Source organism: Pseudomonas sp. GW821-FHT07F05, from assembly GCF_059418765.1.
Genome location: NZ_JBWKQL010000007.1, coordinates 1 through 115,343 on the forward strand (window position 1 = coordinate 1; position 115,343 = coordinate 115,343).

Here is a 115,343-nt window from a genome sequence, read left to right on the forward strand (position 1 = left end):
CTCGTACCGAGGTGGTGTTTGTAGCGGATCTGGCGGCCCAGCGGATCGGTCTCTTCGATCAGGCGGGAGAAGTCGTCGTACTTGAAGGCCAGCTTATTGCCATCGGGTAGCGTGATGCCGATCAGGTTACTGGCTTCGTCCAGGTCCATGGCGTACCGTTCACCGCCATAATCGCGGCTGGCGATGACAAGGCGATCCTCGTTGTAATGCACTTCAAGCTCACGGCCGAGGACGTCTACCGCCCAAGAAGTTCTGTTCTTGAAGTCGTAGCGGAAATGAAAGTGTTCGCCATCGCTGGTCCAGTGCTCGACCACACGCGGCTGACCGTCGATGGTTTCCCAGCGGTAATTGCAGCTCAAGCCCAGGGCATTGCTGTGGCTGATCATCACGCCTTCGGCATAACTGAAGCGGCGCATCGTATCGCCGTTGCGGTTGATCACTTCGCTCAACTGGCCGTCGTCGCTGTAGCGATACTGAACGAGGGTTTCGACGGCTTCATTGCCCACTACGCGCTTGACGTCGGTTAGGCGGCCAAGCGGATCGTCACGGTGCAGGTGCAGGTACAGGTGCACGCCGCCAATCTTGCTGATATTGGCGGGCGTGCCGTAAGGAGTGTTATAAAAACTGCTAGTGGCTGAGACAAGGCTGGTAGCCGTCATGCCAACTAACCTTTTGAAAAGAATGCAACAAGTAACAAATCTGTCTAACCGCCACACCCCGAGTATTAGTTAAATTTATTCAAAACTCTTTTGGCTTTGAAGGAAAAAGCGTCCACCGGAAGCACTCTCAGGCTTCTCAACGGAAACTAAAATTCACCGCCATCATTGATCCATAATCTTCTTTAAACCTTCAGAAAGGCGTTTGATGTTATTCACATCCCCACCCTTATCCAGATAGGAGAACCAGCCGGGGATGACTTTCTTGAAGAGCTCAACGCACTCTGGCTTAGCATCATTTTTTTTCAAAATGAAATCCAGATCCAAACTACCGTCCGCTTTAAAGGGATCGACAGAAATAAGATCATTTTTTTTTAAAAACTCTAACAGCACAGTAAGCTTCAGCACTATCCGCTCTTGATACTCCTTGCTTTTATTCCGACTATACAGCATGGGAACACTACACAAGGTAAAATTTAGATCTTCCACAATAACTCCCCTATTTGGCTCGGATGACTGTTGACACATCGGTGACTTCGATCAGCTTCTTCGTCCCAGGCTCCCGCACAAATAACCCACCCGCGTCGCGAATTCTTTCCTCCTTAAGGAGTTGTCCAGTCTTATCTGCCGTGAGGCTGGTGATTTCTTTTGCGGTGCCGGTACCATCCGCATTTTTAATGACAAAATCGACTCGCCTTCCCTCACCAGTTAAAGGATCTTTAACGATTTTACCCTCGGCGTTGCGCAAGTACCTTTCGCTCAGAACATTCCGCTTGCCATATCGTTTCACGAACAGAGCCTTTGCCCTATTCTCACGCGCAGTCCCGGCCACTTTGTTAGGGATGCAGTTCCAACCCCACGGGTCGATCCAACCAAGCGGGCTGGGGGCGTACTGATAAAGATTATACCCACCCAACAATCCAATCGGATCCTGCGTAATGAACGGCCCAATTTCCGGATCGTAGTACCTAAACGTGTTGTAGTGCAGCCCCGTCTCATCGTCGAAGTACTGACCCTGGAACCGCAGGTTCTGCTCAACCTCGCTCACCGCAAGCGTTTCGACTTCACCCCACGCCTTGTACGTCGCCTGCCAAACGATCTGGCCGTCGACATCCGTCATCTCAAGCGGCGTGCCGATCTGGTCGGTATGGAAGTAGTAAAGCTTCTGCTCTGCCTCACCTTCGTTTTGATCGACCCGTGCTAGCGGGGCGTAGCTACCTGGCTCGTAGATGTAGAGGCTGCTCTGTCCCGGCGACTCCTCGCGTAACATCCGCAGGCCTTGCCAGAGGAATTGCTTGTGGTCGATTCGCCCTTGAATCTCAGACGTCTTTCCAACCCGCCGACCCAGGCTGTCATACCGGTACGTGCCAACGCTGTGCACCTGGCTGTTAACCATCGTCTCAGCACGCACAAGCCGGTTTTCGCAGTCGTAGGTGAACGTGTGCAGCTTATTTAGCCCGGACCGCTTTTCAATCAGGTTGCCCCAAGCGTCATAGGTATATTCCTGGTCGCGCCATTGCTTGATTCGGTTGTCTTTGACCTGATCAAACTGGCTGGTGTTGAAGTTCAGGCGGTTGGCCGCAGCGTCGTATCGGAACTCTTCGCTATCAACCAAGCGGCCAGTATCACGACTGTGCAGTTGGCCGTTGGCTTCATATTCGTACTTGATCTCGCCACGCAGCTTGTCGAGCGTGCGGGTCAGCTCTCCCGCCGGGTCGTATTCATAGCGCCGATGAATCGGGTTGTACGCATGATTGACCAGCAACGAGGTATTGATGCCTGGGTTCTGGATCTGCGACAGCTTCTCAGCAGGCAACGTCGACGCAAACTGCCAACTCTTCCGGCCCATCGCGTCGTAGCCAAAGCAACTGGTGAGCTTGCCTTGGGACCGATAGACCTCGCGATGCAGATCATCGCGCTCCATGTCGCTGATCAGCATTCCATCGAGGTTCAGCTGATGCAGGTGGTCGCTGCCGTAGTACAAGTGATTCAGGTGCTGGCCAGTCGGCAACGTCAGCGTGGTCAGGTTGCTTAGCGGATCGTACTCGTAGGCAAGCGCACCTTGCGGTGTGGTCTCTTTGATCAAGCGACCCAACAGGTCATAACTGAAGTCGAGTGTCTCTTCCTCAACGCCCAGTTTCTTGCCAATACTTGAAGGCTGACGGTGGATGCTGAGCAACCGGTCTGCTTCGTCGTAGATGTAATCCTGTCGCGCATCCTTGTTCACTTTGGCCAGCAAGCGGCCAATCAAATCGCGCTCAAATTCGGTACTGCGCTGCGGCCGCTCTGCCCTGTCGCCGTAGCCTGTTTCCTCAACCCGCGTTAGATGCCCGCCCAGGTTGTAGTTGAATCTGCGCGTGAGGTTGTCGATGCGTTTCTCTTCGATCAGACGATCCGAAGCATCGTAGGCAAATCGGTACGCAGCATTGTTTTCGTTGACCAGCGCAGTCAGGCGAATCGCTTTGTCGTACTCGTAGCTGATGCGCTGGCCCTTGGCGTCCTGGCGGCTCACGGGGCTCCCCGCGCCGTCCGCAGCAGACGCGTAATCTGGCCCTTGCCGTCGGTGTGCGTCAGGACCTGGCCAAGAGCGTTGTAGGTAACCGACTCAGCGGTGCGGTCCGGATGCTCGATGCGAACCACTTCACCGTCGGGTTTGCGCTCAAGTCTTGTCGTCTGATTCAGCGCATCGGTGACGGCAACCAGATGAGACCGATCGTCGTAGGTGTAGAAGGTGTTTTGGTGTTTTTGCCCGAGCAATCTTGAAAGCGCTCCACCTGCGCCAGCTCGTTCCACCACAGGTATTTGGATTTGTGTGTAGCGTCGATGATGGTGTGCGGCAAGCCGTCGTCGCTGTTGAGGTACTCCGTCTTGTGGCCGAGTGCATCAACTTCAGCGATAAGGTTGCCTTTATCGTCGTATCGGGCTTTCCAGACGCTGCCGTCCGGGAAGGCGGTTTCCCTGATCAAGGTGGTACTGAGGTGGTAGCTGTAGGTGATGCTTCGACCGAGCGGATAGATTTCTTCAGCCAAGCGCGAGAAGTCGTCTTACTAGAAAGCCCGCTGATTGCCATCGGGTAGTGAGATACCGGTCAGGCTGCCGGCTTCGTCGAGGTCCATGGTGTAGTGCTCACCGCCTTAATCGCGGCTGGCGATGGCAAGGCGGTCCTCGTCTTAGTAAGCAGCATTATTTTAGTTGAACAGTGCCAGTCCCGCTAACCGCCTTGTCTTAGTCGTTTGGGTAGGCATAGAGGCCAACTGAACCCTATCTGCAGGACTAAGGTTTTTGAGGTTTTGGTCAGTGGCCAAGGCAGTGGCTGGAATAGCTCTCCAGTCACTGTCAACCTAGATCATTGAATGAACTCAAAAAGCCTTAAACAAACTAGAGCTGAAGCACTATCAAGCGCACTAATACCGATACCCAAGTTTTTACCCAGCATTTAAATTTTCAAAGACACTTAAAAGGCCCAGATCAAAATCCTTATTTTTTATAATTTTCTTATTGGACATAACTTCTTTGAGCTTTTCCTTGCTGATAATTTCTGGCTTTAAAGCAATCGCGCATCGAACAAACAGTGCGGGGTATGCGTAGTCTGTAGGAGATGCCAACACATCCTCAATGGTGCGCTGACTAGGCAGTATGCATCCTGCGACCAAGGGAATATAGTAGTTTTCAAGCGCGCACCGAATATGCGTGCACACCGCCCCGACCTCCTCAACTTTTGGAGCACTGATGGTTCCATAAACGTTTGTGCTGAACTTTTTGTCCTGCCGTCCAGACGTTGTAAACGAAAAACAAGCATCGCTTCCCAAATTACTTTTATAAGGAGGAATAGTCTTTGAGCAGCATTCAAAAATTGGCCCACCGAAGACACGACCAATTAGAGTATATGCTTGAGCCTTAACCAAATATTGAAAGTCAAGCTGAGCAACTAACTCCTTGCCAAGCCGAAATTTCAATCCCTTTTTCACAGCCGTAAGCGTCAATCCAGGCCACTCGAGGCTTCTAAGGCTTGCCAAAAGTTCGTTTTCGAAATAAATCCGTTCTTCTTTGTTCATAAATCACCGATACTTTAAAACACTAAAAGTCGCGTCATGTATAGCTCCCTTACCACCCAAAACTTGACCAGGCGGACCTTTTGTATCTACCTTGAAGGTTCCAGGGGTGCCTTGCGATGGTTTTATAGTACCACCACCTAAATGTTGCGTAGTGTTACTAGGGGTGGACATATTATAAACACCTGCGGCTTTCTGGTTTTTGGTAAGGCCTCCAGAGCCATGTTTTACTTCAAATACATGGTAGTTACCATGTGCGTCTTGAGCAACAATGTCGGCCCGCACCCTGCTACCATTTACCTTCATCGTCACCTCTTCCGAGACGATTTTGTATCCATTCTGCTCTAGATCATGAGTAGCTTTATTTGTACCTTTAACTCCACTTGCAGAGCTCTTACAGAGACCAGCTGGATCAATCCAGCCAGTGGTGTTGGGACCGTATTGATAAAGGTTGAATCCACCCAGTAAGCCAATTGGATCTTGCGTTAGGAACCGCCCTACCTCGGGATCGTAATACCTCAACGTGTTGTAGTGCAGGCGGGTTTCGTCGTCGAAATACTGTCCCTGGAAACGTAGGTTCTGCTCAACCTCACTCACGGGAAGCGTTTCGACCTCTCCCCACGCCTTATACGTCGCCTGCCACACGATCTGGCCGTCGACATCCGTCATCTCAAGCGGCGTGCCGATCTGGTCGGTATGGAAGTAGTAAAGCTTCTGCTCTGCCTCACATTCGTTTTGGTCAACCCGGGCTAGCGGCGCATAGCTACCCGGTTCATAAATGTAGACGCTACTCTGCCCCGGCGTTTCCTCACGCAGCATCCGCAAGCCTTGCCAGAGGAAATGTTTGTGCTCGGTCTGGCCGTCGATCTCAGACGTCTTGCCAATCCGCCGACCCAAGCTGTCATACCGATACGTGCCGACGCTGTGCACTTGGCTGTTAACCATCGTTTCGGCACGCACCAACCGGTTTTCACAGTCGTAGCTGAAGGTCTGCAGCTTGCCCAGCCCTACTCGCTTTTCAATCAGGTTGCCCCACGCGTCGTAGCTATATTCCTGGTCGCGCCATTGCTTGATCCGGTTGTCTTTCACCTGGTCGAACTGGCTGGTGTTGAAGTTCAGGCGGTTCGCCGCAGCGTCGTAGCGGAACTCTTCGCTATCAACCAAGCGGCCAGTATCACGACTGTGCAATTGGCCGTTGGCTTCATATTCGTACTTGATCTCGCCACGCAGCTTGTCGAGCGTGCGGGTCAGTTCACCTGCTGGGTCGTACTCGTAGCGCCTATGAATCGGGTTATATGCGTGATCAACCAGCAACGACGTGTTGATGCCTGGGTTCTGGATCTGCGACAGCTTTTCCGCAGGCAATGTCGACGCGAACTGCCAGCTCTTGCGGCCCATCGCGTCATAGCCAAAGCAACTGGTGAGTTTGCCTTGGGACCGATACACCTCGCGATGCAGGTCGTCGCGTTCCATGTCGCTGATCAACAATCCGTCGAGGTTGAGTTGGTGCAGATGACCGCTGCCGTAGTAAAAGTGGTTGAGGTGCTGACCAGTAGGTAATGTCAGCGTGGTCAGGTTGCTGAGCGGATCGTATTCGTAGGCCAGCGCGCCTTGTGGCGTGGTCTCTTTGATCAAGCGACCTAACAGGTCATAGCTGAAGTCGAGTTTCTCTTCTGCAACGCCCAGCTTTTTGCCAATGCTTGAAGGCAGCCGATGGATGCTGAGCAAGCGATCCGCTTCGTCGTAACTGTAATCCTGCCGCGCATCCTGGTTGACCTTAGCCAGCAAGCGGCCAATCACATCACGCTCGAATTCCGTACTACGCTGCGGCCGCTCTGCCCGATCGCCGTAGCCGACTTCATCAACCCGCGTCAGATGCCCGCCATGGTTGTAGCTGAACCGACGCGTCAGGTTGTCGATGCGCTTTTCTTCGATCAGACGATCTGACGCATCGTAGGCAAACTCGTAACTCGCATTGTTCTCGTTGACCAGCGCAGTGAGCCGAATCGCCTTGTCGTACTCGTAACTGATGCGCTGGCCCTTGGCGTCCTGGCGGCTGGCAGGCAGGCCGCGCGCCGTGCGCAGCAGACGCGTAATCTGGCCCTTGCCGTCGGTGTGCGTGAGTACTTGGCCGAGTGCGTTGTAGGTAAACGACTCGACTGTGCCATCCGGGTGCTCGATGCGCACCACTTCGCCGTCGGCTTTGCGCTCAAGTCTTGTCGTCTGATTCAGCGCGTCGGTGACGGCGATCAGGTGGGACCGATCGTCGTAGGTGTAGAAGGTGTTTTTGCCCGAGCAATCCTGAAAGCGCTCGACCTGCGCCAGCTCGTTCCACCACAGGTATTTGGATTTGTGTGTGGCGTCGATGATGGTGTGCGGCAAGCCGTCGTCGCTGTTGAGATACTCGGTTTTGTGGCCGAGTGCGTCAACTTCGGCGATCAGGTTACCTTTATCGTCGTAGCGGGCTCTCCAGACACTGCCGTCGGGGAACGTGGTTTCGGTCACCAGCGTCGTACCTAGGTGGTGTTTGTAGCCGATCTTGCGACCCAGCGGATCGGTCTCTTCGATCAGGCGGGAGAAGTCGTCGTACTTGAACGCCAGCTTATTGCCATCGGGTAGCGTGATGCCAGTCAGGTTACCGGCCTCGTCCAGGTCCATGGCGTAGCGTTCGCCGTCATAATAGCGGCTGGCGATGACAAGGCGGGCCTCGTTGTAATGCACTTCCAGCTCGCGCCCGAGCACGTCAACTGCCCAGGACGTGCGCTTTTGGAAGTCGTAGCGAAAATGAAAGTGCTCGCCATCGCTGGTCCAGTGCTCGACCACACGCGGCTGACCGTCGATGGTTTCCCAGCGGTAATTGCAGCTCAAGCCCAAGGCATTGCTGTGGCTGATCATCACACCTTCGGCATAACTGAAACGGCGCATCGTATCGCCGTTGCGGTTGATCACTTCGCTTAACTGGCCGTTGTCTGTGTAACGATACTGGACGAGGGTTTCGACGGCTTCATTGCCCACTATGCGCTTGACGTCAGTTAGGCGGCCCAAAGGATTGTCGTAGTGCAAATGCACCCGCACGCCGCCGGGGGCGCTGATGTCGGTAAGCGTACCGTCGGCGGTTCGGGAGAAATGCAGGTAATGCCCGAGTGCATTTTCCAGACGATGCAAGGGTACGGAAGTATTGTCGTCCGGCACTTCGCCGAAGTAGAAGAAGGTGTTATCAAGGGTTTGCAGGAGGTAGTGACCGCCGGGCGATCGGACCAGATAAATCTGTTCGTAGGGGTTGTAGATACTTTCGCCAGGCTCGATGTCGACAAAGGGCACGCTGCGGCCCTGGTTGTCAGTCAGGTAAACAAAGCTGCCACTGCGGCGCAGGCTTTGCTCCCACGGCAGGACCCATCCGCGACCTAGCACGCTGTCGACGGTCAGGTCGCTTGCGTAGAAGCGGGACCATTCGATTGGCATCAGGCCTGGCAACACAAAATCGGTTTCACCGGATTCAAACAGCAACTTGCGACCGATGGTAAGGTCCACGGGGTTACCGGTCACCGCACCTATCGCCGCTTCAATCACTGGCGGGGCGGCATAACGACCGACCAAGTAACTGCCCGTCAGCAGTGCCACAGCTTTCAATGCGCAGGGCCCAGCGGCCCTGAGGCCTTTGGATAGACCGAGGGAGACAACCTTGCCCAATCCCCGCCACGAACCGGCCACGAGAATCGCAACATCGACCCCAAAGCGAAGCTCGTCAGAGATTTCCTCATCCACATGAAGATAGCGCTTGGTGCCGCCACCTATAAAAACGTTGCTCGACCCTGTTGCGATATTCGCGTCACAGGTCACCTTGTCGCCTTTGCGCGAAGCCGCTACGTTATTGATGAAAACGTTGGTAGAGCCCTCAGCGACCTTCACCGGTGGCGGATGTTTATCGCAGGTGACCATGCTTAATGTGGCATGAGCAGCGTTTCGGCTATTGATGAACACATCCGTGGAGCAACCTGCTAACAGGATGCTCCCAGCCGCCGAAGTTAACGAAGATCCCCATGCTTCCCCCAGAGCGGGCGCGATGCCGGACCCCACTGAAAGTACGACGGCCAGCAGGACCGTGGCGAGCCCTCCCGAGCAGATTATCGCACCAGCAGCCACTGCTAGCGCAATCCCAAGGACCGCGCCCGCCAGAAACCCGCCCAGAGCCCCGGTGTGTTCAATCCCGTCCCCCCAACGCGCTGCTTCGAACATCGGTTATTCCTGTTCGGAGTTGGTTGAGGCGACAATGCCCTCACGCGGCTGAAAGCTAGTTAGAAGCTTCAGCCAGTCTTGATCCTGCACAGAGCTGAAGTCCGCCTGGCTGGTCGTTGAAAACACCAGAATGCGCCCTGGCTGAATCTCGAACGCCGCCTGCCGCTGGTACACCGGCCGACCATCGTTCATGTAATAAGCGTCAACCTGAATTCCGGCAAATGTCTGACCAGTCGATAACACCGCCGCCTTCTTGCCAAGCAAGGTGTAGCCGCGCAGCTTCGATGTGATGAGCTTGATCTGACGACTGATGTAGGCGTTCAGATCTTCGGCTGGAAGCATGTTGTCACGGCCGACCGTGATGTTCAGCGGAGCGGGAACGCTGTTACCGACCACGAACATATTGACAGTGCGGTCCTGAACGCCTTCCGGCAATGTGATCGATCCTTCTTGAAGCTGATAGTCCATTGAGGTGTGTCCGTAAAATTATAAAGAAGGGATTCAGAAAGCCGCGATGTTCTCGAGCATTTCGTCGAACTCGATCAGCCAGCTCGCCAGCGCGGCATGTTCTGGATTGATCACAGTCGACACGCTAAACCACTGGCGCTCGTTATCGTGGGCAGGCGCGATGATGGCGCTGGTTGCACGACCGTGGCGGCGCTCCTCCCCTGCCATGAACGCATAATCCAGCGAAACCGCCGGGCTGCCCGCCAATAGGCAGTCGCTCTGGCGCACAACGGTGACATCGCCATGATGCTTGCGCAGGTTGTCCACGTAGAGCTCGGCGGAGCGCTGCAGTGTCAGCCCCTCCGGCGCCGGGCGACGCTTCGCGCTGAACGTGACAGGTTGGCCCTCTCTGTCGAGGGTCATGTCAAGGTCGCGAAACGTCAGCGCGTGAGGCATCAACAACGCCAAGCCGGCGATCTTCAATTCGTTGCGCGAAGGTTGCAGCAGTACCACCGCTGCGGGTTCAGGCTCTATGACGATCGCTGGAGCACTGGCCGCCTCCTCCGCCTGCTGCCGGGCCAGTGCCTCGGCGGCCAGGCGCTTTTCCGAGATGCGGTCGTACATGCTGGTTCTGGTGCTGGGAATCGACGAATTTCTCATTTGTTGATATCGACCCGTTTGCCGTGAATGAAGGTGTCATTCTTGCCAAAAATATCGACCGAATTGCTCGTGATCTCGATACGGCCATCCATGATTTTGATGCTGCTCTCACCGACCGTGAGGACGATTTCGGTGTTGGCAGTGATATGAACGGACTGTTTGTCGACCTCAATCGCCAACGAACCCTCTAGAACCTTCATCCGGGTGTCGTTCTTGATCGTTTCGGTGTGGGTGCCGCCTACGGTGATGGTCCTGTTATTCCCCACCTCGTGCTTTTCATCCACCTCAATCTCGGTGTCCAAGTTGCGTTCTGCGTGCATATGGATCTGCTCGGCGCCGGACTTATCCTCAAAGCGGAAGAAGTTCGCCGTGGCCGCACTGCCCTTGGTCGAGCGCGTAAGAAAACCACTCTGCGTCTTGTTCGCCGGCAACGACCACGGTGGGGTGTTCTTGCTGTTGTAGACGCTGCCCATGATCAGCGGGCGGTCGGGATTGCCGTCCAGGAAAACCACAACCACTTCATCGCCCACGCGCGGAATCTGGATGCTGCCGAAACCGCCACTGGCGCCGGACTGGGCGACGCGGACCCAGCAGGAGCTGTGGTCGTTGTACTTGCCGTTGCGGTCCCAGTGGAACTGGACTTTTACGCGGCCGAGTTCGTCGGTGAAGATTTCTTCGCCCGGCGGGCCGACGATGATGGCGGTCTGTGGCCCGGCAATGGTCGGGCGTGGTGTAGACAGTTGCGGGCGGAAGGGAATCTTTTTGCGCACGCAGGAGAAGGTGTTGTAGTAGCTCGCCTGATGGCCGTTCAAGTAGTTGTTGTGGCCTTCGCTTTCGACGCCCATCAGCAGGAACTGGCGATCGTCGGCGGAGCCCTGATCGTGGTCGTAGTGCTGCACCAGCTCGAAGGTGTAGCCAGGCTTCATCGCACGGCAGTTGCTCGCGCCTTCGAACTTTTTGCCGCGGATTTCCAGGGCCTCCATGCGCAGGCGCAACAGCGTTTCGCCCTCGTCGTAGGTGCCGTGGGTGTACTGGCCGGGGAAGTCATAGATCTCGAACGTCTCGACGTCGCCCTGCTTGTTGAGGCTGTTCATACCGACGGGCAGACGGTTGTTGGGCTGACGGTAGTCGAAGGTCTGCACGGCCATCTTGCCCGCCTGCAAATGGCGGTTGCCGCTCCACTGAGTGATGGAGTCAGCGGTCTCGGTGACGGACGCGGTGTGGAAGCGGATCTGCGGTTGTTCTGGCAACGGCTGCAGCATGCTGGAGTCGTCGCAGATGATCATGGTGTGGCCTTCGGCGGTGTGCTCGAAGTAGTAAAACATCCCTTCTTCTTCGAGCAGACGCTGGACGAAGTTGAAGTCGGTTTCACGGTATAGGGTGATGTAGGTGTAGCGCTTGCGAGACCGTATGAGATCAATCCGTAATAAAACCGGAACTACCGTCTCACGCGAAGATAAGAATAGGAAGTTCTACTCAAGTATCGCTAATCTGCAAAGCATTTAATCGTCTAACTGTTTATCAGGGATGGAAATCAGGTTAGTTTATAAGCAGCCGCGCAGAAGCGGAATACATCCACCCCTGCTTGTCTCGGCCATGTATTCAATTGATACATATTTTCAAACCATTCTCAGGCGGACTTCCACTGACTCCAAGGATTTTCGCCCGCTGCCTTCACACTTGTGCAAATTCCAAGATCTCCTTCTTCAATTCATCAACGGAGAGCGTCACCTCAGTAGACCGGTCACGAATTAACGTATACACATCAACTTCCAGAGACAGAATTTCGACCACCTTAGCTTCGTAGTTGGTTATCTCTATGAAACCGTTAACAACGCCATTTAGATTTTCGATTTCCGACACCAATGTTGGCACTTTCATCAGTACTCCATCCTCGGCAGTGCCACTCGCCGTCGCCGGGTTATCAAAATACACCCTAAGCTTAGGGAACACAGGTCTTTGCCATCTAAAAACCGGAATCATTCGAGATATCATATCCCTGAATTCCGCTTCAGACTCATCCCCAGCAAACTCACATCTAAAGATAGGAATACAGAGAAATAGATTACCACGTTTAGGCTCAAGTCTTCCTTTCAGACTCGAATGATAAGAACTTGGAACAGCCAAAGCATGGGTAAACCCGTAGTCATTTCCACTCAACCTATATAAAGTTGGCTTCTCACGTGACAAATCAAGCGGCGCTTGATCCACTACCTTAATTGCGAAATCACGATCGGCTGTGTCCTCCGTAACAGTTAAGAGATCTTTGTCCTCAGCGCTTTTTAGGCAATATTCATACACGAGCTTAGGCAGCTTATGTTGAAAGAAGTAATATCCCGAGCCTCTTTCCTCAACTACTGGGAAAGACTCTAGCAAATCCTGCTTAGAAAACATATCACGAACCCCTATTCAAAGTCAGGACCTACATCCTGGCGATACCTAATTCCTTCGGCAGCCATTCTTCCCCCATCAGCGCTATTCGCAGAGCGAAGCCTGATGCTCATATTGTCAGTATTATTATAAAAGTCATTCCGGACAGACCGCACGGAATTATATCCTTGTTCATTCCAATGCTCAACAACAGCTTTGTTATGTTCTATCGTTATTCTCGGATCAGTTCTAGAAACTACATCCAGATCCGCAGTCAGCACTTTACCAGCATCTGGCCCATCTTGAATTGTATGAGCATCCAAAACTTTATCTTTAACCCCAGCCCGATAACCGCTTGGATACTGAGACTTTCGGTTATATTGCTGTGGGGATTCCGAGCTCTTTTGAAAGCGTCCATCCGGGCCGCGCCTAGCTGGACCCACCGGAGCCTCAGATACGGGGGCCGCTTTAGGCACAACCTTAATATTGGCAAAATTAGACCCAAACCCTTGGGTTTGAATTTCATACCGCGCATCAAACCACTTACCACCTTTCGCGCCCAGCCCGCCGCCCAGCGCTGCCCCGGCAAAAGCCATAAGCTTCTGCTCATTCGAGTCTTCCCCGAACAATCTTCCACCCAAGATGCTGCCACCAATCCCGCCTGCAACGCTTCCTACCAGTCCAGCGACAGCTATAACGGGCGACGTCAGGATCACAGCACTCGCAAACCCAATCCCGCCGACCAACCAGTGAAGCCATGGCTCGACCTCAGGGTTAATGTCGTCAGTCTTTTCAGTCGCGCCACCGATGTTGACGTTGCCAGACCCAGCGCTAATCTTCCCGTCACAGACGGTGCGATCTCCCACGCGCGCGGCAGGCTGGCCATTGATGTGAACCGTGCGACTTCCTTGCGCAATGACTTGCGGCACCGAGCCATGTTTGTCACACGTAGCGGTATCAAGGTGAGCCCGTGCTGCGGGCTTGCCGTTGGTGAAGACGTTTCCTGATCCTTTGAATATCTGCCCGGCCTTGTTGGTGCAACAAGACAGACTGCCAATCAGCTCTCCAAATCCCGCCGACAACGCCATGACCGCGCCAACCGCAGCCACTGCGGCCAATCCACCTGTTGCGATAATGGTGACACCCGCTGCCGCCGCGACCACCACTGCCGCAGCGCCAACGGCTAATCCCAGGAGCAAACCTTCCAACGCCGATGTGTGTTCAATCGGGTCCCCGACCCGGGCGGCAGCACTCATACCGCAGCGGCCTCTCCATCGCGCTCGTCATCAGGATCTGGCGGCATCCGTAATTCAAGTGTCTCCACGATGGAGACGAAAGCCTCACGTTCGGCTGGCGTCATCCCGCCTGGGTTGTTACTGGTCCCGGTGATCTGCATCAGCAACGGTTGCTCATGCTCATCACGGTGCAGGAAGATCAGCTGCAACTGGTGAACGGGCTGTCCCTGCTGACGCCATCTGAATTCAACCTGTCGGGCGTCAACGCCTGCGGCCACAGTCGGGAACAGTGGCTCGACCCAGTCTAAATGGGCCAGGGTTTTATCCAGCTCGGCCAGCAATTGCTGCGCCACCGTTTCTAAATCAGTATCAGCTGCGACTACCGAGCGGCCAATGACGAGTGAAAACGGGCTCGGCCCAAGATCCGTCAAGGTGAATACGTGAAAGGTCTTGTCCTTGAAACTCTCCGGCCGCACGAAGCTCAATTCGTTGGTCTGAAAACGCTCGTGGGGTTTCGGAATCAGGTTTGCCAAACGCTCCTGTTCCAGGCGTTCAGCTTCAAGGCGTTGTTCTTCCGCAATGCGTTTCTCGGAAATCCGGTCATACATACTGGTGCGCATGGGGCGTTCCTTGTCCTTCTGCTACTTGTTCAGGTTGATGATCGATTTGCCTTCGATGTCCACGACGTTGCCGGACAACGTGATGGTGCCGTCGGACTTCATGGTCAGCGAGCTCGCGCCCACTTCCAGCGTGATAGAGGTGAAAGCCTTGATCTTCACTTCACCATTCTTGACGGAGAGCTCGTACGCCCCGTCCTCAACATTGATGGCGGTCTTCAGCTGGATCGTTTCGGTGTGCGTCCCCTTCACTGTGATTTCGCGATTGCCGCCCACTTTGTGGCTCTCATTCGCCTCGATCTCGGTTTCCATATCCCGTTCGGCGTGCAGGCTGACCCTCTCAGCGCCAGACTTATCTTCAAACATGAAGGAGTTGGCGTTCGAGCCTTTACCTTTGATTGAACGTGTCAGAAAACCACTCTGCGTCTTGTTCGCCGGCAACGACCACGGCGGGGTGTTCTTGCTGTTGTAGACGCTGCCCATGATCAGCGGGCGGTCGGGGTTGCCATCCAGGAAAACCACCACGACTTCATCACCCACACGCGGGATCTGGATGCTGCCGAAACCGCCGCTGGCACCTGACTGGGCCACGCGGACCCAGCAGGAGCTGTGGTCGTTGTACTTGCCGTTGCGGTCCCAGTGGAACTGGACTTTTACGCGGCCGAGTTCGTCGGTGAAGATTTCTTCGCCCGGCGGGCCAACGATGATGGCGGTCTGTGGCCCGGCGATGGTCGGGCGTGGCGTGGACAGTTGCGGGCGGAAGGGAATCTTTTTGCGCACGCAGGAGAAGGTGTTGTAGTAGCTCGCCTGATGGCCGTTGAGGTAGTTGTTGTGGCCTTCGCTTTCAACGCCCATCAGCAGGAACTGGCGATCGTCGGCCGAGCCTTGATCGTGGTCGTAGTGCTGCACCAGCTCGAAGGTGTAGCCAGGCCTCATCGCGCGGCAGTTGCTCGCCCCTTCGAACTTCTTGCCGCGGATTTCCAGGGCTTCCATGCGCAGGCGCAACAGCGTTTCGCCCTCGTCGTAAGTGCCGTGGGTGTACTGGCCGGGGAAGTCGTAGATCTCGAACGTCTCGACGTCGCCCTGTTTGTTCAGGCTGTTCATCCCGACGGGCAGACGGTTGTTGGGCTGACGGTAGTCGAACGTCTGCACGGCCATCTTGCCCGCCTGCAACTGGCGGTTGCCGCTCCACTGAGTGATGGAGTCTGCGGTCTCGGTGACGGACGCGGTGTGGAAGCGGATTTGCGGTTGTTCCGGCAACGGCTGCAGCATGCTGGAGTCGTCGCAGATGATCATGGTGTGGCCTTCGGCGGTGTGCTCGAAGTAGTAAAACATCCCTTCTTCTTCGAGCAGACGCTGGACGAAGTTGAAGTCGGTTTCACGGTATTGGGTGATGTAGGTGTAGCGCTTTTGCGGCTTGGTCAGGCGGAATTCATGACGGGAGAACGCCGGGCACAGGGCGAACACCTGGGTCACCACTTCTTCGACGGTATTGCCCTGAAAGATCCGCGTGTCGAAGCGGTTTTTCAGCATCGAGAACCAGGGGTTGAGCGTCGCGGTGTAGCGGGCCATGCCGCCGTCGCTGCCGGTGCTGGCGAAGCGCGTAAGGTAGCCGGCGATATAGCGCGGTGTGCTGTCGGCCAGTTCGATTTCGATAGTGACCAACTGCCCCATCATCGACTTGAGCTCGACGCCGGAGTCTTCGCAGATCAGCAGCAGCTCGAAGCTATACGCCTGGGACAGCGCTTCCCGACCTTTGAAGGATTCGAGCAGCAGTTGCTGTTCCGGGTTGGCGAGGTTATTGAACTTGAACAGGCGCCGGTTCTGGGGCGAGAGCAACGCGGCAAGGTCCATCATCATGAAAATCTCCTGGATGGCACGGGGTAGAACGCTACCGCCATGCTCAGCAACAACAGGTTACGAGCCGACAAGGGGGCCGGAGCCCTTGTTGCATCGTCGCTAACGGGTTGATGACGCGCCACCGGGCGGGTTCGCCATCGGCCGTGGGGGCATTCCTACAATCACGTAGGACCCGAGCTACAGACGCTTCTTTAAAACAACAGTCTCGGAATCGACGGTCGGGTCCGCGCGCATGTGTGCAATCGGCAGCACCACCATCTGGTTCCGGGTAAAAATTCAAACGCTGGACACTGCGACCGCGCTGCAATGCGAAAGTGCCACCAGGCACTGGAATTCGCTAACGACATCACATTCTCAGAATCGTTACAGATGTTTCACAGCGGCAAAGGAGACACTTATGCGCCTCCCGCTGTCAACCCGGTGAATCGATTTTGCGGAGCGTCGCGCAGGATGGTGGATCCCGTTTGAAATTTCTTAACCGTCGGGTGAATGTCTCGAAGTGCCCGTAATCACAGGCGCTTGCCGGGGGTTATGGGCACCAGATGGTTGAATGACGGTGTTCTGCCATCATTGCCCAGCGTAAAAAACCTGAGAAAAATGCCCGTCGCCGGAAATTAAATCGTACTTTAGCGGTCGATAGCGGGCTTGAGGTCTCCTGCTGGCAACGTGCTAGCCGTAACGACCAACCGCAACACCCACGCTCACTCAAGGCGCTCCATGGCGCCCTACTCCAGGCCTGTGATGTGTAAATGGACTTTTTAGCCAACATACCTAGCTGGGACGACATCGAGCGGAATCTCGACCATAAGTTCGGCGCGATCAATCAGAGCATCGATCAGGGTCTGCAGAGCGCCAACGACGGTTGGGACGGCATGAGCCGCCGGGTCAGTAACGGGCTCAGCCAGGCTTACGGCTATATGGGCGGCGATCGGATTGATCACGTCCGGCAGGCCATGGACCTCTCCTACCCGATCATGCAGTCCGAGCTCACCCGCAAGTGGGCCTCGATCAACATCAATGAAATCATGCCGGTGCTGATCAAGCTGGTGCAGGACGTCGTGATGATTCTTGGGGGGAGCGTCGCAGTCGGCGGCGCTGTCGGGGGCGCGGTGGGTTCATTGGCGTTCGGCGTAGGCGCCCTGCCTGGCGCCATGGTTGGCTCCGGAATCGGTCTGCAGGTCGGCAACTTGATTCTGATGGCTCTGGGCTTGGCGGCCATTGCGGAATACTTCTACCAAGGCTTGCCGGCATGTCTCGCGACGCTGCAGGAAGGGCTCGCCACCGCGTGGCACGCCGAAGACGGCTTAAAGCCCGCAGGTCTTGACCCAACTGGCGGTTCGGCTGCGCAGGTACAAGAACGCACTGAACGCGCCGCTCGGCAATTGGCTCGCGGGCAAGAGCAACTGGTGATGCTGCTGCTAACGGCGATCGTGACTTATCTGACGCGCGGGCAGATGAAGGCCGGCGTGATGAACAGTCTGGAGAGTATCGCTACCCGCAGCGCCAAGCTACAAGCCGACATTTCGAACAAGGAATTCGCGGCGTGGTTAGCGCGCAATGAACAGAAGATTTTGGCTCAGCCGGAATTGCAGGCGAGGGAAGCAGTTCCGGTGGTAAAGGTCGAGCCGGAGCAACCGCCCCGCGAACGGACTCCAGACAGACCCACAGTGCTGGCCCCCAAAGTAATGAGTCTCCGCGAGGCCGTCGGTCAAGATTTGGCAGATAGTTGGATTAAGAAGGGGAGAGAACAAGCTAATGTACGAGATCCTGCGCTGTCAGCCCTGCTTTCGGACGATCAAATAGGTGCTCTTTATGGGTACTCTACAAATGACGTATACAAAGAATTCAACGCAGCATTGCGTTCCGGTACAGCAACACCTGAAGTGGAGGCATTTGCTCATCATGCCACTGAAGGACTGGCACGCCTGCCTCAGTATGCTGGTGGTGAGTCGCGGAGGGGAACGGATCTGCCTAAGGCAGTATTGGATCGGATGCAGATGGGAGCGACCGAGACAGACAAGGGATTTTTTAGCTCATCAGCGAAGATACCATTCAGTGGGAATACACAAATGCTGGTACGCGGCGTGTCGGGCAAAGATATCAGCTTTCTTGCTGAGTGGAACGAGGCCGAAATACTGTATCCGCCAGGAACATCTTTTAAGGTTTTAAACCGGATTGAATCAGGCTCAACTACCCATTTACTACTAGAAGAAGTCCCATGATCGACCTTCATAGCACGACGCTGATCGTAACCGAATACGCTCATAGATACGATCATTTGCAGCCGCCCTCCTACCCTCGTGATGCAGGCAGCAGAGGGTATGTCGAGGCTGAATGGGAGAGGTCTAGACCCTCCACTCTGACCCACAGCCAATCCATAGACAGAGCGAAAGGAGCTTTGTTGGGGCTGGCTATAGGAGATGCCGTAGGCACCACCCTTGAGTTCCTGCCACGCGATGCAAAACATGTGAAGGATATGGTGGGCGGCGGACCATTTAATTTAAAGCCAGGGGAGTGGACCGATGATACAAGCATGGCATTGTGCTTAGCAGAAACCTATTTGGCAGAGGGCAGATTTGATTATATAGATTATCTAGACAGGCTCTGCCAGTGGTACAAACAGGGAAAGAACAGCGTAAATGGAGTTTGCTTCGACATCGGAAACGCAACTCGCAATGCACTCGAGGGCTGGCTAAGTCTGAGGCTGAAATGGATTGGGAATACCGAACCTAACACCGCAGGGAATGGCTCTATAATCAGACTGGCACCCGTTGCCATCTTTCGGCGGCATATGCTGTCATCCACGTGGCGAGAAGCTCAAACTCAAAGTCGCACCACCCACAGAGCTTTGGAAGCAGTGAACTGCTGTGAGCTCATGAGCGCACAATTGCACTTGGCACTCAATGGCGCAGATAGGATAGAGATGTGCCAGCCTATGGTTCGTCCCCTTCTAGCGCGAGCAACCATCATCAATGCAGGTGAATACAAACAAAAAACCCGTGATCAGATCCGCTCTAGTGGCTACGCGATTGATACGTTGGAGGCAGCACTGTGGGCGGTGTGGAACACTGACAACTTTAAAGATGCAGTGCTGTTAGCTGCTAATCTCGCAGATGACGCTGACAGTGTCGCTGCAGTTGCCGGACAACTGGCTGGAGCCCTTTATGGCGCGTCCGGGATACCAGAAGAGTGGGTAACAAAAGTTGCATGGTCAGAGCATATCCAAAACCTAGCATTTCAGCTGCATGAGCAAGCACCTGATAAAGATCGATTTTATGAATGAAGTTAGTTCGTAACCTTTGCGTCCGGGTCGCAACTGCTCGGTAGGCTTATGCAGAATGGCAGTTCCGACACCTTGCAATTCGGCCAGAGTTGCTCTGCTGGCCCCACGAGAATATGGCTATAACACTCGCGCTATCACGAAATACCCTCAACGAATCGCGCATCGCGGAGATGGCTGGCACCGTCGTGTGCCGGGCTGGTCAGATTGAGATGAGGGTAAGCTCTAGCCCGAAGCTCTCAGAACCTTCACAGCGAAGAAGCGAAGAAGCATAAGCCGGTGCCCACTTCCAGGCAGGATAGATGCCACACACCAACGGTCCTGAAGGCTTCGCCGTGATGGGACTGCTCGAACAAGCAGGCCGGGCAAAGGGAGCGTTGACAGTAATCAAGCCGGGTATGCCATGAATTCAGCTACACCCCTCCACTCTCCAGAAAAAGCACCATCTACCCTGCCCCGCGCCTAAGGCCGCGCATCCATCCCAATGACAAGGACGCCAACACTCATGCAACCAAACAACTCCTACACTTCTTCCGACACCGGCGAGCTGATCGCAACGTTCCGCCAAGGCAAGGCCTTTTTGATTTTCGGCCTGATATTGGCCGCTGTGCTTTTTGGCCTCGCCGCATTCGTGTTCTATCTGAGCACGATTGTGCCAATGGCCCATAACGGCCCGGTAACTCTCCAGACGTCCCGCGGCATGACCCTCAATTTCTCAGGCGAACACGTAGTGTTTAGTTTCACCATAGGCTTGTTGGCCATTATCGGGCTATGCCTATTGGGTACCACCGTTTGGCAAAAAAAGCTGCGTAGTACCCACTACGAAGTTTATGGAAACGGCATCGTGCGCATCACTAAAGACCAGCGCGACTACACGGCGTTTGCCGAGATAGAGGACTTGTACCTGTTCAGCTCCGGGCAAACTGTTTTGACGGGCCTGATCACAAACCTGGCCTATCGTCGCAATGCCTCAGAGCCCTTTCATCGAGTGGTCGATACCTTGAAAGGCTTCCAGGCATTTCAGGAACTGGTCCGTGACTTACACGTCCGCGCACGCCTGCCGGCTGTGGCCGAAGCGCTGGAGGCGGGCCAGTCGGTCACCTTCAACTGCATCAGTTCAAAGCAAGTCTGGGGCAAGCGAGTAACCGGCAACTTCCTTAAAGTGACAACGGCGCCAATTCTTGTGAGCCGGGACTTCTTCGAGTACCAAGGCAAGAAAGTGCCGGTGTCGTCGCTGCGCACGGTAGACCTCAGCGCCTGGACCGAAAATGTAGTGATCAAGGATGAGAACGGCAAACCCGTATTGTCAACCATCGCCACCGGCATCCTGAGCCATGACCTGTTCCTCAACACGCTTGATGTCGTGTTGGCAGTTGAAGAGCAGGCACGCAAACCAGCCGCTAATGTTTTTGAGATGAACGTCCGATGATGATCTATCGGGGCGCAGGCTGGATGACGTTGTTCACACCAATAGCGATGTTGATGTTAATGATGTGGTTATGGCCGGATTCCAGCGTTAAGCCCGGAAATACATCGCTCATGCAACTCTTGATGGGCTTGGGTATTGGTTCAGCCATCAACGTTGTGCTGGGTTTTGTGTTGAATCGCGAGCTTCACCCCGATGGCGTTCGCCACCACTTCTTTTTTATACCGATGCAATGGCCGGCGCTGTTGATCATGCTGGCCTGCGCAGTGATCGCCTTGTTGAAATAAGCTCACCGACCGCTCGGCAAGGGCGGTCGGGTTTCGACCTGTTCAAGGCTTACACGGTAAGTGGTGTAAGTGTCCCCGTCTTTCAGGTAAAGGTCGCTGCTGTAATCCGAGATGGCTCCTTTCAGCTTGATATGCAGGCCGTTGGGGACGCCTTGGATTTCCACGTCTTTCAAGTCGGTGTCCGAGACCAGGAAGGGCGGGGTCTTGCCCAAATACACCTTCATGGTTTCGTCAGTCGATTCACGATGATCCATGTAGAACTTTAGCCACTTGGGATCTGAAGGGTCCCTCCCCTCCTCCACGATATAAAGCCACTCCCCTGGTATGAAGTTTTGCTTCAGGACTATTTGAGGAGGAAGCTCAGGTTTGTGGATGTAGCCATAGATAAGTGCCCCTCCGAGGCAGACCAGGAAGAAAATCGCGAAGTACTTTTTAAGCCTGAGCTTGAGAGCTTGCCATTCTGTTTTATTTATAGACTTCAACATTTGGCGTCAATGGTTGTCTTGATAAGCGCCCAGCGTGGCGCAGTGACGACATTTGAACAGGTAGGCGGTAGGGCCATGATCCTTATCCAGAGCATTTAAAAACGCTTGCCACTGCGGCCCCTCCTCCAATCCCGTTGAGTCCTGAACGGCGGCGATGGCTGCCGGGCCCATTTCAATCAACTCTTTGTGGCCGGCCTTACCGATGAATTCGGCCGCGTCGTCGCAGTGAGTGAACCAGCATTCTTGCTGCCACCCGCTGAAACCAGGCGTGCGCTGACAGACTTCGGCGATCTGCGCCTCGCTCAGCGTGTCATCGCCATCCAGGCCAACGCTCTCGTCATCGACAAACGTCGCGCCCAGGCGCTGGTGCGCACTCCCGTCGGCAATGCACCAAGGGCAGATGCAGTTTTCGTATTCCTCAATGGCGTATACCGGCCCTGCGTATATGTAGCCGCGGGCCTGATTGCAACTCACGCACGTGACGGAAGAAGGTTGCACCGAACCGGTACCGACGGGATCGGGATGGTAGATAAAGCGGGGCAGTGTCATAAACGCATCCTTGGTGATTGCTTAACCGCATTCTTACACGCTAATTGAATCGAGCAAAAAAATGGCGGATTGCTCATCCAGGTGACCATAAATCGGCACATCTCCATGGCGATCAGCGAACACGCGCTTGGCTTGGAAGCACAGCTGCGTGAGGAGCAAATTCACCATAGCTAATATCTAGCTTCAAGCTGAGGAGCTCATCCTACCCGGCCGGTACGCATCACCGGTATGCTAGCGGGAGTATGGTCACGTGCCCCGGGTAGGCCTTGGGCCCTGGAAACGAAAGGATTAATCATGCCAGATGCCACCCCCGCTATGAACCGCAGGGAAACCGCCAACAAAAAAAGAGGTGGCCATCCGTGCAATTGACTGCGCAAGGACGTGAACCCAATGACAGATAACCTGGACAATGTGTTGCTGATCGCGCTAGCGGACGGCGCACTCGACAAATTTATCGTCGGCGAGCCTTTCTATTTTCAAGAAGCCAAGGTAGACACCAAAGAACCACAAAACGTGCAGGCTGCCTTCGACTTGTTAGTGCTCGACTATTGGATAAAAACCAAGAATCAAACCTTTGCGGTCAAATTTGCAACAGCAATGTTAAAGGCTCTGGACACCTACCCAGACAAAAATCGAGCGATTTATGCTGTATCTTACTGGATCCAGTATTACCAATATTGCCTCATCCAAAAGAAGTCAAATCCAAACGGCAAGTATGGTGACCTTTTTGAAATGGATACAGCTGGCATCGCAAGAGCGCTCAAGCATGAACTTGAGGCCAACAAAGCTGAATTGATTAACGACACGCGGTGGGCAGGCGAGTCGTGGAACAGTAAGCAAGGTCTCTGGGAGCCATTGATGCGCATGGCGTTAGGCGTTCGGGACAAGTTTGAAGGTCCCGACTTCGTGCCTGATAATCTCTAGCGGGACGTTCGTCTATTGGCATTTGCGCCGATTCGAAGCGTGTTTCCATGAATCCGCATCACCCTCAGATCACAGCCTGCGGACTGCGGCCCGAACGCCACGAAGGTGCGGTTACCCAACCATCAGCAGAGCCGTGGCGGCTCGCTTCAACACCACTTGAGCAGCGAGGGCTAGAGGATGACTGAAATCCCGTTTAGACCGGCAACTTGCCGCGGAGCGCTGATCAGCAGGGTCAGCTTTTGTAATGCGCAGGAAGGCAGTTTTGAAGAGGGCCGCGATGAATAAAAACAAACTCCAGGCATCGGCGCGTGAGCTGCAGCGCACGCTAGATAAATACGCAGTCGTTGACCCTGCCGCAGCGTTACTATCGGGTTCGCTTCAGGACCTTATCGAGCGGGCCGAGCGATGCAGCATTCTTCAGGCGGTGGAAATCGGAGATATCCCAGGCTACAGGCTGCTCTCGGAGACCCATCTCCAAGGCTACAGTGATTTGTCCGAAGCATACGCTGCGTTCTACATTGAGCTTACCGGCGGCGAATCCGACGCTCTCAAAGCCTTCAAAGCGAGACGCGGCAAGTAACACGTTCGAGCTCACTATCTACAAAAGATTTGCACGCACAGCTGCATGCGAAGGAACTCACCATGAGTAACAACAAGCTTCACGCTGCAGCACTCAACCTGGAAACCCATCTCAAGGCGTATGCCGATCTCGATGCTGAGGCAGCGGAGCTATACGCTGAACTGAAGCCTCTGCTAAAGCTCGTCATGGAAGGGGCGATTACGACGCCTTGGGAGTGGGGCCAGATTCCGGGGCGATACCGCTTTAGCGAACGAGGCCTCCAGGCGTATGAAGCGCTTGAGCAGGCGTTTGCAACTTTTTGCACTGAGCTCACAGGGGGAGAAACGCCTGCCCTGAAATGGATGCGTGAATTCAGGTCTCAAAACCACTAGGCGCTGATGGCGTTCGGTTGGCTTGAGCAACCCCCGCTCTCCTCAACCGGCGCCCATCACCGGTATGCTGCTGGCAGTTTTGGTCACGTGGGCCGGGGAGCTTCTGAATCATGAAAACGGAAGAAAAGTCATGCAGGACGCCACCAAGATGAACCGCAGAGAAACTGCCAAACAAAAAATAGAAGCGGCCCTTCGTGCAATTGACTGCGCACTGACTGACCGGCGGCAGGCGATTTTTGAGATCACCACCGAGGATCAACTCATTCGCTTCAAAGCAGTACTACTGAAGGCTTTACACCTGATTTCGCGAGGCGAGATTCCGGAACTGATCAGCCATCGTAAGCTCGGGATGGCTAGAGTCATTTCGGATCAGTGGCCTTACAACCTGTCACTGGGTCTTATCATAATCGAAGCCGAACACGCCTTCGAAGCGACCTAACTGATGTAGTCTCCTTCCAATTAAGCAGCCCGCGCAGACCACGCCGTAAATCACCCTCGTTCACGCGCCACACGCTCACGATGGAGAACTGAATGAACAAGGAACCTGCCAACGTACTTGAGCTTGCATTGCATCACGATGAATTCGACAGATTCCTCGCAGGCGAGCCCTTTTATTTTCTCGAGACCAAAGACGACAACGCCGACCCTCAGAATGTTGTCGTCGCTTTCGATCGGCTGTTCATGCCGCAATTTAACGCCCGTAACGCTTCATTCTCAGCGAGTTTTGTTCAGGCTTTGCTGAAACTGCTCAACCATTATCCAGATCAAAATCGGGCGATCTATATGGCTCAAAGCTGGATCTGGTGCTACTGCTACTGCCTCGCGAATAAAGAAGCGCAGCCAGACGGGCCATATGCAGCGCTGCCCAAGATTGATTTGAGTGCCGTCTCAGATATCCTCAAACGACGCTTGGTCGAACGCAGGGCTGAGTTGACCGCCGACCAACGTTGGGCAGGCGCTGCCTGGAACAGCGAGGCAGGCTTGTGGGATCCCTTGGTGCGCACAGCACACCACGTCCGGGACAAGCTTAACTGCCCTGACTCCGTTCCTGATGGAGCATAATCATTTGAAGGATTGGCACTGGGTCATCGGGTCAGGAGCGGTAACATGAGAGCAATCAGCAAAAGAATGTCTGAGGTACTCGGTGCTCATTGCGCAAGCCCAACCTCTCGCCAGATTGACGAACCTCTGCAGGAGGGATGTGTCATTGAGATTGAGGATCTATTGGTGGATCTCTCCTCCGATCTAGGCGGAGCAGTAGTCTTCACCCGAGGTGCCCAGTTCGTGAGCCAGACCGGGACCTACGACCTGGACATCATCTATGGCCTATCACCCGACGGATACAACATCTTCCAGAGGAACAACATGTATTCCGGCCGAATCCCCGACAAGACCTACACCTTCGGCGAATCGCCCGCGGGCGACCAGTTTTGCATTGCTAAAGCAACTGGGGCCGTTCATTACTGGGCACATGACGCGGCGGGTGTCGACCGGGGATATGTCTTGATTTCTTCCAGTCTGGAAGACTTCCTGAACAGGTTAACGCCAAACGAGACAAGCGATAGCGAAGCGTTGGAAAAGAGTAAAAAGATCGTCAGCATCGATTTGTCCTTCTGAGATATCACTCTTTAGGGCGGCTCGCCCAGGTGGCATGGTGAGCGTGAACGAACTGATTTTTCGCGGACCGGGAAAGTGAAATCGGTGATCTGTCCATCGCGATACCTGCCGCGCTTCTGCACAACGTGATCGAGGACACCTGCCGGCATCAATAAGAGGTATCCGCGGATCGAATTTTAAAGACTGATCTATCGCAGAGGACCTTATGAAATTTACAGATATTCACTTCAATCGCGAAAAGCGCTTCTCACTAGGAATAGAAGAATTTTCAGGAAAGTTCTATGCTTCATTTCCGGTGAGAAATGACATGATTGAGTATGAAGAATATTACGAAATTGATCGCGCGCAGCTTGATCTATTCCAAAGTGATCTGAATGCCGCACTGACGTTCGTTACCAAATGCCGCAACAGACAGCTGGACGAGTTGCTCATACAGAAGCCCGGAACTAGACGAGGGGAAGCTATATAACTCGCCGAATCAATTCACGAATATGGCAGCGTCTTGAGGACCGGAAACGCTTAGCAGCAAGGCTACTCTCTCCCAAGTCATTTACGATGCCAACGACAAAGGTGGTCGAGGCTCATGTGTAAATCATCCCTAAAGGTGACATAGCCATGGCCACTCGTGAACTTGGCCCGACATCAGGTACACATTTAGTGATCTACCCTACCGCGGCGGCGCCGCAGGTTCAGGGTCAAGGTCTTCATGAGGATTCACTAGATCCAGAGGGCACTACAGAGCCAGACGGCCTACTAGCTACGTCAAGTGGGAAACAAAATCAACTATAGTTACTCCAGCATTCTTGTAGAGCCGATTGCCGGAATCCCGTTTGTACCGGGTACCTGCCGAAAGTACTGGGAAATACGGGCTACCATACCCCGAATGGCCTAGGCGTCCGTCGAGGCGCACCTAGAGCCAACCCAGGTGAAAAATCTACTGATCCACCACCTACCGCGCGCTTCGCGGATGCCGTCGATTTCCATAAACGTGTAGCGCCCTGATGTGGTTTTTTCTTTTATGCTCAACGTGCGCAGCGCTCTAACTGAATGACGCAGGTGGTAAAGAATCACTAAAGCGCAGGTCGTCAGGACGACCGCACCAACAACTCCCGCTGCGGGTACCCCAAAGATTTTGACGAAGATACTCGCGACTAATGTGGAGGCACCAGCCAACAACGCAGCCGGATACCTTGCTGACTTGCTCTGACTAATTCTCGGCACTACCTTTACCTTGTTTCCACTGTATTCAAACGGATGAAACGACGGTTTTGTGCGCGCAATTATAAAATAAGTAAAAAATACTAAAGCCACGGGTAACAATCCTGCAATGAATGCCTCGGCACTTGCCGGGCCCCACACGTCGGCAGCGGAAGCGTAAGCGGCACTGCCTGCTAGTATGATCAAGAAGCTCAGCACACTGGCTAGGACTGACCACAAATAAAATGTAAACCTCTCACAAAAATAGATCAGGTAGAGAAACCAGCTAAGTTTCAAGAGAAAAACCAGAATATAGGCTGGCCAGAAGAGCGGAACCGCAGAGAGCCCGATAGCCATGGAAAAGACAAGTGCGATAAACGAGACCCAAGCACCGTGCTTGAGATAATCGGAGTCCAAAATCATCAGCCAGTATCCCTTTCAACGCTTCAACGCATTCTTTATCGGTTTGCCTCAACCCATGGATCAATAAATATTCCAACCCAACCCATACCCTCAAGCACAGACTTTGATTGGCTAGAGATCCTGCGTCTGTCGACAGCGCGCAACTCGGCGGTTTCGGATTGGCAGAGCCTGGACGCGATCAGCTGTACGTTCTGCGGCGCGAGAAACGATGCGAGGTGCATGATCATGTAAATCTCCTTTACCCCTTGGGTGAATACGCGAAGAGACAATTCAGCGTGCGCAGAATTACCTTTAATCATGCACCTGGTCACTGGTGCCGGGAACTAATCCACTTGAACAATCTACTGATCCACCAACGGCTGCGGGCTTTACGGATCTCGTCGATTCGCTTGAAGGTGAATGGAGCAGGCATGGACTTCTCCCGAGAACGGAGGGTGCGCAGGCCGCTAATCGCATCACGTTCATAAAGCATGAGGGCAACGCAGCAAAAAAAGACGCCCAACACAGCGACGGCGCTAGACGTCAGTGATGACACAGAGTTGATCAAAAGAGCTGATACCACAGTACCAACACCTGCAATGAGGCCGGGACTGTAATGACTGCTTCGCATAGCGACACGTGAAACCTTGTTCCCATCGGTTTGAAAAGGAAAACTCTTACGAGGAGAAAAATAGACAAATGCGTAGATCAATCCCATCAACGCCACGAGCCCTATATTTGCAACGGCAGCCTGGGATCTCGAAGCGTGCAAATCTACGACAAGCGCGACATGGGCTAGACCCGCCGCAGCGACGCCAAATGAGAATACAAATGACGAAAACATGCCGAGCGTGAAAGATGTGAAACTTTCACACCAGTAAATCATATAGAGAATATATAAAAAGAATAAGGCCACGAAACCGAAATATAGCCAAGTGCATTCAGGAAAGTTAGCAGGCCCAAACGCACCTGCGCCCACGACAAACAGAAAGGTCAATAGGGGACCTCGTTTGATTGTACGCGGGTCTGGATCATACATCGTATTCATTGAACCAGATAACTCCAATCTGCACATTAATGATGAATTCCCGGTCGCACTATCAACGCTTGTAGCGAGCGATAGCTTTTCGAGCAAAAAAATTGCAATCGGCGGCAACTGTCCCCGTAGTTGAATTCCAAGCCTTGCAACCGGCTGCGAAAAGTATTCAGGAAGTCGGACCTCTCATATCTTCGCAGCGCATAAATTACGAAGGAGGTCACAGTCTCAGAATCGTTACAGGCGTCACCGCGAGAAAGGAGACACTTTTGAGCATCTCCCTGTCAACCCGGTGAGTCGATTTTGCGCAGCGTTGAGTATCGTGCTTGGGAGTTCCAGCAGTCCGCCTCGTTGCAGGAAGACTGCGCAGCCAAACGGTCTCTGGATTGTCGAAATGTGTTAGACGCGCACGCATCGGCGAATGGGCACTGGCTTCTGCCCTGCAACTGCCTTCCGGTTCCATCCCGCCTGGCTATCGGATGACGTCAACCCACACCGCGCCGTTTCCGTCGCTATAACCGTTCACAAATCAGCGATGCGAGATACCCACCAAACCAAGTCGAGACGAATCATCGAGCAATCAGTCATCCTGCGACACCCTCCAAGCCGCGATCGACGTGAACCATCTGCTCAAATACCAGCGCCTCCGCGCTTCGCGAATTTGGTCAATTTGCATGAACGTGTAGGGCGTAGGCATTGATTGTTCTTGAAGGCGGAGCGCGCGTAGCCCCCTGATGATGTGCCGAGCGTGAAACAACGCGGCGATGCAAAACGCCTGCAGTCCAACCATAGCGACCATTGCAGCAGTTAAATGGCCGAGTGAATTTATAGTAATACTTGCCGCCAAGGTTGTAGCCCCGGCAACTAACACGGGATTATACGAGGCAACTGATCGCTGTCTATTCTCATACCTCGGCTGAACTTTTAGCCCGTCATATTCGAACGGATGAAAGGATGATCTACCTCTGGCCAGTGCATAGTAGGTCAGCAGCGTGATACCAACCGGGGCGCACCCTAGCAATAACGGCAGAAGACCCTCTTTGCCCCAGATGCTTCCTGCTGCGAGATACGCGACCGAGCAGACTGGTGAACAAAACGCGCCTAAAAACGCCACGACCAGCGAGATCATATAAACGGTAAATCTCTCACAAAAATAAACCAGGTAGAGAGTCCACAGAATCGCCAGCAGCGCCACCACGAGGTACAGATGCCAGAAAAATTCAAGATTTGATGGACCTAGGGCCATCATGGATAAAAGGAATGTTAGCAATGTCCAACTGACCTTCTTGAGATTATGCGCATCAATCATTACCGTTCCCTAGCCCATAAGCACATACATTCATCGTCGATCACTGACGGTTGACCAGACAAAAACTCGACCTCATTCGCACCGCCTTGCTCAACGACAACCAACCTGTGTAAAGCTTTGCGCAGCGAGCTTTATCAGATATTGCATAATGAGGCAGCGCTAAAGCTGCTTTAGCAAGCAAACTGGAGCCCTACGAACGATGACATTCAGCGACACTTACGTAAACCGAGAAGAAAGGTTCTGTCTTGGCATCGAAGAAACCTCAGGCCAGTTCTTTGTGGCTTTCCCTGTTTTCAACGGCTTGATCGAGTACGAAGAATATTACGCAATAGACCAACAGATGTCCGAACGCTTCCACCACGATCTCGCCTCAGCGCTTGAATTCGTCAACCGTTGCCGTCGGCGAGAGATGGACGAGTTGCTGATGCAAAAGCCAGGCTCGAAACGAGGCTTCGCTTGCTAGCATTGCGGCGAATCCAAAGACCATCGTTAGGTACCTCAGCATGAAATTCACCCGGATCCACGTAAACCGAGAAGAAATGTTCTCCCTGGGAGTCGAAGAAACCTCAGGCCAGTTCTACGTATCATTTCCGGTAAGCAGCGGCTTTGTGGACTACGAAGAATATTACGCAATAGACCAACAAATGTTCGAACGCTTCCACCACGATCTCGCCTCAGCGGTTCAATTCGTCAACCGCTGCCGCCGACAAGAGCTGGACGAATTACTGATGCAAAAGCCAGGTTGGAACAGAGGCACCGCGATCTAGCAAACGGCTCCGTACGACAGGGAAACGACCCGTTGAAAAAAGCCATCGACTACATCGATGAAGCCATTGCGATCACGCGCCAGAGGGAGGCATCGTGTCCAGCGTTCCCACTTTACGCAAGCGCGCTGATCCAGCTCGACTTCATCAGAAACGTCTTGCTGGGCACCGAAAAAGACAAGAGCCGCCTGCACAGACTGACCATTGGCGCGTTGGCCGGGAAGGAGTTCGGAGAGACGGATCCGGACCTTGCTGATGCACTCGGCATCGCTTACTACATCGGCAGCCAGATCGGTCGCGGATTGAAAATTCGACTCCCAGACGGCCAGCCCCTCGAAAGCCTGCACCGCCCAGCCCCCCCACTTCAGGAGTAAAACGTTTGCCGTCCACCGACCTGCAGCACCTCTACAACAAAGCCTGGCTGTTCGCCTCCCACGCCCACGTCGGGCAGATGATGAAGGGATCGAATCTGCCGTACACCACCCATGTTGCGATGGTCGCCAACGAGCTGATTTTCGCGGACCGGGAAAGTGACATCGGTGATCTGGCAATCGCCATGCCTGCCGCGCTGCTGCATGACGTGATCGAGGACACCGCGATCTCGGAGGAGGCATTGGCTGAAGTGTTCGGCGCCGTTGTCGCATCGACTGTCGCCTGCCTGAGCAAGAACCTGATCGTTCCGTTCTCGGACGAGCGCTATTTCCAGGCAATCGCCGCGCATTCCCGGGAAGCGGCGGCCATTAAATTGTGCGACCGAATCACCAATCTCCAATCCGCGCCATCGACGTGGTCGTTGGAAAAGCGCGCCTGCTATCACGAGGAATCTGCGCAGATCCTGGCGGCGCTTGGGCACACCAATGATTACCTGAAGCGCCGACTCACCGATGCCATGGCGCGCTATAAATCCTTGTACGTCGATGAGCAGCGTGACATCTGAAGACCTCTTCGTGAGCACGGTGAAGCGCCACTCCGGTCACTCCCACAAGTTTTCCGAAACTGGCCAAAATATCGGGTCAGCCCACCATGCCGTGGGAGCGAGCTTGCTCGCGAATGGTATTCCAGCCGACGGATATCTGCTGAACGCACCGGCCTCTTCGTGAGCAAGCTCACTCCCACAGAATCTGCAGTGTGTCCCGGATCTGTGGCCCACATGAGACCAGTCGGGCCTTGCTCGCGAAGCGGTCTAGCCCAAAGGGTCCAGTCAGCCCTTCACTCAGCGCCCGGCTTGAGCTATGGGCCAGACGCAATCACGCTCACATACTCATCAAACAACCGCACCTGACCGCTCACCCTGCGCCATCCCCGATACGATTCCGCATCTCTCCTGTAGCGGGCAAAGGCTTCCGATTCCGGTCCGTCCGCGAACAGTGAAGCGATGGCTGCGCTTTGGAAGTACCAGTAAATTCCGTCACATTGCTCGGTGGCTTTGGCGTTGGAAAGGTCGATCGCCCTGGACCGCCATTGCGCTGCAAGCGCACGTCCCTCTTCCTGAGTAGGGTCCGGCAGCGCTCGCCAGCCAATCTTCTCGGCGTCGTCCACATAGGCGTGATACCTGGCGAGTAATGCCTTGTCTCTTTCCCAGACCGAAGGACAAACGGGCGGCGGCGTCGCGAACGCACCAGGCGCCTGACAAACCGGCAACCCGCTGAGAAGTTGCTGCACCCGCGATAACGGCTCCTCCTGCCCCTGCTCCTTGCCGTCGGCAGAAGCTGACTCTGACTTCGGCCCTGGCACAACCTCCTCCACCCGCCCCTCGCGACCCAGAATCGCCCTCAACCAACCTCGCATTTCCATAGCCCCGCTCCTTGATAAATAACGTCCACAAAAACACGTTCGACCCAAGCCAAAGACTCAAGCCGAACCTGCGCAAACTACATCATCCCTCCCCCGAAAAAATCCAATTTCCGCAAAAAAATCCCGAGACTTGCCACCCCCTCCGCCCCACTCGTTTCCACTCATTTTCCTTAGTTGCCCGCTTAGTTCAGATCACTAGGTCAACCGGTTCACCTTTCCGCGCTTTTCTTTACACCTGCCGAAGGGATCCAATAAAACCCTGCAGCCCTTGATCCACAAGGGCTAGAGCCATTCCGACCACCCCATAAAGTCCCCTAGTAGCCTTGAGACATCATTGCGAGCTGTATCAAATGTGAGAAAAACTTCGCGTCTGTAGGAACTTTCCCACACAATTAACTGCCTGAGCTGACACTGCTGGCTACTAGCTATCGGTGTTCGGCCACGTTTCATGTGCCTAACCTTCGCATTGAGTTTTCGGGATGACTTTCATCCGAATCAGCTTTTCGAGAAGGTGTGCCAGCCGGGCGACGCGATCTCTTCACTATGTTTCGCCGCATTCGCCGCATTGTTGAGAAGGGTTCAGGGACGATGTACCAATGACTCAAACGTTTGACGTAGAAGCACTCATAAAGCTGCGCAGCCAGACCCGGGCTATTTCCGACGTGCTTAAAGCACAGGCGTCCGATTACCTGGCCACGCTGGCGCTGCTGATTCGTCCGCAGAATCTGTTTGGTGAGTACCTCCAGGGTGCCCAGCGCAGCAGTGGTCGGGAGACCCAGCATCACTTCAAGGAACTCAAAGAGCTGTACGACAGGATTGGTTCGGCGTCTCCGTTCCAGTTGGTCAATGAGATGGAAGTGCCGCTGAACCTGATCAGCACCACACCCGAGCTGTTTCCGCTGGAATACGACAAGGTCCTGGCCGACAGCGGTCAGACCATCCGCATCACCAGCCCGACGCGCTGGGTGATCGGGTTCAACTCCTTTGACTTGGCGCGCTTTCGCAGCGTCATCAAAGACCCCAACCGCAGCAGCGCCGAGTTGTACCGTTTCGTCGTGCACTACCTGGTGCTGTTTTACTGCGTCAGCAAATCACCGGGCCTTGGGCGTTTGTTTGACGGCCTGCGGTTTCCGGTGAGTTTTGAGCGACTGAAGGATTTTGGCGACCTGCCGTTCTGCGTGATCAGCTCCCCGGTGCGCTCGACGCTGCCGGACGACTCGGTCATTCGCAGCAGCACGCAGATTGCCGGGAACGCCAGTTTTGAAGAACTGGTGGGCCAGGACAGCATCATGGACATGAAAGATGAGATTCGTCAGCGCCTGCTGATGACGATCGAAGGACTGTAAAGCACTCGGCTCAACGTCGAGCCGACACGCAAAATGACTTGCAGCGAGTTGCTCGCACAGGAGAACACGATGGCGAAGAAGGAAAGTACCCAGCACAAACTCGACCGCGTTCGCGCCCCTCGGGTCCACATCACCTACGACGTCGACATCGGCGATGCTCAGGAAAAGAAAGAGCTGCCCTTTGTCGTCGGCGTGCTGGGCGATTTTTCCGGCAACCCCCTTGAGCCACTGCCCAAGCTCAAGGATCGCAAATTCATCTTCATCGACCGCGACAACTTCAATGGCGTGCTCAAAGGCATCAAGCCGCGCCTGGCCTATCGCGTCGACAACACGCTGGCCAAGAACGGCACGCAGCTGGGCGTCGAGCTCAACTTCAACGCCCTCGAAGACTTCGAACCGCAGAACGTGGTCAAGCAAGTCGAGCCGCTGCGCAAGCTGCTGGAAGTGCGCAACAAGCTTGCCGATCTGCGCAACAAGATGGGCGGCAACGACAAGCTTGAAGAGCTGTTGATGGACGTGTTGCAGAACACCGAGAAGCTGAAAACGCTGGGCAAGGAATTCGGTCGTGAAGCCGCCGTTCCCGCCACCGACGCCAAAGAGTAAGCAGGAGCACGACCATGAACGACAAACAAACCGTGGCCCAGCAGGACACTGATCTGGTTGAAGTGGAAAACTTCGCCCCGCAGTCTTCGCTGCTCGACAGCATCATTTCCGAAAGCCGTGTTGCCCGCTCCGAAACCGAACGCACCCGTACCCGTGATCTGATCGGCGAGCTGGTGGGCCAGGTGCTCGAAGGCGAAATGACGCCAAGCAAAGACCTGATCGCCGTGCTCGATGCGCGCATCGCCGAGATCGATTCGATGCTCTCCGAGCAGATGAACGAGATCATGCACGCCCGTGAATTCCAGCAGCTGGAAGCGTCCTGGCGTGGTCTGAAATACCAGGTCGACCAGACCGAGACCAGCACCACGCTGAAGATTCACCTGCTCAATGCGTCGAAGAAAGACCTGGTCCGTGACCTCAAGGCCTCGTCCGAATTCGACCAGAGCGCGCTCTTCAAGAAGATTTACGAAGAAGAGTACGGCACCTTTGGTGGCGCACCATTCGGCATGCTGCTGGGTGATTACGAGTTCAACCGTAACCCGGAAGACATGTACCTGCTCGAAGAGATCTCCCACGTCGCCGCCGCGGCCCACGCGCCATTCATTTCGGCGGCGTCGCCTGAGCTGTTTGGCTGGGACTCGTTCACCGACATGTCCGGCCCGCGTGACCTGGCGAAGATCTTCGACACCGTCGAATACGCCAAGTGGAAGTCCTTCCGTAATTCCGAAGACTCCCGTTATGTCGGCCTGACCCTGCCCCACGTGCTGGGTCGCCTGCCGTATGGCCCGGATACCACGCCGGTCGAGGAATTCAACTTCGTCGAAAGCGTCGATGGCCGCGACCACAACAAATACCTGTGGATGAACGCTGCCTACGCCCTCGGCACTCGCGTCACCGACGCGTTCTCCCGCTACGGCTGGTGCGTGGCGATTCGTGGCGTGGAAGGCGGCGGTCTGGTGGAAGGTCTGCCGACCCACACGTTCAAGACCGACGACGGCGAAATCGCCCTCAAGTGCCCGACCGAAATCGCGATTACCGACCGCCGCGAGAAAGAACTCTCCGACCTCGGTTTCATTCCGCTGGTGCACTGCAAGGGCACCGACTACGCGGCGTTCTTCGGCACCCAGTCGACGCAGAAGCAAAAGCAGTACAACACCGACATCGCCAATGCCAACGCCCGTCTCTCGGCGCAGTTGCAATACATCTTCGCCACCTCGCGCATCGCTCACTACATGAAGGCGATCATGCGCGACAAGGTCGGTAGCTTCGCTTCGCGCAAAGACGTCGAGATGTTCCTCAACAAGTGGCTGTCCAGCTACGTGCTGCTCGACGACACCGCCAGTCAGGAAGCCAAGGCCAAGTTCCCGCTGCGTGAAGCCCGTGCCGAAGTCTTCGAAGTGCCGGGCAAGCCTGGCGTGTACAAGGCCGTGACGTACCTGCGTCCGCACTACCAACTGGATGAACTGACGGCGTCGCTGCGACTGGTCGCCGAACTGCCGCAATCCACACGCGGTTAACCGAATCGGGTCTGCCAGGGAGGCAACATGAGTAGCCAACACAAGCTGTTGCCGTCACTGCTGGACCGGTTGCTGGACGACCGTCCGCACCAGTCCGTTGAAGCCTCGGCGCAACGCTTGTGTTCGCTGGCCGATTACAAGGCCAGCATCGTGCGGGACCTGGAAATCCTGGTGAACACCCGTCAGTCCCTGGTGGCTGGCGAACTCGCCGGTTTTCCGCAACTGCCGGGGACGATCCTCGACTACGGCATGCCCGATTTCACCAGCAAAAGCGTGCTCGACCCGCAGGACCGCTACCTGATTCAGCAGCAGCTGGAGAAAGCGATTTCCGACGGCGACCGGCGCTTTCGCAGCGTCAAGGTTCAACTGCTCGCACAACAAACCGGCCAACGCATGCTGACCTTTCGCGTTGACGCCGTACTGCGCCTGCAAGACATCTCCCGTCAGGTTTCCTTTGACGCGGTGTTGCAGGTCAATACCCAGGAATACACAGTACAGAACCTCAACTGATGCTCGACGACCTGCTCCCCTATTACGAAAAGGAACTGTCGCACCTGCGCTTTCTGGGCCAGGAGTTCGCGAGCCAGTACCCGAAAATCGCCTCGCGGTTGCTCATCGAGGGCGATAACTGCGAGGACCCGCATACCGAGCGGTTGATCGAGGCGTTTTCGTTTCTCGCGGCACGGGTGCACAAGAAGCTCGATGACGAGTTTCCGGAAATCGTCGAGTCGTTCCTTGAGGTGCTGTACCCGCACTACCTGCGCCCTACCCCGTCGATGTCCATCGTCGAGTTCACCCTGGGCAAGAACGAGAAAGTCACCGACGCCTATCGCGTCGCCCGTCACACCGAGATTCATGCCACGCCCATCGACAGCGTGGTGTGCAAGTTCCGCACGTGCTACCCGGTCGACCTGTGGCCGATCAGCGTGCAGCAGGCCTCGTTCGTGGAGATGGAACGCTCGGCGTTCAACGGCCATAGCGCGGACTTGGTGGCGCGTTTGCGCATCGGCCTGACGGCGACCTCCGACGTGCTGTTCGGCCAGATGGAGCTGGACTCGTTGCGCTTCTTCCTCGATGGCGAAAGCACGCTGATGCTGCAGCTGTACGAGTTGCTCTTCAACAACCTGGCCAAAGCCACGCTGACCTTTGAAGACGACGGCCGCATGCGCGAAGTGGCCCTGCCGGCCGACGCGCTGAAGGCGGTTGGTTACGGTCTGGATGAAGGGCTGGTGGATTATTCGGAGCGTTCGTTCCTCGGCTACCGGCTGCTGCACGAATACTTCACCTTCCCGGACAAGTTCATGTTCTTCGACCTGTCCGGTTTCCGCCGCATTCTGGCGGGCAAGAAGCTGGGCAAGGTCGAGATCAATTTCTACTTTTCCGACTACGACCTGCACGACCGCCTGGCCCGTCTGACCCAGAACATCGGCCGCGCCAACTTCAAGCTCAACTGCACGCCGATCATCAACCTGTTCCGCCAGCAGGCCGAGCCGATCACCCTGACCCATGCTCAGCATGAATACGCCATCATCCCGGACGTGCGCATGCAAAACACAGCCGAGGTGGTGTCCATTGACCGCGTGCGCCGGGTCAAGAAAGTCGGCGGCCTGGAGCAGGTCAGCAGCTGTCATCCGTTCTTCGAGCCGCGCGCCGATCAGGGTCCGGGCAACAGCTTCTGGATCGCCCGCCGACGCCCCTCCCAGAGCCGACAACGGGACGGCACCGACATGTTCATTCGTGTGGTTGACCGAGATCTGGAGCTGATCAACTCGGCCAGCGATACCTTGAGCATCCGCCTGACCTGCAGCAACCGGGACCTGCCTTCGCTGCTGCCCTTCGGTGGCGCGCGCGGGGATTTCAGCGTCCCGGCAGGCTCGGTCATCGACGACATCCGCTGCCTGCGCAAACCCACCGCGTCGGTGCGCGTGCCACTGGGCAACGGCGTGATCTGGCGCCTGGTCTCGCACCTGTCGCTGAACCACATGTCGCTGGTCAGCAAAGGCCGCGACGTGCTGCTGGAATTGCTGTCGCTCTACAACTACCGCAACACCTCGGCGATCCGTAAGCAGATCAACGGCATTGTCTCGGTCAGCAGCGAGCCGGTGGTCGCGCGGATCGGCCACCCGCGTCCGAACTTCGTGCGCGGCGTGGGCATCACCCTCAAGTTCGATGAAAGCCAGTACACCGGCAGCGGCGTGTTTCTGTTCGGCATGGTGCTCGACCATTTCTTCGGCCAGTACTGCTCGATCAACAGTTTTACCCAATTAACCCTGCGCACCTTGCAGCGCGAAAAGAGAGTGGTCCGATGGCCCCCGCGAACCGGCGATCAACCCCTGGTCTGATCGACCAGGCACGGGCTGAGCCGCACCGATTCGAATTCTTTCAGTTGGTGCGTTTGCTCCGCCTGCATTACAGCAGGAACGGGCAAATGGACCTGCAGACGCGGCCCCATGAAGACCCGTTGCGCTTTCGTTCGCAGCTGTCGCTGAATTTCCCGGCGAGCGAAGTCAGCGATCTGAAATTCGAGCGTGAAGGCAAGGTGTCTGCGGCCGGGCTGCCGCTGACCGAAGTGCAGGTGACGTTCATGGGGCTGGTCGGGCCGTCCGGCGTGTTGCCGCGCCCGTACACCGAGCTGTTGCTGGAGCGCCACATTCAGTACCGCGACGACGCTGCTCACGCGTTTCTCGACGTGTTCTCGCACCGCATGACCACGCTGTTCTACGAGGCCTGGCAGAAGTACAAGTTTTACATCGAGTACGAGCGCAACGGCACGTCCGACTTTGATCGCTACCTGCTGCACCTGGTGGGCCTCGGCCCGCAGGCGCAGAAACAGAAGTTCGGCCCTGAAGGCTCACCGCTGCGTCGGGAGCTGTTCAGCTATTTCTCGGGGATGTTCGCGCAGAAGCCGCGCAACGCGCTGAACCTGCAAGTGATGCTGAGCTTTTACTTCTCGCTGCCGTTCAAGGTCCGGCAGTTCGCCGGGCGCTGGCTGAAGCTCGACGTCAGCCAGTGCACCCAGCTGGGCCGCAAGAATGCCGCCCTCGGGCAAAGCGCCGTGGTCGGCAACCGGGTCTGGGATTACCAGTCCACCGTGCGCATCGACATCGGCCCGTTGACGCTGGCCGACTATCAGCGTTTTCAGCCCGGCACCGAGGACTACCAGAAGCTGGTGGAGCTGGTGCGTTTTTACGTTGGCGCGCACCTGGATTTCCAGATCGCGCCGACCCTCAAGCGCGAGGCGGTGCCGCTGGCGAAAATCGGCCGGCAGGGCAACGTCGCGCTGGGCTGGCTGGGCTGGTTGAAACGTCCGGGCGCCGATGTCGAGCCGGCCCGTTGTGCTCTTTTCCATATTCCTTTTGATGGGGTATCACTGTGAACCTGAAGTCGCTGTTCGCCAAACTGAACGAAACCAGTCGCACAGCCACAGAAGGCGCTGCCGCCCTGTGCTTGTCAGAAAATCATTACGACGTTGAAGTCGAGCACTTGCTGCTGCAGCTGCTGGAAAACAACGACAACGATCTGCCGGCGATCCTTCGTCACTACGACGTGGTCCCCGAGCGCCTGCAGGCGCAGTTGGTCACCGCCCTCGGCACCTTCAAGAAAGGCAACACGCGCACGCCGGCCCTGTCGCCGCACATCACTCGGATGATCGAGCAGGCCTGGGTTTTGGCCTCCATCGAATTCGGCCAGAGCCAGATCCGCACCGGCTACCTGATTCAAGCGTTGCTGGACGATGACGAGCTGCACCGCGTGGTCGTCGCCTCGGCGCCAGAGCTGGACAAAATCAACGCCGACGACCTGCGGGTCAACCTCGCGGCGCTGGTGGAAGGCAGCCCGGAATCGGGGCTGGCCAGTCCGCTGGAAAGCCCGAAAGCCGCCAATGGCCGCACCGTTCAGGGCAACGGCAAAACGCCGGGGCTGGATCAATACACCATCAACCTGACCCAGAGCGCCCGCGACGGTCGCATCGATCCGGTGCTGGGCCGCGAGTTCGAAGTGCGGCAGATGGTCGACATTCTGACCCGTCGCCGGCAGAACAACCCGATCCTCACCGGTGAAGCCGGCGTGGGTAAAACCGCGGTCGTCGAAGGCCTGGCGTTGCGCATCGTCCAGGGCGACGTGCCGTCGGTGCTCAAGGACGTGGCGATTCACACCCTCGATCTGGGCCTGCTGCAAGCCGGCGCCGGGGTCAAGGGCGAGTTCGAAAACCGCCTGAAGTCGGTCATCGAAGAAACCAAACGCAGCCTGCACCCGATCATTCTGTTTATCGACGAAGCCCACACGCTGATCGGCTCCGGTGGTCAGGCCGGGCAGAACGATGCCGCCAACCTGCTGAAACCGGCACTGGCCCGTGGCGAGCTGCGCACCATCGCCGCGACTACCTGGGCGGAATACAAAAAGTACTTCGAGAAAGACGCCGCCCTCGCCCGCCGCTTCCAGGTGGTCAAGGTCGAGGAGCCGGACGAAGACAAAGCCATTTACATGCTCCGTGGCCTGCTCGGCAAAATGCAGGATCACCACAAGGTCACAGTCATGGATGAAGCGCTGGTGCAGGCCGTGCGCCTGTCCAACCGCTACATCACCGGGCGTCAGTTGCCGGACAAAGCCGTCAGCGTGCTCGACACCGCCTGCGCCCGCGTGGCCCTGGCGCAGTCGGCGCAGCCCGGCCCGCTGGAAGACTGCAAGCGCCAGATCGACAACGTCCAGGCCGAGATCGCCGTGCTGCAGCAGGAAGCCGCCAAAGGCAGCGACCACTCACGCCGTCTGGCCGCGCTGAACGAAGAATTGCAGAGCGTCCAGAACACCCGCGAAACCCTGGAGCAGCAATGGCAGCGCGAGCTGGATCTGGTCAAGAAACTGGCTGAGCTGGGCAGCGTCGAGACCCCTGATGTCAGCGAGATTTCCGCCGTGCGCGCCGAGCTGTCAGCCGTTCAGGGCGAGCAGCCGCTGGTCCACGCATTGGTCGACGGCGGCACCATCGGCGAGGTGATTTCCGGCTGGACCGGCATCCCGCTGGGCAAGATGCTGCGCAACGAAATCGACACCGTGCAGCGTCTGCCGGCACTGCTGGGCGAGCGCGTGCTGGGGCAGGATCACGCCCTGGCGGAGATCGGCAAACGCATCAAGATTTCCCGGGCGCGCATGGAGGACCCGAACAAGCCCATCGGCGTGTTCCTGCTGCTAGGACCGAGCGGCGTCGGCAAGACCGAAACCGCCCTGGCGCTTGCCGACACGCTGTACGGCGGCGAGCGTAACGTCATCACCATCAACATGTCCGAGTACCAGGAAGCCCACACCGTTTCCAGCCTCAAGGGCTCGCCACCCGGCTACGTCGGTTACGGCGAAGGCGGCGTGCTGACCGAAGCGGTCCGGCGCAAACCCTACAGCGTGGTGCTGCTGGACGAAGTGGAAAAAGCCCACCCGGACGTGCTTGAGCTGTTCTTCCAGGTGTTCGACAAGGGCGTGTTGGATGACGGCGAAGGTCGCGAGATCAACTTCCGCAACACGGTGATCATCCTCACTTCCAACACCGGCACCGATCGCATCATGGAGCGCTGCCTGAACACCACCGAGCAGCCGACCCCGGACGAGATTGTCGAGGACCTGCGCGACGAGCTGAATCAGGTGTTCAAGCCCGCCTTCCTCGGGCGCCTGACCATCGTGCCGTACTACCCGGTTCAGGACGAGATTCTGGAGCGCATCGTTGCCCTGAAGCTGGAGCGCATTCGCAAACGCTTCGAGCGCAACCATCAGGCGGTGCTCGGCTACGACGAGGCGCTGGTCAAGGCCATCGCCGCGCGTTGCACCGAGGTCGACAGCGGCGCACGCAACATCGACAACATTCTGTCCAAGACCCTCATGCCGGAACTGTCCCAGCACGTGCTGGAACGCATGGCCCAGGACAAACCGATTCAGAGCCTGAACATCGAACTGACCGGCGACGGCGATTTCGCCTACAGCCTCACGTGATCCGGCTTGATTTGATTGAGCATTCATAGGTAGCAGTCATGAACATGCGAAACAGGGAACGTCTTTGCGCCGGGGCCGGCTGGGCCACCCGTGTGACCCTTTTGACGGTCGTGATGGCGCTCACCGCCTGCGGCATCACCGACCGGGCCAGCAAGCGCGTCGATGACACGTGGGCCGGTGACATGCTGTTCGGCGACAAGGAAAAAGTCATCCTGACGGCCGACGGCGGCAACCAGCTGAACCCCGATGAGAGCGGCCGGCCGCTGTCGGTCGTGCTGCGGGTGTACCAGCTCACGGCCCTGGAGCGGTTTGCGTCCATCGACGCCGATTCGCTGTGGGACAACCCGCAGCAGGCCCTCGGCAACACGCTCATCGACAGCCAGGAAATCACGTTGCTGCCGGGCATGGGCCAGATCGACCAGTGGCCGCTGAACACGGCCACCGGCTATGTCGGCATCGCTGCGTTCTTCCGCTCCGACGAGAAGAGCCACTGGAAAGTCGCCTTCGATGCCAACTCGCTGCGCAAGGACGGCATCTGGTTTTCCTCCGACGGCCTGCGTGTGCTGGTCGACAACAACCACGTGCTGGCGGTGCGTGGCAACGACGTGCTGAACAAGCCGCAGACCGAGGCGCAGTTCGCCAAAAGCAACGTCATGCCCACGGCCGAGCCCGCCGCCAATGCGGGCAATCCGCCCCTGAGCCAACAGGTGCAGGACGCGATGGTGCAAAAGGCCAAGGACACCGCCGCGGACTCTGCGCAACAGAGCGCACAGAAAGGCGTGCAGTCAAAGTTCGATTCATTAGTGGAAGGCGTTCATGAGTAAGCAGAGCCGCGTGATGTGGTCCGAAGGCATGTTTCTTCTGCCGCAGCACTTCCAGTATCAGGATGAATTCCATCAGCACCAGCTGGCCGAATCGACGCTGCGCAGCACGCCCTTCCATTGGGGCGTGCAGGCCATGCAGATCGACGAAGAAGCGCTGGCCGGCGGATCCCTGCAATTCAAGCGGCTGAAACTGGTGTTTCCCGACGGCAGCCTGTTCGACGCGCCGTCACACGATCCGCTGCCGGCGGCGCGGGATCTGCGCGAGTTGCTCAAGGGCAATGACTTCAAGGTCTACGCAGCACTGAAACTGCCGGAGCCGTTCGGCCTCAATTACGTCGAGGACGGCCAGGAACAGAAAAGCGCGCGGCGTTTCCGCAAGCAGTTCGACACCCTGCCCGACCTCAACGAAGGCGATCTGGAAAACGAGATCACCAGCCTGCGCCTGAACGTGGTCATGCTGATCGACGGCGACTCGCTGGACGGCTACAGCTACTGCCCGATCGCGCGGCTGTCGCGCAACAACATCGGCGGTTTCAGCCTCGACACCCACTTCGTGCACCCGACCCTGCACCTGGGCACCCACGAAACCCTGATCGGTCTGGGCAAGCGTCTGCTCGGCGCCCTGCATTCGAAAAGCAAGGCGCTGTCGGGCCGCCGCCGCGAACGTGCCGACCAGATCGCCGAATTCGGCTCCAGCGACGTCACGCTGTTCTGGCTGCTCAACACGGTCAACCGCGCGTACCCGAATCTGGCGCACTTGCTCGCCCACCCGCGTTTGCACCCGGAGCGTCTGTACCTGTTCCTCGCAGAGCTGGCCGGTGGTTTGCTGACCTTCTCGCTGGACGTCGAGCTCAACGACATCCCCGAGTACAACCACCACGACCCGGCGGCGTCGCTGGTCACTCTGGACCAGATGATCCGCACGCTGCTGGACAACGTCATCCCGAACCAGTGCATCGTCATTAACCTGACCCAGACCAAGCCGTCGTACTGGCAGGGTCAACTGCACGATCCGCGACTGGTCGATGCCGATTTCTATATTTCCGTGCACGCCGACATGCCCGGCTCCAGCCTGCTGGAACTGGTGCCGCGCGCGGTCAAGGTCGGCTCCCCGGAAGACATCGAAGTGGTGGTCAACAGCGCCATGCCCGGCGCCACGCTCAACCATTCGACGCGATTGCCCAACGCCATTCCGGTGCGTCTGGACAATCACTACTTCTCCATCGAACCCCATGGCCGGGTCTACGAACGCATGATGAGCGCCCAGGCGATCTCGTTCTACGCACCCAGCGCTTTCACCAACCTCAAGCTTGAACTGATGGCAGTACTCAAATGAGCGAAGCCGTAATGCAAGGCGCCATGGCCGCCGACCAGCCAAAACCGACCCTCAAAGACCTGGTGCAGGATTTCATCAGCATGGCGCTGATCCTGCGTCGTGGCCGTCAAGTGACCTCGGTCAGCGCGTTCGAGGAGAGCGTCGACACCTTCTTCGCCAACCTGGAGCGAGAAGCCCGCGCCTCGAATTACAGCGTCGAGCAGGTCAAGGACACGCAATACGCGTTGTGCGCGTTTCTCGACGAAAGCGTGCTGCGGGCCAAAATGCCTGTGGAACCGGTCGTGGCAAAAGCCGAGGAGTCGCCCGCTTCAGCCACCGCCGCACTGGCGGCGCCGGCGGAGAAAGTCAACGAGCTGCGCCGGCACATCGAAGTGTCGCCGCTGCAGTTCCGTCACTTCGGCGTGCACCTGGCGGGCGAAGGTTTCTTCGACAAGATCGAAACCCTGCGCGCCGACGTCAAACGCAACCTCGACGTGCTCGAGGTGTATCACCTGTGCCTGGCCCTGGGCTTCGAAGGCAAATTCAGCGTCGGTGAAGGCAAGGATCAATTGCGCTATCTGGCCAACACACTCGGTCAGGACATCGCCCGCTATCGCAAGACCCCCAAAGCGCTGTCGCCGGACTGGGCGCTGCCCGATCAGGTTTCGCAGATGCTGCGTCACGAGGTGCCGGTGTGGGTTTACCTGGCGCTGATCGCGCTGGTCTGTCTGGCGGTTTACCTGACGCTGGACTGGCTGCTGGGCAAGGACGTTGCCTTATTGTCCGAACACATCAGCCAATTGTTCAGTGCCTGAGCACTGCTCGGGTAAGCGAGTCAGGAAGACATGAAAACACTACTTCGCGCTCTAAAAAGTTTCTGGTTCCTCGTCATCACGCTGTGGCTGATAAGCCTCGTCGCCTGCGTGGTCATGGCGGCACGCAGCCAATGGTCGCGGGAATACCTGCTGCAAGCCCTGCTCATCGTGAGCGGGTTTTACATCTTCGTCGGCTTTATCCGTCAGATACGACGCATTCAGAAAGAGCGCAATCTCGAAAAACTGGTGCATCACGAAGTTGACCGCTCACTGCCGGCCGACGGCGACTTCCGCGACCAGCAAGTGCTGCGCGACCGCCTCAAGCACGCGATCACCATGCTCCGCGCCGATCGCTCGGCAGGTGGGGGCGGTTCATCGGCTCTGTACGAGTTGCCGTGGTACCTGGTCATCGGGCAGTCGGCGGCCGGCAAGACTTCGCTGCTCACCCGCTCGGGGCTCTCGGCCACCACCGCCAGTGGCCAGAGCAGCGGCGAAAGCGGCACCCGCCACTGCGACTGGTATTTCAGCCCTGAGGCGGTATTGATCGACACCGCCGGCCGTTACCTGGCCGAGGACTCGGCCGCCAGCGAATTCACCGCTTTCCTGCAACTGCTGAAAAAGCAGCGCAAGAAAACCGCGATCAATGGTCTGGTGCTGGTGGTCAGCCTGCCGGAGCTGCTGGCAGCCACCGCCCATGAACGTGCGGAAATGGCGATCCAGCTGGTCGCACGCATCGAGGAGTACAGCCGCAGCCTCGACGCCCATCCGCCGATCTACCTGATGCTGAGCAAGACCGACCAGTTGCCGGGCTTCAATCAGGCCTTCGACGGTCTGGACCTGAACGAGCGCCAGCAGCCGTTGGGCATGACCTTCGCGCTGTCGGAAATCCGCACACAGGGTTTGAAGACAGTCCTCGACAGCAAACTGAAGAACCTGCACAACGGCGTTCAGCGTCACGTCGACGCGCAGATGATCAGGCTCGGTTCCGACGCCAACAGCGCGCTGCTCAACTTCCCGAACTACTTTGCCGATCTGTCAGGCGTGCTGGTGCCCTTCCTCGAGCACTTCACCCAGCCCGCCAGCCACGGCAGCCCGCTGTTGCTGCGCGGCCTGTATTTCACCAGCGCGCTGCAGACCGCCGAGCAACTGAGCCAGGTGTTCGACGACGATCTGGCCGAAGACTTTGCCCTGCAGCCGGCCAGCGACAGCGCGAATGCCGCGCAGGCCAATGGCCGGAAGACTGGCGACCGCAGCTACTTCATCACTGACACGTTCCGCCGGGTGATTTTTCCCGATCGCGACTTGATCTCGTATCAGTCCCGCGACGGCCGCGACAGGTCGATGACCCCGGTGGTCATTGCCGCCGCGCTGCTCGCAGGTCTGGGTTTCATTGGCTGGCAGGCGCTGTCGTTTCAGCACAACCGCGAGTGGATCGCCGCCCTGCAGGACAAGCTGACCGAGCTGCAGGATGCGCCCGACCGCGCCCAGCGCATGGCGGCAGGCGAAGGCCTGGAACTGCTGCGCCATGAACTGGCGCAAATCGAGAAGCACCGCGCCAAGGGCGTGCCGCTGCAACTGAGTGCCGGCCTGTATCGCGGTGACGAAATCTTTGCTGCCGCGCAATCGGCGTATCTGCAGCAACTGCGCAGCCAGGCCCTTGAGCCAGTCGCCCTGAAGCTGCAAATGCAGATGCGTGCGTTCAACGAGTTCACCAAATCCGTGGACCCGCAGAACGAACTCGCTGCCACTGCTGGTAAATCAAGCGGCAAGGCTGGCGGTAAAAACGACAAGGGCCAGAAGCTGGCCGATCGCGGCGTGCGCAGTTTTGCCGCCAACACCGGCAAGCCAAGCCTGAGCAGCATTCCGCGCAGCGTCGGCGATGTCGGCAGCCGCGTTAAAGGCGCCGTGCGCAGCAACGTGACCAAAACCCGCGAAGCGGCCCTCGCCGACCTGCGCAACCCGGCCACGGCCAGTGACGCGGCGGAACTGTCGGCCACCACCGGCGGGCTGTCGTTGTCCGAAGAAATGCTTGGCCGCCTGGATGAGCAGCAAGTCGCGTCGATCATCGAGTCCTACAATTCGCTCAAGCTGTACCTGATGCTGACGCAACCCAACGCCCATTCGGACCCGGAATTCGTCAGCGCTGCCTTGCCCGTCGCCTGGAGCAACACGGCGTCGGCGAACAGCCCGGTCAGCGACGAGGTGATCGCCGACAACGTGCCGATGTACGTGCAGTTGCTCAAAACCGGTCAGGCCCCTGCCCTGCCCCGCAACGATCAACTGGTCGAAGAAACCCGCAAGAGCCTCAAGTCTTTCATGATTTCCAGCTCGCTGGTGGACCGTGAATACTTGCGCCTGCAACTGGAAGCCAGTCGGCAATTCCCGGCCGTGGGCCTCAACGAGCTGGTGCCGTTGCCCGGCCGTCAGTTGCTCTACGGCAGCGAAGCGGTGCCGGCGATTTTCACCCGCCAGGGTTGGGACGGTTTCGTCAAACCCGAGCTGATCAAGCTGATGTCGAGCAACCTGCGCAACGAGTCCGATTGGGTCCTCGACGGCGACGGCGGCGACAGCATCATCCAGAAAGCCAACTTCATGCGCGAGTTCATGGCGCGCTACAAGCGTGACTACGCCCAGTCCTGGTACACCCTGCTGAGCAGCGTCGGCGTGCGCCACTTCACCGACATGGCCAACGCCACGCAACAGTTGTCGCTGCTGAGCGACGTGCAGAATTCGCCGGTGAAGATCCTGCTTTCCGGGGTCAACGACAACACCCAGTGGGACGTGCCTGCGCCCCAAGTCAATCAACAGCCCGGCACGCCGAAGGCTGATGATTTCTGGAGCAAGGTCACCGGGCTGGTCAGCGGTCCGCAAGTGCCGACTGCCGCCATGCTTTCACCATTGCCAGCGGTGGATGACGGCAGCCTGGCCCAGCGCTTCGAACCGGTGTCGCGGGTCTTCGCGACGCAGAACGCTGAAGGTGCCGACAGCACGATCATGGATCGTTACCTGGCGGCGCTGCGCAAACTGAAGGTGCGGATGAACAACATCCAGCGCTCCCAGGACGTCGGCAAGAGCAGCAAGCAGCTGATCAGCGAAACCCTCGAAGGTCAGCCGAGCGAAGTCACCAACGTGCGCAACTACGTCGAGACCACGGTCGATACCAGCCAGGGCGGCTTGTCCGAATCGTTGCAGGGCCTGTTCAGCCTGCCGATCCAGTTCGCCTGGGAAACCCTGCGCGATCCGGCCGGCCAGCAGATCGCCAAGGCCTGGGCGCAGCAGATTGCCAAGCCGTGGGAGCAAGTCATGGCGCACCGTTACCCGATCGCCGCCGGCAGTCGCAACGAAGCGTCGGTCAAAGACCTGCAGCGTTTTGTCGATCCCGAGTCCGGGCTGCTGCCGAACTTCAAGCGCAACGAGATCGGCAACCTGTCCGGCGGTGAAGGCCTGGGCATGAGCAGCGGCGCCAAGACTGCGCCGCTGGTCAACCCGAACATGGTCACCAGCATCGACAAAGCCAGCTCCCTGGGCCAGGTCATCGCCAGCCTGTCGGACAAGGAAAACGGCTTCGAGATCATGCTGGAACCGTCGGCGTTCTTCACCGACATCATCTTCACCCTTGACGGCCAGGTTCAGCATTACCGCAACGGCAAAACCAGCTGGAGCCGCTTCTCCTGGCCCGGCACCACCACCGCACCGGGCGCACGACTGGACGTCGTGACGCTGACGGGCGAACGCATCACCGTGTTCGACTACCCCGGTCGCTGGGGCCTGTTGCGCATGAACGACAGCGCTCGGGTTGATGACCTCGACGGCATCCAGCAGCGCTTCAGCTGGAACACTGCCAACGGTCAGGTCAGCCTCGCGGTGCGCAACTATGGCGGGGTCAAGCTGACCGACCTGGCCAACGTTAAATCCCTGAGCGCGCTGAACACGCCGTCCAAGGACGTGGCGCAAGGATCGGCGAAGTGATGAGCGGCGCGCTGTTCTTTGCACGCTGCGGCGTGAGCGGCCGGGAGCGCCGTCGATGATCGGCTGCTTCGGCAAGCTGCCGTCGAGCGCAGACTTCGTCAGCCTGCATGGCGCGGCGGACGACGTCTGCGAGTTCGACGGCTGGCTGCAGGCCTCCCTCGCGGCGATTCATGCGGGAGACGACTGGCGGGCGCAATTCGATCGCCTGCCGGTGTGCTTCTTCTCGTACCGCGCGCGCTCGGGCAACTGGTTGCTGGGTGGGCTGGTCAGTTCGATGGATTCCAGCCAGCGCCGTTACCCGCTGTTCATCTTCCAGTCCGTGAAGGCGGGGGATGGCGGGCCGCTGGTCAACCCGTTCACCCTGAGCGAATTGTTCTGCGCGCAGATCAAGCCGCTGCTGCACCTCGGTGCCCAGGGCGAGCGATCGGCAGTGCTGTTCGAGCGGATCAAGGCCCTGCGCCCGTTGCAGGGGCAGGACTTCACCCTGTTCCGCCAGGTGCACGAGAAATTCCTGCGCAACTTCAACCTGCGGGACATCGCCACGGCGCTGGGTCACTCCTGGCCGGAGTTCGTCACCAATGCCGTGCTGACCCGCCTGCATGCGCTGCGCCGCCCGCTGAATCAGGCACAGGCGCCGGGCATCAGCCTGCCGCTGCCGGCAGAACGCGGCTTGAAGAACCCGACGGCGGATCTGTGGGTCGACTGGCTGACGCGGATGAAAACCGGCCGTGTGTCGCCCCAGGTCAGCGTGCTGGCCGATGACTTCATGCGGCCCAAGTTGCTGTGCTTCCCGTCGCGCAGCAACACCGGCCTGTACACGGCCCTGACCGACCCGGCCGAACGGCCGGAGCATTACGACGTGCTGGCGGATTTCGCGGCATTCGACGAACACCACCGCCCGCCTCAGTTTCCCGACACCGAACGCCCCCTTTATGACGTCATCGACCGTTTTGTCGACGCGCTGGATGTGAAGTCTGTATGAACAAGCTCAAGTATTACCTGCTGCGTTACCAACCCTACATTTTGGGGGTGTGCTTCTTTCTGACGATCTTCATCGTCTGGGGGCTGGGCCGCGCGCTGGACTTCAGTTCCCTGGGCAGCCTGCTGACCGGCATCGGCGTGTTTTTGCTGCTGTCGATTGGCTACGTGCTGTATCTCTACCGGAGCACTTCGCGGCAGCACAACCTCGAGGGGCTGCTGCGCGACGACGCCGATCAGGCGGTGTTGAACGCCAGCCCTGCAGACCGTGAAGAGGTCAGCCTGCTGCGAGAACGCCTGCTGCAAAGCATCGATCGCCTGCGCAGCAACACCCCGCGCGGCACCCGTGCCAAGGACGCGCTGTACGCCCTGCCGTGGTACCTGGTGGTCGGTCAACCAGCCGCCGGCAAGAGCACCATGCTCTATCAATCCGGCCTGAATTTCCCCTACGCCGAGCGTGAAGGCGTGCGCGTCGCTGGCTTGGGCGGCACCCGCAATTGCGACTGGTTCTTCAGCTCCGAAGCGGTGCTGCTGGACACCGCCGGCCGCTACATGACCGATCAGGAGGAAGCCGGTAAATGGCGCGGCTTCCTTCAACTGCTGCGCCAGCACCGTCAGCGTCGCCCGCTCAACGGGCTGATCGTGACGGTGAGCATCCACGACATCCTGCAGGCCTCGCTGGAAGACCAGGAACGTCTGGCCAAGCGCCTGCGTGAGCGCATCCAGGAAACCTACTCGCTGCTGGAAGTGCGCCTGCCGATTTATCTGGTCTTCACCAAGTGTGACCTGGTCCCCGGTTTCGCGCCGTTTTATCGCCAGCTCGACGAGGTGGGCCGTGGCGAAGTGATGGGCAAGACCTTCCCCCACAGGGACTATGAAAAAGCCGACTGGGCCCAGCGTTTCGGCGTGGCCATGGACGAGCTGGTCAACTACTGGAAGGAAGTGGCCAGCCAGCAATTGGTGTTGCAGGACATCCAGATCACCCGTCGCGACTCGGCGGTCTACCGCTTCCCGCTGGAACTCGCGGCGCTGAAGCCCCGCCTGCAACTGTTCGTCGACGCCCTGCTGCGCGCCAATCCGTATCAGAACGCCGAGCTGTTGCGCGGCTTCTACTTCACCAGCGCACTGGATGCCGACGCGCCGGAACTGGGGGGCCACACCCGTCAGGTCAGCGAGCGATTCTCTCTGGAAGCCGAACATGCAACCGCTCACGGCCAGGCCCAGCCTCAGCCGCTGTTCATCAACAGCCTGTTCCGCAAAGTGATCATCCCCGACCAGCATCTGGTGGCGCTGTACACCAGCAACGCTCGCGAACGCCGTCGCAAGGCCGCGTGGGTCGGCGGCGCCAGCCTTATCGCCCTGCTGCTGTGCGGCGCGTGGGGCTGGTCGTACTGGAACAACAAGACCGAGATCCAGACGCTGTCTTCCGAGCTGACCGCTGCGGCAGCCCAGGATAACGCGACGCCGGGGCAGTACACCGACTGGCAAACCCTTGACCGCTTGCGTGTCCGGACCGCCGATTACTACGTTCGCCACCATGATCAGGGCGTGCCGCTGCGCCTGCGTCTGGGCCTTTATCAGGGCTACGACGTCGAGCCGCTGGTGCGAGCGCGTTACTTCAACCGGCTGGAAACGGTCATGCTCAAGCCGACTGCGGACAACCTCACCCGCTCGCTGTACCTGCTGACCACGATCAAGGTCTACCAGCGCAACGCCAAGGACCTGATGCCGGTCACCGGCGTCGACAGCGTCGAGCCGCGCGCCCTGCCGAATGACAACCGCGCGCAGTCGATCGCCGACTTTGGCAAGGCCACCCTGGAGACCTACGTTCAGCTCTCGCGGTCACAACGGGAAAAAGCCGATCCGGCGTTCCTCAAGGCGAAGATTCCTGACTATTGGTACCCGGCCATCGCCAAACAGACCGGCAAAACCATCGGCGCGACGGGCGCTGCGACCAACTCGGGCACGGACTACGAGCTTGCCAGTCGCCAGGTCAATTTCTACAGCGACCAGATCCACGAACCGGACGTGCCGAGGATTCTCGACAACGCGTTCCTGACCTCCAGTTCGCGCAATTACATCAACAGCCTGCTCTCGCAGTCACTGCGCTCCATCGAGACCATCACCCTGGAATCGGACACCCTGTTCGCCTTCGGCCGTGCCGATTTCCAGAGCCTGAAAACCGAGGGCCAGAGCCAGTTGAGCGCCATCGCCGGCAAGCTGCTGAGCACGCCGAACATCGGCAAAATCATCATCGCCGGTCACGCCGACCAGCTCGGCGACCGTCAGGGCAACCTGCAGGTGTCCAGGCAGCGGGCGCAAACCATCAAGACGTATCTGGTCGGCAAGGGCGTGCCCGCCGAGCTGGTGGAAGCCGTGGGCGAAGGCAGCGAGAAGCCGCTGGTCAAGTGCGACATGCAGCAGCCGCGCGCGCAGTTGATCCAGTGCCTTGAGCCGAACCGGCGCGTAGAAATCGAGGTGCGTGCGCTCAACTGATTGGGCGCAGGCATCTGAAGAACCCGACGCCAGGGCCCTGTTGCATGAAGGCTCGGGCAGCGGCAACCGATTCCTCTGACGCTTCAGAGGGGTCAAATCAAGGGGCGTGACCTGGCCGCTGGGCGGCTAGCCCCAACCTGTAAGTAAGGAGAATCAAGAAATGGCATTTGACGCATATATTCAGATCGACGGCATTCCAGGCGAAGTTCTGGATGACAAGCACAAGGACTGGATCGAAGTACTCGGCTACGAGTACGGCGCCACCCAAGCGACGTCGGCGACTGCCAGCTCTTCGGGCGGTGCGTCCTCCGAGCGTGTTGCACTGAGCGATTTCAGCATCCGCAAAGCAGTCGACAAAGCGTCTGCAAAGTTGTTCGAAGCGTGCTGCAAGGGCACTCACATCGCCAAAATCCAGCTGAACGTCAACCGTGCGGGCGGCGACAAGCTGACCTACCTGACCATCAACCTGGAAGAGGTTGTGGTGTCGTCGGTCAAGGCCGTTGCCGGTGGCAGTCAGGATGGCGAAGACAAAGCCGTCAGCGACCTGCCGATCGAAGAAATCAGCTTCAACTTCGCTCGCATCAAGACCACTTACACCCAGCAGAGCCGTGCCGATGGCCAGGGTGGCGGTAACGTCACTGGCGGTTGGGACCGTACTGCGAACAAGGTTTTCGCTTGATCGAGTAGTCACAGCGGTCCATTGCCTGGCGCAGTGGACCGTATTCAACACCGCGTCGGCTGGATCGGCGCGGTGTTCTTTTTTCTTATCCCGAGTTGACCATGTCTGAATTTCTCAACGACCTTTCACTGACCGAACTGACAGCGCCGATCGATGGAGGAAGCGGCGAAGACCTGAGCTTTTCCACGCTGTTCGACAACGTCAAGGAAGCTCGTCGAGCGGACCCTGATTACCTGACTCAGGGTGACTGGCAGACCGATCTGAAATCCTCGGATTGGGACCTGACGATCACCCTGGCTGCACAAGGCCTTGCTCAGCAGAGCAAGGACTTGATGCTGGTCGCCTGGCTCAGCGAAGCCCTGGCGCACAAATACCACTTTCTCGGCATCACCTTCGGCCTGACCCTGGCCGAGCGGATTCTTGAGCGCTTCTGGGATGACCTGTACCCGGCGCTGGACGAAGGCCTGGAAGAGCGCGCGGCACGCCTGGCCTGGCTGAAAACCACCCTGGCCGATGTGGTCGGCGGACTGCCGATCACCCAGGGCGATCAGTTCGGCCTGCTGCGTTATGACGAATCCCGGCACATCGAAAACCTGGCCCTGCAGAACCCGCAGGCGATGCGCGTCGCGCTGGACGAAGGCAAGATCAACGCGGAAATCTTCCAGCGTTCGGTGGTGCTGACCGACACCGAGCACTTCCTGCGCAAGGCATCGGAAATCACCGACAGCCTGCAGGCGTGCCGGCAGTTGCAAGCCACGGCCGATCGCCTGTTCGGTGTTGAGGCGCCAAGCTTTGCCGGTCTGAGCGAGATCCTCTCCCGCGCCGCCCAACTGGCTGAAAAACTGCTCAAGGACCGTGGCGTGGAAATCAATCCCGCGCCTGCCCAGCCGACCGCCGAACCTGTCGCCGAACCGGCCGATCAACCTGCTGCGGGGCCTGCCATGACCATCACCGTGAAAGACACCGCGTCGGCGCCACTGCGCACCACGCCGCTGACCCGCGACGAAGCCTTCACCATGCTCGCCGGCGTCGCCCAGTTCTTCAAACAGACCGAGCCGCAGAGCCCGGTGCCGTACCTGATCGAACGCGCGATCAAATGGGGCAACATGCCCCTGGAAGGCTGGCTCAACGACGTCATCAAGGACAGCAACGTGGTCGACAGCATTCGTGATGTGCTGGGGACGAAAGAGCCGAAGGCCTGACACGAAACCCAGACGGGCAACCGAACGCTCATCAAAATGACGCCGCCGCAACCGTTACAGGTGGGCGAAGATCCTGTGGGCACGACCAGCGCTGTCAGCCTGTCAGCCCATCAGTTCGGAGATCTCGATCAGATTCAGGTCCGGATCACGCACATAAACCGACCGAATCGGCCCCGTCGCGCCGGTGCGCTGGACCGGCCCTTCCACGATGGGCCACGCCTGCGCCTGCAAGTGCGCGATCACCGCGTCGAGGGTCTGACTGGCGATGAAGCACAGGTCCAGCGCGCCGGGCACCGGGAGGTGGGCCTTGGGTTCGAACTCGTGACCGCGCTCGTGAACGTTGATCTTCTGGTTGCCAAACCGAAACGCCAGGCGGCCGCTGCCGAAGGTTTCCAGCTGCATGCTCATGACGCGAACGTAGAAATCCTTGCAGGCCCCCACGTCCACGGTGGTCAGGACCAGATGGTCAAGGTGCTCAATCATTGCGTGCGCTCCGTGGGCTAAATGGGTAGACCGTGAGGCAGTCCTTCGGCACCGACCTCAGTGTTCGTTCTTGTCCAGCGTTCTCAACTTCTGCGGCAATGCCCACATTAACAGGCCCGCCGCGACCAGGCTGCTGACGCCGATGACGTAAAGCGCGGGCGTGGTGGTGCCGGTGAGGTCTTTGATCCCGCCGACCATCACCGGGCTGACGATGCCGCCAAACTGCCCCAGAGTGTTGATCAGCGCGATACCGCCCGCAGCGCCGGCACCTGCGCCCGCCAACAGCTTGGGCGGGAGAGTCCAGAATGCCGGAATGGCGGCGACGATCCCGCCACCGAGCATGGCCAGGGAGACGATCAGCAGGCTGGTGTGCTGGGCAAAAAATCCCGCGCTGAAGAAGCCGATGGCCCCAAGCACCATCAGCCCGCAGACGAATTTGCGGCGTTCGCCGCTGGCATCCGAGAGACGTCCGACAACGATCATGCTGATGGCGCCGAAGATATACGGAATGGCCGTGAGCAGCCCGATGATCACAGGGCTTTCGACGCCGGCGCTGCGAATCAGCTGCGGCGCCCAGAAGTTAAGGCCGTAGGACGCCACCTGAATCAGGAAATAAATCAGCCCGAGCATCAGGAAGCCCGGCATTTTCAGCGCGGTCAGCAGCGAACCGCCCTGCTTGTTCGGCTCATGCTCGGCGATGCGGCTCGACAGATATGTCTTCTCGTCGTCGGTCAGCCAGTGGGCATCCGCGACACGGTCCTTGAGCAGCTTCAGCACAGCGAAACCGAGGGCAATGCAAGGCAGCCCACCGAGGAGGAACAGCCAGTGCCAGCCACGCAATTGCATCACGCCGTCCATATGACCGAGTACCAGCCCCGAGACCGGTGCGCCCAGCAGCCCGGCGAAGGCCGACGCCAGGAATAGAATCGACGTGATGCGACCCCGGTAGGTCTGCGGGAACCAGAGCGTCAGGTAAAACAGCACGCCCGGTGCGAAACCCGCTTCCATGGCGCCGATGATGAAACGCAGCACATAGAACTGCCATTCGGCGGTGACGAAGACCATCAGCGCCGTGGCAACGCCCCACGACATCATGATGCGGGCAATCCAGCGCCGCGCCCCCACCTTGTACAGCATGATGTTGCTCGGCACTTCGAACAGCACGTAGCCGATGACGAACAGGCTCGCCCCCAGCCCGTACGCGGTGTCGCTCAGGCTCAGATCCGTCTGCAACTGGAACTTGGCGAAGCTGATGTTGATGCGATCAAAAAACGCGAACAGGTAGCAGACCATGATCAACGGCATTAACCGCCAGGCGACCTTGCGGATCAGTGCCTTTTCGGCGCTTACAACCTCGGCGGGGCTGCTGTTCGGGGTCAGAACAGAGACGGTCATTGCAATACTCCAGATGGACTCCCTGAGAGAGCCCTATTGTTTTTGTTGTCTGGACGCGTACGCAGCGGAGTGCGCGCGTTTGTGGGGGAAAATCGGGACGGGCGCCGCGTCAGCCGGGCAGATTTTCCGGCGCCGGGTGAAGATCACGGTTGCGCCCTGCCTTGGCCACCTGCCCCGGCATTTCATGGCCCAGCAGCTCCGGTAAACCGCGCGACAGGACGAGCAGATGCGCCAGGTCAACGCCTGTCTCGATGCCCATCTCATCGCACATATTCACCAGGTCCTCGGTGCAGATATTCCCCGATGCACCCGGCGCAAACGGGCAGCCACCGAGACCGCCCAGCGAGGCATCAAAGCGCCGCGCCCCCGCTTCGTAAGCGGCGAGGACATTGCTCAGCCCCAGGCCGCGGGTGTTGTGAAAATGCAGCGTCAGCGCCGATGCCGGGACACGGGTCAGCACGCGCTGGACCAGCGAAAACACCTGGCGGGGGTTGGCCATGCCAGTGGTGTCGGCCAGGGAAATGCCGTGCATGCCCAACGCCAGATAGTCATCGACGATCCGCAGCACACGGTCTTCATCGATGCGGCCCTCGAACGGGCAACCGAACGTGGTGGCGATGGAGCCGTTCAGGCTAGGCCCAGTGCCCGAGGCCAGTGCGACCACCTCGGCAAAGGCCGCCAGCGACTGCTCGCAGCCCATGCGCATGTTCGCGCGGTTGTGGGTCTGGCTGGCGGACATCACCAGATTCAGCTCATCGGCACCCGCCTCGATGGCCCGCTGGGCACCGCGCAGGTTGGGAATCAGGGCGACGTAGATCACACCGGGCTGGCGCCGGATGCCGCGAAACACCTCATCCCCGTCACGCAAGGCCGGAATGGCTTTGGGGGAAACAAAAGAACCGGCTTCGATTCGGCTGAAACCGGCGAGAGAAAGTTGGTCGATCAAGGCGATCTTGTCAGCGGTGTCCACCCAGGTCGGCTCGATCTGCAAGCCGTCGCGCGGCGACACTTCCTGCACGATCAGGCGCTGGGAAAAGTCGGTGATCATTGCACCACCCCACTGTGCTTGAGCTGCGCAATGTCATCGGCGCTCATGCCCAGCTCGCCGAGCACACTGTCAGTGTGCTGCCCCAGCGCAGGGCCTTGCCAGTTCACCGAGCCTGGGGTTTCCGAGAGTTTCGGCACGATGCCCGGCATCTTCACCGTGGCCCCGCCCGGCAGATCGGCGTCGAGAATCATCCCGCGCGCCTGGTAGTGAGGATCGGCGACGATGTCCGCGACGTTGTAGATCCGCCCCGCCGGCACCTCGGCCGCCTCAAGCGCCTTGAGCACGTTGTCGATGGGCAAGGCCGACGACCACGCGCTGATCGCCCCGTCGAGCATGTCGCTCTGGGCGGCGCGGCCGTCGTTGTGGGCGAACTCGGGATCCTCGGCCAGATCGGCGCGGCCAATGGTCTGCATCAGGCGCTTGAAGATCGGGTCGCTGTTGCCGGCGATGACCACGTAGGCACCATCGGCGGTCGGGTAAGTGTTGGACGGCGCAATGCCCGGCAGTGCGCCGCCACTGCGCTCACGGACGTGGCCAAGCATGTCGTATTCCGGCACCAGGCTTTCCATGACGTTGAACACGCTTTCGGCCAGGGACACATCGACCACCTGACCATCGCCCTGGCCGGTCTTGACCCGCAACAGCGACATCAGCGCGCCCATCACCGCGTGCATCGACGCCAGCGAATCGCCCAGGCTGACCCCGACCCGCGCCGGTGGCGAGCCCGGCGTGCCGGTGGTGTAGCGGATGCCACCCATGGCTTCGCCAATGGCGCCAAACCCGGGACGGTCGCGGTACGGGCCGGACTGACCGTAGCCGGAAATGCGCACGAGGGTGAGTTTGGGGTTCAGCGCGTGGAGCACGTCCCAACCCAGACCCAGTTTTTCCAGGGCTCCGGGCCGCAGGTTCTCGATCAGCACGTCCGCGCTTTCAGCCAGCCGCTTGACGATGTCGATGCCTTCGGGGGATTTGAGGTTCAGGGAAAGGGACTTTTTGTTGCGCGACTGCAGGTACCACCACAGCGAAGTGCCTTCGTGCAGCTTTCGCCATTTACGAAGCGGATCACCCTGCCCCATGGATTCGATTTTGATCACCTCGGCACCGAACTCGCCCAGCAGACGGGCGGCAAAGGGTGCAGCGATCAGCGTGCCGATTTCAATGACGCGCACGCCTTGAAGGGGGCCTGTCATAGCGGTTACCTCGAGTCTTTCTTGGAATTTGTCGCCAAGACTAGAGGAACGGGGTTCGGCAAATCCAACCGTCAGTTGGCAACGACCGTTCGCAAAACGCGAACGCTTAGCCTCCGTGGCGCTGCAGATGCTCGAACAGCAACTGGCTGACCGGCGACAGTGCCGCAGTGTCGCGCACCACCAGAATCAGCGTGCGCCGGGCCCATGCATCGCTCAAGCCTACGGCCCTGAGGCCCAGCGACGGACCGAGCAGGTCGAACGCCTTGCGCGGCAGTACGCCGATGCCCATGTCGGCCTGGACCATCCGGCACATGGCGTCGAAACCCGGCACGTGGATGCGCACCCGCAGCGGCCTGCCGTGGGCGCGAGCGGCGTTCTGGGTACGCATGTTGATGGAGCTGGCGGCGTGCAAGCCGATGTAGTCACTGCCGAGGGTGTCCTCGAACGCCACCTGTTGCTCCCCGGCCAGCGGGTGATCGTCACGCATCACGACGACCAGTTCGTCGCGGCGATACGGTGCGCTGTGAAGGCCCTGAGTGTCGGTGTCTTCAGAGCAGATGCCGATGTCCGCGACACCATCGACCAAGCCCTGCACGACGCCGTTGCTGGGCCGCTCTTCGAGATCGACTTTGACCAACTCATGAGTGGCCACGAAGGCGTGCAGGTCTTCCGGCAAGAACTGAATGATGGCCGAGAGGTTGGCCAGCATCCGCACATAGCCGCGCATGCCCTGCAGGTGCTCGTCAAGTTCAAGCCCCATTTTTTCCAGATCGGAGAGCATCCGCCGGGCATGGTGCAGCATCGTCTCGCCTGCTGCGGTCAACAGCATGCCCTTGGCATTGCGCAGGAACAGGCCAATGCCGAGCACTTCTTCCAGCTCCATCAGCCGCTTGCTCGCAGCCGACACCGCAATCGCCTCGCGCGCCGCCGCCCGGGTCAGGGTGCCTTCTTCGTACACCGCAACGAACAGCCTGAGGGTAATCAGGTCGAGTCGACGGATGAGGTTTTTATGGAGCATGGGACGTACTCGATCAGGGTGCGGCCGAAAGCATACACGCGCTGCTGCTTGGTGAGACCGGCTTCAGCCGGCAATGGGCCAGCGCGAGCACCATCAATTTCGGGGCGTGACGTCCGACGCCTTCCCGGCTGAAGCCGGTCCCACTATCGATACGCGCTGTGCTAGTGGGACCGGCTTTAGCCGGGAATATGCCAGCGTGTGCGCCATCCATTTACGTCGAGACAAATGAGGCCTTCCCGACACGAGGCTGACATAACGGGGTTGCCGGCCGAGCCTGCGACGGCAACCGCATCCATCCAAAAGGATGTCCCAGACACTGCATTTCTGCCAAAAAGAGGATAATCCGCCATCAAGCTGAACCGATTCAGGTCGATAACAGGGGGATTCCTCTTTCTACGGACAGCCCCCAGATGAACCTCAGACGCCTCAACATTGCTCCCCGCTCGCTGATCTGCTTCGGCTTTTTCGCCGTATTGATCGCCGCCGTCGGACTGTTCTCACTGATGCAATCGTCCAGACTGAAAGACGCCCGCGACGCCCTGCAGGACAACGTGCTGCCCACCCTCCTCGCCATCGCCGACATCAAAAATGACCTGCTGACCATCCGCCTCGGCAACACCAGCCTGCGCGCCGCACAAAGCCCCGCCAGCACCGACGCCGCCATGAAGCGCGTCAGTCAGGGCCGTGCCGAACTGGAGAAAGACGTGCAGGGCCTGAGGTCATTGCTGATCACCGAGCGTGGCCTGAACGCCTACCGCGAGATGGAGCGCGACATGCAGGCCTACCTCGCCGTGCACACGCGCTTTCTCGACGCCGTGGCGCAGAAACGGGATGACATTATCGTTTCGCTGACCGAACCGTCCGGGGAACAGACCCGCGCGGCCGACGCCCTCGCCAAGGACATCGCGACCATCGCCGACCTGGGCAACCAGAAAATGCAGGACTCGGATGTCGCGGCAGATGAAAGTTACGCTCAGTCCCGCGATGTCATCATTGGCGCCATCGTGATCGCCCTCGCTGCCACCCTCGCGCTGGCTGCGCTGTTTACCCGCAGCCTGGTCGCGCCCATCGCCAAGGCCCTGGCCGTCGCGGAGAACATCGCTGCCAACGACCTGAGCAAGCCGATTCAAGTGGACGGTTCCGATGAGCCGGGCCGCCTGCTGCAAGCGCTGTCGGTGATGCAACAGAACCTGCGCCACACCCTCTCGGAGCTCGGCCACTCGTCCAATCAGCTGGCCTCGACTTCCGAAGAGATGACCGCCGTGACCGAAGATTCCCTGCGCGGGGTTCAGCGTCAGAATGACGAAATCAATCAGGCCGCCACGGCCATCAATCAGATGAGCGCAGCGGTGGAAGAAGTCGCCCACAACGCTTCCCTGGCCTCGACGGCGGCGCGGGATTCCAGCGACTCGGCGGAACAAGGCCGCCTGCGGGTCAACGAAACCATTTCGGCGATCAACGAGCTGCATGACTCGGTCGGCAGCACAGCGGATGAGATCAATGGCCTGGCCGGCCAAGTGCAGAACATCAGCGGCGTACTGGACGTGATCCGCGGCATCGCCGATCAGACCAATCTGCTCGCCCTCAACGCGGCCATCGAAGCGGCCCGCGCAGGCGAAGCCGGACGTGGTTTCGCGGTGGTGGCCGACGAAGTGCGGGCCCTGGCCCACCGCACCCAGCAGTCCACCGCCGAGATCGAAAAGATGATCGACTCGATTCAGGGCGGCACACACAAGGCGGTCACCGCGATGGGCCAGAGCAGCGAGCGCGCCCGGGTCAGCCTGGACGTGGCCGGTGCCGCCGGTCGTGCCCTCGCCGAAATCAAAACCGCCATCGTGCTGATCAACGAGCGTAACGTCAGCATCGCCACCGCCACTGAACAACAGGCCCAGGTCGCCCGGGAAGTCGATCGCAACCTGACCAGCATCCGCGACCTGTCACTGCAGACCTCTGCCGGCGCCCATCAGACTTCGGCGGCGAGCAACGAACTGTCACAACTGGCGGTGGGCCTGAACGGTCTGGTGATGCAATTCAGAACTTAATGGCACCCGCGGAATCGCAACACTGAGCCGCCTGTTGGCGGCATCAGATGATTTCGGAGGTAAAGCATGAAGTTTGTAAAGCTGGGTTCCACGGGTCTGGACGTGTCGAGGCTGTGCCTGGGGTGCATGACCTTTGGCGACCCGGATGCCGGCACGCATCCGTGGACGCTGGACGAAGACGCCAGCCGGCCGATCATCAAACATGCCGTCGAGCAAGGCATCAACTTCTTCGACACGGCCAACAGCTATTCGGCGGGCACCTCGGAAATCATCGTCGGCAAGCTGCTCAAGGAGTTCACCCGTCGCGAAGAAACCGTCATCGCGACCAAGGTGTTTTTTCCGGCCAATATGTGGGAAGGCTCCAAGCGACCGAACGAACAGGGCCTGTCGAGGAAAGCCATCATGGCGAACATCGACGCCAGCCTGACCCGGCTCGGCACCAATTACGTCGACCTGTACCAGATTCATCGCTGGGATTATCACACCCCCATTGAAGAAACCATGGAAGCGCTGAACGACGTGGTGCGGGCCGGCAAGGCGCGCTACATCGGCGCGTCGTCGATGTTCGCCTGGCAGTTCGCCAAGGCGCAGCAGGTCGCGGTCGCCCATGGCTGGAGCCGCTTTGTGTCCATGCAGAACTACCTCAATCTGGTGTACCGCGAAGAACAGCGCGAGATGATTCCGCTGTGCCTGGATCAGGGCGTCGGCCTGATGCCCTGGAGCCCAATGGCCCGTGGCAGGCTCACCCGGCCCCACGGTCAGCAGACCGAACGCACGAAAACCGACATCTCTGGCCAGTCGTTTTACGAGGCGACGGAAGTCGAGGACGGCCGCGTCATTGATGTGGTCGAGCAGATTGCCGGCGAGCGCGGCGTGCCCATGGCGCAGGTCGCGCTCGCCTGGGTGCTGGCCCAGCGGGGCGTGTCGGCACCGATTGTCGGTGCCTCCAAGCCGCACCACCTGGACGATGCGATCGCGGCGCTGGAACTGGTGCTCAGCGATGATGAAGTGAAACGCCTTGAAGCGCCTTACGTTCCCCATGCTGTCACGGGTTTCGCGTGAAGCCCAACGGTAACTCCGGGCTTGCCACCGGCCGGGCCGTCGTGTTGTTCGACGGCACCTGCAAGCTGTGCAATGGCTGGGCGACCTTCATCATCAGCCAGGACCGCGAGCACCGCCTGACGTTGGCGGCCGTGCAGTCGCCCGAGGGTCAGGCGCTGCTGAAATGGGCCGGGTTGCCCCAGGACAACTTCAACACCATCGTGCTGGTGGAAAACGACCGCTTTTATGTGCGTTCGGACGCGATGTTCAAGATCCTGGCCCACCTGCCCGCGCGGTGGCACTGGCTGCTCATGGCGCGGATGTTCCCGAGGGTGTTGCGCGACTGGCTGTACGACAAGATCGCGCTGAACCGCTACCAGCTGTTTGGCCGTTATGACGCGTGTCGCTTGCCTGCCCCGGATCATCCGGGCCGCTTTCTGAATAAGAACGCCCTCAACCACCGCTAAATCTTCAGCGGCTGAAATGCCGTCTTCGTGAGCAAGCTCACTCCCACACGTCTTGCGCATGGCTCGGAATCTCAAGTCATCCCGCGATCCCGTGGGAGCACTCCCACACGCCTTGCGCATGACTCGAAATCTCAAGCCGTTCCGCGATCCCGTGGGAGCGAGCTTGCTCGCGAAAGCTATCTTCAGTTCGCGGAGAAAGTGGCCCAATGTACCGGCCCTTTCGTGAGCAAGCTCACTCCCACAGGTCCTGCGCATGACTCGAAATCTCAAGCCGTTCCTCGATCTTGTGGGAGCGAGCTTGCTCGCGAAGGCTATCTTCAGTCCGCAGAGAAAGTGACCAAATGCCCCGGCCCTTTCGTGAGCAAGCTCACTCCCACACGCCTTGCGCATGACTCGAAATCTCAAGCCGTTCCGCGATCGTGTGGGAGCGAGCTTGCTCGCGAAGGCTATCTTCAGTCCGCGGAGAAAGTGGCCCAATGTCCCGGCCCTTTCGTGAGCAAGCTCACTCCCACACGCCTTGCGCATGACTCGAAATCTCAAGCCGTTCCGCGATCCCGTGGGAGCACTCCCACACGTCTTGTCCATCACTCGAAATCTCAAGCCGTTCCTCGATCTTGTGGGAGCGAGCTTGCTCGCGAAGGCTATCTTCAGTCCGCGGAGAAAGTGGCCCAATGTACCGGCCCCTTCGTGAGCAAGCTCACTCCCACAGGTCATGTGCATGACTCGAAATCCCAAGCCGTTCCGCGATCCCGTGGGAGCACTCCCACACGCCTTGCCCATCACTCGAAATCTCGAGCCGTTCCGCGATCTTGTGGGAGCGAGGTTGCTCGCGAAGGCTATCTTCAGTACGCAGAGAAAGTGGCCCAATGCCCCGGCCCGTTCGTGAGCAAGCTGACTCCAACACCTTTAGAGCATGGCTCGAGATCTCGAGTCAGCTCACCTAGAGAAATCCCACTATATGGGACTGATAATCACATATTGAGGTATCAGAATATGTCGTCTATGGTGGGACGTCTTCGCTTCCCGCAGCTCCTTATATAAAAACAACAGGAAATCCCATGCCCCAGCCATTAATGGATTCGGGCCTGCACGCCAGCACCATGAAGCGCCTCAACCTCAAGTTGATCCCCTTCCTGATGCTGCTGTACATGGTCGCGTACATCGACAAGTCGAACATCTCCGTCGCCGCGTTGCAGATGAATGCCGAGCTGGGCCTGACCGCTCGCATGTATGGCATCGGCGTGGGCCTGTTCTTTCTGACGTACATCCTTCTCGAAGTCCCGAGCAGCGTCATCCTCACGCGGGTCGGCGCGCGGCGCTGGATTGCGCGGATCATGATCACCTGGGGCATCGTCGCGGCGGGCATGGCGTTCGTGCAGAGCGCCAACCAGCTGTACGGCATGCGCCTGCTGCTGGGCGCCGCCGAGGCCGGTTTTACGCCGGGGATCATTTACTACCTGTCGCAGTGGTACCCGAAGACCGATCGGGCCAAAGCCATGTCGCTCTTCTACATCGGCGCCGCGCTGGCGTCGGTGATCGGCCTGCCGCTGTCGGGCGCATTTCTGCACCTGGACGGGTATTTCGGCGTCAGCGGCTGGCGCTGGCTGTTTCTGCTGGAAGGCCTGCCGGCGGTGATCCTCGGGATCGTTGTGTTGCGCTACCTGCCGGATTCGCCGCAGACCACCCACTGGCTGCACGCCGATCAGAAGGAATGGCTGAGCCGCACCATTGCGGCCGAGCAAGCGAGCTCGCCGATCTCCCACCATGCCGCCTGGCAGACCGCGTTTCGCAGCCGTCAGGTCTGGCTGTTGAGTCTCTTCTGGCTGTTTCAGGCGTTCGGCACCATCGGCATCACGCTGTTCCTGCCGCTGATCGTCAAGTCGGTGTCCGGCCAGGAGTCGTTCACCGTCAGCGTCATGTCCGCGCTGCCCTTCCTGTTTGCCTGCGTGTTCATGTATTTCAACGGCACCCATTCCGACCGCAAGGGCGAACGCGGCTGGCACCTGGCGCTGCCGCTCATGGCGGCCGGTGTGCTGCTGGCGCTGGCGGTGTGGACCAGCAACCCGTGGCTGGCCTACGGCTTGCTGGTGGTGGCGGTCGGTCTGAACTGGGCCGCCACGCCGGTGTTCTGGGCGACCACCACCGAATACCTGTCGGGTGCTGCCGCTGCGGCGTCCATCGCGCTGATCAACTCCATCGCCAACATCGCCGGCCTTGGCCTGCCGCCCGTCATGGGCTGGATCAAGGACGCCACGCAAAGCTACGACTACGCGCTGCTGCTGGTCTCCGCAGCTTTGGTCGCTGGCGGTGTGCTGGGACTGTTCCTGACCCGCGCGCCCCGTGCCGCACCGGTCACCGCCCGCGCAACTGCTCCCGCTGCTGCGCCTGTCCCAAGAGGTTTAGATGAAGCCAAGGCTCCTTAAAATCGCCCGTTTGCCGGCCATGCTCGATGACGCGCTCAACGTGACCTACGAGGTAGTGGAAGCCGATCAGGACGGCACCGGCGTCGACGAATCGACCGCCGACATCCGCGCCATGGTCGCCAATGGCGAATCCACCGTTAGCCGCCAGTTGATCGACAGCCTCCCTGCGCTGGAAGTCATTGCCGTGTTCGGCGTGGGCTACGACGGCGTCGATGTGGCGGCGGCGCGGGAACGTGGCATCCGCGTCACCCACACCCCCGATGTGCTCACCGAAGACGTGGCGGATTTCGCCATGGCCTTGATGCTGGGCATCGCGCGCAACCTGCGGGTGGCCGACCGTTTCACCCGCTCGGGCGCCTGGGCAGATGGCCCCATCGCCTTCAGCCGCAAGGTCAGCCGGTCGCGACTGGGCATCATTGGTCTGGGCCGCATCGGTGCTGCCATCGCCCGTCGCGCCCAAGGCTTCGACATGTCGATCGCCTACACCGGGCGCCGGCCTCAGGACGTCGAGTTCACCTATTACGCGTCGGCGCTTGAACTGGCTGCGGCGGTGGATTTTCTCGTCGTCGCCGTCGGTGGCGGCGCCAGCACCCATCATCTGGTGGACGCGCAGGTGCTGGAGGCGCTGGGACCGAAGGGCTATTTGATCAACGTCGGCCGTGGCAGCGTGGTCGACGAAAACGCCCTCGCAAAGGCCCTGGCCGAAGGTCGTCTGGCGGGCGCGGCGCTGGACGTCTACGAAAACGAGCCCCACCCCGCCGCTGCACTGCTTGATCTGGACGGCGTCCTGCTCACCCCGCACATGGCCAGCTCCACGTGGGACACCCGGCAGGCGATGTCCGATTTGGTCATGGCCAACCTCCACGCCTGGCACAGCGGCACAGACTTGCCCACGCCCGTGCCGGACTAGTCCGACGTCGCCAGCGGCTCGCTGATCGAACAACCGAGCCCGCAGCAGACAGAATGGGTTGCCTGTTTGCGATGAGGATTTGCAGGTAAGGTGTGGCTTTCCCCTGCCAAGGAAGATCCATGGCCACCAACCCCTCCAGGCACGCTCAAAAACACCTCGCCGTTCTGATCGATGCAGACAACGCCCCCGCCGCCATCGTCGAAGGCCTGTTCGAAGAAATCGCCAAATACGGCGTCGCCAGCGTCAAGCGCATCTATGGCGACTGGACCGGGCCGCAGCTCGGCGGCTGGAAAAAGGTCCTGCTCGACCACTCGATTCAGCCCATTCAGCAGTTCGCCTACACCAAAGGCAAGAACGCCACCGACAGCTCGCTGATCATCGACGCCATGGACCTGCTGTACACGCGCCGCTTCGACGGCTTCTGCCTGGTCTCCAGCGACAGCGATTTCACTCGCCTGGCCTCGCGACTGCGCGAAGAGGGCCTGACCGTGATTGGCTTCGGAGAAGAGAAGACGCCGCGACCGTTCGTGGCGGCCTGCGACAAATTCATCTACATCGAACTGCTCCGCGAAGAGGTGATTGCCGCCGCCAGCGCAGAGCAAACGCTCGACGCTCCCGCGCAGTCAGAAATGGCCAAACCCGCAGCGACCGAGACGGCAAAACGGCCCAAAGCGCCCATCAGCTTCATCGCAAAAATTCTCGACGACATCGCCGACGAAGATGGCTGGGTGCAGCTCGGCGCCCTCGGCACCAACATCACCAAGCTGCGACCGGAATTCGACCCGCGCACCCATGGCTACAAAAAGCTCAGCGACCTGATCAAGGGCTACCCGCAGGCGTTCGAGCTGCAAGCCAGACCCGCGTCCAGTGGCACGGCGGTGATGTACGTCAGGCACAAACAAAACGGCAAGTAACCCGACCAGCGTTTCTCATCTATGGAGCTATGCATGCCCATCTATTCAGTCGACTACCGCTTCAACGCTGAACCCCGCAATCATCGCTTCGACCTGAATCAGCCGAAACTGTCAGCGAGCGACGCCGCGATGCACCTGCTTGAGCTGCATTTCGGCGACAGCGAAAACAGCCTGATCATGCCCAACGCCGATGCCGAACCGGATGAAATCATCGAACAGGCCGGCCACCTCGGGCTGACGGACATTCGCGTCACCCAGGTCGCTTCCGAGTAGGCCTGCCGACGACGTCCGGTAAAAACGTTGAACCCTGCAGCGGCACCTGCATCCGATCACTACGACTGAACATTTCCCGACTGACAGGTGCCCCATGATCGAGATCAACAGCTACACCACCGTCAAACGACGGGAGCGCGTGCCCCATGACGTATTCGCCCATTACTGGCGCGACGTCCACGGCCCGCTGTGCTCGCGGCTTCCGGGCCTTGGCTTGTACATCCAGCACCACTTTTCCCGGCAGCAGGATGCTCACCTCTGGCCCCTCGCCGAGGGCATCAGCGAGATTCAGGATTACGAACTGGACGGTGGGGTGGAGATCGGTTTCGAGTCCGCTGCGGACCAGAAGCAGTTTCAAGAGGCCAGCCCGATTTTGTTTTCCGACGAGCAGAACATGTTCGACGAAACCCTGGCCTACGCCCTGCCCCAAGGCTCGCTGACGCTGACCAATTCGCTGGCGGATGAGCGGTTCAACGGCACCGACACCTTCGACCGTATTCACATCCACTTCAACCCGCGGGAAACCCTGGCGCAGCTGCACGCGTACCTGAAGTCAGATCTGGGACCGCTGCTGGCAGCGTCCGATGAAGTGGTGAAAGTCTGTATGCACCTCTGCGAACCCTTCGAGAACGATGGCCAGCACCCACCTGCGCCCAACGTCGCGCACTTTGCCAACCCGGCCCGCGCCGAACTGGCCGTGATGGAAATCGCGTTCAAGTCGCCACTGGCACGTCGTCGTTTTTTCCAGAGCGACGTGTTCCAGAACACCCTGCCTGAACAGTCGAAGCACATTGCTCAGCTCAAGACGTTCGCCGTTTCCGGGCTCTACACCTACGTGCGCGACAAGTCCCTGACCACCGCAGGATTGCGCGGCAGTCGGGCAGCCGAGCTGATTGAATACCTGGGCGCGGTGAATCAGGTTCAGCCGGATGTTGAAGAGCTGATGCTCAAAGGCACACAGTCCCGCTGACAATTCCGGTCGGCGGCCGTAGACCACGGCTGCCGACGCCTTTCCAGCCTGTGAGCACCCGCCACGACCTCGCAATTGATCCGATCCATGCATCAAAGGATGAAAAAATAACGATTATCGTCGTCTGAAAATTGCCACAGAATCTCCAGTTACAAGCGCTTACAAACTCAAAAAAAACGCTGGAGAACAACATGCATCAACCGCCAAGCCAGACCTCCTCCGGGAAGTCCAGGGCAGGAATGGTCTTCCGGGTCACCTCCGGAAACTTTCTTGAACAGTTCGACTTCTTCCTCTTCGGCTTCTACGCCACCCAGATCGCCTCCGCTTTCTTTCCCGCCAGCAACGAGTTCGCCTCGTTGATGATGACGTTCGCTGTCTTCGGTGCAGGGTTCTTGATGCGGCCGCTGGGCGCCGTGCTGCTGGGCGCTTACATCGACGATGTCGGCCGCCGTCGCGGTCTGATCGTGACGCTGGCGATCATGGCCAGTGGCACCTTGCTGATCGTCCTGGTGCCGGGTTACGCCACGATCGGCCTGTGGGCACCGGCGCTGGTCTTGCTCGGACGGCTGCTGCAGGGATTCTCCGCAGGCGCAGAGATGGGCGGCGTGTCCGTCTACCTCGCCGAAATGGCAACGCCGGGGCGCAAAGGTTTCTACGCCAGTTGGCAATCGGCTAGCCAACAAGTGGCCATCGTTGTCGCCGCCGCCCTGGGTTACGGCCTCAATCAATGGCTTGCCCCGACCGAGCTGTCGGCATGGGGCTGGCGCATTCCGTTTGCCGTCGGCTGCCTGATCATCCCGTTCATTTTCCTGCTGCGCCGCAGCCTTGAAGAAACCGCAGAATTCACCACGCGCAAACACCGCCCGACGATGCAGGAAGTGTTCGCAACCCTCCTCGGCAACGCCAGTGTTGTCATCCTCGGGATGCTGATGGTGGCGATGACCACCACCGCCTTTTACATGATCACCGTTTACGCACCGACCTTCGGCCGCTCGGTGCTGCAGCTCAGTACCAGTGATGCGCTGATCGTGACGCTGCTGGTGGGGGTGTCGAACTTCTTCTGGCTGCCCGTCGGCGGCGCCCTGAGTGACCGACTGGGGCGCAAGCCGCTGCTGCTGGCGATGTCATTGCTGACGCTGCTGACGGCCTATCCCGCGCTGTCATTCCTGGCCCAGGCGCCGACCTTTGCCCACATGCTCGAAGTGCTGCTGTGGTTCTCGTTTCTCTACGGCATTTACAACGGCGCGATGATTCCCGCACTCACGGAAATGATGCCTGTGGAGGTGCGCGTGGCCGGTTTCTCCCTCGCCTACAGCCTGGCGACAGCAATTTTCGGCGGCTTCACGCCGGCTGTTTCGACCTGGCTCATTCACCTGACCGGGGACAAGGCCGCGCCGGCCTACTGGATGATCTTCGCCGCCCTGTGCGCCTTTACCGCGACGCTGGTGCTGTACCGCCGTCTCGCCACTCAGTCACTTGCCACTGCTTGAAGGACCCTGTCATGAACTCTTTACTAAAACCCCTCTGCGTGATGGCGCTGACCAGTTGCGCCTACGGCAACCTTGCCTACGCCGAAGCGCTGACCGTCATGACCTCGGGCGGCTTCACTGCCGCCTATCAACACCTGGGGCCGCAATACGCAGAGCACAGCGGCAACACGCTGAAAACGGTGCTCGGCCCGTCGATGGGCAAAGCGGCAGAAGCCATCCCCAACCGATTGAGTCGCGGCGAGCACGCCGACGTGGTGATCATGGTGGGTTACGCACTGGATGATTTGATCAAGCAGGGCAAAGTCGACGCCGCCTCGCGTGTGGAACTGGCGGACTCGCGCATCGGCATGGTAGTGAAGGCCGGCGCCGACAAACCTGCCATCGGCACCGATGCTGAACTGAAAGACACCCTGCTGGCGGCCAAGTCAGTGGCCTATTCAGACAGCGCAAGCGGCGTCTACATCGAGAAAGAGCTGTTCAAGAAGCTCGGCGTTCAGCCGCAGCTGGCGCCCAAAAGCAAGATGATCGAGCGCATTCCGGTGGCCTCCGTTGTGGCCAAGGGTGACTACCAGCTGGGCTTCCAGCAGGTCGCCGAGTTGTTGCCGATCCCGGGCGTGACCTTTGTCGGCAAGATTCCGGAAGACGTGCAATCGGTGACCCGCTATGCCGCCGGGATTCCGAAAAATGCCGATCACCCCGTTGAAGCGAAGGAGCTGCTGAAGTTTTTGTCATCCCCCGACGCCCAGGCGAGCATTCGCGAGACCGGCCTGGACTCAGTCCCGCGGTAACGTCCCGGGCAGCGCGCGAATCCGCTGCTCCAGCTCCAGTGCCGCGGGCGTCAATGTGCGTCCGCGGCGTTTCAGCACGCCCATCTGCCTGATCACCTCCGGCTCCACCAGCCGCACTTTGGCCAGGATCGGGTGGGCAGAGATCGGCATCGCAATGGACGGCACCACCGCAATGCCCAGCCCCGCCTCGACCAGGCCAAGCACCGTCGTCACGTGGCGTGCTTCGCAGACGCTGTTCCTGCCCGGCTGAAAACCGGAAAGCGCGCGATCCAGCACCAGACGATTGCCCGAAGATTTATCCAGCGTAATGCAGTCGTGTTCGCACGCCTGGGTCCAGGTGACGGTGTCGAGGACGGCCAGCGGATGGTCGCGGCGGCAGGCAATCACGTAGTGCTCTTCGAGCAGCGGACTGAACTCGATTTCCGGTGCCAGGTTGCCGGTGAAACTCACCCCGAAATCGGCTTCCCCTGACGCCACCGCTGCACTGACTTCGTTGGCCGAAACGTCGATCAGCCTGATGTTGATCAGCGGGTACTGCCCGTGAAAGCTACGGATCGCATGGGGCAGAAAATAGTAGGCCGCAGACGGTACGCAGGCCACGGTCAGCGTGCCCCTGCGGTTGGCGCCGCCGTCGCCGATGCTGAGCAGCGCCAGATCCAGATCGTCCAGGAGACGTTCGACCTGGGGCAGAAACGCTCGCCCGACGTTGGTCAACGAGACCTTTCGCGTGGTCCGCTCAAACAGCTTGACCCCCAAGGCGGACTCAAGCTTTTCGATGCGGCGGCTCAGCGCCGACTGGGTGATGCGGATGGACTCGGCCGCCCGGCGAAAGCCCTGCTTTTCAACCACCGCACGAAAAGCCTGAAGGTCATTGAGGTCGAAGTTGATGTTCACGGCATGTCGTCGCTTTGATCGTAGACGGGCATCAATGGTAAGGCGCAACGCGTCGGCGAGCCATCCCCGGGCGAGTCCCACGGCTGCCCCTTGCACGGAACGAATGGCCTAATAAAGCGTGTCGGCGATCCGGCCTGGCAGCGCCTTGTCGTAGGCCTCGCCGTCGATGGCTGCCTTCGAAACCTCCTTGAGAATCTGACCCGCTGTCGGCAGCGCGCTGCGCGGCACCTGTTTGGACGCATCCCACAGCCCTGCCCTGATCACCGCCCGGCTGCACTGGAAATACACGCTGGTGACGGTGATTCGCAGCACCGATTTTGGCGGCTTTCCGTCCACGGCAAAACGCTCCAGCAGGTCGGGCGCGATGGAGATCTGCGCCGTGCCGTTGACGCGCAGGGTTTCGCCCACGCCCGGTACGAGAAACAGCAGCGCGACTCGCGGGTCTTCGATGATATTGCGCAGGGTGTCGATGCGGTTGTTGCCGCGTCGGTCTGGCAGATACAGCGTCTGGCTGTCTTCGATGTGCACGAAGCCTGGCTGATCTCCCCGCGGCGAGGCATCCAGGCCGCCTGCGCCCGACGAGGCGAGGATCACAAAGGACGCCGCTTCGATGAACGGCCGGTAAACCGGGTGAATGTGGTCAACTTCTTTGACCAGAGACGGCGGCGCGATCGGGCCATACACCGCTTCCAGTGCCGCTACGGTTGTCAGGTATGAGCTGTCTTCAAGATCCATCGTGGTTCTCTGCGGTTTCTTCTTTAAAGGAAAGGGTCGGTATGCACTTACGCCTTGTCCCCGATTGGGGCAATAGTGGCAGACGCGTGTGGCAGATTGAGCGGCGATCTGATTCACTGCCTGCCTTTTCACCGTCCAGCATCTGCACACCGGGTAACCAGGCATGAACCGTCGCAAGAAACTTAACCAGATCCTCAGAGCCAACGCAAAAAAGGCGAGTGCCAAACTGGCGCCGAAGAACAAAGACACCTACGTCAGCAAGGCCGACCGGTTGAAGCTGGCTGAGGCCAATGCTGAAGCCACGACCGAATCCACCCCTGAAGCGGTCCGCCCTTCCGAGGCGGTTTGAACACCCTCCATTTCCGATGCGCCGCCTACCCCTGGTAGGACCGGCTTCAGCCGGGAAGAGGCCAGCGCGTACGCCATCAATTTTTCAGTGTGATTGCCGGCGCCTTCCCGGCTAAAGCCGGTCCCACAGGGCGCGCGCGGTGTCAGTGGGACCGGCTTCAGCCGGGAAGAGGCCAGTGCGTACGCCATCAATTTTTCAGTGTGATTGCCGACGCCTTCCCGGCTAAAGCCGGTCCCACAGGGCGCGCGGTGTCAGTGGGACCGGCTTCAGCCGGGAAGAGGCCAGTGTGTACGCCATCAATTTTTCAGTGTGATTACCGAAGCCTTCCTGGCTAAAGCCAGTCCCACAGAAAGCTCCGGTTTCAGCCGGGAATGGTCTTCGATCACCGCCCGTACGCGATCGGCATCGTCGGCGGTGACCGGGTTATAGACGATCATCGACAGATCCAGTCGCCCGTCCACCGCAAAGTTCGAGTATTCCAGCTCAATGATGCCATGGGGGTCGTGGCGCAGGCGTTTGGTGCCCTCGCCCTGTAGCCGCACGTCGTTGTCTCGCCACAGCACCGCGAATTCCGGGCTCAGGGTGCACAGTTCTTCCGCCAGCCGGCTGACCTCGGACGCCGCGCCGGCCCGGGTCGCATCCGCCCTAAAGGCCGCGACGATGAAACGTGCCACCGCGTTCCAGTCAGCCTGCCGGGCCTGGGCGCGCGGGTTGCAAAACATCAGGCGCAAGATGTTGCGTTGCCCCACCGGCAGCAGGCTGTAATCGGTGAAGACCGCCGCCGCTGCGGTGTTCCAGGCCAGCACGTCCCATGTTGCCGTTTTGATAAACGCCGGGCTGAACGCAAGGGTGTCGAGGACCCGTTGCAGTCGCGGCGTCACCCCGTCGGGCGCGCTGTAGACCACTTCCGGCGGATGGCCGAAAGCGAGCATGAACAGGTGCTCGCGCTCGGGTTCGGTCATCAGCAGACTTTCCGCAATCCGGTTCAGCACCTGCGCCGAGGGTGCCCCGCCGCGCCCCTGCTCCAGCCACGTGTACCAGGTCGCACTGATATTGGCGCGCTGCGCGACTTCTTCCCGGCGCAGACCCGGTGTGCGTCGTCGGCCGGAAAAGCCGAAACTGGCCGGGTCCAGGCGCGCCCGGCAATCCTTCAGATACGTGCCCAGCAAATGAACAGACGGGTTGGCCATGGTGATCCTGTTGGTTTTTATACCCTGATAACGTCACGTCTTTTAGGCGGATAAACGTTACGCGCATCCTGCCCGCTTCAGCAAAAGGAGTTTTCTGCAATGCGCGTATTTCTTACCGGCTCCACAGGTTTTATCGGCTCCCACGTCGCCCGGGAACTACTGGCCGCGGGTCACCAGGTGCTGGGCATGACCCGTTCTCAAGCGGGCACCGACGCATTGCGCGCCATCGGCGCCGAGCCCCATCACGGCACCCTCGAAGACCTCGCCAGCCTCAGACTCGGCGCCGAGCAGTGCGATGCGGTCATTCACACCGCGTTCGATCACGACTTCGCCCACTTCGTCGACAACTGCCAGAAAGATGCGCGGGCCATCGCCGCACTGGGCGAAGCGCTGAACGGCTCGCAGCGCCCGTTAGTGATCACTTCGGCCACACCGATGGGCTCGTCGGCACCGGGCGAGCCTGCCGATGAGGATCATTTCAATGCCGAGCATCCCAATCCCCGCGCCGCCTCGGAACGGGCAGCAGAGGCGCTGTTGCAACGCGGCCTCAACGTGGTGGTGATGCGTCTGTCGCAGATCCACGACACGGTCAAACAGGGTCTGGTCACCGAACTCATCAAGCACGCGCGGGGGACCGGCGTCTCCGCATATGTCGACGCAGGCATGAATCACTGGTCCGCCGCGCACATTTCAGACACAGCCCAGCTGTACCGACTCGCGCTGGAAAAACACCAACCCGGCGCTCGCTATCATGCAACCGCCGAAAGCCACATCCCCTTCCACCTCATCGCCGAAGCCCTGGGTGAAGGCCTGGGACTGCCCGTTGTTTCAGTGCCAGCCGACGAGGCGATGGCGCAGTTCGGCTGGCTGTCGAGCTTTGTGGGACGGGATATGTCGAGCAACAGCAGCAAAACCCGGGCGCGATTGGGCTGGGTGCCGACCGGGCCAGGCTTGATTGAGGATCTCAAGGGGTGTTTTGAACGGCGGTGAATGATCCGTAGAGACGCCGAGCTGCCGATTCTAACCAAGGGCCCGTGCGCGCCACGGGCCTACAGCGCGTCAGAACCCCACGAGAAGCGATAAGCGCGCACGGGCGCCGGCGGCTGACAACGACCATTGTCCGCGTCGGCGCCGACGATCAACCACTCGGCCCTCGACGTTGATCCCAACTGGCGAGCCTTGTCGGCCACGAAGCAGCGCTCCAGTTCGGCGGCGGGCACCAGGGCAAAGGCGGATGGATGGGTGCGCAACCAGAGCGCGGCGTGTTCGACGGCGGATTGATCGGCAAACCCGAAATGCACCACCGGCTGGCGGGCGAACAGCCAGTGCCCTTCCCGCCAGCCGACCAGCACCAGTTCAGCGCCGTCGGTCAGCCGGGAAGCTTCGCTCATCAGCACCTTGTGGGGGTTGGGGCCGTCGGTGAACGGTTCGACGAAGCCACGGCCGAACCACAGGCAAAACCATGCCACCACCGCCACGCCAAACACAGCGCGGGCCTTCGGACGATTGCCAAACCAGCGGCGAAGCAGCCACGGAATCAGCGGCGCGGCGGCCAGCACCAGGCCGGGTAGCGCAGGGAAGATATAGATTTTGCGCTTGCCGGTGCTCAGGCAGAAAAACAGCACCACCAGGACCACCCAGCCCAGCAACAACAAGATCCGGGCGTCGTGCTTTCGCAATTGGCGACGCCAGGCGGGCACCAGCCACGGCAACGCCAGCACCAGCGGCAGCCAGTACTGGAGAATGACGGTCAGGAAATACCAGAACGGTTCGCGGTGATCCCAGGCCGACGCGTAGCGGCCACCGGTCTGGTGAAACAGGATTTCCTTCAGGTACGCCACTTCGTCAGCGCCACCCTTGAGCCAGACCGTGGCGAGCAGCGGCACAAGCCAGACCGCACATCCCGCCAGCACCACCAGAAAACCGGCCGCCCAGCGAAGCCCCTGCCCCGGCATGACGGCCACACCCGACCAGCCCTTTCGCACGGCATAGACGTAGGGCACCAGCATCAATGCCGGCAGAAAACCCACCCCTTTGCTGATGATGCCCAGGCCCATGGCCAGACACGCGACGTAGAACCAGCCCCACGCCGGTCCCAGCAGCAGATGACGGACCATGCCGTAGAAGCCGAGCGCGACCCACAGGCACAGGAAGCTGTCGATCTGGCCGGTACGCAGGATGCTGTAGGTCTGGTAAGTCGCCAGAAACAACAGCGCGGCGATGCGACCCACTCTGCGGCACCAGAGGCGTCGGCCCAGGTCGTACAAAACAGCCGTGGCGGTGGCCGCCGAGAGCAGGCCCGGGATGAAAAGTGCCAGCGACGGCGAACTGGTCAGCCAGGTGAAAAACGCGACCGTCCACATGAACAAGGGTGGTTTGTCGCCGTAGATTTCACCGGCCCGATGGGGGATCAGCCAACTGCCGCTGTGCAGCATTTCCAGCGCGACGCCCAGAAACCGTTCTTCGTCGACATTCAGCGGCTGCCGGATGCCAAAGCCGGCGCCGACCAGAATCAGCGCAAGCGCCACCAGCGCCAGGCACTGCAACGCGGGAGAATGAACACGTCCCACCGGCTATTCCTTCAGATCTTTGTGTTTGGCAATCAGCTGCAGGTTGCGCAGGTAAACCACAAAGCCAAATGACTGACCGATGATGAACACCGGGTCTTCGCGGTAGATGGCGTAGAGCAGCAACAACGCGCTGCCGAGCATGCTCAGGTACCAGAAGCCCACCGGAATCACGCTGCGTTTCTTGATTTCGCTGTACAGCCATTGCAAGACGAAACGGCCGGTGAAGACCGCCTGACCGAGAAATCCCACCGTGAGCCAGAGCGTTTCGCGGGTGAAATTCATCCGTTCATCTCCTCGGGCCGGGTGTTGAGTCGCGTGCGGCGCACCAGCCACCAGACGCCGAACAGGTCGAGGATGCCCACAAGCGCACGGTCCAGATTGCCGTAGTTGGAAACGCCGGCCTGACGATGACGGTGGTGAACCGGATGAACGATCATTCGACCGTGATGGCGCTGGATCAGCGCGGGAATAAACCGATGCATGTGGTCGAAGTAAGGCAGCTGCAGAAACGCCGCTCGATGGATCAGTTTTAGCCCGCAGCCCGTATCAGGCGCGGCGTCCTTGAGCAGGCGGCTGCGCAAGGCATTGGCGAAACGGGACGCCCAGCGCTTGCTCGCGGTGTCTCGCCGGTTGACCCGATGCCCCGCCACCAATCTCACCGGCTGGCCCTGGTTGAGGTCGGTGCCCTGCCCGGCATTGCGGACCAGCGCCAGCATGCCGGGCAAGTCGGCGGGGTCGTTCTGGCCATCGCCGTCCAGCGTCGCCAGCCACTCACCGCGCGCGGCCTGGGCGGCATGCCAGATCGACGTGCTCTGCCCGAGGGAAACCCCGTGGTGCAGGATGCGCAGGGGCTCAAATCCTGAGGCCTTGATCTGCTGCAGCACACGCAGCGTGTCGTCGGTGCTGCCGTCGTCGACCACCAACACCTCGTAGCGCTCCCCGGCCAGCGCGCTGCGTACTTCATTGAGCAACGAAGGCAGGTTTTGCGCTTCGTTTTTTGCCGGGATCAATACCGACACAAACACCGATTCACTCATCACGCCCACCGCGCCTCTTGTTTTGATTGTCTGGCCTGTTTGCTCTGGTCGCAGGAATAGAAGTCGCCGTACCAGCGCACGAATTCAGCCACGCCCTGCTCAAGCCCAACCTGCGGACTGAAGTCGATCCATTTCGCCAGCCCGGAGACATCCGCCCAGGTTTGCAGCACGTCCCCCGGTTGAAGCGGGAGGTAGTTGCGCCTGGCCTGAATCCCCAGCGCCGCCTCCAGGCACTGCACGAAGTCGAGCAGCTTCACCGGCGCCCCTCGCCCGATGTTGAACAGCTGACACGGCGCGACCCCGTCCATGAGCGGCGGTGGTCGGGGCAACAGCCGGTTCATCGACTCGATGATGTCGTCGACGTAAGTGAAATCCCGCGCCATCTCGCCGTCGTTGTAGATATCGATGGGCTCGCCTTTGAGGATGGCCCGGGTGAATTTGAACAGCGCCATGTCCGGCCGCCCCCAAGGGCCGTACACGGTGAAAAACCGCAGGCCCGTCGCAGGAATCCGGTACAGATGCGAATAGCTGTACGCCATAAGCTCGTTGGCGCGCTTGGTCGCGGCATACAGAGAAACGGGTTGCTCAACGGCGTCTTCCACCGCAAACGGCATCTTGGTATTGGCGCCATACACCGAACTGCTCGACGCATAAACAAGGTGCTTCACGGGGTATGCCCGGCAGGCTTCCAGGACGTTGAGAAACCCGACCATGTTGGCATCGGCGTACACACTCGGGTTATCGATGGAATACCGGACCCCGGCCTGGGCCGCCATATGAATGACCTCGCTGAAGCCGGACGCGCTGAACAGCCGGAGCAAAGCCTGTGGGTCGACGATGTCGATGGGCTGAAACTGAAAAGAGGGGGAGTGTTCAAGCTGCGCCAGTCGGGCACGCTTGAGATCGACGCTGTAGTAATCGTTCAGGTTGTCGATGCCCACCACTTGAACGCCCTGGCTGCACAACGTTCTGGCCATGTGAAAGCCGATGAACCCCGCCACCCCGGTGATCAGTACCGTCATTGGGCTATCGCCCAGCGGCGGCATCGAGCCTGGGTAAGTCCTGCGTATCCTGCGCTTAAGACAGTGACATTCATTTCATGAGTCCTTTGACAGAACCGGCCAACCGCCCGAAATCCCTGGGTCAGCTGTCCGTTCCTGCTGGATGTTTGATCAAGCGACATGAAACTGTGTCACAGCAATATTTAAGCAATGTGAACAGGGTGAGCGGCCCATCGCGTCATGCGCTCGAGACGTGGACCGAGCGAAGCCCAAGGCTGTTGAGCCATCGACTCTCGCGAAGCCTGATGTTTTTTTGCCGACAGGGAACCTCGTTCGCATTTATTGACCCCCACACGGTCAACCCCTGAGCGTCACTCCCACGACGCCTTCAAATCCCATCAAGCTCCATGTCAAAAGGACAATGTCATGGCTTCAACAGACAGCAAGCCCACCATCGATTACACCGTACGAACCGGCCCGGGCACCGTGCAAGTGGACCCCTCCACGGGGGCCGATCAAACCTGGAGCATCATTCTTCAGCCGGACGGCAAAATCCTCGTCGGCGGCGAAAGCTTCCAGACCGCCATTGGTTATCCAGGCTCGCCGGGCGATGAAAGCTACGGAACACGCGGCAGCTTCACGTCGGTGCGCCTGAACAGCGACGGCAGCCTGGACAGCAGTTTCAGCCAGGACGGGATTGCCCTCGTGCCCGCCAGCCTGGATCCGGAAGATGAGGCTTACTACGTCATGGCCGTGCAGGCCGACGGTAAAGTCCTGTCGGCGCAGCCTGGGCTTGGCGGTTTGAAAGTCGAACGTTTCAACCTCGATGGCACCCTGGACACCACGTTCGGCAAAGGCGGCGCCGCAGCCCTCGATGTACCGATCAGCACCGATGGAATGGCGATTTACGCCACAGCCGATGGTTCGGTGTACGTCAGCGCTCGCGGCACCTCGCAAGCAGTGGTGTTCAAGCTGGACAGCAGCGGTACGCCGGCGGAGAACTTCGGTGTCGACGGCACACTCGTCCTCAACCCGACCGGGTATTACGGCACCGGCAATATCGCCACCGTTGTGCAGCCCGACGGCAGCGTCTTGCTCGGCAGTTGGCTGTACGTGGGCTCCGAGGGACCCCACGACCCGGGCGATCCGGTCTATGCCGTTCAGCGACTGGCAGCCGACGGCAACCTGGATACCACGTTTGGCGTGGACGGCGTGGTGTACTTCGATACCGCCCTGGGGCTGGACTACCGCGCCGCGATGACCGTGCAAGCCGATGGCAAGATCATCATTGCCGGCGAGAGTCATGACAGTACCGTCTTCAACGTACTGCGGCTGAATGCGGACGGTTCCTTCGACACCTCCTTCAGCGGTGATGGCAAGCTCACCCTTCAGGTGCCCCAAGGGGACTCCGCCTATGCCCACTCGGCTATCGTTCAGCCCGATGGCAAGATCCTTATCGCTGGCGACGTGATCACTCGACTGAACGCCGATGGCAGCCTGGACACCACCTTTGGCAGCCAGGACGGCCAATACCACGTGGACGGCTCCAGCGAGGCCAATCACCTGATTGGCAACGACACGGCCGAGATCATCCGCGGCCTGGGCGGTGACGATCTGCTGCAAGGCGCCGGTGGCCGTGACGTACTGACAGGCGGAACCGGCGCAGACATTTTCCGCTTCAGCCAGATCAGCGACAGCTACCGCACCGCTACGGAAACCGGCAGCGACCGGATTCTGGACTTCGACGCCTCTCAGGACCGCGTAGACCTGATTGCGTTGGGTTTCACCGGCATTGGCGACGGCCACAATGGCACGCTGGCCATCCAGGCCAACGCTGACGGCACCCGCACTTACCTGAAAAGTTTCGATGCCAATGTCGACGGGCAGCGCTTTGAACTGGCGCTCGAAGGCAACCTGACGGGGCAGTTGAACAGCAACAATCTGGTGTTCACGGCCCCCACCGTCGAAGGAACGGCTGGCAAGGACGTGATCACGGGGAGTGCCATGTCGGAGGTCATCTACGGCCTGGCCGGTAACGACCGCATCGATGGCGGCAGAGGCTCGGACGTGATCATCGGGGGCGCGGGTGCCGACCTGCTGAGCGGCGGCGACGACCCGAACCTTTCAGTCTACGGCCGTAATGGCATCAATGACGCTGACGTGTTCCGCTACACGGCAGCCAGCGACAGCTATCGCACCGACAGCCAGAGCTTCGTGGACCTGATTGTCCGGTTCGCCAACAACAACGACAAGATCGACGTGTCGGCGTTGGGTTACACGGGTTTCGGGGACGGCACCGGGGATACGCTGAAGCTGGTCTATAACCACGACCTGGACCGCACCTACCTCAAGGACGTGGAAGCGGACGCGCAGGGCCATCGGTTCGAGATCGCCCTCAAAGGCGATTGGACACAGGACTTGGGCAACTCCGACATGATCTTTGCGCAGGCGCAGGAAGTAACCCTCGTGGGCACGGCCAGCGAGGCTGCCCTCGGCTAACAGGCGGGGTGCGACGAGGGGAACGGCTCATGCGCGTTCCCCTCGTTCAACGCTTAGAGCCGGTGACCCGCATCAACCCACTCGTTATAGGACTTCAAGATCCGCATCGGTGTAGCTGCAACCATCCAGCCGCCACTCCCGTCTACAGCCTTCGATTTCATGACCCCATGCTTTGGCTGCGCGTGCCCGCGAGCACCAAGCCTATGAGCCATTGGCGTGTCGTGACATGGATGCCGCCACTGAATCAATGGGCCGTACGGATAATGACCTTACCGCAGGCATGCCCGGTGGCGACTTTCTCCAGGGCGGCGCGGGTCTCTTCCAGGGTGAAGATCGAGTCGGTCACAACCTGCAATTGCCCTGCACTGAACTGCCGCACCGCCTCCGGGAGATACGGCGTGGCGCTGGCAAAGAACACGGCTTCCCCGGGATGGTCTTCACGGGATTCGATGTCGAACTCCACGAGGGTCGCAATCCGTCCACCCTTGCCGAGTACCGACCAGGAGCTTTCCAGGGTCGGGCCGCCGACCGTGTCGAGCACCAGGTCGATGTCACGCAGGGTGGTGAAATCCTCGGAGCGGTAATCAATCGCCTCGTCCGCACCGAGGCTTTTCACCCGCTCGATGTTGCGCGCCGAAGCCGTGGCGATGACATACGCGCCTGCCAGATGCGCCAGCTGCACCGCCATGCTGCCCACACCACCCGCTGCCCCATGTATCAAGACGCGTTGGCTGGGCTTCAAGTGCCCCACCTCAAACAACGCCTGCTGCGCGGTGCCGAAGGTCGTCGGCAGCGCCGCCGCCTGCTCGAAACTCATGGAAGCCGGAATCAGACAAAGCTCGGTGGCAGCGATTATCAGCTGCCGGGCAAAGGCGCCACCCGCAGTGGGGGTGCTGCGGCCGAACACGCGATCACCGGGTTTCAGGTGGGTCACCTGTCCACCGACGCTGCTGACGATGCCGCTGAAATCGGTGCCCGGGGTGTATGGCAGCTCAACGGGAAAGACCGGCTGCATGTACCCGGCCATGATCTTCAGATCCAGCGGGTTGACGCTGGCGGCCTCGACGCCCACAAGGACCTCGTCAACGCCTGGCTTGCTCAGATCGAGGTTGTGCAGCGTGACGACCTCAGGGCCGCCGAATACAGAAATGGACGCTGTTTTCATGATGGCTTTCTCTTCGTTGTTCAGGCTTGAGGGAATTGACCGAGCTGCAGGAACAGACCAAACCAGTCCTCCATGTGCCACGTGGTAACGACCCGCCCGTTCTCCAGTGCGTGAAACTCATGCAAACGGAAGCTCACCTGTTTGCCCGTGGCGGCGATGCCAAACAGCTCGCCGAGGTGGGTGCCGGTTATTTCAGCCCGTACGGCGACCTGACCAGGGGCCTGAACCATGTCGTGGATGACGATGCGCACATCCGGAAAAGCGTCGGCGAGGCTGCGGATAATCGGTTTGATGCCCTCGGGACCTGGGCCTTGCCCGGGTGCCAGGGGGATGTCATCCCAGTCGGCAGCCAGCACGCTGTCGACGAGGTCGGGATTGTTCTCGCTGAACGCGCGGTAGAGGGTCTCAACGGCCTGCCGTTCGGTTTGAAGGCGGGTGGCAAGTTCTGCGGTGGACATAGGATGGCTCTCATCGTGGGGTATGGCGAGAGTGTGAGCGCAGGGCTACCATCCGTATAACAAATGGCTCGTATATAGGTTTATTTGATTTATGGATTTTCATGGCATCGATCTGAACCTGCTTGCCGCATTCAATGCCCTGATGAACGAGCGCAACGTCACGCGCGCCGCGACTCAGGTCGGCGTCAGCCAACCGGCCATGAGTGCCGCGCTTTCGCGCTTGCGCACGCTGTTGGGCGATCCGCTTTTTTTGCGCAGCCCTGACGGCCTCCTTCCAACGCCCCGTGCCCGTGAGTTGGCCCAACCTGTCGCCGAGGCGCTGAGCCAGATAAAAGCCGCCCTGGTGAAAATGCCTGACTTTGTCCCGGCCGATGCCGTGCTCACAATGAACCTTGGCTTGTCGGACTATCCCGCCTTCGTGCTGCTCCCCACGCTGCTGCAGACCTTGAGCGAACACGCGCCACACCTGTCGATCAACGTTCACGCAGTCAATGACCGCGACCATGCCGTGGACATGCTGGATGCGGGAGTGATTGATGCGGCAATCGGTGTATTGCCCAGCCATCAAGACGGTCGCATTTTCACGCGACCGATTCTGCGTGACGCTTTCGTCACCCTCGTCGCCCATGGCCATCCGGCAGCCCTGCGCGGCATGGACATGGACACTTACCTCTCGCTGCCCCATGTACTGGTCTCGCCCGAGGGTGATCGACACGGTTTGGTGGATCAGGCGTTGGCTCAGTTGGGCAAGCAACGCACCCTGGCACTGACGCTGCCGCAGATGTTCGCGGTGCCGGCGATCATCGCCTCTTCCCGCATGACTGCCACCGTCCTGAAACGCATCGCCCTCAGCTCGCCGACGGGAGGGAAACTGGTCCTGTTCCCGCCGCCGGTCGCGCTGCCGGAGATCACGTTTCATCTCATCTGGCATCGTCGTGGCAATGGGAATCCCGCTCAGGAATGGTTCAGGGGCATGATCGAATCGGTTGCATCGGGGTTTTGAAGACAGCTGCAGCCTGATACGGCGCGTCAACCCACCGGTAACCGACATGGCCAGTCACGGCCACTCCCAGGCACGCGGCCTCGATATTGGAACGGCGCGACTGCGAAACGTGCTTGAAAAGGAGGTTAACGGCCCGGCCCGACCATCGACAGGGCGATGGCCTTGCCGGGCGACGGGCCACAGCGCATCATGCGCGATTGTTTATTTCCCGGCGCAGACTATCGATGGCCCACCATCCCGCCCCATTTCCTTTCAACGAGGAAGAGCGTGTCCTCTCGCTCGAACACCTGGACGTGCTGGACAGTGCCAACGAAAAGGCATTCGACGACATCGTTCTACTGGCCACCACCTTGTGCGACGCGCCCATTGCGCTGGTGTCGCTGGTCGATCGGGAACGCCAGTGGTTCAAGGCCTGCGTGGGCCTCGGGGTGCAGGAAACCCATCGGGATCTGGCCTTCTGCGGCCATGCGATTCTTGATCCCGTGCAAGTGCTGGTCGTCGAAGACGCGGCCCTCGACCCTCGCTTCGCTTCCAGCCCTCTGGTGCTCGGCCCGCCCTTCATTCGTTTCTACGCAGGCGCGCCGATTGTCACGGACAGCGGCGTCGCGTTGGGGACCGTTTGTGTGATCGACACATGCGCCCGTCAGCTGAGCGAACGCCAATCCCTCGCCCTCCAGGCATTGGCCCGGCAGGCCGCGGCGCTGCTGGAAGCCCGCTTGCTGAGCAAACAACGTGAACGGCAGCTGGCGCAATTTAAGGATCAATTCCAGCAAGCCGAGCAGAACCCGAGCGAAGTCACCCCGCTGCTGCAAAATTCCGGCTGCATCTCCTCGCTGGGCATGCTCACCGCAAGCATTGCCCATGACTTCAACAACCTGCTGCAGAGCGTCAGCGCTGCGTTTCAGTTGACCCGCCTGCGTTCCCGGAGGCCAGTGGACGTCGAGCGTTTCGCCGAGACCGGCCTGCAGGCCGTTGAGCAAGGCCGGCAGCTCATCAGTTATTTGATGTCGAGCGTGCGCGGTGACGGGCCTGAACTGATCTGCATCGATGTGACCGCTCGCCTTCACGCCGCGCAGCCGCTGATGCGCCATTCGATGAGCGAAGGCATCGACCTTGACTTCGATCTGGCGGAATGGGGCTGGGGCGTCCTCTGTGTCGAAGCCCAACTGCACGCGGTCGTGATGAACCTGCTCAGCAATGCCCGTGATGCGCTGAAGGGTTCCGGCCAGATTCGGGTGTCCACCCGCTGGGTGCATGTGGAGGATGATCTGTCGCTGCAACAGGGCGACTACCTTGTGGTCAGCGTCAGTGACAACGGCCCTGGCATGCCTGCCGAGGTCGCGCGCCAGGTGTTCGAGCCTTTCTTCACCACCAAAGCGACAGGCGAAGGCACAGGGCTGGGGCTGGCTCAGGTAAAAGATTTCGCAATCAAATCGGGCGGTGACGCGCGCATCGAAACAGCGCCCGGGGCGGGGACGACGGTGAGTCTGTATCTGAGAATTCTGGGCTGTATCGCCACGTCGGAAGCGGGTTGAGCGGTGTGCTGATTCGCTGAACAAATCATCAGGCGCCGACATTTTTTTTACATTCACGCGTTATAGTGGCGGCCCTTGTTGGGGAGTAGCCTGCTCTGGACCCCGTGTCACAGAGCGTTCGTGTCAACATTCTCGGCGGCCTGCCGTGGCACGAACACCTTCGGGTTGGCGAGACCAACGATGCATCCATGCCTAAAGTCGGGCGTGTGGCTGCGTCGTTGACTCATTGCCCGACTGGAACATAACCGTGAACCCGATTTCCCTCATCCTTCTTGCTTTGGCCATGTCCACGGACGCTTTCGCAGCGGCCATCGGTAAAGGCGCAAGCCTGCACAAGCCCCGCCTCATAGAAGCCTTGCGCACCGGCATCATCTTTGGCGTCATCGAAGGCATCACGCCCCTGATCGGGTGGCTGATCGGCCAGGCCGCCACGTCCTACGTCAAGAACTGGGATCACTGGATCGCCTTCACCCTGCTGGTGGTGCTCGGCGTGCACATGATCTACAACGGCCTCAAGCATGATGACGCCGAAGAAGACAAACCCAATCAGCACTCCTTCCTGATATTGGCCGTGACCGCTTTCGCCACCAGCATCGATGCGCTGGCCGTGGGCGTTGGCCTGGCCTTCGTCAACGTGAATATCCTGGTGGCTGCCGCGGCCATTGGTGTCGCCACGACGGTGATGGTCACCATCGGCGTGATGCTGGGCCGCGTGCTGGGCACGGTGGTGGGCAAGCGAGCTGAAATCATCGGAGGGGTTGTGCTGATGCTGGTTGGCGCGACGATTCTTTATGAGCATTTGTCGGCGGCGTAAGAAGGTAGAGAGGCGCGCCATTCCTTCATTGACGCTGCGAATGGTGTGCCCAAAGAGGATCGTCGTGTTTTTCAGTTTTGCCAGGAGCACAGCCCCATGAACTGCTCGATCCGCAAGGCAACGGACAAGGACGCCACCGCCATCAGCCGCGTCATCGTGGCCGCCCTGTGCGAGTCCAATAGCCAGGACTATTCAGCAGCCATCATTGCGCAGGTGGAACTGAGTTTTTCCCCGTCGACGATCCTGCGCTTGCTGGCGCAGCGGCAGGTGCACGTGGCGACCCACGGCGAAGACATCATTGCCACGGCGAGCCTCGATCAGGCCACCGTCCGCAGCGTATTCGTCGCCCCCGCCTGCCAAGGCCGAGGCGCGGGTCGCGCGTTGATGGCGGCGGTTGAATCAGCCGCCGCCATCAACGGCGTCAGTCAGTTGCGCGTGCCCTCTTCCATCACGGCCGAGGGCTTCTACCGGTCGCTTGGCTACTCAACCATTCGCGATGAATACCACGGCGAGGAGCGGACGATCATCATGGAGAAGTCGCTGACGTCTGCGGCCTAGTCAGCGACGCCACACCCGCCCTTCCGCGCTGACCAACCAGGGCGAACTGTCCGCAACAATCCGCACACCGCCGACCCAACGCTCTGCCGGATCAAGATCAAGCCAGTTCAACTCCCCGCGCACTACCCGCTCACCCTGCGCCGTCAGCCGGACAAGGCGCCTGGGCCATTCGCTGCCCGGTTGTTCGTGCAGCAGCGGTTGAGGTGCATCGATGAGAGGTCTCAGCAGCGCATGAAACATCATGTCGCCCAGATACGGCAGCGGCTCATAATTAAGCATCAAATGACCAAAGACCTTGCCGGCGGGCATTTCGCCTTTCTCCGCGAGAATGCGCAGGATCAATCGCTGGGTCAGGCTCAAGCCATCCTCGACGCCGGGCAGTTCTTGCAACTGCCTCGCCAACGCGGGGCCGAGCAGCGGCAGCGCCGAATGGTGTTGCGCCGCGAGCTCAGCCCAGCGACTTGGATCGGGGGCGGTGTAGGCGGCCCATACCTGCCGGGCCAGTGTCAGGGCATCCTCACCGATGGCGCGCCGCTGGGGCCAGAGCCAGGCGAGCACGTCCGGGGCCAGTTGCCCGATGCCGATGAATCGCTCGACGCCGGGCACCCGATTGATCTCGATCAGCTCCAGCCTGCGCGGCACGCTGGGCAAACTCGCCAGCAGTCGAACCAGAAACAGTTGATCGTAGGCATCGCCCTCGCACCACAGCACCAGTTCACTGTCGGCACTCAGGCGTGCCAATGCGTCACGCTGCATCGCCTGGCGCTGCTCGGCGTCACGGGGCGACAGTCCAAACGCCTGCTCGGCAAACGCGGCACGCACCGCCCAATACTCATCGTCGGGCAGCGCGGGCACCGGGCCCATGACCATGGGGTCGTCGAACATATGGAACGAACCTGCAAAGCCGGCAACGCGAAGGCTGCGCTCGATGTCGTTGCCGCAGCGCCAATGCTGAACCTGTGCTTCACCCGTCGCCGCGAAATCCGGATGACGGGCGGCAAACGCGACGGCGTCGGCATGGGCGATCAATTTGGGCCAGCTGGCGAACCCCACCTCGTGCGCCACCAGCCATTGGGTGTCGGCGAGCCGATAGTCGGGGCCCGGCAGGTCCATCGCGCGCAGTTGCGTTCGGGCGTCGTCCGCTTCGTTGTTTTTCAGGGCTTTGAGAAGACGCTTTGCGTGCTTGCGCAGCGCAGGTAGATCGAGCAGACCGTGTTGACGGGACGCATTCGTGGCAGGCATGCCAACTCCTTACAAGGCTCGGTCCGCCGACAAGCCGGGAGCTGGAATGAATGATTGGGGAAACGCTTGCTTTGGGAAACCCCTTCGCGCGGACCGCCGGCGCAGCAGACGCCCGGAGGCCGACTTTAGCGGGAAGGTCATGAGGATGCAAAGGTTGGCGCGGGAATTGGGTACGGGAATGGAACGGCATCACGCCGTGAGTGCTACCCCACGGCGCGTGCATCCCTCGGTTTACTGCCCGTTCTCGCGTTCAGGCAAGGAAGGGCCTGACGTTATGTCAAACGAGCCCAATCTCCGGATGATCCTGAGCCACGCCTACCAGCGCCACCGACACGGCATCCGCTGTGGTTGAGGCGCTGGCCAGCGACGCCGGAGCGTCGGCAAATACCATCGCTTTTGAAGGGAGACCGGCTTTGAAATCACCGTCCAGCACCAGTTCGAACCGATGCCCTTGCACGTCTGCGTCCAGGTCCTTCAGGTAAACCCGGGTGTGCTCGGCGTTGGTGGTGAATTTCAAGGTGCCGTCATGGCCGTCGCCAAATCCGGTAAAGCCGAGGCCCGAGACATCGATGGTGTCGTGAGCGGCATCGAAGTCGCCGATGCGGTCGGCATGGCTGGCAGTCGCTGTTCTGTAGCTGTCGGACACCGAGGCAAAGCGGAACAGGTCCGAGCCAGCGCCGCCGAACAGCACGTCCGCATCGGCGCCGCCGATCAGGGTGTCGTTGCCGCTGCCGCCGAGCAATCGGTCATGGCCGGCGCCACCCCACAGCAGGTCCGCGCCCGACCCACCGTTCAATGTGTCTGCCCCGTCCCTGCCGTTGATGGAGTCGGCCTTGGCCGTGCCATCGAGGGAATCGCTGGCACTGCCGCCGTCGATGGCATTCAGCACGGGGTTGGTCCCGACGTGGTCACCCGCGCCTTGCAGCGATACCAAACCCTGCTGCAGATGAGCGAAGGTGTTGCCATAAACCGAATTGCTGCCTGACTGGCCGCTCTCCTCCGCCACGCCGAAAGTGCTTTTGGCGCCGCCCGTGATGATGTTGTCGGCGAAGGTGTTGTGGTCAGCCGGATGGAGCTTGCCGGAGACGCCGCCACGATCGTCGAACGGCTGGATCAGCACTTCAGGAATGCCGGCTTTTTGCGCGTTCTCGTGAATCAGATTGCCGCGGACTTCGACGTCCGTGCTGCCATAGACACGCACGCCGGACGTGCCGTTGTGGTGAATATCCACGCCGCTGATGTCAACGCCATTGGACAGTTTTACCAGCACGCCTTCAGCCGCGTTGCCGTAGACCTCGCCACCCTCGATAGTGATGTGATACGGCGAGGGAATGTTTTCGCTGCCGCGCTGTACGACGATGCCACCGCCGCCATTGTCGTGGGAGACGTTGTTCAGCAGCGCCAGGTCGTGAGTGGTCGTGACGATGTTGAAACCGTGGCGGTCATTGTCGTAGGCCAGGTTATTACGAAACGTGCTGTCGATCAGGTAGTCGGCAACGAAACCGTCCAGCCCGTTGCCGTGGGACACGCTGTTTTCGATGAGCATGTTCGCCGTGCGTTCGTGGGGGTCGAAGCCGTAGCCCGAGCAATCGCGAATTTCCACGCCGGAAAGCGTGACATTGGAGTCCTGACCCGGCTGGCTCGGCAGAAAGCCGTTGTACCAGCCATCGACCTTGCCGCTGGTGGCATCCCGGTTGCCATCGAGGGTGAGGTTGCTGACGCCGAAATCGTGGGTCGCCTCGCCGCTCGCCGAGCGGATGATGCCGGTGACCGCCTGATCGGTGCCGTCTGCCAGCTTGAGCACCGTGGCGCCCATGCCGTCGCCCTTGATGAACACGTTGCTTTTGAGCATCAGCGCGCCGTCGGCAGGCTTTCCGCCCGGGGTCAGGGTCCAGGTGCCGGCAGGAATGTAAACGTCGCCGCCGCCGGCTTTCGCTGCCGCATCGATGGCGGCTTGAATGGCCGCGGTGTCAGAGGTATGTCCATCGCCAACAGCGCCGAAATCCCGGACATTGAATTGCAGTGTCATAACGTGCTCCGTTTCAACTGAAGAGACGGGAGCAGTATGGGCATACGGTGTGAAAAGCGGGTTATCTGACGGGACAGGTGACGGGCGGTGGGGAAATGAGTCACCGCTCTTTCCCCAGTTGGCTCCAGTTAACCGTCAGCTCTCTGGGACAGTGGGACATTCAGGTCGAACACCACCCTTGTGGGAGCGAGCTTGCTCGCGAAGAGGCAAGCACATCCGCCATATCTTCAGCAGTTGAAATGCCGTACTCGTGAGCAAGGTTGAGCGCCACTCCGGTCACTCCAACATGGACAGCGCAGCATCAGAACGACGGGGCATGTTTGTCGCAGCGAATTGAAGGTGTTGAGAGTGTGGAGCCGGGGCGCTGGAACAAACGCGGAGTCAGGTATAAAGATGTCGGCCGATGCGCCGCGCTGGACCCGCACGGATAGAGAAATACAGTTTCTCCTGTTATTTGGGTGAACCAGCACTTGCCGCACTATTGACCACAGCGAGGAGGGTCTGGCTGTTCTAACAAATACATTTGCGCCGGGCTGGATATACTTTTGAGCCCTTGTTTGGGCAGTTCGAGGGTTCGGAACTCCACACCTTCCTTGTCGCATCTGGTCCGTTGCAGGATAAATACCATGTCGTCGGATTCGGCAACTTGGCATCCCTCAAAATGATCCAGATTCGCGTAATCGAACCGTCGCGCTGTGCAGCTGGACGCCAGATCCAGCGCCATTTTCCGTCCCGTCTGAGAGGGTAATTTCACTAGTAAGACCCAAGCGATGAGCAAAAGCAAAGCGATCAAGACAATAATACCGACGAATATCAAAGCACCATGATTGCTCGCAATTCTGTCTCGAGTTTCCACTAACCAGTGAGCAGGTTTTGGCAAGCCGTCCGCGCCTACCCCTGGCTTATCAAGAAGCTTCACTAGAAAGGCGACCGTCACCACTAGAGCCACAGGGATCACAATCACGGCGAGATACGCACCTGACCCTGCCGCACCGTAAGACAAAAATTGCTGTGCGGTGATATTGATCCTCCCTACGACGACGTCGAACGTTTGATAAAACTTCTCAAAGTATGCGAATCCGCTGAGCGTGAAAGCGCCCACCATGCTGGCGATGAACAGAGCGGCATCAATTCTGAGGTATTTTCTAAGGCGGCTGAAGTTGTCCTGCCGGGCGCTTACATCACTCACGCTGACACTCTCCTTGAGTAAATGAGTCGGGAACCTTCACTGTTTTGTCAGTGCCTGATTCTGGATAAGTTCCTCTTTTAAACCCGCCGCCCATTGCGGCAAGGACTCATCGACTACAGGCCTGTTGTCCCAATCGTGCCAGTAGGCGATTAGCGCTCCAGTGCTCATCGGCGAGGCATCAACAACGACATAATCACCTGAGTCGTTCGTCAAAAAAGGCACCCAATAACGGCCCCACGGCTGACAAAAATCCTCCTCAGGGTCCAGAAAAAAATCCAGCGCATCACTTATCTCACTCACTGTGAGTAGACGACGGTTGTCACTCTCGCGCAGGGGGCTATTCCATCCTTGACCGTCATGCCAAAGCAGCAATTGACGCAAACACATCGGGAGTGGAGCACCAAGCTTTTGTTCAAGCGGCAAAAAATCGCTCTCGCTTGCTGGAGGGCAAAGCGTTGTAACGATCTCGGGCTCGAGGAGCTGTTCGATCTCCTTGAGCAGTTCGGAAAAAGCGTATTGCGATTCAAATTCCTGAAGCATTCGTCTTTACCCGATGACTGATTGATCATTTCCATAGATTTCAGGAAAGGCAAAATGAAGCTGACGGTCCAGATGACCGGCTCGCCAGGTCCCTGGCGCATTCACCCAGTTTCGCAACAGCCAGCCGCCAATCATCCAGCCTTCAATTCCCCGTCCTGCTCGAACCGCTGCTGCAGCAAATGCCGCGCTGCACCCGCGTCGATGTAGGTCGCGATCAGTTGGGCCAGTTCAGGGGTCTTGAGCTTTTTGTCATCGAGGCAGAACTGGATGAGGGGCAAAAGCAGCCACCGTTTCTTCTTGTTGAGCACGACATCGGGCGCGAAGAACGAGCGTGACGTCAGCTCGGGCAACGGCGCGTCGTCTTCAAGCTGAACCGTCAGGATGAAGCCATTGCCGACCTGAAGGTTGAAATCGGCTATGTCGCGAATAGGCAGCGGGGTTTTGAGGTTGGCGAATACCAGGTGATCCGGCGTCAGCAGCAGCGCGGTTTTATGAGCACGCCTGAAGAGGCGCAGCCCAAATGGCAACGTGCACAGCACGATGAACAGAACGATGCCGCCACCGACGAGGAATGGCTGCGGATCACGCCGTGCAACGCCTGGAAACAGCAGCGGTGCCAGCAACAGGATCAGTCCCGTCAGCGCCAGCAGGCCACTGACCCCGAGCAGGATCTGCCCGCGCAATCGCGCCCCTTCGTGCAGTGCAACGTCGCCGGTGACGTTGCCGGCGTGGGTTCGCAACCTCTCGACGATGGCCGCGTCCTGCTGCACGTGATGGTTCAGATAATCACCGGTCAGGCGACTGCGCAACACCTCCGGCTGGGCGAAATAGCGATCCATGGCAACACAGGCTTGCGCTGCATCCAGAGGTCGCGTGCCACTGCGCACGGCATCATCGATCGATACCCTCAGAGAGGCCACGCGCTCGCCGTTCGAAGGATGGGTGTCTGACGGGTGCGGCAGCTGCGTGGCCATCTCCTCTTCCGGCAAGGTCAACGGCAATGCCGCCATCTCGTGGAGCACCCGGGTCGGCAGGTCAATGTTCGGCAGGTCATGGACAGCGCCTTGCCCGGGCGTCGGATTCGTGGCCTGCACGATGTGCGCTGTCAGGCGTTCTTGCAGCAGCGGATCAATGGCGGAAATACGCACCAGGGCCGACGCGGCCGCCAGATTGCCCGCCAGCTGCGCCCCGGCAGCATCGGCCTCCAGCTCGCGCACACGGCTCCAGTGCATCACCGCGTGGTCGAAGCTTTCCATGAAGTAGGCACCCAACATGAACGCCGGGTGCAGGGTCGCCCGTTGCAGCCATTCGCTGTCGACCAGGGTCTGGCCGATCACCACCAGGCTGCGCTCGATGCCATGGTAAATCGGCACGAAGCGCATGCTGAACTCGGTGTCCGCGCCGGCAAAATGCCCCAGCTCGTGGCCGATGACAGCGGTGGTCTCGGCTTCATCGAGGATGCCCAGATACATCAGCGGCACATGCAGGGTGCGGCCCGTCAAGGTGGTGTTGGCCGGCGCCAGGGCGATGTCGCCGGAGGTGACGTAAAAGCCGGCGGCCATGCCCAACACGATGTGATCCGGCGGCAGTGCGCCCAGTTTTCGGGCCAGCTCGTTGACGTAAGCCCAAAGCACCGGCGCCTGTTCGGCGGTGACGGCCTCTCCCATCACATCCATCGGCGTGGGCTGGAACATGTTGAGCATGACGCGCAACTGCGTGCTCATTTGCCAGATCGAATACAGGCAACCCGCGACAACTACCATGGCAGCGAACATGAATTTCATTTCGCCGGCGGACAGTCGCCCGGCGTGCCAGAGATTCAGCGCCTCGAAGGCGACGATGGCGGCGATGGCAGCCCCCATGACCACCACATGCCCCACCAGCACGAAGGGCAGCAGTTTGGTCACACGGGTAAAGCCATGCAGCAGTTGCTCCCGCGAATGCATGGCGCGCCGACCCGCCCAGTTAAGGCCGAACAAGCCAAGCCCGCCCACCAGGGCAGCCAGCAATCCCAGCGCGATGACGCCTGTTGCGAGCCAGACCATGACGTTGCTCAGCGGCAGCAGAGTGTCCAGTTCGTCCTGCAACCCGGCGACGCGGGCCAACGCCTCGTTGACTTCCATTTTCTCGCCGTCGCCGACGTCGACCATCACTGGGCGCGAACCGCCTTTGGCGGCAATGGCTTGCAGCTCCGGACGCGCTTCATTGAGGTCAGCCTGATAGCCCGTGTAGACCTGGCGGTCCTCGCTGCTGCGTTGCAGCTCCCAGACCCCAAACAGGTTCAGCGCCAGCGGGAATAAAACCAGTACAGCGATGAGCTTCAGCTTTTTCATGGGGCGACCCTTTTCACAGCGCCGCCGAGTGCCATCCCTGGCGCGCGCCTGCTTCCCTGGACAAAGGGTCTGATGCCCTTTGCGTGCTTTACACAACCAAGGGATAACTCACCCTCGGTGCCGTTATCAGGTCCGGATTCAGCGACCCAGCAACACGGCCTGCATGCGTGTCTGCGCTTCCTGAACGACCTTGGCCTTGGCATTCAGGTCCTGCAGCAGCGTGTTCAATTCAGCCTGGACCTTGGGGTCCGTCACTTGAATCACCGAGCCATTGATCTGGATCTGCGCCTTGTGAGCGTCGACGTAGTCCGCCACTTTGAGGCCCGATTCGAAGGTGCCATTGACTTGCGGCATGACGGTCAGGAGCGTGTTGGCCGGGACGGTCACCGTGCGATCGTAGGCGCTGTCATACACGGTTTTCAGATCGTCCGGCTGCTTGAGCTGGGCATGGGCGGCGTCAGCTTTCGCCAACTGTTGCTTGAGCTGTGCGACCAGATCGTTCACGCCGGTTTGCACCGTCTTGAGATCATCGCGGCGCTCAATCACGTCGCCCAATGAATGGAACGCGCCTTTCTGCACGAAGCCGTTCAGGGGTTTGATGCTGGCGTCCATACCACTGTTGAAGTCGGTGATCACGGCGTAGTGCTGGGTGTAATCGCCGAAAGACTTCGATTCTTCCGGTGTCAGTTTGGGCACGTGGACGCCCGGCTTGTCGATGATGCGGGCTTGCAGGAACTGCTTGAACGCGGCGCGCTGGTCAGGCTCGCTGCTGCCGCAGGCGGTCAGGAGCAGCGGCAGTGCGAGGGCGAGTAACCAATGGCGGCTGAATGAGACGGTCATTGTCGGGGAATCTCCAGGAAGTGAAAAAAAGCCGTTGGCAGAGAAATCTTGCTTCGGGGCGGTACAGCGTTCGGGTTCAGTCGGCAGTTTGTCGATGCCGATGAACCGTCTGTGAGCGTGATGCTAGATAGCTTACGCAAAAATAAATTCCCTTTGGATCCTATTATTTTGTAATTTTGCGAAATGTTACGCAGTCGGCGCAGTGGGTCCGAACGAGCACTTGAACCCTGCACGCCGATCATTCTCAAATCCGCGCACACCCGCTCCGGGCTCAAGGAAGACAACATTCATGACACCCAACGCGTTTATCGCAGCCCCAGGCTCCCCAAGCCTGCACACAGGAACTCGCCCATGATCGTCGGTATTGACCTCGGCACCACAAACAGCCTGGTCGCGGTCTGGAAAGACGATGCCAGCGTGCTGGTGCCGAACGCGCTGGGCGAGTTGCTCACCCCCTCCGTGGTCGGGCTGGACGATGAGGGCCGGATTCTGGTCGGGCAAGCTGCCCGCGAACGCCTGCACACCCACCCTTCCCTGACCACTGCGTTGTTCAAACGGCACATGGGCAGCGCCCACCAGACCGCCCTCGGCAACCACGTATTCCGTCCTGAAGAACTTTCTGCGCTGGTGCTCAGAAGTCTCAAGGAAGACGTCGAACGCGCCTATGGCGAGACGGTCGTTGAGGCGGTCATCAGCGTGCCCGCCTATTTCAGCGATGCTCAACGCAAAGCCACGCGCATCGCGGGAGAACTGGCAGGCCTGAAGGTCGACAAGCTGATCAACGAGCCCACCGCGGCAGCGCTGGCGTTCGGCTTGCCGCAACACGGCAAGGAATGTTCTTTTCTGGTGTTCGATCTGGGTGGCGGGACGTTTGACGTGTCGATCCTCGAGCTGTTTGAGGGCGTGATGGAAGTCCGCGCCAGTGCGGGGGACAACTTCCTCGGTGGCGAAGATTTTGACCGGCTGCTGGCCGAGGCCTTCGTTCGCGCCCAGGCCGACCAGCCAGGCTTTCCCGCCCCCGAATCCATCGCCCATGCGCTGCATCGCGAAGCCCAGCGCCTGCGCATTGCCCTGGGCCAGGTCCGCAGCGACGCGTTCGTGCTGCGGGTGGACGGCCAGCAGTGGCAGCAAACCTTCACTCAAGAGGACATGGCCGCGCTATATGCGCCGTTGCTCGAACGGCTGCGTAACCCGGTCGAACGCGCCATGCGCGACGCCAGGCTGCAGATCGGCGATCTCGACGAAATCCTGTTGGTCGGCGGCACCACGCGTATGCCACTGGTGCGCAAACTGGCGGCGGGCATGTTCGGGCGCTTCCCTTCTATCCAGCTCAACCCCGACGAAGCCGTGGCCCACGGTGCCGCGATACAGGCGGCGCTGAAATCCCGGGATGCGGCCCTGAAAGAAGTCGTGCTGACGGACGTCTGTTCCTACACCCTGGGTATCGAGGTCGCAGAACGGGTCGGCCAGCACCGTGAGTATGGGCACTATCTGCCGATCATTGAGCGCAACACCACCGTACCCGTCAGCCGGGTGAAGACCGTTTACTCCGCCGACGCAGGGCAAACCGGCGTGACGGTGAGCATCTTCCAGGGCGAAAGTCGTCTCGTGCGCGACAACATTCCTCTGGGCGAACTGGAGATTCCCCTTCCGCCGCACAACAAGGGCAACGTCGATCTTGACGTCCGCTTCACCTACGACAACAACGGCATTCTCGAATGTCAGGTCACGATTCCCGGCACTGGCGATGCGTTCGCACTGGTAATCGAAAACAACCCCGGCGTGCTCAGCCCTGAGGAAGTTGCCCAGCGCCTGCAAGCGCTCGCTGCGCTCAAGGTGCATCCGCGCGATCAGCAGATCAATACGCTGTTGATCGCGCGCCTGGAGCATCTCTATCAAGAGAGCCTGGGCGAGCGCCGCGAACTGATCGGTGACTGGGCAAGCGCGTTTCAGCGCGCCCTCGACAGTCAGGACGAGCGCCTCATCCGACAGACGCGCACGGAGCTGAACGAGCGGCTCAAACAGCTCGAACATGGCGGGTGGCAATGACCCATGGACACGACGTTCGATTGCTGGAAGATTCTCGATCTCCCTGCCCGCTCCGACGAGCGCAGTGTTAAACGCCAATACGCCAAGCTGCTGAAAATTACCCGTCCGGACGAAAACCCGGCCGCGTTCCAGCAACTGCGTGAGGCCTACGAGCGCGCGTTGCAACTGGCGCGCGACGGCGACGATGGCGTTGGCAGCGACGCTTCGTTTGTACAGGTTTCGGCAGCGCCTCTGGTGCAAAGGCCTGCGCCGGTCACCCGGCCAGTGGTGCGTTCCGCTCAGGAGCAGGCCGCCGAACTGCTCGCAACGTTCGACGATGCTGCCGTTGATCAGTGGTGGAATGAGGCGATCGCACGGGGCATCGAATCGACCGTCGAGACCCTGCTGTTCATGCGGTGCGTACAGGCGCCGGACGCGCACCCGAACCTGTTGCATTGGGGCCTTGAAACCCGCCAGTGGCTGACGCCGTGGCAGCAGATTCGCCCGCGGGACGCCGATCATCAGCGGCTCGGCCATCTGCTCTCCATGGGGTTGTACCGCAGGCTGGAGCAATACATGGCGGCCGGCGAAGAAACACGCTTCATCGGGTGCCTTGAGCACCACAGTCGACAAGGCTGGCTGGGCGATTTAGCGCGTCGCCAGACGCTTCACGTGCAGGTGCTCGATCTGTTTCTCGAACATAAGCACTGGTCCCCCGCTTTGTTTCAAAGGATCCGGCAACTGTTCGCCTGGGACAGCGAGTCAGCCGTTGTCCCCATCGTTGATGAGCAATGGCACGCGCTGCTCTGGCGCTGCGAAGAGAAGAAATGGGTGGACGAATTGCGTGCGCTGGTGCGCCAGGGCGAGGAGCATCCCAACCCACGCGCCAATGCTGCTGCGCTGTTCCTGACGGGTTCGTCTGCGGAACGCCTGCAGGCACGCGTCGCGACATTCACCGAGGCTGACTGGCAGGCTTGCGAACAATTATCCGAGGACTTCACGAAGCGGTTTCCCGACTGGGCACGGAGGTTCCCGGACCATAATCCGTGGTTCTGGAAAGCACTGGTGGGGCCGGAAAGTCCGCCCCACGTCACGCAGCGGGCGGGCATTGTTCTGACCATGACTCTCGCGCTGAATGGGATACTCGACGTCCCCGCCCCTCTCCTGCTCTTGGTGGTCATATCGCCGCTCATCTTGATGACAGGGCTGCTACTCACGTACATGGGCAAGAAGCTGTATGAGCACTGGGTCAGATTCTCGGAGTACTTCTACGATGAGGATCAACGCTTCAGCGCATGGTGCGCACGCCATACACTGACGCGGAATCGGCGTTATCTGGTGATCCGCAACGGCGTACCGGTGATGGCCCTGGCCTTTGTGCTCTGGAAATGGCTGGGACTTCTCGGGGTGGCCACCTACGTCATCACGGGCCTGATCGGCAGGCTGCAACCCAAAAGTGCAGTGCCAGTGGATCGCCAATACCGCTGGCGCAAGCCGCTGCAGGCGATCTACCGGATCGCCGGGCTCAGCCGTCTGCAGTGGCTGTTCTGCATCGTCATGGTGAGTGTGATTGCGTATGTGCAAATAGACATGCCCGGCACTCAGCTGACGCGAGGCACCTGAGACCGGGCCGCTTTCAGGAGAAGTCGCACGCAAGGGCATGGCCGTAGAAAAAGAGGCCCCCTGGCAGCGGTATCGCAGGACAACGCTACAGCCGAATATCCTCCGGCCGCTGAATCAGCGCTTCGATTCGGGTGCCAGTGATCTGCTCTTCATTGGAAAATCCGTCATACCGCGCCAGCTCGCCAAAACGGATGCCGGTAAGCGCCTCAATCTGAGTGACGCTGCGGCGATACGTCCTCAGTGCGCCAAACATCAGTTCCAGCTTGCCCAGCTCGCGGGTCTGGTCGATCACGTACGCGCTGGCCGAAGGTTTGCCGTCATCACCAAGGAACGCGACGACTTTCCAGAAGGCTCGGGGGATTTGCACGCCCCGGTACAGCGGGTCGTCACTGCGCAGGACCGGCCCGGTAAACACCGTGGCCCGCTCTTTCCAGCGGCGGGTGTTGTCCAGGATGAAGTCTTCGAGCTCCAGCCAGGTTTTCTGATTGAAGGCGGACATCTGCGGCGAGCAGTTGGTGAAGTGGAAGGTGTCCTGATTGGCGGTCTGCGCCTCGGCGCCCCAGTTGGGGTCCTGCCGGCGAACCAGATGGCCGCGATCCAGCAGGTTGTCGCGGTACAGATCGTCGCCAATCTGCGCCTCGACCGGCAGGCGACCGTCGTAGGCCCAGTTGTCCTGACTCCGCACGATCTCGACGCTGCTGCCACCCTCGATGTTCACGCCCACATACAGCGCAATGCGCCGACTCCGGGACATGCTGATGGAGAAGTGGGTGTAATCCAGACTATTGCCCGGATTGCCCACCGGGAACACGTCGTCCGGCGTTGATGTCGTCGGCCAGGGCACGATGAATTCCCCGAGGAAATCGCCGCTGTAGCCTGAGCGACCTTCCAGTTGCGACGCCGGCGTGACCCGTCCTTGGGGGGTTGATCGCAGCGCGGTGGCATGGGATGACGGATCGGCGGTGATGGGCTGAAGATCAGCGAGACGGGGGCGGTGGGCGAGATCCACCTGAGCGTTGTGTGTTGGCATCCTGCTACCTCTTGATTGATGGGGGTCCGTCGGACGGGCCCGGTTTAACACCGAACACGATCATGTGCCGCCAAGTGTGAATATCACATGACCTGAGGGGGTATCGGCTAACGGTGGGTTCACAGCACGAATTGATGTTGACCGAGAGGGCCCCTTCCCGGCTGAAGCCGGTCCTACAAAAGCATCGTATGCGTGCAGTGGGATTGGCGGTGACCTTGACCGTAGGACTGGCTTTAGCCGGGAAGCCTTTGATCTGATCTAAATGCGCTTTTGATCTTGATCTTCATACACGGCGAGTGCAGACGACACCAGTCGCGACTTGGGTGCAGGCTGAACGCAGGTCTCGCGCAGTGGGTCGAGCCGCATGGATGCGGCGAGAGCGCCGTCAGGACATGGATGTCCGTTCGGCGCGGGCCCACGGAGCGGGACCGAAGTGAAGGAACCCCGACGCAGGAGGGGCCCAACCAGGAGCACAAGCCCTTGGTTACTTGGGGCTTTATCAAGTAACTCGCCGAAGGCGAAACAGTCTGCCCCCAGGCAGACGCTCTTGATCTTCCATCAGCCGCACCACTGCCGGCAATGGACAGCGAGCGTGAGTCGTCACGACCCAATCCTTGCTATCATCCGCCCCCGCGCGCACGAATGATCGAGAGCCCCGCCTGCCGTTCGATACATGCGCCAAACGATCAGCTCGCAAAACCGGTTAACGCCCCAAAGGAACCCGAATGCAACACGTCACGTTGAACCGTTTCTACGCTGGGGTGCTCGCGCTGTTGCTGTGCGTCACCCTGCCCGCTTTCGCACAGGCCGCGGCGGCGCAGGTCGCGCCACAAACCGCACCGCAGGCCGCGAGCCAACCTGATGCAACGCCGGAAGTCGAGGCGCCAAGCCTGGATGACCTGAGCGAACAGCTCGACCAGATCCGGCAGAAAGTCACCGTCAGCGCCAACGATGACCTGCTGTCGAGCCTGCGCCAGGCCGCATTACAGGTGCAGAAGCAAGCCGATGACCTGATCGCCAAACAGGCGGTCGACATCGAGCACCTGAACGATCAGCTGAACATTCTCGGCCCGGTGCAACCGGACGAAGCGCCCACCCTGACCAGCCAGCGCAAGGCATTGACCGCCCAGAAAAACGCGCTGGTCAGCGACGAGCGCCAGACCAATACCTTGAGTCAGTCGGCTCGGGACCTGGCCACGCAGATCTTCAGCCTGCGCCGCAGCCTGTTCGACTCGCAAATCAGCACGCGCACGGCGAGCCCTCTCAGTTCGGCGTTCTGGTCGACCCTGATTCGCCCGACCGATGACGACCTCAGGCGCATGAACGGTTTGCTGGACGACGTCCGCAGCGTGTTCACCAGCGCACTGGCGCCCGGCAACCGCATGCTGTTTGCCAGCGTAGTGATCGGCGCGCTGCTGATCTGGGTGGTGGTGCGCCGCCTGCTGGAGAGCCTGCTGATCCGCCTGATGGTCCGCTGGTTGCCCGAGGGTCGTCTGCGCCGCAGCGCCCTGGCCCTAGCTGTCGGTCTTTCGACCGTGCTCACCATCACCACGGCCACTTCCCTGCTGCGCTGGGGCATCACCAGCAATGCAGTGCTGAGCAACGACGTGGTCAATCTCCTCGACCAACTGCAGACGCTGATCACCTTCTGCGCCTTCATCGTCGGCCTGGGCCGCGCGCTGTTGATGCTGCCGCACCCCTCGTGGCGCCTGCCGAAGATTCCTGACGAGATTGCCACGGCCATGGGCCGCTTTCCGCCTGTGTTGGCCCTGGCCCTGATGGTCATCGGCACCCAGGAGCGGATCAACAGCGTCATCGCCAGCAGCCTGGCGCTGACCGTCGCGGTCAACGGCCTGACGGCGCTGGCGGTTTCCCTGGTGTTTTTCTTCGGCCTGGTGCGCTACCGCCGCACCCGCCGCCGCTTTGCAATCGAGCGTCCGGGCGGCCTCGCCGGGCTGATCCCCTTCGTCGTCGCCGTGTGGGTCGGATTGAGTTTGCTGGCGTTGCTGAGCGGGTACCTGACGCTGGCCTACTTCCTTGCGGTCAAGCTGCTGTGGATGAGCGTGGTGGCATCGACCGCCTACCTGCTGGTGGCGTTCTTCGGCGACGTCTGCGAAACCCTCCTGTCGCCCAAGCAACCGGGCGGCATGGCACTGGGTTCGGCACTCGGCCTGTCCCCGCGCCATCAGGCCCAGGCGAGCACCATTCTGGCGGGCGTAGGCCGCAGCTTGCTGTTGCTGGCCGCCGTGCTGCTGGCCTTTCTGCCCTCGGGTTCAAGCCCGGGCGAGTTGCTCGAAAGCTTCACCCAGATGGAAGTCACAAACAAATCCCTGGGCAACCTGAACATCGTTCCAAGCGACATTCTCATGGCACTGGGTTGCCTGGTACTCGGCATGCTGGGCGTGCGCGTGCTGAAGGAATGGTTCGGCGAACGGCTGCTGCCGGAAACCAACATGGACGCCGGCATGCAGGCGTCCCTGGTGACCCTGATCGGCTACATCGGGTTTGTGCTGGTGATTGCGGTGGTGATGTCCACCCTGCACATCAGCCTGACCAACCTGACCTGGGTAGTGAGCGCCCTGTCGGTGGGGATCGGTTTTGGTTTGCAGGCCATCGTGCAGAACTTCATCTCGGGCTTGATTCTGCTGACCGAGCGGCCAGTCAAGGTCGGGGACTGGGTGAGCCTGGCGGGGGTCGAGGGCGATATTCGCCGGATCAACGTGCGTGCTACTGAAATCCAGATGTCCGACCGCTCCACGGTGATCGTGCCGAACTCGCAGTTCATTACTCAGAACGTGCGCAACGTGACCATGGGCAACGCGCTGGGCGTGGTCGGGATTTCCCTGACGCTGCCGCTGGAAACGGATGTCCTGCAGATCCGCGAACTGCTGTTGCAGGCGTTTACCGAGCACGAAGCCGTGCTCGATACGCCAGCGCCCTCGGTCACCTTCAAAGACTTGACCAACACGGGCCTGATCATCAGCGCCAGCGGTTACGTCAACAGCCCGCGCTCGGTGGGCAGTGCTCGAAGCGACCTGTTGTTTACCGTGCTGGGCCGCCTTCGGGAAATGGGCATCGCGTTGTCCGCACCGCAGAGCATGGTGTTGATCAACGACGGGCTGAGCAAGGAGCAACCGCCGGCAGTCGCTGATTGATCACCCCGCCCCATTAAGACACGCGGCGCGGCAGTCGACCCTTTCATGACTGTCACGCCGCGCGAGCACCGGAATCAGCTTACGTCTTTGTTCGGGTCTTCGGCATGGGCCCAACGGTAATCCATACGCGGCGCAAACACTTTGATCCGGCGTTTGATCTTGATAAGGATCGGGTCATGCACGGGCTCCGGATCTTTCAGGAAGGCGGTCAGCACGGCGCTCAGTGCGTAAAGGCCGCAGAATGCCCAGACCACCCCTTCAACGCCGTAGCTTTCATTGAAAATCGCGACCACCGCCGGGCCCACCCATGTGGACGCCCCTGCCCCCAGGCTTAGCACCGACAGCGCGGCGGCTTTGTTATTCGGCGCCAACGCGGGGGCGAGTGCCGACAGCGGGACGAAACACGCCAGGGTCAGGCCGTAAAAGGCACCGAAGATCGAAGCGATCAGGAAATCGTGGGGAAACGCCTGGGGCATAAAAAAGAACAACGGCGTGCTGATCGTGCTCCCCACCGCGCCAAACCACAGGATCGTGTTGCGATAGCCGATCTTGGTGCTGATCACGCTTGAGCTCAGATTACCGATGATGTTGAACACGAAGACGATGGTCAGCAGGCGTAGCCACTCTTCCAGGGTGAAGCCGACGGTGTGCATGAAGAACCCGGGCATGACCACCAGAAAACCGAACATCGACGAGGTGTTGATCACCCGGACGAGGGCGGCCAGCGAGACTTTCGGACGCGTCCACATGATGGTGATGTTCTTCGCCATCGACACCATCGGCCGCTCACCCTCGGGCGCCAGTCGACGCATGCCGTGGGCCTCACGCATCCCGATCAGACCAATCGCGCCGCCGATGACCACCAGAGCAAAGGACAACCAGAAGGTCTGCAATGCGCCGATCAGCGGGATAGCGGCGCTCGCCACCAGAGAACCCAGCATCGGCAGGCCCGCAGCGTAAGCCACCCAGAACCAGCCCACGGCCATGCCCATTTTGCGGGACGGCGTTGACGCTGCGATCCACACCAGAAAGCCATAAGCGAACAATGGATAACCGAAGCCGCGCAGGCCGTAGGTCAGGAGAATCATCGAGTAGCTCAGTTCCTGCAATCCGTAGATCAGGAAGAGCACTTCAAACACGCTCCAGATGACCAATCCCAGGAACATCACCCGTTTCGGGCCCCAGATATTGGAGAGCGCGCCGGCGAGCCAGGAGGAAATCCCGACCGTTACACCGTAGAGGGTGAAGATCATGGCGATTTCGTCGCCAGGCATGCCGCGTTCACTGAGGAAGGGCGAGAGGTATCCGAGTTCTACGCCATCGCCGATCATGAAGATCAACAGGCCGACAAAGCCCCAGAACATGGGATAGGGAATTCCGACTTTTTCGCAGAATCGTGAGAGTGGAGTGTTCGGAGTGGATTGATCGCTCAATTTTCCGTTCCTTGTTTGCTGCACGGCGTTTGGTCGCGCCGAATGAATGGCCTCGATGAGGTTGAAAGGCAGATGGGTGGCACAGATTTCCGCTTCGGGCAGCGAGCAAACTGGCTTGATGGGTAGCGCGCGGGGGTCAGACGTGACAGCAGCTATCGTCGACCCATTAATCTATGTTTTTTCTAGATTTTCGAGCCCGAAGCCCGCTTTTTATGCCAGATGAATCGATTAAGCACAACCGAGCCGGGCTGCCGTGGGTGCGACAACGTGCCCGGTTGTGTCGTCTGAGGGGTAGAGGGACTGGGCGGTCGGGTGTTGCAAATTGCGTATGAAAATAACTGCATCTTTTTTTGCAGGATGGCTCTATTCCGCTCATCGCGGCGATGTTTCGTCAGAACACCGCTGCCCTTTATGCAGCCGCTGTCGAGCGGGCGGCCAGCGAAATGCTGATCATATTTGCCTGTCAGCCCATCGCTGGCCACCTGTTCAGACCGAATCCGCCGTGCTCTCCTCGGCGTCGTGACACCTGAAGAGGACTGCCCTTTTCTATTATTCATAACTCTAGATACATCTTCCTCCTTGATCTAACATCGAACGACTTTCACCATCCGCCCCACACTTCACAGGGAGCTGCTGGTGAAAAGCAGGGAATTAATTGCAGCGTTAGAGGCCGCGGGCTGGACCTTGGCTCGAATCAGAGGCAGCCATCACGTTTACACACATCCGTGCAGCCCCAACTCCATCCCGGTCCCGCATCCGAAGAAGGACCTTCCCATAGGAACGATCAAAAGCATCAGGAGGCGGGCATGTCTATTACCTCTGGCACCCACTTGATCCTAGCGCAGGAGCACACCATGCAATATCCCATCGCCATCGAATGGGGCGACGAGACGACGGCTGTCGGCATACAGATTCCGGACATTCCCGGCGCGGTGACGGCTGGCGACACGTTCGAAGACGCTTACAACGCCGCGGTCGAAATTGCCCATATTTGTCTTGAAGAACGGGTTGCCGACGGTCACGCCGTGCCGATGCCATCATCGGCTCGAGCGCATCATGATAATGACGATTACGCAAACATGGGTTGGGGCATGATCGAGATCGACATCACCCCTTATCTGGGCAAGACCGAGAAGGTCAATGTCACCTTGCCGGGGTTTGTCATACAGCGCATCGACCGTTATGTTCGCGACCACAACGTCAAAAGCCGCTCTTCGTTTTTGGCGGATGCGGCGCTGGAAAAACTCGGGCGGGTTTGAATAGAAAGTGACCGCAGCAATACCACGCGCACCGGGTGGGACCGGCTTTAGCCGGGAAGGCCTCAGGTGCGTCACACCGCAAACTGATGGAGTCCACACCGGCCTCTTCCCGGCTGAAGCCGGTCCCACTACAAAGCATCGTGCCCAGTGTAGGACCGGCTTTAGCCGGGAAGGCGTCCGATCTCGCACCCCACAACTGATGGCCTCACCGAGATGGGCGGATTTTCCTGCACCACCCCCAAGACGAGGGGTTGGTGAAAGCGTCACGCATCTGCCCGGCCGTTATTCTGCGGGCATCGGCGTCAAAAGCGAGCGCGGTTCGCAAAGCAGGCCAACCATGCCTGGGTAAGTGGCGTGGCGGTTTCAACCCGGCTTCCAGGTGCTGATCACGGGCCTGATTCGAAGGTAGATGCCGGAAGGGGTGTCTGCCGCTTGCCAGTTCGTAGATCACACACGCCACCGCGTAGACGTCAGCATTTGTCGAGAGTTGTTGGTGCTCAAGCACTTCAGGGGCAGCGTAGCCCGGGGTCCAGGCATTGAAACGCTCGCGACTCAAATGCGGCAAGCCGGGTAATACGCCCTCCTCGGCCCTGCCAAGACCGAAGTCGAACAGGCGCACGCCCTCTTCACTGAGCATGATGTTGCTGGGTTTGATATCACCGTGAACCACGCCGCGAGCGTGGGCGAATGCCAGTGCGTCCAGCAACGGCAGAACGATCTCGCGCAGCTCTTTCCATGGCAGTCCCAGCGGCCGCTCACAGAGCATTTTGTCCAGCGTCAGGCCTCGCATGAGCTCCATGGTGATGAAAGCCCGCGCGCACGAGGTGTCGACATGAAACCCGTGCACACGCAGCACGTTGTCATGCCGCAGGTATCGGGTCAGGCGGAACTCGCTGTAGAGCACTGCGCTGGCGTCCGGCGACTCGGCGAAGTCTTCGTTGAGGACTTTGAGCGCGACGTAAGGATCGGGATCTCCGTACTGCTCGGCCAGCAGATCGCGCGCACGGTAAACCGCTCCCATGCCGCCGGCACCAAGCAGGCGTTCGATGCGGTAACGACTTGCCAGGACAACGGGCATTGCGCTCATCCCTGCCGAGATGCATACCCGAGCCGTTTCAGGTTTTTGAGACCGGGCGAAGGCGAAGTAGGTGAGGTCTACGGGCGGGTCATCGCCGGCGGGAGCAGCCGGCGCCTGTCCATCGGGATCTATTTGCAGGGGATCAGTCATCCGCGAATCACCACAGCCGTCAGGTTATCCCGGGCAGCGCCGCGCAAGGCGTCATCGAACAGGCGCTTGAGCGCTGTTTCCGGCTGAACGTGATTCAATGCGTGACCCAGCGCATCGCTACTCAACCCCTGATACAAACCGTCGCTGCACAGCAGGAACGCATCGCCCGGAAACACCTCAAGCTCCAGCACCTCCAGCGTCAGTTGCTCGGCAGCGCCCACCGCTCGGGTCAAAGCGTGCGCTCCCGGGTAGGCGCAGGCCTGGCGAGCATTCATCTGTCGCTCGTCGATCAGTTGCTGTTGCAGGGAATGGTCCCGGGACAGCTGATACAGCCGCTGGCCGCGCCACAAATAGCAGCGGCTGTCACCCGCCCAGACACAGGCCGCCCGGCTTTCCTCCATCAGAAGTGCGACCACCGTGCTGCCGATGATGCTGTCCTGTCGGCCTGCACGGACGGTCAGCTCCTGGCCCAGCCGCCGGTTCAGCCAGTGCAGGCACTGCCTAACGCCGATAAGCCTGTCATCGAAGTGATCGCGCACCGGCAGCTCCGCCAGACTGGCGACGATCATCTGGCTGGCGATATCGCCTCCCTGATGGCCGCCCATGCCATCGGCAACCACCCACAGTCCCCTCTCGGGACACTCCAGAAACGCATCTTCATTGCGCGCCCGGACCTTGCCGCTGTGGGTCCGCGCAGCGCTGCGCCACTGGCCGGCGATCGCCATCAGAGTTGTGCCGGCATGCGGAAGCTGCGCAGCACGCTCATGTCGAAAGGGTTGGGCGAACGCTGGCTCGTCAACAGGTAGCTGGCACGCAGACCACCGACATCGGCCTTCAGTACCAGCACGTCGCGACCGGTCAGCTCCTCCCGTTGCATTGAATCCAGCAGACGGAACAGCGACCACGGCCCTGAGCTTTCTTCGATACCCAGGGGTCGGCCAACCATTCTGTCGAGCACCAGACTGGTTCGACCGGCCTGCGCATCGGTGGGCCATTTGAATGACACCGGGACAATCGGACCGTGGCGGTATTCAAGGGTCTTGTCACCCAGCTTGAATTCGGACCGACTGACAGAAGAGTCCAGGGTATGGGGCTCAAGTTTGAACTGCACCTGAGGCTCGGCCGGGTTGTCGGCGAAGAACCCCTGTCGGATGACTCGAGCGGCGGTCATCTGATCAAGATACGCCCGGGAGATCGGCAGGCTTTGCCCGTCGATACTGCGCAGACGATAACTGCCTTTCTCGCCACTCACGAACGGACGCAGGAATCCGTCGAAGAAGCGGTCTGTAACGCCCTGAACCTTGAAGAACTCGCGAAAATCACTGAGTGCGACATCGCTGGCACTGTCAGCGCTGAACGGATAACGCTTGCTGATCGCCTTGGCGTAAAAACTGTACACCTCGCTCTGGTAGTGCTGGTTCACGTGTTGATAGGCATCGCGAAGCACCAGCCGCCACGCGTCTTCGGCCAAGGTGTTGAACCACGCGCCCACCGGACGCGGCAGGCGACTGGATGCCGCACGCAAAGTGCCCAGCGCATCCCGCTGTCCGCCCATGCGTGACTTGGCCATGTCGAACGCAGCCTGCTCCGGCGAGCTGGCCCTGCCCAGACTCGCCATCTGCAGTTGCAGCTCATTGAGCACCGCCAGAACAGGTATCAGGTCCGCCGTCGGGCCGTCTTTTTCGTCGAGCAGGCGGTGCAGCGGATCGAACCGGTTTTGCAGTGATTTGCGTGCGGTGTCCGGGACGGATGCACTCAACGTTTCGGAAGCTTTGCTTGACGCAGCGACCGCCAGTTTGCCGGCTTTGCCACCCTTATCCGGCAACTGCGCAGTGGCATCGACGGCGTTTGTCAGTGCCTCGGCTAAAGGTGTGAAACGAGTGTTCTCCCGTACTTCCCTGAGCAGATTGATGACCGGCGAATGGGCCGACGTCAGGCCAGCCAGTTGCTCGGCACTGTCGGCAAAATCGTAGGGCCCGGGCAGCTCGACCACGCTCACCGCCTCGCCCCAGTAATCAGCGTAATCACGGAAATAAAGCTGCTCCAGTTCAACCATCAAGCGCCGCATATCCATGTCGCTGAGACCGGAGCCTTCGCCCAGCACCCAATTGTCCCGCAGGATATCGGTCACCACCCGGGAGCCGTGCACCGAAAAATACTGCTCGTAGCCCTGCCGGGTGTAAAACCCCGGAATCACATAATCGGTGCCGACGAACAGCGCTGCCTGCGGCCCGAGATGCTGGTCGAGACTGTAATCCGGCAAGGTCGCCGCCTGCTCGCGCAGCATCCGGTAGACGACGTTCGCCAGCGACTCACCACGCAGCACCTGCCGGGCCTGCACCACGCGCTGTTCATTGAGGTCATGGACAAACGGCAGCGTCAGCAACCGTTCGAAGTGGGCGTTCAAACCGTTTTGCGCAGCGGCGTCCCCGGGGTACAGCTCGGACCAGACAGCGGCGACCTGCTCCTTGAGCCACGCCGCATCCCGCCGGTCTTTCATGCCCAGCATCAGATAGGCACGCAGGCTTTTGAGGAGCCCCTCGCGATCGTCAAGGCTCGCGGCAATCTGCCTCTCCAGCATCGTCGCTACCTGAGGCAAGAGCAGCCGTTCAAGCTCGCGATCGTAAGCGCTTTCGACCACCGGATTGACCGCTTGGCCTTGATAAAGGCCGCCGCGCGTTTGGTAACCGACATCCTCTTTGCCAGGGAAAACCCGGGTCGCCGCATAGCCGCTGTCCAGCACTTTCAGCGCTGCGAAAAGGTCATCCTGGACCGCGGTCGCCGACCGCTGCTCGGCCCAGGTTCTGGCAAGGGCGCCCAGGCTGTCCAGACGTTCATAGTTGCCGGAAAAACTCACGGCCCAAAGGCTGCCGAACAGCGCGAGTGACGCCAGTGCGCCTGCGTATAGCGCGCGCTGAGCCCAATGGATACGGCGGCGCTCGCGCATGTCCAGGCCCGCAATGTCAGCCTCGGGGAAGATGACTCTGCTGAGCAGGTGATTGATGAAACGCGATCGGCCCCTCCCCAGTGTCGGCAGCGTTTCTGTGCTCATCCCGGGACTGGCACCCCTGCCGACAGCGGGCGAGTGCATGTCCTGTTCAAAGCCTGGCGCGCTGGTGAGATAGAAACCGCGCAACTGGCTCGCCAACTGGTAGCGATTGCCCGTGAACGCCAGTTCCACAAACACGCACACGCGCTCGCCGATTCCGCTGAGTTGATGGGGTAAGTCGAGAATGCCGCCACGGCGCGAGGTATCACGCTCTTGATGGATGCGGGTGATCACCTGACTGTTGAGCCGAACCAGCAGTTCGCCGAATTCGTTGCGCAGCATGGCGGCGTCAGTGCCGCTCTGCCCGTTCTTGAAGGTGGTGCCGAGGACCTGATCACTTTCCTCCCGGGTCAGTTGATCGAAAAACGCGTCGAAGCCCGGAAGGCTGTCGGCCTTGCTCAACACAAGATAGACAGGCACCTCGACATGGAGCTTCTGATTCACCTCCTGTAACTGCGCACGCACCTGTCCCGCGAGGGTCTCCAGTTCAGGATCACTGCCGTGGAGGAGCGTGTCGACAGGGAGCGTGACGAGTACGCCGTTCAGAGGGCGGTTGCGGCGATATTTGCGCAGCAGATCAAGCAGCGTGCACCAGGCGCTGCGGTCGATGTCGGCGTTCGGCTGGGTCAGGTAACGGCCTGGGGTGTCGAGGAGCACGGCATTGTTGGCAAAATACCAGTCACTGTGGCGAGTGCCTCGGGTGTCGCGGGTAAGTTTGCGCCCGACTGTGTTGAGCGGAAACTCGAGCCCTGAAAACTCCAGCAGGCTGGTCTTGCCGCTGCCCTCGGGTCCGATCAGCAGGTACCACGGCAGCTCGGTGCGCCAGTGTTCGCTGCGGCCGCGATACAGGCTTGAGGTCTTCTGCGTTTTCAGCGCGTCCTTGAAACGCGTCGTCAGTTCAGCCTGCTCCTCGTCGATCTGATCGTCGCGCAAGAGGCGCGCCTGACCGTCTTCGCTGTCCTCGACCGCTTTCTTGCGCTCTCCGGCACGCCAGCTGACATACACCATGGCAAGGCCCCAGAGCAGGAACAGCGAACTGATGGTCAACAGCCGGGCGCTTGAACCCTCCCAGAACTTTCGGTCGTCAACCGCCAGGAGCGGCCCGACGAACCAGACCATCAGCGCCACGAGCAACACCAGCAGGAGCGTCCACACCCACGTCTGACGCAGAAGCGCGCCGGTTTTCTTGAAAAAGTTTTTCATCACACGTCTCTGTTTACGGCTGCGGATGCGGCTGCGGCTGTAATTGCGCTTGCCGCTGGGATTGCGGGTGAGCGGCAGGCTGATCGAACAGCTGATAAGGTTGAAGGACGGCCTTGCGGTGCTCGCCCAGCACCCAGGCGAAGCCCGAATACATCACGATCAGACACACCAGGGTGAAGCCCACCACCATCCAGCCGGGCACGATGCGGACCAGGCTGCGGCGCTGTTGGTTCAGGCCTTCCCAATGGGGCGACAGCTCGCGAGGCGCTTCACCGCGCAGCTGGCGAACCTGCCGGTAAACCGCGTCGCGAATGTTCTCGAGCTCCTGCACCCCACGGGTCTGCACCCGGTAGCGGCCCTCGAAACCCAGAGACAAGCACAGGTACATCAGCTCCAGCATCGACAGATGCTTCACCGGGTTTTTCGTGAGTCGATCCAGCAGCTGGAAAAACTTTTCCCCACCGAAGGTTTCCTGGTGAAACCTGCTCAGCAGGCTCATCTGCGACCACTCGCTTTCGTTGCCCTGGCCGCTCGTTACCACGGCCTCATCCAGAACAGTGCAGAGCACATAGCGGGCGCCCGCGACCTGGCTGCTCTCGGCACCGTTGTGCAGCGCTCGCGCTTCAAACGATTTCAGCACGTGGGTCAGGTGCTCATGCAGCGCGGCCATATCGTGAGGAATGTCACCGCTTCTGAGCCGTACAACCTCGGACAACAGCTCCGATGCAGCTGCCACAAGCGGGTTCATGCCGACATTGAACGTCTGCGCCGGTCGCAGGCGCGCGGCGTAGATCATGCGTTCTTCCAGTTGTTCGAAGCGCGGCGGCGGCGTGGAATCCGTCATCGGCTTCGACGCCGGGCCGTGACCCTGTCGAGTGACCAGGACGGTTTTGTCGTCCTGTTGATAATCGCTATCCCTGATCATGGCGTTCAATTCCTGATGGCCCAGAAGTTGAGTTCAAGCTCGGCAAACTCACCGGACACGTGGAACGCGAATCCGCCGGAGCGCTCCAGCTGCGCCAGGTCTTCGGAGCTGAGTTCAAGGACGAAGTAGGTTTTCTTCGAATGAAACGCGATTTGCCGCGGCGCCACCGGTAACGGGGTGAGCTTGATGCCGGGCAAGTGCAGGTTCACCAACTGGCGGATACGTTCCACCGGTGCAACCTTGAAATGCGCGGGCAGACGATGACGCAGTTCCTCGGAATCGCAATTGGCACTCGCCGCCAATACAAAGGAGGCCGAACCCAGCAACGTGCGATCGTGCAGCGGCGAGACGGTGATGCCGTATTGACGCGGCTGTAGCACCAGCTCGATGGCGTGTTGCTCCAGCACCATCGACAGCATCTGCCGAAGCGCTTCCACCAATCTGCGAAAGCTTTCCCCTTGATCGCTGTGCCGGTAGCGGCTGTCCAGACGCGGCCGCTTGCTGTCACTCGAGAAGGTCGCCAGATCGCCCAGCAGGGTCAGCAACGCGCGGTAGAGTTCTTCCGGATGCACGTGCTCCAGACCCAGGTAGTGACGAAGCAGCAGTTCGGCACGATTGATCAGCTGAAGCATCATGAAGTCGCCCATTTCCGCGCTGGCGACCGTGCCGCTGGAGCGGATACGCTCGGCAATGCTGTCGCCCCGATGGCTGAGCATGCTGATGACTTCCTTCAGGCACGACAGCAGATAGGCGGAAGCATGGGACTGAAGGTAAGTCGGTACGAAATCCGGGGCGAGACTGACCACGCCGTCAGGGGTTGTGTCGAGCACGGTGCAGATCTTCAGCTTGACGTAAGCGTGGTCGCTCTGCTCTTCGCCCAAGAGCAATCTGAAGTCGGGACGGCCGCAGCTCACCTGACAGATCGCGTCATCACCTGCATTTGAATCGGCGACTTGCGTTTCATACGCGGTATAACGCGCCAGCACATCGGACTGCTCCGGTCGCCTGGCTTCCACGTGATTGCCGGTGACCAGCGGCAACGCCAGATAAACAGGCGTGTTGACGGTATTGGGCGGTATGTCGAGGGCCAGCGACTGCGTGTTGCCGCCCAACTCGAACACGCTGCCGTCAGGCAGGATGCCCGACGCCTGACTGATCACCAGTTTCCCCATGTTCAGAAACTGCAGATCGATCTCCAGCGCCAGGAATCCCCAGGCGTAGCCACCCATTAACCGAGTACGGATTTTCAGCTGGTGGTCGTAATACCGGTCGTTGTGCTGGAAATGCTGAGGACGTAGCAGCATGCCCTCCTGCCAGATGACTTTGTGCGTATTCATGGCTGGTCAACTGCCTCGGCAAGCGCTTCAGGTGAAGTCCGAATGCCGCTTTCATCAAGGGTCAGATCGACTTCGGTGGCGGTTCGCGGCGGGAGGTGAAGCGTGGAGCGCCACGAGGCTTGTGACAGGTCGCGGTACGCCGCAACTACGCCGACATAGCGACTGCCCTTCTGCACACTGAGCTTGAGCTCGACCGTTTCGCCCGGACGCAGCTCAAGCTCCTCGGTGGCGACCATGTCCGGAGCCAGGGACTCTCTGGCCCGCTCATACAGGCTGAAAAAATCAGCGTTCTCGAATGCCACCGCGTGTTTGAGCTCGTACAGGCGGACCACGATCGGTGAAGGACGACCATTCAGATCGGGGTTCAGCTGATCACTGGCCGTGAGCCTGAGGTTGAGTTTGGTGAGGTGTGAATACGGCGACAGCGTCGAGCAACCTGCAAGGATGAGCACGGCAATCAACGCGGTCAGCGCGTGTAGGAAGAAAGTTGTACGGCGAAACATGCGCTTCATCCCTGATGATCAGTGTGGAGGGTGGAAATCAGACGAATCTGCTCTTCATAGGCTTGGGCGAAATCTCGCGCCAGCAGGCGTTCGCTCCAGTCATTGTCCTGACGCAACGCCTGGTGATAGCGGCCATAGGCTCTCCAGCGACTGCCGGAGGTCGCGAGCAGTGGCGGGTTGTCGCGCTCGAATCGCAGGGTGAGTTGCTCCGGTGAAAAATGCTCCAGCGTGGCGCGCGTTGTCGCGCGACAGGCGGCCAGCAAGGCGACCTGATGCGCCTGCACGTCATGGAAGGCTCGGCTTACCGCCAGCTCGGCGGGCAGTTGCCCGGGTTTACCAGGTCGCAACAACGCCGACAGGGCTTCGCCCGCATCGACCGCTGATTTCAGCGGGTTGCGCTGGGCGCCCTGCACGGTGGTCTGCGACAGGCGCAATTCATTTTTCAACTCGCTGCGCGTTTGCAGGTGCTGCTGGAGACCGCCGACGCACTGCCTGAGCAGACGGCCGGCATTGATCGCCAGCGCCTCCCGGGCAGCCTGATCAAGATCGTCGAATTCGAGACCCAGCGCGTCGGAAAACCGGGTCCAGAAATCATCGGTCTGGCGTTTGGTCTCAACAGCGGCTGGCGCGGGTGCTGGAGCGGGGTGTGCTGCAGGATCTTCGACCAGCTCTGGCACGCGCAGGCTTTCCATGTCCACCCGGGCATAGTCCGCACGCTGTGGACCGTCCTTGATGGCGGCAGCTGGCGAAATCAGTTCGTCGATGTCCGAGTGGACGCGTTCCTGCTGGTCGAGCGCGCTCAGCGGGTCGAGGTCCAGAAAAGAGTCGTCCGGGATGATGCTGCCGGCTGCACAAGTGCGACCCACGTCACCGTCAAACGAGGTCGGCTCACGCATCAATCGGGCACGCAGCTCGAAATCGCCCATTACATACAGACTGCCATGCTCGATGCGAACAGGTTGCCCCTTGGGCAGACGCACCCTGCTCTCCCCACTCAGCACGCCATTGCTGCTGGTATCGGTGAGATAAAAGCTGCCATCGCGGTAGCTGATCGTGATGTGGTGGTGGGACACGTGCCGGCTGCGGTCGGGAATGACCCAATCGCAGTCCACCGCCCGTCCGATCACGCCGCCCGCCTGCCTGAAGGTCTTTTGGCATTGCTCCGCAGGCACAAACTGCCGGGTGCTCAGCATTTCGAAAACCAGTTCCACGGTGGTGCTCCTTGTGGTCAGTTACCGCGGTTGGCTGCCTGCGGATCACCCAGCGGGCGATAGGTGTTGTCGTTGAATTTGTAATTGCCGCTGCAGCCCGAGACGCCACAGAGAAGAACAAGGGTCAGCAGAGCAGCTTGCCGGTGACGAGCGAACATCAGGGGATCTCCAGAGGTGAGCACAGGGCGCCGTCGGTTGGCGCGAGGGAAAGCGAGCGGGAAAAAAATCGTTCGTGCCTACGCATTGATTTCACCCAAATTGATATTGAGGCGGCCAAGGCGGTACAGCAGCGTTCGCCTGGGCAGCCCAAGCTCTCGGGCGGACAGGCTCTGATTCCCTTCGTTTTTACGCAGGCAATCGAGCAGCAGGCCGCGTTCGACCTGCTCAAGGCGTTCGCGCAGATTCAGGCGGGCAGCACCAGGGGCAGCATCCGCGCGGAGGGTGAAATGTTCGGGAAGCAATTGGCCTCCTTCGCACAGCAGAACAGCACGTTCGACCAGCCCCTTGAGCTCGCGAACGTTTCCGGGAAAGGCGTACCCGGACAAGTGATCGAGCGCCGCGTCAGACCAGCACAGAGCATCCCGTTGCAGAAATGCGCAGGCCTTGTCGGCGAAATGCCGGGCGAGATCGACGATGTCATCGCCTCGCTGGCGAAGAGCGGGCAGCTCGATGGGGAATTGCGAGAGGCGGTAGTAGAGGTCCTCGCGAAAGGTGCCTTCGCTGACCATGGCCAACAGATCCCGGTGGCTCGCTGCCAGGATTCGCACGTCTATCTTGTGCGTGTCATTGGAGCCCAGCGGGCGTATCTCTCCCTCCTGCAGCACGCGCAGCAGCTTGGCCTGCAGCGACAGCGGCATGTCGCCGACTTCATCGAGCAACAGGGTCCCGCCGTTGGCTGCATCGAACAGTCCGGCGCGATTACGCAGAGCGCCGGTGAAGGCCCCCTTGCTATAACCGAACAACTCGCTTTCCAGCAGGCTTTCAGGGAGTGCCGCGCAGTTCTGCACGATGAAGGGCTGCGAGCGACGCGGACCGTAGTCGTGGATGGCACGTGCCAC

The 115,343-nt window shown here is 59.6% G+C and carries 98 protein-coding genes and 3 pseudogenes (1 of these 101 running past the window's edge); 52 read left to right on the forward strand and 49 right to left on the reverse strand.

The genetic code is table 11. From position 1 onward, the window contains the following. The 12 genes and pseudogenes from AC07RO_RS15695 to AC07RO_RS15750 form a co-directional block, all read right to left on the reverse strand. Positions 1-659 (reverse strand): annotated as a pseudogene (locus AC07RO_RS15695) (type IV secretion protein Rhs); the annotation flags it as partial. A gap of 162 nt (positions 660-821) precedes the next feature. Continuing rightward, on the reverse strand, positions 822-1,064 hold the full coding sequence (locus AC07RO_RS15700) for a hypothetical protein (protein WP_495086486.1): 243 nt from the start codon (positions 1,062-1,064) through the stop codon (positions 822-824). 91 nt (positions 1,065-1,155) lie between these two features. Beyond that, positions 1,156-3,820 (reverse strand): annotated as a pseudogene (locus AC07RO_RS15705) (RHS repeat-associated core domain-containing protein); the annotation flags it as partial. 261 nt (positions 3,821-4,081) lie between these two features. After that, the gene (locus tag AC07RO_RS15710; RefSeq protein WP_495086487.1) at positions 4,082-4,711 is read right to left on the reverse strand and encodes a hypothetical protein; all 630 of its coding nucleotides are present in this window, start codon (positions 4,709-4,711) and stop codon (positions 4,082-4,084) included. A gap of 3 nt (positions 4,712-4,714) precedes the next feature. Then, complete coding sequence (locus AC07RO_RS15715; RefSeq protein WP_495086488.1) at positions 4,715-8,944, reverse strand: RHS repeat-associated core domain-containing protein; 4,230 nt, start codon at positions 8,942-8,944, stop codon at positions 4,715-4,717. A gap of 3 nt (positions 8,945-8,947) precedes the next feature. Then, positions 8,948-9,412: a DcrB-related protein gene (locus AC07RO_RS15720; RefSeq protein ID WP_495086489.1), complete on the reverse strand. Its 465-nt coding sequence runs from the start codon at positions 9,410-9,412 to the stop codon at positions 8,948-8,950. A 33-nt stretch (positions 9,413-9,445) separates the two neighbouring features. Beyond that, on the reverse strand, positions 9,446-10,015 hold the full coding sequence (locus AC07RO_RS15725) for a hypothetical protein (protein ID WP_495086490.1): 570 nt from the start codon (positions 10,013-10,015) through the stop codon (positions 9,446-9,448). A 32-nt stretch (positions 10,016-10,047) separates the two neighbouring features. Next, positions 10,048-11,466 (reverse strand): annotated as a pseudogene (tssI, locus tag AC07RO_RS15730) (type VI secretion system tip protein TssI/VgrG); the annotation flags it as partial. Positions 11,467-11,725: 259 nt separating this feature from the next. After that, a complete protein-coding gene (locus AC07RO_RS15735) occupies positions 11,726-12,445 on the reverse strand; it encodes a hypothetical protein (protein ID WP_495086491.1) in 720 nt (239 codons plus the stop codon). An 11-nt stretch (positions 12,446-12,456) separates the two neighbouring features. Then, the gene (locus tag AC07RO_RS15740; protein WP_495086492.1) at positions 12,457-13,677 is read right to left on the reverse strand and encodes a PAAR domain-containing protein; all 1,221 of its coding nucleotides are present in this window, start codon (positions 13,675-13,677) and stop codon (positions 12,457-12,459) included. Further along, positions 13,674-14,276 (reverse strand): DcrB-related protein, encoded by a 603-nt coding sequence (locus AC07RO_RS15745; RefSeq protein WP_495086493.1) that lies wholly within the window; start codon positions 14,274-14,276, stop codon positions 13,674-13,676. The genes AC07RO_RS15740 and AC07RO_RS15745 overlap by 4 nt, the downstream gene beginning before the upstream one ends. Positions 14,277-14,297: 21 nt before the next feature. Continuing rightward, entirely contained in the window at positions 14,298-16,133 is a 1,836-nt protein-coding gene (locus tag AC07RO_RS15750) for a type VI secretion system Vgr family protein (RefSeq protein WP_495086494.1), read from the reverse strand. 749 nt (positions 16,134-16,882) lie between these two features. On the opposite strand from AC07RO_RS15750, the gene AC07RO_RS15755 reads away from it, so the two are divergent. The 4 genes from AC07RO_RS15755 to AC07RO_RS15770 all read left to right on the forward strand — a co-directional run bounded on the left by AC07RO_RS15755 (position 16,883) and on the right by AC07RO_RS15770 (position 21,126). Further along, a complete protein-coding gene (locus tag AC07RO_RS15755) occupies positions 16,883-18,355 on the forward strand; it encodes a DUF6861 domain-containing protein (protein WP_495086495.1) in 1,473 nt (490 codons plus the stop codon). Further along, on the forward strand, positions 18,352-19,416 hold the full coding sequence (gene tri1, locus AC07RO_RS15760) for an ADP-ribosylarginine hydrolase Tri1 (protein ID WP_346629101.1): 1,065 nt from the start codon (positions 18,352-18,354) through the stop codon (positions 19,414-19,416). Before AC07RO_RS15755 ends, tri1 begins: the two co-directional genes overlap by 4 nt. Before the next feature lie 502 nt (positions 19,417-19,918). Next, the gene (locus AC07RO_RS15765; protein ID WP_495086496.1) at positions 19,919-20,842 is read left to right on the forward strand and encodes a hypothetical protein; all 924 of its coding nucleotides are present in this window, start codon (positions 19,919-19,921) and stop codon (positions 20,840-20,842) included. Next, a complete protein-coding gene (locus AC07RO_RS15770) occupies positions 20,839-21,126 on the forward strand; it encodes a hypothetical protein (protein WP_495086497.1) in 288 nt (95 codons plus the stop codon). Before AC07RO_RS15765 ends, AC07RO_RS15770 begins: the two co-directional genes overlap by 4 nt. A 2-nt stretch (positions 21,127-21,128) precedes the next feature. On the opposite strand, the gene AC07RO_RS15775 is transcribed toward AC07RO_RS15770, so the two are convergent. Beyond that, positions 21,129-21,611 carry a hypothetical protein gene (locus AC07RO_RS15775; RefSeq protein ID WP_495086498.1) on the reverse strand — a complete coding sequence of 161 codons (483 nt, stop codon included), beginning with the start codon at positions 21,609-21,611 and terminating at the stop codon, positions 21,129-21,131. A 6-nt stretch (positions 21,612-21,617) separates the two neighbouring features. Next, positions 21,618-22,160 (reverse strand): CbrC family protein, encoded by a 543-nt coding sequence (locus AC07RO_RS15780; RefSeq protein ID WP_495086499.1) that lies wholly within the window; start codon positions 22,158-22,160, stop codon positions 21,618-21,620. Positions 22,161-22,550: 390 nt separating this feature from the next. Here AC07RO_RS15780 and AC07RO_RS15785 point away from each other — a divergent pair, with 390 nt between their 5' ends. From AC07RO_RS15785 to AC07RO_RS15815, 7 genes are all read left to right on the forward strand, one after another. After that, positions 22,551-23,084, forward strand: coding sequence for a hypothetical protein (locus tag AC07RO_RS15785; RefSeq protein ID WP_346629093.1), 534 nt, complete (start codon positions 22,551-22,553; stop codon positions 23,082-23,084). A gap of 277 nt (positions 23,085-23,361) precedes the next feature. After that, positions 23,362-23,664, forward strand: a complete 303-nt coding sequence (locus AC07RO_RS15790) for a hypothetical protein (RefSeq protein ID WP_065989087.1) — start codon at positions 23,362-23,364, stop codon at positions 23,662-23,664. A gap of 62 nt (positions 23,665-23,726) precedes the next feature. After that, positions 23,727-24,035: a hypothetical protein gene (locus tag AC07RO_RS15795; RefSeq protein WP_065988957.1), complete on the forward strand. Its 309-nt coding sequence runs from the start codon at positions 23,727-23,729 to the stop codon at positions 24,033-24,035. A 22-nt stretch (positions 24,036-24,057) separates the two neighbouring features. Beyond that, a complete protein-coding gene (locus tag AC07RO_RS15800; RefSeq protein ID WP_495086500.1) occupies positions 24,058-24,474 on the forward strand; it encodes a hypothetical protein in 417 nt (138 codons plus the stop codon). A 92-nt stretch (positions 24,475-24,566) separates the two neighbouring features. Next, positions 24,567-25,097 (forward strand): hypothetical protein, encoded by a 531-nt coding sequence (locus tag AC07RO_RS15805; RefSeq protein ID WP_495086501.1) that lies wholly within the window; start codon positions 24,567-24,569, stop codon positions 25,095-25,097. A 45-nt stretch (positions 25,098-25,142) separates the two neighbouring features. Further along, positions 25,143-25,652, forward strand: coding sequence for an SMI1/KNR4 family protein (locus AC07RO_RS15810; protein ID WP_495086502.1), 510 nt, complete (start codon positions 25,143-25,145; stop codon positions 25,650-25,652). A gap of 205 nt (positions 25,653-25,857) precedes the next feature. Continuing rightward, complete coding sequence (locus AC07RO_RS15815; protein WP_495086503.1) at positions 25,858-26,121, forward strand: hypothetical protein; 264 nt, start codon at positions 25,858-25,860, stop codon at positions 26,119-26,121. Positions 26,122-26,540: 419 nt separating this feature from the next. On the opposite strand, the gene AC07RO_RS15820 is transcribed toward AC07RO_RS15815, so the two are convergent. The 3 genes from AC07RO_RS15820 to AC07RO_RS15830 form a co-directional block, all read right to left on the reverse strand. Next, positions 26,541-27,272 carry a hypothetical protein gene (locus AC07RO_RS15820; protein ID WP_346629087.1) on the reverse strand — a complete coding sequence of 244 codons (732 nt, stop codon included), beginning with the start codon at positions 27,270-27,272 and terminating at the stop codon, positions 26,541-26,543. 307 nt (positions 27,273-27,579) lie between these two features. Then, positions 27,580-28,248 carry a hypothetical protein gene (locus AC07RO_RS15825; protein WP_346629086.1) on the reverse strand — a complete coding sequence of 223 codons (669 nt, stop codon included), beginning with the start codon at positions 28,246-28,248 and terminating at the stop codon, positions 27,580-27,582. Between the two features lie 619 nt (positions 28,249-28,867). Beyond that, a complete protein-coding gene (locus tag AC07RO_RS15830) occupies positions 28,868-29,596 on the reverse strand; it encodes a hypothetical protein (protein WP_346629085.1) in 729 nt (242 codons plus the stop codon). Positions 29,597-29,795: 199 nt separating this feature from the next. Here AC07RO_RS15830 and AC07RO_RS15835 point away from each other — a divergent pair, with 199 nt between their 5' ends. Genes AC07RO_RS15835 through AC07RO_RS15850 form a run of 4 tightly spaced genes read left to right on the forward strand, consistent with a single transcriptional unit; the run spans position 29,796 to position 31,297 of the window. Then, complete coding sequence (locus AC07RO_RS15835) at positions 29,796-30,059, forward strand: hypothetical protein (RefSeq protein WP_192173536.1); 264 nt, start codon at positions 29,796-29,798, stop codon at positions 30,057-30,059. A gap of 40 nt (positions 30,060-30,099) precedes the next feature. Beyond that, entirely contained in the window at positions 30,100-30,363 is a 264-nt protein-coding gene (locus tag AC07RO_RS15840) for a hypothetical protein (protein ID WP_495086504.1), read from the forward strand. A gap of 32 nt (positions 30,364-30,395) precedes the next feature. Then, a complete protein-coding gene (locus AC07RO_RS15845) occupies positions 30,396-30,734 on the forward strand; it encodes an immunity protein Tsi6 family protein (RefSeq protein WP_346629083.1) in 339 nt (112 codons plus the stop codon). A gap of 5 nt (positions 30,735-30,739) precedes the next feature. Continuing rightward, positions 30,740-31,297: an HD domain-containing protein gene (locus tag AC07RO_RS15850; protein ID WP_495086505.1), complete on the forward strand. Its 558-nt coding sequence runs from the start codon at positions 30,740-30,742 to the stop codon at positions 31,295-31,297. Between the two features lie 293 nt (positions 31,298-31,590). Here AC07RO_RS15850 and AC07RO_RS15855 read toward each other — a convergent pair whose 3' ends face one another. Then, on the reverse strand, positions 31,591-32,154 hold the full coding sequence (locus AC07RO_RS15855) for a hypothetical protein (protein ID WP_192173532.1): 564 nt from the start codon (positions 32,152-32,154) through the stop codon (positions 31,591-31,593). A 596-nt stretch (positions 32,155-32,750) separates the two neighbouring features. Between AC07RO_RS15855 and AC07RO_RS15860 the strand changes: the two genes are divergently transcribed. The 15 genes from AC07RO_RS15860 to tssA all read left to right on the forward strand — a co-directional run bounded on the left by AC07RO_RS15860 (position 32,751) and on the right by tssA (position 53,868). Further along, complete coding sequence (locus AC07RO_RS15860) at positions 32,751-33,500, forward strand: hypothetical protein (protein ID WP_065988947.1); 750 nt, start codon at positions 32,751-32,753, stop codon at positions 33,498-33,500. A 69-nt stretch (positions 33,501-33,569) separates the two neighbouring features. Continuing rightward, positions 33,570-34,103, forward strand: coding sequence for a type VI secretion system contractile sheath small subunit (gene tssB, locus AC07RO_RS15865; RefSeq protein WP_062387737.1), 534 nt, complete (start codon positions 33,570-33,572; stop codon positions 34,101-34,103). A gap of 14 nt (positions 34,104-34,117) precedes the next feature. Next, entirely contained in the window at positions 34,118-35,620 is a 1,503-nt protein-coding gene (gene tssC, locus AC07RO_RS15870; RefSeq protein WP_065988946.1) for a type VI secretion system contractile sheath large subunit, read from the forward strand. A 27-nt stretch (positions 35,621-35,647) separates the two neighbouring features. Then, on the forward strand, positions 35,648-36,130 hold the full coding sequence (tssE, locus tag AC07RO_RS15875) for a type VI secretion system baseplate subunit TssE (RefSeq protein ID WP_065988945.1): 483 nt from the start codon (positions 35,648-35,650) through the stop codon (positions 36,128-36,130). Further along, positions 36,130-37,962, forward strand: coding sequence for a type VI secretion system baseplate subunit TssF (gene tssF, locus AC07RO_RS15880; protein WP_192173531.1), 1,833 nt, complete (start codon positions 36,130-36,132; stop codon positions 37,960-37,962). Before tssE ends, tssF begins: the two co-directional genes overlap by 1 nt. Continuing rightward, positions 37,926-38,996: a type VI secretion system baseplate subunit TssG gene (gene tssG, locus AC07RO_RS15885; RefSeq protein ID WP_423573682.1), complete on the forward strand. Its 1,071-nt coding sequence runs from the start codon at positions 37,926-37,928 to the stop codon at positions 38,994-38,996. The genes tssF and tssG overlap by 37 nt, the downstream gene beginning before the upstream one ends. Further along, a complete protein-coding gene (gene tssH, locus AC07RO_RS15890) occupies positions 38,993-41,590 on the forward strand; it encodes a type VI secretion system ATPase TssH (RefSeq protein ID WP_495086506.1) in 2,598 nt (865 codons plus the stop codon). The genes tssG and tssH overlap by 4 nt, the downstream gene beginning before the upstream one ends. Before the next feature lie 38 nt (positions 41,591-41,628). Beyond that, the gene (gene tssJ, locus AC07RO_RS15895; protein WP_495086507.1) at positions 41,629-42,414 is read left to right on the forward strand and encodes a type VI secretion system lipoprotein TssJ; all 786 of its coding nucleotides are present in this window, start codon (positions 41,629-41,631) and stop codon (positions 42,412-42,414) included. Further along, on the forward strand, positions 42,407-43,750 hold the full coding sequence (gene tssK, locus AC07RO_RS15900) for a type VI secretion system baseplate subunit TssK (RefSeq protein WP_346625827.1): 1,344 nt from the start codon (positions 42,407-42,409) through the stop codon (positions 43,748-43,750). Before tssJ (AC07RO_RS15895) ends, tssK (AC07RO_RS15900) begins: the two co-directional genes overlap by 8 nt. Next, entirely contained in the window at positions 43,747-44,544 is a 798-nt protein-coding gene (icmH, locus tag AC07RO_RS15905; RefSeq protein ID WP_495086508.1) for a type IVB secretion system protein IcmH/DotU, read from the forward strand. The genes tssK (AC07RO_RS15900) and icmH (AC07RO_RS15905) overlap by 4 nt, the downstream gene beginning before the upstream one ends. Positions 44,545-44,574: 30 nt before the next feature. Further along, a complete protein-coding gene (locus AC07RO_RS15910) occupies positions 44,575-48,513 on the forward strand; it encodes a type VI secretion protein IcmF/TssM N-terminal domain-containing protein (RefSeq protein ID WP_495086509.1) in 3,939 nt (1,312 codons plus the stop codon). A gap of 55 nt (positions 48,514-48,568) precedes the next feature. Then, positions 48,569-49,495 (forward strand): type VI secretion system-associated protein TagF, encoded by a 927-nt coding sequence (tagF, locus tag AC07RO_RS15915; protein ID WP_495086510.1) that lies wholly within the window; start codon positions 48,569-48,571, stop codon positions 49,493-49,495. Then, a complete protein-coding gene (gene tssM, locus AC07RO_RS15920) occupies positions 49,492-51,987 on the forward strand; it encodes a type VI secretion system membrane subunit TssM (protein WP_463584286.1) in 2,496 nt (831 codons plus the stop codon). The genes tagF and tssM (AC07RO_RS15920) overlap by 4 nt, the downstream gene beginning before the upstream one ends. A 160-nt stretch (positions 51,988-52,147) precedes the next feature. Then, positions 52,148-52,666: an Hcp family type VI secretion system effector gene (locus AC07RO_RS15925; protein WP_065988935.1), complete on the forward strand. Its 519-nt coding sequence runs from the start codon at positions 52,148-52,150 to the stop codon at positions 52,664-52,666. Between the two features lie 101 nt (positions 52,667-52,767). Continuing rightward, on the forward strand, positions 52,768-53,868 hold the full coding sequence (gene tssA / locus AC07RO_RS15930) for a type VI secretion system protein TssA (protein WP_495086511.1): 1,101 nt from the start codon (positions 52,768-52,770) through the stop codon (positions 53,866-53,868). Between the two features lie 102 nt (positions 53,869-53,970). Here tssA and AC07RO_RS15935 read toward each other — a convergent pair whose 3' ends face one another. The 5 genes from AC07RO_RS15935 to AC07RO_RS15955 all read right to left on the reverse strand — a co-directional run bounded on the left by AC07RO_RS15935 (position 53,971) and on the right by AC07RO_RS15955 (position 59,002). Next, complete coding sequence (locus AC07RO_RS15935) at positions 53,971-54,351, reverse strand: VOC family protein (protein WP_495086512.1); 381 nt, start codon at positions 54,349-54,351, stop codon at positions 53,971-53,973. Between the two features lie 57 nt (positions 54,352-54,408). Further along, on the reverse strand, positions 54,409-55,746 hold the full coding sequence (locus AC07RO_RS15940; protein WP_495086513.1) for an MFS transporter: 1,338 nt from the start codon (positions 55,744-55,746) through the stop codon (positions 54,409-54,411). A 109-nt stretch (positions 55,747-55,855) separates the two neighbouring features. Then, complete coding sequence (locus tag AC07RO_RS15945; protein WP_495086514.1) at positions 55,856-56,794, reverse strand: hydroxymethylglutaryl-CoA lyase; 939 nt, start codon at positions 56,792-56,794, stop codon at positions 55,856-55,858. Further along, positions 56,791-57,984: a CaiB/BaiF CoA transferase family protein gene (locus tag AC07RO_RS15950; RefSeq protein ID WP_192173519.1), complete on the reverse strand. Its 1,194-nt coding sequence runs from the start codon at positions 57,982-57,984 to the stop codon at positions 56,791-56,793. The genes AC07RO_RS15945 and AC07RO_RS15950 overlap by 4 nt, the downstream gene beginning before the upstream one ends. 106 nt (positions 57,985-58,090) lie before the next feature. Further along, entirely contained in the window at positions 58,091-59,002 is a 912-nt protein-coding gene (locus AC07RO_RS15955) for a LysR family transcriptional regulator (protein ID WP_495086515.1), read from the reverse strand. A 410-nt stretch (positions 59,003-59,412) separates the two neighbouring features. Between AC07RO_RS15955 and AC07RO_RS15960 the strand changes: the two genes are divergently transcribed. The 10 genes from AC07RO_RS15960 to AC07RO_RS16005 all read left to right on the forward strand — a co-directional run bounded on the left by AC07RO_RS15960 (position 59,413) and on the right by AC07RO_RS16005 (position 70,320). Further along, positions 59,413-61,044: a methyl-accepting chemotaxis protein gene (locus AC07RO_RS15960; protein WP_495086516.1), complete on the forward strand. Its 1,632-nt coding sequence runs from the start codon at positions 59,413-59,415 to the stop codon at positions 61,042-61,044. A 66-nt stretch (positions 61,045-61,110) separates the two neighbouring features. Continuing rightward, positions 61,111-62,106, forward strand: coding sequence for an aldo/keto reductase (locus tag AC07RO_RS15965; RefSeq protein ID WP_495086517.1), 996 nt, complete (start codon positions 61,111-61,113; stop codon positions 62,104-62,106). After that, a complete protein-coding gene (locus AC07RO_RS15970; protein ID WP_495086518.1) occupies positions 62,103-62,552 on the forward strand; it encodes a thiol-disulfide oxidoreductase DCC family protein in 450 nt (149 codons plus the stop codon). Before AC07RO_RS15965 ends, AC07RO_RS15970 begins: the two co-directional genes overlap by 4 nt. A 1,058-nt stretch (positions 62,553-63,610) precedes the next feature. After that, positions 63,611-64,975: an MFS transporter gene (locus tag AC07RO_RS15975; RefSeq protein ID WP_495086519.1), complete on the forward strand. Its 1,365-nt coding sequence runs from the start codon at positions 63,611-63,613 to the stop codon at positions 64,973-64,975. Then, positions 64,956-65,885: a 2-hydroxyacid dehydrogenase gene (locus AC07RO_RS15980; protein ID WP_495086520.1), complete on the forward strand. Its 930-nt coding sequence runs from the start codon at positions 64,956-64,958 to the stop codon at positions 65,883-65,885. The genes AC07RO_RS15975 and AC07RO_RS15980 overlap by 20 nt, the downstream gene beginning before the upstream one ends. A 119-nt stretch (positions 65,886-66,004) precedes the next feature. Beyond that, positions 66,005-66,799, forward strand: coding sequence for an NYN domain-containing protein (locus AC07RO_RS15985; RefSeq protein WP_495086521.1), 795 nt, complete (start codon positions 66,005-66,007; stop codon positions 66,797-66,799). A gap of 33 nt (positions 66,800-66,832) precedes the next feature. Further along, a complete protein-coding gene (locus AC07RO_RS15990; RefSeq protein ID WP_346629064.1) occupies positions 66,833-67,072 on the forward strand; it encodes a hypothetical protein in 240 nt (79 codons plus the stop codon). A gap of 94 nt (positions 67,073-67,166) precedes the next feature. Next, positions 67,167-68,042 (forward strand): EthD domain-containing protein, encoded by an 876-nt coding sequence (locus AC07RO_RS15995; protein WP_495086522.1) that lies wholly within the window; start codon positions 67,167-67,169, stop codon positions 68,040-68,042. Between the two features lie 191 nt (positions 68,043-68,233). Continuing rightward, the gene (locus tag AC07RO_RS16000) at positions 68,234-69,532 is read left to right on the forward strand and encodes an MFS transporter (RefSeq protein WP_495086523.1); all 1,299 of its coding nucleotides are present in this window, start codon (positions 68,234-68,236) and stop codon (positions 69,530-69,532) included. A gap of 41 nt (positions 69,533-69,573) precedes the next feature. After that, positions 69,574-70,320, forward strand: a complete 747-nt coding sequence (locus tag AC07RO_RS16005; RefSeq protein ID WP_244655981.1) for a substrate-binding domain-containing protein — start codon at positions 69,574-69,576, stop codon at positions 70,318-70,320. Here AC07RO_RS16005 and AC07RO_RS16010 read toward each other — a convergent pair. Continuing rightward, positions 70,306-71,214 (reverse strand): LysR family transcriptional regulator, encoded by a 909-nt coding sequence (locus AC07RO_RS16010; RefSeq protein ID WP_282372017.1) that lies wholly within the window; start codon positions 71,212-71,214, stop codon positions 70,306-70,308. The genes AC07RO_RS16005 and AC07RO_RS16010 overlap by 15 nt on opposite strands. A gap of 108 nt (positions 71,215-71,322) precedes the next feature. Next, a complete protein-coding gene (locus tag AC07RO_RS16015) occupies positions 71,323-71,949 on the reverse strand; it encodes a pyridoxamine 5'-phosphate oxidase family protein (protein ID WP_282372018.1) in 627 nt (208 codons plus the stop codon). A gap of 163 nt (positions 71,950-72,112) precedes the next feature. On the opposite strand from AC07RO_RS16015, the gene AC07RO_RS16020 reads away from it, so the two are divergent. After that, positions 72,113-72,298: a DUF2986 domain-containing protein gene (locus AC07RO_RS16020; RefSeq protein WP_282372019.1), complete on the forward strand. Its 186-nt coding sequence runs from the start codon at positions 72,113-72,115 to the stop codon at positions 72,296-72,298. A gap of 296 nt (positions 72,299-72,594) precedes the next feature. On the opposite strand, the gene AC07RO_RS16025 is transcribed toward AC07RO_RS16020, so the two are convergent. Continuing rightward, positions 72,595-73,488: a helix-turn-helix transcriptional regulator gene (locus AC07RO_RS16025; RefSeq protein WP_495086524.1), complete on the reverse strand. Its 894-nt coding sequence runs from the start codon at positions 73,486-73,488 to the stop codon at positions 72,595-72,597. A 99-nt stretch (positions 73,489-73,587) separates the two neighbouring features. Here AC07RO_RS16025 and AC07RO_RS16030 point away from each other — a divergent pair, with 99 nt between their 5' ends. Beyond that, positions 73,588-74,478 (forward strand): SDR family oxidoreductase, encoded by an 891-nt coding sequence (locus AC07RO_RS16030; RefSeq protein ID WP_282372021.1) that lies wholly within the window; start codon positions 73,588-73,590, stop codon positions 74,476-74,478. A gap of 59 nt (positions 74,479-74,537) precedes the next feature. On the opposite strand, the gene AC07RO_RS16035 is transcribed toward AC07RO_RS16030, so the two are convergent. Genes AC07RO_RS16035 through AC07RO_RS16050 form a run of 4 tightly spaced genes read right to left on the reverse strand, consistent with a single transcriptional unit; the run spans position 74,538 to position 78,117 of the window. Next, a complete protein-coding gene (locus tag AC07RO_RS16035; protein WP_495086525.1) occupies positions 74,538-76,058 on the reverse strand; it encodes an ArnT family glycosyltransferase in 1,521 nt (506 codons plus the stop codon). A 3-nt stretch (positions 76,059-76,061) separates the two neighbouring features. Continuing rightward, a complete protein-coding gene (locus AC07RO_RS16040) occupies positions 76,062-76,340 on the reverse strand; it encodes a lipid-A-disaccharide synthase N-terminal domain-containing protein (protein WP_192173500.1) in 279 nt (92 codons plus the stop codon). Then, a complete protein-coding gene (locus tag AC07RO_RS16045; RefSeq protein WP_495086526.1) occupies positions 76,337-77,095 on the reverse strand; it encodes a glycosyltransferase family 2 protein in 759 nt (252 codons plus the stop codon). Before AC07RO_RS16045 ends, AC07RO_RS16040 begins: the two co-directional genes overlap by 4 nt. Beyond that, a complete protein-coding gene (locus AC07RO_RS16050) occupies positions 77,095-78,117 on the reverse strand; it encodes an NAD-dependent epimerase/dehydratase family protein (protein WP_495086527.1) in 1,023 nt (340 codons plus the stop codon). The genes AC07RO_RS16045 and AC07RO_RS16050 overlap by 1 nt, the downstream gene beginning before the upstream one ends. A 405-nt stretch (positions 78,118-78,522) precedes the next feature. On the opposite strand from AC07RO_RS16050, the gene AC07RO_RS16055 reads away from it, so the two are divergent. After that, complete coding sequence (locus tag AC07RO_RS16055; RefSeq protein ID WP_495086528.1) at positions 78,523-80,595, forward strand: calcium-binding protein; 2,073 nt, start codon at positions 78,523-78,525, stop codon at positions 80,593-80,595. Between the two features lie 244 nt (positions 80,596-80,839). On the opposite strand, the gene AC07RO_RS16060 is transcribed toward AC07RO_RS16055, so the two are convergent. Continuing rightward, positions 80,840-81,760 carry an NADP-dependent oxidoreductase gene (locus tag AC07RO_RS16060; RefSeq protein ID WP_282372029.1) on the reverse strand — a complete coding sequence of 307 codons (921 nt, stop codon included), beginning with the start codon at positions 81,758-81,760 and terminating at the stop codon, positions 80,840-80,842. Between the two features lie 20 nt (positions 81,761-81,780). Further along, a complete protein-coding gene (locus AC07RO_RS16065; RefSeq protein ID WP_282372030.1) occupies positions 81,781-82,218 on the reverse strand; it encodes an ester cyclase in 438 nt (145 codons plus the stop codon). A 91-nt stretch (positions 82,219-82,309) separates the two neighbouring features. Between AC07RO_RS16065 and AC07RO_RS16070 the strand changes: the two genes are divergently transcribed. From AC07RO_RS16070 to AC07RO_RS16085, 4 genes are all read left to right on the forward strand, one after another. After that, complete coding sequence (locus tag AC07RO_RS16070; RefSeq protein ID WP_282372031.1) at positions 82,310-83,221, forward strand: LysR family transcriptional regulator; 912 nt, start codon at positions 82,310-82,312, stop codon at positions 83,219-83,221. A gap of 224 nt (positions 83,222-83,445) precedes the next feature. Next, the gene (locus AC07RO_RS16075) at positions 83,446-84,756 is read left to right on the forward strand and encodes an ATP-binding protein (RefSeq protein WP_282372032.1); all 1,311 of its coding nucleotides are present in this window, start codon (positions 83,446-83,448) and stop codon (positions 84,754-84,756) included. Between the two features lie 247 nt (positions 84,757-85,003). After that, positions 85,004-85,570 carry a manganese efflux pump MntP gene (mntP, locus tag AC07RO_RS16080; RefSeq protein ID WP_282372033.1) on the forward strand — a complete coding sequence of 189 codons (567 nt, stop codon included), beginning with the start codon at positions 85,004-85,006 and terminating at the stop codon, positions 85,568-85,570. A 96-nt stretch (positions 85,571-85,666) separates the two neighbouring features. Next, positions 85,667-86,128: a GNAT family N-acetyltransferase gene (locus AC07RO_RS16085; RefSeq protein ID WP_495086529.1), complete on the forward strand. Its 462-nt coding sequence runs from the start codon at positions 85,667-85,669 to the stop codon at positions 86,126-86,128. Here AC07RO_RS16085 and AC07RO_RS16090 read toward each other — a convergent pair whose 3' ends face one another. The 6 genes from AC07RO_RS16090 to AC07RO_RS16115 all read right to left on the reverse strand — a co-directional run bounded on the left by AC07RO_RS16090 (position 86,129) and on the right by AC07RO_RS16115 (position 94,301). Continuing rightward, entirely contained in the window at positions 86,129-87,370 is a 1,242-nt protein-coding gene (locus tag AC07RO_RS16090) for a DUF1835 domain-containing protein (protein ID WP_495086530.1), read from the reverse strand. A gap of 277 nt (positions 87,371-87,647) precedes the next feature. Beyond that, complete coding sequence (locus AC07RO_RS16095; RefSeq protein WP_495086531.1) at positions 87,648-89,399, reverse strand: right-handed parallel beta-helix repeat-containing protein; 1,752 nt, start codon at positions 89,397-89,399, stop codon at positions 87,648-87,650. 478 nt (positions 89,400-89,877) lie between these two features. Then, a complete protein-coding gene (locus AC07RO_RS16100) occupies positions 89,878-90,588 on the reverse strand; it encodes a hypothetical protein (RefSeq protein ID WP_495086532.1) in 711 nt (236 codons plus the stop codon). A gap of 36 nt (positions 90,589-90,624) precedes the next feature. Continuing rightward, complete coding sequence (locus tag AC07RO_RS16105; protein ID WP_495086533.1) at positions 90,625-91,128, reverse strand: SMI1/KNR4 family protein; 504 nt, start codon at positions 91,126-91,128, stop codon at positions 90,625-90,627. Between the two features lie 131 nt (positions 91,129-91,259). Next, on the reverse strand, positions 91,260-93,461 hold the full coding sequence (locus AC07RO_RS16110; RefSeq protein ID WP_495086534.1) for a M48 family metallopeptidase: 2,202 nt from the start codon (positions 93,459-93,461) through the stop codon (positions 91,260-91,262). A gap of 138 nt (positions 93,462-93,599) precedes the next feature. After that, positions 93,600-94,301 carry a DUF3053 domain-containing protein gene (locus AC07RO_RS16115; protein WP_495086535.1) on the reverse strand — a complete coding sequence of 234 codons (702 nt, stop codon included), beginning with the start codon at positions 94,299-94,301 and terminating at the stop codon, positions 93,600-93,602. Positions 94,302-94,652: 351 nt separating this feature from the next. On the opposite strand from AC07RO_RS16115, the gene AC07RO_RS16120 reads away from it, so the two are divergent. Next, the gene (locus AC07RO_RS16120; RefSeq protein WP_495086536.1) at positions 94,653-96,350 is read left to right on the forward strand and encodes an Hsp70 family protein; all 1,698 of its coding nucleotides are present in this window, start codon (positions 94,653-94,655) and stop codon (positions 96,348-96,350) included. A gap of 3 nt (positions 96,351-96,353) precedes the next feature. Beyond that, the gene (locus AC07RO_RS16125; protein WP_495009489.1) at positions 96,354-97,952 is read left to right on the forward strand and encodes a J domain-containing protein; all 1,599 of its coding nucleotides are present in this window, start codon (positions 96,354-96,356) and stop codon (positions 97,950-97,952) included. A gap of 85 nt (positions 97,953-98,037) precedes the next feature. Here AC07RO_RS16125 and AC07RO_RS16130 read toward each other — a convergent pair whose 3' ends face one another. Beyond that, positions 98,038-98,982 carry a DNA/RNA non-specific endonuclease gene (locus AC07RO_RS16130; protein WP_495086537.1) on the reverse strand — a complete coding sequence of 315 codons (945 nt, stop codon included), beginning with the start codon at positions 98,980-98,982 and terminating at the stop codon, positions 98,038-98,040. Between the two features lie 725 nt (positions 98,983-99,707). On the opposite strand from AC07RO_RS16130, the gene AC07RO_RS16135 reads away from it, so the two are divergent. After that, a complete protein-coding gene (locus AC07RO_RS16135; protein WP_495009487.1) occupies positions 99,708-102,137 on the forward strand; it encodes a DUF3772 domain-containing protein in 2,430 nt (809 codons plus the stop codon). A 74-nt stretch (positions 102,138-102,211) separates the two neighbouring features. On the opposite strand, the gene AC07RO_RS16140 is transcribed toward AC07RO_RS16135, so the two are convergent. Beyond that, on the reverse strand, positions 102,212-103,570 hold the full coding sequence (locus AC07RO_RS16140; RefSeq protein ID WP_346625794.1) for an MFS transporter: 1,359 nt from the start codon (positions 103,568-103,570) through the stop codon (positions 102,212-102,214). Positions 103,571-104,206: 636 nt separating this feature from the next. On the opposite strand from AC07RO_RS16140, the gene AC07RO_RS16145 reads away from it, so the two are divergent. Both AC07RO_RS16145 and AC07RO_RS16150 read left to right on the forward strand, forming a co-directional pair. Next, the gene (locus AC07RO_RS16145; RefSeq protein WP_495086538.1) at positions 104,207-104,404 is read left to right on the forward strand and encodes a type II toxin-antitoxin system HicA family toxin; all 198 of its coding nucleotides are present in this window, start codon (positions 104,207-104,209) and stop codon (positions 104,402-104,404) included. A 20-nt stretch (positions 104,405-104,424) separates the two neighbouring features. Then, positions 104,425-104,829 carry a type II toxin-antitoxin system HicB family antitoxin gene (locus tag AC07RO_RS16150; protein ID WP_192173477.1) on the forward strand — a complete coding sequence of 135 codons (405 nt, stop codon included), beginning with the start codon at positions 104,425-104,427 and terminating at the stop codon, positions 104,827-104,829. A 205-nt stretch (positions 104,830-105,034) separates the two neighbouring features. Here AC07RO_RS16150 and AC07RO_RS16155 read toward each other — a convergent pair whose 3' ends face one another. The 9 genes from AC07RO_RS16155 to AC07RO_RS16195 all read right to left on the reverse strand — a co-directional run. Beyond that, a complete protein-coding gene (locus AC07RO_RS16155; RefSeq protein ID WP_192172614.1) occupies positions 105,035-106,057 on the reverse strand; it encodes a serine/threonine-protein kinase in 1,023 nt (340 codons plus the stop codon). After that, positions 106,054-106,782, reverse strand: coding sequence for a PP2C family protein-serine/threonine phosphatase (locus tag AC07RO_RS16160; RefSeq protein ID WP_282368361.1), 729 nt, complete (start codon positions 106,780-106,782; stop codon positions 106,054-106,056). The genes AC07RO_RS16155 and AC07RO_RS16160 overlap by 4 nt, the downstream gene beginning before the upstream one ends. Continuing rightward, entirely contained in the window at positions 106,782-110,309 is a 3,528-nt protein-coding gene (gene tssM, locus AC07RO_RS16165) for a type VI secretion system membrane subunit TssM (RefSeq protein ID WP_495086539.1), read from the reverse strand. The genes AC07RO_RS16160 and tssM (AC07RO_RS16165) overlap by 1 nt, the downstream gene beginning before the upstream one ends. A gap of 13 nt (positions 110,310-110,322) precedes the next feature. Next, positions 110,323-111,234 (reverse strand): type IVB secretion system protein IcmH/DotU, encoded by a 912-nt coding sequence (icmH, locus tag AC07RO_RS16170; RefSeq protein WP_495086540.1) that lies wholly within the window; start codon positions 111,232-111,234, stop codon positions 110,323-110,325. 5 nt (positions 111,235-111,239) lie between these two features. Then, positions 111,240-112,571: a type VI secretion system baseplate subunit TssK gene (gene tssK, locus AC07RO_RS16175; protein ID WP_192172610.1), complete on the reverse strand. Its 1,332-nt coding sequence runs from the start codon at positions 112,569-112,571 to the stop codon at positions 111,240-111,242. Further along, on the reverse strand, positions 112,568-113,074 hold the full coding sequence (gene tssJ, locus AC07RO_RS16180; protein ID WP_495086541.1) for a type VI secretion system lipoprotein TssJ: 507 nt from the start codon (positions 113,072-113,074) through the stop codon (positions 112,568-112,570). The genes tssK (AC07RO_RS16175) and tssJ (AC07RO_RS16180) overlap by 4 nt, the downstream gene beginning before the upstream one ends. A 5-nt stretch (positions 113,075-113,079) precedes the next feature. Then, complete coding sequence (gene tagH / locus AC07RO_RS16185) at positions 113,080-114,285, reverse strand: type VI secretion system-associated FHA domain protein TagH (protein WP_495086542.1); 1,206 nt, start codon at positions 114,283-114,285, stop codon at positions 113,080-113,082. A gap of 17 nt (positions 114,286-114,302) precedes the next feature. After that, on the reverse strand, positions 114,303-114,443 hold the full coding sequence (locus AC07RO_RS16190) for a type VI secretion protein (protein ID WP_495009479.1): 141 nt from the start codon (positions 114,441-114,443) through the stop codon (positions 114,303-114,305). A 78-nt stretch (positions 114,444-114,521) separates the two neighbouring features. After that, positions 114,522-115,343 carry the 3' portion of a sigma-54 interaction domain-containing protein gene (locus AC07RO_RS16195; RefSeq protein ID WP_495086543.1) on the reverse strand. The gene runs 696 nt beyond the window's last position, so the window shows 822 of its 1,518 coding nt (coding positions 697-1,518); its start codon lies off the right edge, out of view — the gene reads right to left on this strand; the stop codon is at positions 114,522-114,524.

What these genes read in the sequence shown, in the direction of transcription:
- tssM (WP_463584286.1), top strand. Translation starts at nt 49,492, where the DNA reads ATGAACAAGCTCAAGTATTACCTGCTGCGTTACCAACCCTACATTTTG.
- AC07RO_RS15795 (WP_065988957.1), top strand. Translation starts at nt 23,727, where the DNA reads ATGAGTAACAACAAGCTTCACGCTGCAGCACTCAACCTGGAAACCCAT.
- AC07RO_RS15710 (WP_495086487.1), bottom strand. Translation starts at nt 4,711, where the DNA reads ATGAACAAAGAAGAACGGATTTATTTCGAAAACGAACTTTTGGCAAGC.
- AC07RO_RS15715 (WP_495086488.1), bottom strand. Translation starts at nt 8,944, where the DNA reads ATGTTCGAAGCAGCGCGTTGGGGGGACGGGATTGAACACACCGGGGCT.
- AC07RO_RS15940 (WP_495086513.1), bottom strand. Translation starts at nt 55,746, where the DNA reads ATGACCGTCTCTGTTCTGACCCCGAACAGCAGCCCCGCCGAGGTTGTA.
- AC07RO_RS16075 (WP_282372032.1), top strand. Translation starts at nt 83,446, where the DNA reads ATGGCCCACCATCCCGCCCCATTTCCTTTCAACGAGGAAGAGCGTGTC.
- AC07RO_RS15985 (WP_495086521.1), top strand. Translation starts at nt 66,005, where the DNA reads ATGGCCACCAACCCCTCCAGGCACGCTCAAAAACACCTCGCCGTTCTG.
- tssA (WP_495086511.1), top strand. Translation starts at nt 52,768, where the DNA reads ATGTCTGAATTTCTCAACGACCTTTCACTGACCGAACTGACAGCGCCG.
- AC07RO_RS15805 (WP_495086501.1), top strand. Translation starts at nt 24,567, where the DNA reads ATGAACAAGGAACCTGCCAACGTACTTGAGCTTGCATTGCATCACGAT.
- AC07RO_RS15790 (WP_065989087.1), top strand. Translation starts at nt 23,362, where the DNA reads ATGAATAAAAACAAACTCCAGGCATCGGCGCGTGAGCTGCAGCGCACG.
- tssG (WP_423573682.1), top strand. Translation starts at nt 37,926, where the DNA reads ATGGCCCCCGCGAACCGGCGATCAACCCCTGGTCTGATCGACCAGGCA.
- AC07RO_RS16135 (WP_495009487.1), top strand. Translation starts at nt 99,708, where the DNA reads ATGCAACACGTCACGTTGAACCGTTTCTACGCTGGGGTGCTCGCGCTG.
- AC07RO_RS15925 (WP_065988935.1), top strand. Translation starts at nt 52,148, where the DNA reads ATGGCATTTGACGCATATATTCAGATCGACGGCATTCCAGGCGAAGTT.
- AC07RO_RS16120 (WP_495086536.1), top strand. Translation starts at nt 94,653, where the DNA reads ATGATCGTCGGTATTGACCTCGGCACCACAAACAGCCTGGTCGCGGTC.
- AC07RO_RS15750 (WP_495086494.1), bottom strand. Translation starts at nt 16,133, where the DNA reads ATGATGATGGACCTTGCCGCGTTGCTCTCGCCCCAGAACCGGCGCCTG.
- AC07RO_RS15725 (WP_495086490.1), bottom strand. Translation starts at nt 10,015, where the DNA reads ATGTACGACCGCATCTCGGAAAAGCGCCTGGCCGCCGAGGCACTGGCC.
- AC07RO_RS15785 (WP_346629093.1), top strand. Translation starts at nt 22,551, where the DNA reads ATGACAGATAACCTGGACAATGTGTTGCTGATCGCGCTAGCGGACGGC.
- tssJ (WP_495086507.1), top strand. Translation starts at nt 41,629, where the DNA reads ATGAACATGCGAAACAGGGAACGTCTTTGCGCCGGGGCCGGCTGGGCC.
- AC07RO_RS15780 (WP_495086499.1), bottom strand. Translation starts at nt 22,160, where the DNA reads ATGACACTGCCCCGCTTTATCTACCATCCCGATCCCGTCGGTACCGGT.
- AC07RO_RS15755 (WP_495086495.1), top strand. Translation starts at nt 16,883, where the DNA reads ATGGACTTTTTAGCCAACATACCTAGCTGGGACGACATCGAGCGGAAT.
- AC07RO_RS15820 (WP_346629087.1), bottom strand. Translation starts at nt 27,272, where the DNA reads ATGATTTTGGACTCCGATTATCTCAAGCACGGTGCTTGGGTCTCGTTT.
- AC07RO_RS15860 (WP_065988947.1), top strand. Translation starts at nt 32,751, where the DNA reads ATGACTCAAACGTTTGACGTAGAAGCACTCATAAAGCTGCGCAGCCAG.
- AC07RO_RS15975 (WP_495086519.1), top strand. Translation starts at nt 63,611, where the DNA reads ATGCCCCAGCCATTAATGGATTCGGGCCTGCACGCCAGCACCATGAAG.
- AC07RO_RS15835 (WP_192173536.1), top strand. Translation starts at nt 29,796, where the DNA reads ATGACATTCAGCGACACTTACGTAAACCGAGAAGAAAGGTTCTGTCTT.
- AC07RO_RS15765 (WP_495086496.1), top strand. Translation starts at nt 19,919, where the DNA reads ATGCAACCAAACAACTCCTACACTTCTTCCGACACCGGCGAGCTGATC.
- tssF (WP_192173531.1), top strand. Translation starts at nt 36,130, where the DNA reads ATGCTCGACGACCTGCTCCCCTATTACGAAAAGGAACTGTCGCACCTG.
- AC07RO_RS16005 (WP_244655981.1), top strand. Translation starts at nt 69,574, where the DNA reads ATGGCGCTGACCAGTTGCGCCTACGGCAACCTTGCCTACGCCGAAGCG.
- AC07RO_RS15955 (WP_495086515.1), bottom strand. Translation starts at nt 59,002, where the DNA reads ATGCTCCATAAAAACCTCATCCGTCGACTCGACCTGATTACCCTCAGG.
- AC07RO_RS15855 (WP_192173532.1), bottom strand. Translation starts at nt 32,154, where the DNA reads ATGGAAATGCGAGGTTGGTTGAGGGCGATTCTGGGTCGCGAGGGGCGG.
- AC07RO_RS15770 (WP_495086497.1), top strand. Translation starts at nt 20,839, where the DNA reads ATGATGATCTATCGGGGCGCAGGCTGGATGACGTTGTTCACACCAATA.
- tssM (WP_495086539.1), bottom strand. Translation starts at nt 110,309, where the DNA reads ATGAAAAACTTTTTCAAGAAAACCGGCGCGCTTCTGCGTCAGACGTGG.
- AC07RO_RS16025 (WP_495086524.1), bottom strand. Translation starts at nt 73,488, where the DNA reads ATGGCCAACCCGTCTGTTCATTTGCTGGGCACGTATCTGAAGGATTGC.
- icmH (WP_495086540.1), bottom strand. Translation starts at nt 111,234, where the DNA reads ATGATCAGGGATAGCGATTATCAACAGGACGACAAAACCGTCCTGGTC.
- AC07RO_RS16040 (WP_192173500.1), bottom strand. Translation starts at nt 76,340, where the DNA reads ATGAATTTCACCCGCGAAACGCTCTGGCTCACGGTGGGATTTCTCGGT.
- AC07RO_RS15995 (WP_495086522.1), top strand. Translation starts at nt 67,167, where the DNA reads ATGATCGAGATCAACAGCTACACCACCGTCAAACGACGGGAGCGCGTG.
- AC07RO_RS16070 (WP_282372031.1), top strand. Translation starts at nt 82,310, where the DNA reads ATGGATTTTCATGGCATCGATCTGAACCTGCTTGCCGCATTCAATGCC.
- tssK (WP_192172610.1), bottom strand. Translation starts at nt 112,571, where the DNA reads ATGAATACGCACAAAGTCATCTGGCAGGAGGGCATGCTGCTACGTCCT.
- AC07RO_RS16095 (WP_495086531.1), bottom strand. Translation starts at nt 89,399, where the DNA reads ATGACACTGCAATTCAATGTCCGGGATTTCGGCGCTGTTGGCGATGGA.
- AC07RO_RS15815 (WP_495086503.1), top strand. Translation starts at nt 25,858, where the DNA reads ATGAAATTTACAGATATTCACTTCAATCGCGAAAAGCGCTTCTCACTA.
- AC07RO_RS15745 (WP_495086493.1), bottom strand. Translation starts at nt 14,276, where the DNA reads ATGCGCACCAGTATGTATGACCGGATTTCCGAGAAACGCATTGCGGAA.
- AC07RO_RS15720 (WP_495086489.1), bottom strand. Translation starts at nt 9,412, where the DNA reads ATGGACTATCAGCTTCAAGAAGGATCGATCACATTGCCGGAAGGCGTT.
- AC07RO_RS15980 (WP_495086520.1), top strand. Translation starts at nt 64,956, where the DNA reads ATGAAGCCAAGGCTCCTTAAAATCGCCCGTTTGCCGGCCATGCTCGAT.
- AC07RO_RS16050 (WP_495086527.1), bottom strand. Translation starts at nt 78,117, where the DNA reads ATGACGGTACTGATCACCGGGGTGGCGGGGTTCATCGGCTTTCACATG.
- AC07RO_RS15775 (WP_495086498.1), bottom strand. Translation starts at nt 21,611, where the DNA reads ATGTTGAAGTCTATAAATAAAACAGAATGGCAAGCTCTCAAGCTCAGG.
- AC07RO_RS16090 (WP_495086530.1), bottom strand. Translation starts at nt 87,370, where the DNA reads ATGCCTGCCACGAATGCGTCCCGTCAACACGGTCTGCTCGATCTACCT.
- AC07RO_RS15960 (WP_495086516.1), top strand. Translation starts at nt 59,413, where the DNA reads ATGAACCTCAGACGCCTCAACATTGCTCCCCGCTCGCTGATCTGCTTC.
- AC07RO_RS16190 (WP_495009479.1), bottom strand. Translation starts at nt 114,443, where the DNA reads ATGTTCGCTCGTCACCGGCAAGCTGCTCTGCTGACCCTTGTTCTTCTC.
- AC07RO_RS15990 (WP_346629064.1), top strand. Translation starts at nt 66,833, where the DNA reads ATGCCCATCTATTCAGTCGACTACCGCTTCAACGCTGAACCCCGCAAT.
- AC07RO_RS16115 (WP_495086535.1), bottom strand. Translation starts at nt 94,301, where the DNA reads ATGACCGTCTCATTCAGCCGCCATTGGTTACTCGCCCTCGCACTGCCG.
- AC07RO_RS15740 (WP_495086492.1), bottom strand. Translation starts at nt 13,677, where the DNA reads ATGAGTGCTGCCGCCCGGGTCGGGGACCCGATTGAACACACATCGGCG.
- AC07RO_RS16030 (WP_282372021.1), top strand. Translation starts at nt 73,588, where the DNA reads ATGCGCGTATTTCTTACCGGCTCCACAGGTTTTATCGGCTCCCACGTC.
- AC07RO_RS16155 (WP_192172614.1), bottom strand. Translation starts at nt 106,057, where the DNA reads ATGACTGATCCCCTGCAAATAGATCCCGATGGACAGGCGCCGGCTGCT.
- tssE (WP_065988945.1), top strand. Translation starts at nt 35,648, where the DNA reads ATGAGTAGCCAACACAAGCTGTTGCCGTCACTGCTGGACCGGTTGCTG.
- AC07RO_RS15840 (WP_495086504.1), top strand. Translation starts at nt 30,100, where the DNA reads ATGAAATTCACCCGGATCCACGTAAACCGAGAAGAAATGTTCTCCCTG.
- AC07RO_RS16085 (WP_495086529.1), top strand. Translation starts at nt 85,667, where the DNA reads ATGAACTGCTCGATCCGCAAGGCAACGGACAAGGACGCCACCGCCATC.
- tssJ (WP_495086541.1), bottom strand. Translation starts at nt 113,074, where the DNA reads ATGTTTCGCCGTACAACTTTCTTCCTACACGCGCTGACCGCGTTGATT.
- AC07RO_RS15950 (WP_192173519.1), bottom strand. Translation starts at nt 57,984, where the DNA reads ATGACAGGCCCCCTTCAAGGCGTGCGCGTCATTGAAATCGGCACGCTG.
- AC07RO_RS16125 (WP_495009489.1), top strand. Translation starts at nt 96,354, where the DNA reads ATGGACACGACGTTCGATTGCTGGAAGATTCTCGATCTCCCTGCCCGC.
- AC07RO_RS15935 (WP_495086512.1), bottom strand. Translation starts at nt 54,351, where the DNA reads ATGATTGAGCACCTTGACCATCTGGTCCTGACCACCGTGGACGTGGGG.
- tssK (WP_346625827.1), top strand. Translation starts at nt 42,407, where the DNA reads ATGAGTAAGCAGAGCCGCGTGATGTGGTCCGAAGGCATGTTTCTTCTG.
- AC07RO_RS15810 (WP_495086502.1), top strand. Translation starts at nt 25,143, where the DNA reads ATGAGAGCAATCAGCAAAAGAATGTCTGAGGTACTCGGTGCTCATTGC.
- AC07RO_RS16020 (WP_282372019.1), top strand. Translation starts at nt 72,113, where the DNA reads ATGAACCGTCGCAAGAAACTTAACCAGATCCTCAGAGCCAACGCAAAA.
- tri1 (WP_346629101.1), top strand. Translation starts at nt 18,352, where the DNA reads ATGATCGACCTTCATAGCACGACGCTGATCGTAACCGAATACGCTCAT.
- tagF (WP_495086510.1), top strand. Translation starts at nt 48,569, where the DNA reads ATGATCGGCTGCTTCGGCAAGCTGCCGTCGAGCGCAGACTTCGTCAGC.
- AC07RO_RS15910 (WP_495086509.1), top strand. Translation starts at nt 44,575, where the DNA reads ATGAAAACACTACTTCGCGCTCTAAAAAGTTTCTGGTTCCTCGTCATC.
- AC07RO_RS16150 (WP_192173477.1), top strand. Translation starts at nt 104,425, where the DNA reads ATGCAATATCCCATCGCCATCGAATGGGGCGACGAGACGACGGCTGTC.
- AC07RO_RS16000 (WP_495086523.1), top strand. Translation starts at nt 68,234, where the DNA reads ATGCATCAACCGCCAAGCCAGACCTCCTCCGGGAAGTCCAGGGCAGGA.
- AC07RO_RS15965 (WP_495086517.1), top strand. Translation starts at nt 61,111, where the DNA reads ATGAAGTTTGTAAAGCTGGGTTCCACGGGTCTGGACGTGTCGAGGCTG.
- AC07RO_RS15945 (WP_495086514.1), bottom strand. Translation starts at nt 56,794, where the DNA reads ATGATCACCGACTTTTCCCAGCGCCTGATCGTGCAGGAAGTGTCGCCG.
- AC07RO_RS16065 (WP_282372030.1), bottom strand. Translation starts at nt 82,218, where the DNA reads ATGTCCACCGCAGAACTTGCCACCCGCCTTCAAACCGAACGGCAGGCC.
- AC07RO_RS15830 (WP_346629085.1), bottom strand. Translation starts at nt 29,596, where the DNA reads ATGATTGATGCGCATAATCTCAAGAAGGTCAGTTGGACATTGCTAACA.
- AC07RO_RS16105 (WP_495086533.1), bottom strand. Translation starts at nt 91,128, where the DNA reads ATGCTTCAGGAATTTGAATCGCAATACGCTTTTTCCGAACTGCTCAAG.
- tssB (WP_062387737.1), top strand. Translation starts at nt 33,570, where the DNA reads ATGGCGAAGAAGGAAAGTACCCAGCACAAACTCGACCGCGTTCGCGCC.
- AC07RO_RS16055 (WP_495086528.1), top strand. Translation starts at nt 78,523, where the DNA reads ATGGCTTCAACAGACAGCAAGCCCACCATCGATTACACCGTACGAACC.
- AC07RO_RS16160 (WP_282368361.1), bottom strand. Translation starts at nt 106,782, where the DNA reads ATGGCGATCGCCGGCCAGTGGCGCAGCGCTGCGCGGACCCACAGCGGC.
- icmH (WP_495086508.1), top strand. Translation starts at nt 43,747, where the DNA reads ATGAGCGAAGCCGTAATGCAAGGCGCCATGGCCGCCGACCAGCCAAAA.
- AC07RO_RS16060 (WP_282372029.1), bottom strand. Translation starts at nt 81,760, where the DNA reads ATGAAAACAGCGTCCATTTCTGTATTCGGCGGCCCTGAGGTCGTCACG.
- AC07RO_RS16130 (WP_495086537.1), bottom strand. Translation starts at nt 98,982, where the DNA reads ATGCCAACACACAACGCTCAGGTGGATCTCGCCCACCGCCCCCGTCTC.
- tssC (WP_065988946.1), top strand. Translation starts at nt 34,118, where the DNA reads ATGAACGACAAACAAACCGTGGCCCAGCAGGACACTGATCTGGTTGAA.
- AC07RO_RS16110 (WP_495086534.1), bottom strand. Translation starts at nt 93,461, where the DNA reads ATGAAAAAGCTGAAGCTCATCGCTGTACTGGTTTTATTCCCGCTGGCG.
- AC07RO_RS16015 (WP_282372018.1), bottom strand. Translation starts at nt 71,949, where the DNA reads ATGGATCTTGAAGACAGCTCATACCTGACAACCGTAGCGGCACTGGAA.
- AC07RO_RS16045 (WP_495086526.1), bottom strand. Translation starts at nt 77,095, where the DNA reads ATGAGTGAATCGGTGTTTGTGTCGGTATTGATCCCGGCAAAAAACGAA.
- AC07RO_RS15735 (WP_495086491.1), bottom strand. Translation starts at nt 12,445, where the DNA reads ATGTTTTCTAAGCAGGATTTGCTAGAGTCTTTCCCAGTAGTTGAGGAA.